Source organism: Micromonospora sp. BL4 (assembly GCF_003667505.1).
GTDB lineage: Bacteria > Actinomycetota > Actinomycetes > Mycobacteriales > Micromonosporaceae > Micromonospora.
In genome coordinates this window covers 1-112,841 of sequence record NZ_RCVJ01000105.1, presented here as the reverse complement: position 1 = coordinate 112,841, position 112,841 = coordinate 1, and the positions used below count along the sequence as shown (strand labels likewise).

Below are 112,841 nucleotides of genomic sequence, written 5' to 3'. Positions count from 1 at the left end.
GGCATCGGGGTGGCCATCGGCGATTTCCTGATCTACCTGCTCGGCACCGGCGCGTGGCAGCTCGGCCTGGTGGTCACGGTGGCGATCCTGCTCACCATCTTCGCCGGGGCCAGCGTGGCCATCGTCATCCAGGCGGCGGCCACGGCGGTGCTGATCGTGACGCTGAGCCCGTCGACCCAGAACCTGGAGATTCCCCGCTTCGTCGACGCGTTCCTCGGCGGTGGGGTCGCGCTGCTGGTGACGGCGGTGCTGCTGCCGCTGAACCCGCTCCGGGTGATCAATCGCGCCGCCCGGCCGGCGCTGGACCTGCTCGCCGCCCAGCTCGACGCCACCGCCGACGGGCTGCGCAACCGGGACCGCGCCACGGTCCAGCAGGCGCTGGAACGGCTGCGGAACAACAAGGAGGAGCTGGCCACCCTGGCCGAGGCGATCGAGGGTGCGAAGGAGACCGCCACCCTCTCCCCGGCCCGCTGGCACCGGCGCGACGAGCTGACCCACTACGCGGAGGCGGCGGACCCGATCGACCGGGCGATGCGCAACACCGGCACGTTGATCCGCCGGTCCGTCACGCTGATCGAGGACGAGGAACCGGTGCCGGATCCCATGCCGGACGCGATGAACCACCTCGCCGAGTCGGTCCGGTTGCTCAAGCACGAGTTCGCCGTGGGGGAGGAGCCGGAGAAGGCCCGCGAGAGGGCGCTGCGGGCGGTCAGCGAGGCCGGTCGGGCGTACGGCGCCGGGGTCGGCTTCTCGGGCAGTGTGGTGGTCGCCCAGATCCGCACCACGGCGAGTGACCTGCTGGTGGCCTCCGGGATCGAGCAGGAGGAGGCGAACCGGTGCATCCGCACCTCCTTCGGGGAGCAGGAGCGGCCAATCGGTGAGCCGGCCGAGCCGGGCGACTCGCCGAAACCCCCCACCGCCCCACCGGTCGGCTGACCACGCCGCCCGCCGTCCCGGCTCAGCCGCTGCGCCGGCCGTCCCGGCTCAACCCAGCGTGGCGAGGGCGGCGAGCAGCCGGTCCACCTGAGCGGAGGTGCTGCCCAGGCCGATGCTGGCGCGCAGCGCGGTGGGCGGCAGGTCCCGCCGGCCGGTGCGCCCCGCCGCCTCGGTCAGCAGCCGCCGAGCCAGCGGGTGGGCACAGAACAAACCGTCCCGTACGCCGATCCGGTGATCGACGGCCAGCCGGGCGGCCACCTCGGCCGAGTCCCACCCGGCGACCACGAACGAGACGATGCCGACGCGCGGCGCGTCCGGGCCGAAGGTGCGCAGCTCCACCACGTGCGGCAGGGCCGCGATACCGGCCCGCAGCCGGCCCAGCAGCTCCTGCTCGGTGGCGGCCAGCGCCGCCCGGTCCGCCCCGGCCAGCGCCTCGCACACCGCGGCCAGCGCCACCGCGCCGAGCAGGTTCGGCGTGCCGCCCTCGTGCCGGGCCGGGCCGGTCACCCAGGTCACGTCGTGCGTGGCCGGCCCGACGTGGCTGGTGGCGCCACCACCGGCCAGGTACGGCGCAGCGGCGTCCAGCCAGTCGGCCCGGCCGACCAGCACGCCCGCGCCGAACGGCGCGTACAGCTTGTGGCCGGAGACGGCCAGGTAGTCCACGTCGAGCGCGAGCACGTCGACCGGGACGTGCGGGGCGAGCTGGGCGGCGTCGAGGACGATCCGCGCCCCGTGCCGGTGGGCCACCCGGGCCAGCTCGGCGACCGGCCAGCGCTCACCGGTCACGTTGCTCGCCCCGGTCACCGCGACCAGCACCGGCAGTGCCGCGTTGCTGTCCCGGCGCAGCTCGGTGAGGGCGGCGGCGAGGGCGCGTACCGCCTCGGCGGGATCGCTGGGCACCGGCAGCCGTACCGAGCCGCGTGGCCAGGGCAGCAGGTTGGCGTGGTGCTCGCCCGCGAAGGTGACCACCGTCGTGCCGGCGGGCACCGCCCGCGCCAGCAGGTTGAGCGCGTCCGTCGTGTTGCGGGTGAAGATCACGTGGTCGTCGGCGCGCGCGCCGAAGAAGTCGCCCACCGTCTGCCGGGCCCGCTCGTAGGCCAGCGTGCAGCGCCGGGACAGCGCTCCCGCGCCGCGGTGCACGCTCGCGTACCAGGGCAGCAGCTCGGCCACCGCGTCGGCGGCGGCCCGCGCGCACGGCGCGCTGGCCGCGTAGTCCAGGTTGATCTCGCCCGGTACGCCGAGCACGTCGAGCGGCCGCGACGGGGCCGGCGCGGGCGCGCTGACGGGCCGGGTGGGCAGCGAGGGTACGAGGGTGACGGACACGCCGGAACCTCCGGGGTCAGGGACCCCGGGTGCGATGTCCGGACGGGGTCCGCGCTTGCCCAGCACGCCGATCGGGCTGGGCCCGGTCATCACCCGGGGCACCCCACCGCGAACTCGACGAGGGTTGCCGGCCAGCAAGCCGGGGCTTGACGCTGGCGCTCGTGACCTGTCGGCAGCATAGCGGCTGCCAATGGGCCCGGACCAGCCGGCGGCGGATGGCTACGCTGACCGCATGGCCGACACCCCGCCCGGTGCACCCCTGCCGTCGCCGCCCGCGCCCGCAGCCCCGTCCACCGGCGAGGCGCCCCGGATGCCGCTACGCCGCCTGGGCTGGCGGCGGTTCCTGGTGCTCGCCGGGGTGGTGCTGTTCATCGCCGGGTGCGCGGTGTTCATGGTCTTCACGCTCGGCCAGTCGCTCGGCGTACGGGCACTGCTGATCGGGGTGGTCGCCGCCATCCTGCCGGTGCCGGTGCTGGTCGCCTGCTTCCTCTGGCTGGACCGGTACGAGCCGGAGCCGCTGAAGTATCTGATCTTCTGTTTCGCCTGGGGGGCGTTCGTCTCCACCGCCGCCTCGCTCACCGTGAACGAGTTCGCCGCCGGCCGGTTCGCCGACTGGGGGCTGCCGGCCGCGCTGACCGGGGTGCTGGTGGCGCCGTTCATCGAGGAGCTGACCAAGGCCCTCGGCCCGATCCTGCTGCTGGTGTTCCGTCGCCGGGAGTGGTCCGGGATCACCGACGGCCTGGTCTACTGCGGGCTCTCCGCGGTCGGGTTCGCCATGGTGGAGAACATCCTCTACCTGGGCGGGTACGGCTACGCGACCGGCGCCGACCGGTACGGCCCGGCGACGGGCACCCAGCAGGTCATCGCCATCTTCATCGTCCGGATCCTGCTGTTCGGGTTCGCCCATCCGCTGTTCACCTCGATGACCGGTGTGGGGCTCGGTGTCGCGGCCCGTACCGCCGACCGGCGCGTACGGGTGCTCGCCCCGGTCGCCGGTCTGCTGCTGGCGATGATGCTGCACGGCACCTGGAACCTCCTGCCGACGCTCACCCAGGCCACCGGCGAGGCGCTGATCATGCTGTACGGCTTCCTGGGCCTGATGGTGCCGATCTTCTTCGGCATGGTGGGGCTGGCTGTCTGGCTGCGCGCGTGGGAGGGCCGGCTCACCGAGCGGACGTTGCCGGACTACGTGCGCGCCGGCTGGCTGAGCCCGCCCGAGGTGGCCGCGTTGAGCAGCCTCGGTCGCCGGCACGCGGCCCGCAGTTGGGCACGCCGGGTGGCCGGGGACGCCGGGGTGCGGGCGATGCGCGGGTACCAGTTCGCAGCGACCCGGCTGGCCCTGCTGCGCGACGGGTCGCTGCGCGGTCTGGACCGCAAGCCCGCCGACCGGGAACGGACGGCCACCGAGGAGCGGCAGCTGCTGGAGGCGATCACCGCGTACCGGTCGTTCTTCGTGGGGCGGGACCCGCAGGCCCCGGCCGGGGTCTGGGACGGCAGCCGCTACCACCTGCGCTTCCCGGACGGCTCGCAGCGTCCGGTGGCCGCGCCGGAGGAGCCGGTGGTGCCGATCCCGGTGGTGCTGGCCGCGCCGCCGCCTCAGGTGGGATACGCCCCGCAGGGCTGGTACGGCCCTCCGCCGGGGGCGCCCTGGCCGCCCCGTCACCAGTGACGGCCGGCGGCGGCTCAGGTCATCAGGGTGGTGAGGAAGTCACCGAGGCCCTGGGCCATCGCCATCAGCGCGGCCCCGATCGCCTTGAACATCTGCGCGGCGCCGTCCGGCCGGAACGCCATGAAGTAGATCAGGAACGCGACGCTGCCCCAGGCCAACAGCTTCTTCACGAATACCGGCATCGTCCCTCCCCAGGGCCACGGTCGCCGGATGGCTTCCCTTCGTGCGGCCTGGCAAACGGCGCGCGGTGGGGCGCGGTGGCCGGGGGAGGCGCGTCAGAGGTAGAGGCCGGTGGAGTCGTTCTCGATCCGTTCGGCGGCCACGGCGTGCACGTCCCGCTCCCGCAGCAGCACGTACCCGCGGCCGTGCAGCTCGACCTCGGAGCGGTCGTCCGGGTCGAAGAGCACCCGGTCGCCGGAGACGATGGCGCGGACGTTCGGACCGACTCCGACGGCGGTGGCCCAGGCGAGGCGCTTGCCGACCGCGGCGGTCGCCGGGATGACGATGCCGGCGGTGGAGCGGCGCTCGCCCTCGCTGCCCTCCATCCGCACCAGCACGCGGTCGTGCAGCAGGCGGATCGGCAAACCGGTGTCGAGATCCTGGTCGGCGGTCACGTCGCAGACGCTACCGTGTGGCCGACGGCCGGCCCGACGGTGGTTACGCACGAGGCGGTCGGGGCAATGTGTGGCGGAACTGCCCTATGGTGTCGGGAGCGGACGTAAGCTGTCCGCCCTGTCGCTGTGGGCGGACCGGTTCTCTGCCAGGAGGTGCGCTTGAGCCGCTTCGAGCGGGTACGCGGGCGGCTCCGCCGCGCCTATCAGTCGGGACGGGAGTCGGTGCGCGCCAATCGGAGCGTGTCGAGCGACGACTCGGAGCCGGCCCGGGTGGCCTCGCCCGCCGTGCCGGGGCCGGTCGCGCCGCCGTCGGCCACGGTCGTCGGTGCGCAACCCCCGGCGGACCTGCACAGCTCGACCTCCAGCCGGGACGACGCCGACGTTCCGCACGGGCTGCGGATCGCCGCCGCGTGGTGCTGGCGGCTGATCGTGATCGGCGTGGTGGCCTGGGCGCTGCTCCGGATCGTCGGCACCATCAAGATCGTGATCATTCCGCTGGCCATCGCCCTGCTGCTCTCGGCGTTGCTCGCACCGGCGGTGGGCTGGCTGCTGCGGGCCCGGCTGCCCCGGTCGCTGGCGACGGCCGTGGTGCTGGTCGGGGGCTTGGCCGGGGTGATCGGCACGCTGACCCTGGTGGTCAACGAGTTCATCCGGGGGGCGCCGGAGCTGAGCGAGAAGTCCTCGCAGGGCGTCCGGCAGATCCAGAACTGGCTGAAGACGGGCCCGCTGCATCTCTCCGACACCCAGCTCGACCGCTACATCGACGAGGCGCAGGATTGGATCAACTCCAACACCTCGGACCTCACCAGCGGGGCGCTGAGCACCGCGGCGACGCTGGCGGAGGTGCTGACCGGCACGCTGCTGGTGCTCTTCGCGACGTTCTTCTTCCTGCGCGACGGCAACCGGATCTGGCGCTTCCTGGTCCGGCTGCTGCCGGTGGCCGCCCGGTGGAAGGTCGATGACGCCGGCCGCGCGTCCTGGCACACGCTCGGCGCCTACGTCCGGGCGACCGTGCTGGTGGCCTTCATCGACGCGGTGGGCATCGGCATCTTCCTGGTCGTCTTCGACGTCCCGTTCGCCTTCCCGCTGGCCGCGCTGGTCTTCCTCGGCGCGTTCATCCCGATCGTCGGTGCGGCGCTCTCCGGTGGCGTGGCGGTGCTGGTGGCGCTCGTCGACAGCGGCCCGGTCACCGCGTTGATCATCCTGGGCGCGGTGATCGGCGTGCAGCAGGTGGAGGGGCACGTGCTCCAGCCGCTGATCATGGGCCGGGCGGTGGCCATCCACCCGCTCGCGGTGATCATCGGTATCGCCGCCGGGGTGGTGCTCGCCGGGATCACCGGCGCGCTGGTGTCCGTGCCGCTGATCGCGGTGCTGAACACCGCGGTCCGCCGGCTGGCCGCCCGGACGGTCCCGGACACCCCTCCCGACGCCGTGGTGGTCGCCGCGCAGGCTCCCTGACCCGCGGCCGGCGGTCAGGTGCCGGCGAGGCGTTGCAGCGCGCCGCGGGCCACCTCGGGACGGGTGGTGTACCAGAACGGCGGCAGCGAGCGACGCAGGAAGGGCCCGTAGCCGCGGGCGGTCTCCAGCCGGGAGTCGAGCACCGCGACCACCCCCCGGTCACCGGTCGCCCGGATCAACCGGCCCACGCCCTGCGCCAGCCGGACCGCCGCGATCGGCACGCTGACCGCCGCGAAGCCCGAGCCGCCGCCCGCGTCCACGGCTGCCGCGCGCGCCGCCGCCAGCGGCTCGTCCGGCCGCGGAAAGGGCAGCCGGTCGATGACCACGAGCTGACAGGCGTCGCCCGGCACGTCCACCCCCTGCCAGAGCGACATCACCCCGAACAGGCAGCTGGAGCGCTCCTCGCGGAAGCGGCGGACCAGCAGCGGCAGCGCCTCCTCGCCCTGCAACAGCACCGGCAGGTCGGTCCGCGCGCGCAGCAGCTCCGCCGCCTGCTGCGCGGCCCGCCGGGACGAGAAGAGCCCGAGAGTACGACCACCGAGCGCCTCGACCAGCGCGAGCAGCTCCTCCCCGGCCGCCTCGGGGAGCCCGGAGACGCTGGGCCGGGGCAGGTGCGCCGCGACGTACAGGATGCCCTGCCGGGCGTAGTCGAACGGCGACCCCACATCCAGGGAGCGCCACCCCGGGCCCTCGGTCGCCGGGACGGTGGCGGCGTCGGCCAGCCGGCGGCCCGGCGTCTCGGCCGCCGGGCGGCCCGGGCCGGTGCGGGCGGCCAGCGAGGCGGCGGCCGGGGACGCCGGGACCGGCGGCGCGTCCAACCCGAGAGCGCGGGCCACCGTGTCGAACCGGCCACCCAGCGCCAGGGTGGCGGACGTGGCGACCACGGTGCGTTCGTCGTACAGGTGGGTGGCGAGGGTGCCGGCCACCGACAGCGGCGCGACCACCAGCGCCCGCCGGCTGCCGCTGTCGTTCTTCTCCACCCAGGCCACGTCGTGGTCGGCCTCCTCCAGCAGCCGCTGCGCGGTCGTGGAGAGCTCGTCCAGCACCGCCTTGGCCTGCTGCTTGCGGACCGGATCGGGATCGTCGGACTTGACCTCGCCGATCGCGTCCAGCGCGGCGCGGGTGGCCGCGTCGAGCAGCGTGCACGCCTCCCGCAACGGCGTCGGCAGCCCGGCGGTGAGACGCCCCGCGGGCGCTTCGGCCAGCCCGACCGCGAGGGCGTCGCCGGCGGCGGTGAGCGCCTCGGCGGTCTCCGGCCGCAGCAGCGGGCGGGCCCGCCGGGTGGACCGGTCGATCAACTCCGGCACCAGTTCCGCCTGTGCCGCCGACGAGACCCGGTCGGCCAGCTCGTGTGCCTCGTCCACGATCAGCAGCTTGTGCGGCGGCACGATGTGCCGGTCGGCCAGCATGTCGACGGCGAGCAGGCTGTGGTTGGTCACCACGATGTCCGCCTCGCGGGCCCGGGCCCGGGACGCCTCGGCGAAGCACTCCGCCCCGAACGGGCAGCGAGTCGCCCCGACGCACTCCCGGGCCGGCATCGACACCAACCGCCAGGCCTGGTCGTCGACCCCCGGGTCCAGTTCGTCGCGGTCGCCGGTGGCGGTCCGTTCGGCCCAGTCGCGCAGCCGCTCGATCTGCTTGCCCATCCGGCCCGCCTCGCCGAGCCACTTCGTCCCGCCGCCCGGGCGGGCGGCCGGGGCGTCGAAGAGCGTGTCCTCCGGCTCCTCGGCGGTGGAGTTGTCCAGCCGGGCCAGGCAGAGGTAGTGGTGGCGGCCCTTGAGCACCGCGAAGGTGGGCCGGCGGCCGAGGAGCGGCTCGACCGCGTCGGCCATCCGGGGCAGGTCGTGGTCGACCAGCTGGGACTGCAACGCCAGGGTGGCGGTGGAGACCACCACCGGGCCGTCCACGGTCAGCGCCGGCGCGAGATACGCCAGCGACTTGCCGGTGCCGGTGCCCGCCTGGACGAGCAGGTGCTCGCCGGTGGTCACGCACTCCTCGATCGCGGTGGTCATCTCCTGCTGGCCGGGGCGCGCCGCGCCGCCGGGCACCGCGCCGACCGCCGCCGCGAGCAGCTCGGCCCCGCTGGGCCGGGCACCCCGTCGCCGGCTACCGGCACGGGCCGACGGGGTGGCGGAACCGGTGGCGGTGCGGGGCGGAGTCACCGTGCGACGGTACCCGCCGCAGCCGACACGGGCTGAGCCCATCCGCCCGCGTGGCGCGGCGCCGGGCGGGTCCGGCAGCGTCCGGTTACGACCGCGCTACGACGCGTGGGCAGTATCGGTTAGGGTGCGAATCATGCCGAGCGACGTGGCCCGAGTGATCTACCGCAAGTACGACGGCAGCGCCCACCGTGACTACCCGGCCCGCCGGCTCGCCGAGGACGACCTCGGCATCTGGCTCGGCGTGCCGGCCGGCACCGAGTCGGTCTACCACGGCCGCCCGTCGGTGGAGAAGATCCCGTTCGTCCTGCTGGTGCCGCACCACGCGTGGTGGACGGGAATGTTCAACCCGCCGCCGCGGACCAGCGAGGTCTACTGCGACATCGCCACCCCGGCCCACTGGGAGTCCGACGACATCGTCCACCTGATCGACCTGGATCTGGACGTGGTCCGACGCCGGGCCACCGGGCTGGTGGAGCTGCTCGACGAGGACGAGTTCGCCGAGCACCGCGCCCGGTACGGCTACCCGGAGGACGTGGTCGTCGAGGCCGAGGCGGCGGCCCGCTGGCTGTTCGGCGCGCTCGGCGACGGCACCGAGCCGTTCGCCACCTCGTACCGCAAGTGGCTGGCCCTGGTGGTCTGAGCCCGCGGCGCCCGACCGGCCGGCTCACCAGCGCGGCGGCCACCGGTCGTCGTCGCCCAACGGCGGCACCTCGGTCAGCTTCTCCGGGTTGAGCTGGTTGAACATGCCGGTGATCCGGCCCTCGTGCACGGCGAACGCGGTGACCATGCGGATCGGCCGGCCGTCGGTGTGCAGCGTCTCCAACTGGAGGCCGAGCACACCGTCGACCAGCACCGGCCGCGCCAGCACCCGGTGGGCGTACCGGCCGGCCCGGCCGAACAGGCCGAGCGTGAAGCGACCCACCGCTTCCGCGCCGACCACCGGCCGACGGGCCGCCGGGAAGTGCCCGCCCGAGTCGCCGATGAAAACCACGTCCGGCGCGAGCAACCGCAGCAGTGGATCCAGTTCGCCGGACTCGGTGGCGGCGACGAACGCTTCGAGCACGCGCCGCTGCTCGGCCGGGTCGGCCGTCTGCCGGGGCACGTCCGGTGCGGTGACCGCCCGCCGTGCTCTCGAGGCGAGCTGCCGGGCGGCCACCTCGGTGGTGCCGAGCACGTCGGCGACCCGGGCGAACGGCACCGCGAACACGTCGTGCAGCACGAGAGCGACCCGCTGCTCCGGCGCGAGCCGCTCCAGCACCACCATCAGCGCCGTGCCGACCTGGTCGGTGCGTACCGCCCGTTCCGCGGGGTCGGGGGCGTACCCGTCGGTGGGCGCCGCGGCGCCCACCGGGCGCACCGCCGGCTCCGGCAGCCACTGCCCGGGGTACGCCTCCCGCCGGACCCGGGCCGAGCGGAGCACATCCAGGCAGATCCGGGCGCAGGTGGTGGTCAGCCAGGCGGACAGCTCGCGGATCTCGGCGCGTGCCGCCGGGTCGGCGAGCGCACCGGCGTAACGCAGCCACGTCTCCTGGACCGCGTCCTCGGCCTCGCTGCGGCTGCCCAGCATCCGGTGGGCCACCGCGAGCAGCCGGCCCCGCTCGGCCTCGAACTCCGTCGCCAGGTCCCGCATGAGCCACCTCTCCCCGGCCGGCGCCTGCCGCGCACATCCTCCCGGCAACCGGACGCGCCGGCAGCCCCGAACGTACCGCCCGCCGTGACGGGGCGGCGCTCGGCGGGCGGTTCGTCGGCGGGTGGGCGATGATCCGAGGATGAGCGCACCCCAGGAAGCGCAGATCGTGGCGCCCGACGGCGGCCCGGTGCGGACGTTGCTGCGGGTCACCGCGCCGGTGGATCTCGGGCGGATCGACCCCCGGTCCACGCCCGGCCTGCCGGGGACCGAGGTGACCGGCGAGCACCGCAAGGCCTGGGCCCGCGCGCAGGTGGAGCTGGTCGGCGGTGAGCTGGGCCAACAGCAGGAGATGCTCTTCGCGATGGCCAAGGCCGGCTCGGACCGGCCGGCGCACCGGGTGCTGCTGGTGCTCCAGGCGATGGACTGCGGCGGCAAGGACGGCACGATCAAGCGGGTGGCCGGCGCCATGAACCCGCTGGGCCTGCACATCCGCTCGTTCGGGCCGCCCACCCCGCAGGAGCTGCGACACGACTTCCTGTGGCGGATCCGCAGGGCACTGCCGCCGCCGGGGTACGTGGGGATGTTCAACCGGTCGCACTACGAGGACGTGCTGATCGCCCGGGTCGGCTCGCTGGTGCCGGAGTCGACCTGGCGGGCCCGCTATGACGAAATCAACTCCTTCGAGCAGGAGCTGGTCGAGGACGGGGTGACCCTGGTCAAGGTGATGCTGCACATCTCGTACGCCGAGCAGGGCGAACGGCTGCTGGAGCGGCTCACGGACCCCCGCAAGCACTGGAAGTACAACCCCTCGGACGTCGACTCCCGGGCTCGTTGGGACGACTACCAGGCCGCGTACGCCGAGGCGCTGAGCCGGTGCGGCACGGACGCCGCGCCGTGGTTCGTGGTGCCGGCGGACCGGAAGTGGTACCGGGACTGGGCGGTGGCCCACCTGCTGCGAGAGACGTTCGACACCCTCGATCTGGGGTATCCGCCTGCCGATTTCGACGTGGCCCGCGAGCGCGAACGGTTGCGTGCTGGGGGAGCGGTGGCGCATGGGACGGCCGAGATGAACAGCAGGTGAACGACCGGTGAATGAGGCTTGACCAGGGGTGGGCCGACGAATTCGCGGTTCTGGCGTTTCCTAGCATTCACCGAGCGACCACCCGACGGGTACCGCAACCCTTCCACCGACGCGACGAGGTCTGTGCTGTGAAGTTTTCCTTCCGCCCCACCGAGGGCGCCTTCTACGAGCTCTTCACCAGGGCCGCGCAGAACCTGGTCCGGGGCACCGAGCTGCTGAACGAGCTGGCCCTGCCCGGCGTCGACGTGCAGTCGGTCAGCGAGCGGCTGACCGAGGTCGAGCACGACAGCGACCAGATCACCCACGAGCTGTACAAGAAGATCAACTCCACCTTCATCACGCCGTTCGACCGGGAGGACATCTACCGGCTCGGCTCGCTGCTCGACGACGTGATGGACCACCTGGAGGCGGTCGGCGACCTGCTCTACCTCTACGGGCTGACCGAGCTTCCGGCGCTGCCGCGCGAGCTGCACGAGATGGTGAACGTGCTCGACCAGCAGGCCAAGTTGACCGCCGACGCGATGCCCCGGCTGAAGTCGATGAAGGACCTCGAGGACTACTGGATCGAGTGCAACCGGCTGGAGAACGAGGGCGACCGGATCAACCGGCAGCTGCTCGTCCGCCTCTTCTCCGGTGAGTACGACGCGTTGACGGTGCTGAAGATGAAGGAGGTGGCCGACGAGCTGGAGGCCGCCTGTGACGCCTTCGAGCACGTCGCCAACACGGTCGAGACCATCGCGGTCAAGGAGTCCTGATCCTGTGACACTGACTCCCGAACTCATCGCCGTGCTGGCGGTGATCGGGGTGGCCTTGGCGTTCGACTACACCAACGGCTTCCACGACGCCGCCAACGCGATCGCGACAAGTGTCTCGACCCGGGCGCTGACACCCCGGATCGCCCTGCTGCTCGCCGCGGTGGGCAACTTCATCGGCGCGCACTTCGGCGCGGGGGTGGCCAAGACCGTCGGCGACGGCCTGGTCACGCTCCCCACCGGCGTGAGCAGCCTGGGGGTGGTCTTCGCCGGGGTGCTCGGCGCCATCGCCTGGAACCTGATCACCTGGTATTTCGGCCTGCCCTCGTCGTCCTCGCACGCGCTCTTCGGTGGTCTGGTCGGCGCGACCCTGCTGTCCACCGGCGGCATCGTGCAGTGGGGCAACATCGGGGTGAAGGTGTTGCTGCCGATGGTGCTCTCGCCGATCGTCGGCCTCACCCTGGGCTACCTGCTGATGCTGGCCATCCTCTGGCTGTTCCGGAAGGGGCAGCCGGGCAAGCTCAACCGCGGCTTCCGCTGGGCGCAGACCGCCTCGGCGGCGGCCATGTCGGTCGGTCACGGCATGCAGGACGCGGCCAAGACCATGGGCATCGTGGTGCTGGCGCTCTACACCGGTGGCTTCCAGGAGAGCAAGACGCACATCCCGGGCTGGGTGTTCTGGACCTCGGCGACCATGCTGGCCCTCGGCACGTACGCCGGCGGCTGGCGGATCATCCGCACTCTCGGCCGCAAGATCATCGACCTCGGGCCGCCGGAGGGCTTCGCCGCCGAGACGGTGGCCAGTGCGGTGCTCTACTTCAACGCCCTGGTGCTCAAGGCGCCGATCTCCACCACCCACACGATCACCTCGGCGATCATGGGTGTGGGCGCGACCAAGCGGCTCTCCGCGGTCCGCTGGAATGTCGCCGGCAACATCGTGATCGCCTGGATCATCACGTTCCCGGCCGCCGCGCTGATCGCCTGCGTCACCTACCTGCTGGTCCGCCCGCTCTTCGGCTGACCCACCCGGCTACGACGAAAGGGCCCCTTGTCGACGCGATCGTCGACAAGGGGCCCTTTCCTTCGGGACATCAGATGTACCGCACGCCGATCTGCTCGCGTACGGCGTCGAGCAGGGCCATCACCTCGAGGGTGACGGTGTGCGGCACCAGCGGGCTCTCGGTCAGCCCGGCCGCCAGGCAGCGCTGCACCTCGATCGCCTCGTACTGGTAGCCGTTGCCGGTCGTGTCCGCGGTGATCGTCTCCGGCTCGGCGCCGTCCCGGTGCAGGGTCAGCGAGTCGGGCCGGAAGAACGGCTCGGGCAGCTCGATCCGGCCGCTGCTGCCGGTGATCGCTGCGGACTGCCCGCTCAACCCGACCATGCCGCAGCTGAGCGTGGCCAACGCGCCGGTGTCGTAGCCGAACAGGATGCCGGTGTTCTCGTCCGTCCCCTCCGGGCCGAGCTGCGCCCAGGACCGGATGTGCTGCGGCACGCCCAGCAGCAGGTGAGCCAGGCTGATCGGGTAGATCCCCAGGTCCAGCAGGGCGCCCCCGCCCAGTGCCGCGTTGCGCATCCGGTGCTCCGGCGGGAAGGGCCCGGACACCCCGAAGTCGGCCCGGACGCTGCTCACCGTGCCGATCGCCCCCTGGGCGATCAGCTCGACCGCCCGAAGGATCAGCGGGTTGGTCCGCATCCACATGGCCTCCATCAGGAAGACCCCGGCGGCGCGGGCGGTGTCCACCAGTTCGGTGCTGGTGGCCAGGTCGAGGGTGAACGGCTTCTCCAGCAGCACCGCCCGTCCGGCCGTCAGGCAGGTCATCGCCGCCTCGTGGTGCGCGGCGTGCGGGGTGGCCACGTAGATCACGTCGACGTCCGGGTCGGCGGCCAACTCCACCCAGGAGCCGTAGGCGCGCTTCGCGCCGTGCTTGTCGGCGAAGCGCTGCGCGCTGTCCGCGGCGCGGGAGCCGACCGCGACAAGTTCGGCGTCCGGCACCAGCCGGAGGTCTTCGGCGAAACGGCTGGCGATGTGGCCGGTGGCCAGGATGCCCCAACGAGTCATGCCGGCACGCTAGCCGAGCCGGGTGAACGCCCCCTCGCCCGGCCGCCGCCGGCTCATCCGTCGGGACCCGGTGCGGTCCTGGTCGCCCTGCCGCTCCGGCCGGCCGGCCACCCCTGCGCGTCCCCCTTTGCTCTGCTTACCTGGACGCACCAGTTGGCAGCCGTTTCTGTTGCGTGGGACGGAGCGGCGCAAAGGGCGGTGCGAGCGGAGCCGACCGGCACACCGGCCGGGCGGGGGCCGAACGGTCGGGGAACTAGGCTCGCGACATGACGATCGACAGTGACGGCTTCGCCGCCCCGGCCGCCCTGGTCGAGCACGCGCGCCGGTTCCGGGCCGAGGGCGGCACCCCGGCGGTGCCCCGGGTCGCGGCCACCGTGCTGCTGCTGCGTCCGACCGACGTCGACTTCGAGGTGTACGTCATCCGCCGGGTCGCCGCGATGACCTTCGGCGGGATGTACGCCTTCCCCGGCGGTGGCGTGGACCGCTCCGACTCCGCCGCACACCTGGACTGGGCCGGCCCGGCGCCGACTGAGTGGTCGGAGCGGCTCGGGGTGGCCCCGGACGCCGCGCAGGCGGTGGTCTGCGCCGCCGCCCGGGAGGTCTTCGAGGAGGCCGGGGTGCTGCTCGCCGGCCCCGATCAGGGGACCGTGGTGGGCGACGTGAGCGGCGACGACTGGGAGGCGGCCCGGCAGGATCTGGAGGGGCGCCGGCTGGGCTTCGCGGCCCTGCTCGCCGGACGGGGGCTGACGCTACGGTCGGACCTGCTGCTGCCGTGGAGCCGGTGGATCACCCCGGAGTTCGAGCCGCGCCGCTTCGACACGTACTTCTTCGTCGCCCTGCTGCCGGCGGGGCAGCGGACCCGGGACGTCTCCGGCGAGGCCGACCACACCCTCTGGATCCGCCCCGCGGACGCGCTGGCCCGGGCCGAGGCGGGCGAGCTGACCATGCTGCCGCCGACCCTCGTCACGCTGGCCCAGGTGGCGGCGGCGGGCGACCTGGCCGGGGTGGCGCGGGCGTCGGCCGACCGGGACGCGGCCACCCCCGTCACCCCGCGCCTGGACCTGCCGCCCGACGGTGAGCCGCGCTTCGTGCTCGGCTGACCGCGCTGGCGGCCGTGCTCGGCTGACCGCGCTGCCTGCCGTGCTCGGCTGACCGCGCTGGCGGCGGGCGAGGCGCGCGGCGCGCGAGACGCCGAACAGGGGACCGGCGTCCACGCCGTGTTGGCGGGACGCCGGTGACGGACCGGGAACCAGTGGCTCAGCCGAAGCGGCCGGTGATGTAGTCCTCGGTCTTCTTCACGCTCGGGTTGCTGAAGATCTTCTGCGTGTTGTCGTACTCGATCAGCCGGCCCGGGTCGCCGGTCTTCTCGATCGAGAAGAAGGCGGTCCGGTCCGACACCCGAGCGGCCTGCTGCATGTTGTGCGTCACGATGATGATCGTGAACTTGTCCTTCAGCTGGAACATCAGGTCCTCGATGGCCAGCGTCGAGATCGGGTCCAGGGCCGAGCAGGGCTCGTCCATCAGCACGACCTGCGGCTCGACGGCGATGGTCCGGGCGATGCAGAGCCGCTGCTGCTGCCCGCCGGAGAGGCCCGCGCCGGGCTTGCCCAGCCGGTCCTTGACCTCGTCCCACAGGTTCGCCGAGCGCAGCGCCTTCTCGGCCGCCTCCTCCAGGATCGACTTGCGCCGCACGCCGTTGAGCTTCAGCCCGGCGACCACGTTCTCGAAGATGCTCATGGTGGGGAACGGGTTCGGCCGCTGGAAGACCATGCCGATCATGCGTCGGACCGCGGTGACGTCCACGTCCCGGTCGTAGATGTCCTGGTCGTCGATGGTCAGGTTGCCCTCGACCCGGGCACCCGGCAGCACCTCGTGCATCCGGTTGATCGACCGCAGGAAGGTGGACTTGCCGCAGCCGGACGGGCCGATCAGGGCGGTGACCGTCTTCGGCTCGACGGTCAGGTTGATGTTCTCGATCGCCTTGAAGCCGCCGTAGTAGGCGGTGACGTTCGAGGCTTCGACACGCTTGGCCATGGTGGTGGTACCTCCGGGGTTCATCGGCTGAGCCGGTTACGACGGGCCAGCAGCTTCGCCGCGATCGTCAGGATGAGCACGAGGGCGACCAGGGTGAGTGCCGCCGTCCACGCCCGTGCCGGCGCGTACTTCGACGCGTCACCGGCCTGCTGGTAGACGAAGAGGGACAGCGACGACTGGTTGTTCTCGAAGGGGTTGACGTTGATGGCGGCACCGCCGCCGGCCACCAGCAGCACCGGCGCGGTCTCGCCGGCCGCGCGGGCGATGGCGAGCATCACGCCGGTGACGATGCCGGGGAGCGCGGTCGGCAGCACCACCCGCAGGATGGTCTTCCACTTGGGTACGCCGAGTGCGTAGGCGCCCTCGCGCAGTGGCGGCGGTACGAGGCGGAGCATCTCCTCGGTGGACCGGACGATGGTCGGCAGCATCAGCACGCTCAGCGCGAGCGCGGCGGCGAAGCCGGAGAAGCTCGGCCGACCGTCGTTGAACCACGGCGACACGACCAGCACCCAGAACGCCAGCACGAAGAGGCCGGAGACGATCGACGGGATACCGGTCATCACGTCCACGAAGAACCTGATCGCGAAGGCGAACTTGCCCCGGCCGTACTCGACGATGTAGATCGCGCAGAGGATGCCGAGCGGCACGGTGATCAGGGTGGCGATGCCGACCTGCTCCAGCGTGCCGAGGATCGCGTGGTACGCGCCGCCGTTGGCGTCCCGGGCCCCGATGTTGTTCATCGAGGTCTGGAAGAAGTTGACGTCCAGCCGCTCGGCGCCCTTGCTGACCAGTGTCCACACCACCGACACGAGAGGCAGGACCGCCAGCACGAACGCGGAGTGGATCAGCGCGCTCCAGGTGCGGTTGCGCGCCGAGCGGCGCCCCTCGACCGCGTTGGCCGCGGCGAAGAGCCCGGTCAGGTAGAGCACCGCGCCGAGGGCGACCACGAGGACCGGGCCGCCGATGTCGGTGCCGTAGACGATCACGGCGGAGAGCGCCAGGGCCGCCACGGCGAGGGCCGGTGCGGCGTACCAGGGCAGCCGCCTGGCCCGCAGCGTGGCGGGCTCGGCCGGCGGACGGGTGCGGTGGGAGGTGACGGTTGTGGTCATGCGGCCGACTCCGTGAACTCCCGGCGGCGGTAGATGATCGCCCGCGCCGTGATGTTGACGATCAGCGTGATGGTGAACAGCACCAGGCCGGAGGCGATCAGCGCGCCCCGGCCGGTCTCGTTCGCCTCGCCGAACGCGTTGGCGATGTTGGCGGCGATGGTGTTGCCGCCGTTCTGGATCAGGTTGAACGAGATGCCGAAGGTGATGCCGAGGGTCATGGCCAGGGCGATGGTCTCGCCGAGCGCACGGCCGAGGCCGAGCATCACCGCGGCGATGATGCCGGGACGGCCGTAGGGCAGCACCGCGGTGCGGAGCATCTCCCAGCGGGTGGCGCCCAGGGCGAGAGCGGCTTCCTCGTTCGCGGTCGGCGTCTGGAGGAACACCTCGCGGGAGAGCGACGTGATGATCGGCAACACCATGATCGCGAGCACCAGGGCGCCGAGCATGATCGACTTACCGAACGGCCCGTCGCCGCCGAAGATCGGGATCCAGCCGAAGTACTCGTTCAGCCAGACCGAGAAGTCCCGGACCGGGTTGACGAAGATGTCCCGGCCCCAGAGACCGAAGACCACGCTCGGTACGGCGGCGAGCAGGTCGACCAGGAAGCCGAGCGCGGTGCCCAGCCGGCGGGGCGCGTAGTGCGAGAGGTAGAGCGCGATGCCCAGCGCCACCGGCACTGCCATGAGCAGCGCCAGCGCCGCACTGAGCACGGTGCCGAAGGCGAGCGTGCCGATGCCGAACTTCGGCTCCGTCTCGTTGGGGGACCAGCCCTCGTAGGACCAGAAGTTCTCGGTGTTGGCCCGCAGGGCCGGCACCGCCTTGGCGATCAGGAAGATCGCGATGGCGGCGATGATGACCAGAACGGCGGTGCCGGCGGCCAGGGTGAGGCCGTGGAAGGCCCGCTCGGCGCCGAATTTCCGGCTGCGCGGCAGCGCGCCGCCGCCGCCCAGCCCGACGCCGCCCGGGGAACGGGTGCTGACTGGTGCCTCGGCCACACGCGCCGAGGCACCGGCGGGCCACTCGTGACTCTGGGTCACGCGCGTCCCGCCGGTGCCGGCGTCGGCCGAGCGGTGAGGGGTTTCACCCATCTGCTCGCTCGATTCGGTTGCGGAGGTGGTGGGTTCGGGTCAGGAGAGGTTCTTGACCGCGGTCTCGACCTTGGTGCGGACCGTCTCCGGCAGCGGGGCGTAGCCCAGGTCGGTCAGCGAGGTCTGGCCCTCGGCGCTGGCGGCGTAGCCCAGCAGACCCTTGACCAGCTTGAGCTTGTCGGCCGCGAGGCCCTTGCTGCAGACGATCTCGTACGTCGCCAGGACGATCGGGTAGGCCCCGGCCTCCTTGGTGTTGTAGTCGATCGACAGCTTCAGGTCGTCGCCCTGGCCCTCGACCTTGGCGCCTGCGATGGTCTTGCCAGCCGCCTCGGCGGTCAGCGCGGCGAACTCGCCGTTGCCGTTGCCGATCTTGGCCATCTTCAGGCCGGCGTTCTCGGCGAACGACCACTCCATGTAGCCGATGGAGCCGTCCGCGCCCTTGACCGAGCTGGCCACGCCGTCCGAGCCCTTGGCACCGGTGCCGCCCGGGGCCTTCCACGCCTTGGCCTTGCCGAGGGTCCAGTCGGTCTCGGCGGTCTTGGACAGGAAGTTGGTGAAGTTGTCGGTGGTGCCCGACTCGTCCGAACGGTGGACGGTCTGGATGGTGGTCGCCGGGAGGGTGGCGCCCGGGTTGTCGGCCTTGATCGCCGCGTCATCCCACTTGGTGACCTTGCCGGCGAAGACCTTCGCCAGGGTGGCCGGCTTGAGCTGGAGGTTGTCCACGCCGCTGACGTTGTAGGCGATGGCTACCGGGCCGATCACCATCGGCAGGTGGATGGCCTTGCCGCCGACGCACTTGGCGTCGGCCTGCGGCTGCTCCTCCGGCTTGAGCGCGGAGTCGGAGCCGGCGAAGTCGGCGGTCCCGGCGATGAACGCCTGGATGCCGGCGCCCGAGCCGGTCGGCTCGTAGTTGATCGTGGTGCCGGTGCACTTCTGCTGGTACGCCTTGATCCACTCGGCCATGGCGTTCTTCTGCGCCGACGAGCCCTGGGCGTTCAGCGTTCCGGTTGCGCAGTCGACCGCGGCGGTCGAGCCCGAAGCGCTGGCGCCGGAGGCGGGCTCGTTGTTGTCCGAGCCGCATGCACTGAGGCCGAGCGTCGCGGCGAGAGCGAGGCAGGCAATAGTGCCGTACCGCTGGAGCTTCACCTGAGGGGTTTCCCTTCGCGTCTGACTTGGCGCCCCGATGCCGGGGCCCGAGAACCGGCACTGACCGGCTGACACGAAAGTTAGAAGTGCCAGGTAGCCGGTTCGCCGGTCGCAAGTGAACGCGAAGTGAACACGTACGGCCCTCCAGATGACCGCTCGCTGAGGGTGAGTTGTCCGTTAAGTGAACCGGGGTACACCTGTCGGAAGTATGGTCATATTTCCGGTACGGTGTTATCTCGCCGACGCGCGGCCGTTACCCGCCGGTGACCCGCCCTCGGCGGCGGAACGCCGGTCAGCCGAGGTGATAGTTGATGTGCGCGGACCAGCGCGCGAAACCGAGCCGCTCGTAGAGCGCCACCGCCCCGGTGTTCGACTCGTCCACATAGAGCATCACCCGGTCCAGCCCGCGCCGGTCCCGAAGGTACGCCAGCCCGGCGCTGGTCAGCGCCCGGCCGAGCCCACCGCCGTGCGCGGTCGGCTCCACGCCGAGCACGTAAACCTCGCCGATCCGGGCCGACCCCGGGCGCTCGTGCACCTTGGTCCAGTGGAAGCCGAGCAGCCGGCCGGTGGCGGTCTCCTCGGCGAGCAGGAAGCCGGCCGGGTCGAACCACGGCTCCGCGAGGCGGACCCGCAGGTCCTCCGAGGTCCACCGACCCTGCTCGGGGTGCTCGGCGAAGGCCCGGGCGTTGAGGGCCAGCCAGGCGGCGTCGTCGGCCCCCGGCCGGAACTCGCGCAGCACCACTCCCTCGGGCAGTCGCGGGTCCGTCAGCGGGGCGGCCAGTGGTCGGCGCAGTTGCCACAGCACCCGGGCACGGGTGAACCCGAGGTCGACCGCGAGTGCGGCGGCCGACGGGTGGTCACCGTGCGCCCAGGCCCGCAGCGGCCCGGTGGCGGAGGCGAGCACGCCCCGGACCAGCGCCCGCCCGGTGCCCCGCCGCCGGTACGCGGGGTGCACCACCAACTCCACCCCGATCCCGCCCACCGGGTCGGTGGTGTCGAGGTGTGCGTACCCGGTGAGAACGCCGTCGTCGCCGCGGGCGATCAGGTGCACGGCCGGGGCGTCCGGGTCGCGCAGTCGGAGCAGGACGTGTTCGTCGAGCGGGTCCGCGCCGTCGGTGTCGCCCGCGGAACGGGCCAGAGCCAGCACATCGGCGATCTCCGCCGGAGTCGGTCGGTCGGTTCGGGTCACCTGATCGCTGGTCGGCTCGGCGCTGCTCATCCCGTCACCGTAGCCGCCGGAAACGGCGGTTCGCCGAGATCCCCGGCCGCGGCGCGGGCCGGCTCACGTCGGATCGTCGGGGAGCGCCTCCAGCTGGAACCGCTGGGTCAGGTCGGGCAGGATCCGGCGCAGTGCGTCCACCGTGCCCTGCCGGTCTCCACCAGCGTCGTGCAGCAGCACCACCGAGCCGGGTTCGGCCTGGGTGACGACCGTGGCGGCGATCTTGCCGGCGCCGGGTGCCTCCCAGTCCGACGGGTCCACCGACCAGTGCAGCGGAGTCATGCCGAGCTGCCGCGCCACCGACACCACGGGGTAGGTCCAGGCGCCGCCGGGCTGGCGGTACCAGACGATCGGCGCGTCGGGCACCGCTGCCCGGATCGCCTCGTTGGTCCGCAGCATGTCGGCACGGATCATGTCGGCCGACCGGTTGCCCAGCGTGACGTCGTGGTGCCAGGAGTGGTTGCACAGCGTGTGCCCGTCGGCCACGATCTCCTGGATCAGATCGGGGTGGTACTGGGCGTTCTCGCCCACCACGCAGAACGTGGCCTTGACGTCGAACTCGCGCAGCGTGGCGAGGACCTGCGGGGTGTAGCGCGGGTCCGGCCCGTCGTCGAAGGTCAGCGCGAGCCGTTCGGTGCCGGTGGTGGAGTGCGCTCCGAACAGCTGGTCACCCTGGGCGTCCCGCCCCGACCCGTCCTGGCCGGACTCGGTGGGGCCGCCGCTGTGATCCGCGGTCGGGGCCCCGCTCGGCTCGTCGCCGGTGGGTTGGTCGGCGTAGTGCGGCTCGTCCGCGGTGACCCCGGTGGCCTGCCGCTGGGGCTGGTCGGGGACGAGGCTGCGGCCCAGCAGGTACGCCGTGCCGAGCAGGGCTGCCACCACCAACGTCACGATGCCCGCTGCCCGGACGGTCGAGTTGACCCGCGTCACGGCTTCCGCCCGGCTGGCCGGTCACGCCGGCCCGTCGCCCCCGTGGTCACTGCGCGCACCGTCGCCCCTTTCTCCGACAAACCCGGCAGTCAGAATAGAGCTGACGAGCTGCGCAAAAAGGGCATACGGGAAATCGCCCCCGAGTGACCTGGGGTCAGACGGGCAGTGGCGCGTGCTCCGCCTCGGGCAGCGACCGCGACGGCGGAACGACGAACTTGTAACCCACCTGGCGGACGGTGCCGATCATCGACTCGTACTCGGAGCCGAGCTTGGCGCGCAGCCGCCGGACGTGCACGTCCACCGTCCGGGTGCCGCCGAAGTAGTCGTACCCCCAGACCTCGCGCAGCAGCTGGTCGCGGGTGAACACCCGGCCCGGGTGCTGCGCCAGGAACTTCAGCAGCTCGAACTCCTTGTAGGTGAGATCGAGCGGCCGTCCCTTCAGCTTCGCGGCGTAGGTGTCCGGGTCGATGGTCAGCTCTCCCGCCCGGATCGAGCCGCCGGCGCCGGCGGTCGCGTTGCTCAGCCGGCCCACCGCGAGCCGCAGCCGCGCCTCCACCTCGGCGGGGCCGGCCGACGCGAGGATGACGTCGTCGACGCCCCAGTCGGCGTTCAACGCGATCAGGCCGGCCTCGGTCACCACCGCGACCAGCGGCACGCCGAGCCCGGTGGCGTGCAGCATTCGACAGGTCGCGCGGGCCTCGCTCAACTCGGACCGGGCGTCCACCATCACCGCGTCCGGGCTGGGGCCGGCGACCAGGGTGCGGACGTCGCGCGGCGCGGTGCGGACCGAGTGCGGCAGCAAGTCGAGCGCCGGCAGCACAGCGGACGGTTCCCCTGCGCGTGCGGTCACCAGCAGCAGGATCTCCACGATCACCTCCGTCCCGGCGGCGCGGGGCCGCACGCGACCAGACACACTTGCGGAAAGTGCGCTGAGAAATTTGCGTGGTCCCGGCGTCGCTGACGGGCGGGTAGCGGGTTGAGCGTAACTGATCGCCTCGGTCGGGCCCTCGGATCGTTTCCCGTTTGTCCACCTTGCCCCTGATCGTGGCGCAGGTTTTAACGCTGCTGAAACCCGTGACCACCGCGTCGGGCGGTCGGTCTGGCACGATCGGGGCGTGTTTCCCTCCACCTCGCCCGACGCCGGCCGCGAATCGTGGCCCGACGGGCCCCGCCCGGGCCCGGCCGCGCCGACCCGTGGCCACCCGCCCGCGCCGCGCACGGGCCCACCCGTCACCGACGGCGAACGCCGTGAACGGGGTGGGCCTCGCCGTGCCCGCCGAGCCGGGGAGCCGGCCCGCCGCTCCGAGGACGACGTCGACGAGCCGGAGGAGGAGGTCGTACCCCCGGTCGAGGTGCGCCGCCCGCTCGCGCTGACGATCGCCGGCTTCGCGGCGCTGCTCGGTGTCGGCCTGGTGCTCGGCGCCCAGACCTCGGGCCCGGGTCACCGGCTGCCGTTCGCCTTCATCATCTTCGGCGTCCAGCTGCTGTTCGTGCTCGCCTGGACGATGGCCATGCGCCCACCCGCGCTGCTGCTGGTCGCCGGCATCAGCGCCGCGGTCGCCGCGGTCGTCGACATCGCCGCGGTGCAGACCGACATCGCCGGCCTGGCGCCGCTGGGCTACCTGGCCGTCGGCGGGTTCCTCGCCGCGGTGCTCGGCCAGCTGGTCCGCCGGGTCGACCGGGTCCGGGTCACCGACTCGCTCGGCGCCACTCTGCTCATCGTGGTCGGGGTGGTGGCCTTCGGCACCCTGATCGTGCTCAGCCGGATCCCGGCCGGCACCCAGGCGATCACGGTCTGCCTCACCGCGAGCGGAGTCGCGCTGACCGTCGCCCGGCTCACCGACGCTGTGCTGCCGTGGCCCCGGCTGGCACCGCAGGTTCCCCGGGGCGCCGCCGGCGTGGTCGTCGGCGCGATGATCGGCACGCTGGTCAGCGCGGTTCTCGGCAGCTACCTGGTGGCGCCCTTCACGCCCACGCGGGCCGCGGTGATCGGCCTGGTCGCGGCGGTCACCGCCGTGCTCTCCGACCTCGCCGTCGGGTACGCCGAGGCGGGCCGACTGATGGCCGGCGAACCACCCACCATGTGGGTCGCCCGGCACATGCAGGGTCCGCTCGGCGGCTTCGCCCTGGCCGCTCCGGCCGCGTACGCCATGTGCATGCTCTTCCTCTGAGTCACGGTTGAGCCCGGAGCAGGTCGGGTACCTACGGGTGCGCCGCCCGGCGGCACCGGTAAGGACGGCCCGTCGCACCGCGGCGGGCGGGGACAGGAGGCGGCGTGGCCCAGGAGTATCCGGCGGACGAGGCCCGTCCCCGACGGCGCGGCCGCAAGCTGCTCGTCGGCCTGGTCGTCCTGCTCGTGGTGGTGGCGGTGCTGCTGGTGATCGCCGATCGGGTGGCGGTCGGGGTGGCCGAGCGGGCCATCGCCGACCGGGTGAGCCAGGAGGTCACCAAGCAGGGCGCGCAGTCCGCCGAGCCCGACGTTCAGGTCGGCGGGACTCCGTTCCTCACGCAGGTGCTCGACGGCCGCTACCAGCGGATCTCCATCAAGCTGCGGGACGTGCAGGCCTCGGTGGAGGGCGACGCCGTGCGGCTGCCGGTGCTGGACGTGGACGCCCGTAACGTGCGGGCGTCGCTGGACACTCTGCGCACCGGGCGGGGCGACGTCGTGGCGGACACCGTCAACGGCACCGGCACGATCAGCTACGACAGTCTCGCCGCGTTGCTGGACCGACCCGGGCTCACCCTCGGCGAGCAGGGCGGCAAGCTCGCCGTCACCGCTCCGGTCGACATCCTCGGCCAGAAGCTCACCGTCAGCGGCACCGCCGACGTCACCGTCGCCGAGAGCGGCGCCGTCGCCCTGCGGTTCAACGATCTGGACGCGGCGGGCCTGCCCAACCTGCCGCTGGCCCGCACTCTGCTGAACAACTACGCCAAGGGCATCTCCGTCGACGTGCCCCTGCCCGACCTGCCGTTCCAGCTGGCCGTCCGGGAGGTCCGGCCGCTGCCCGAGGGGCTGGCGGTCACCGCCGACGCGAAGAACGTGCCCATCAACTCCGCCGGTTGAGCGGCCCGCCGGCGCTGTGCTGCCGGCCCTCAGGTGATTCCCGGATGCTGGTCGGCCTGGTGGCAGCCCGGTCACTGGCTGGTAGGCTCCCTGGCCATGGGGACCCACCTCACCAAACGGCGCGCGGTCGACCTGTGCCGCGTGGCCACCTGCCTGTGTCGCCCCGTCATCTGACGGCGGGGCTGTTTCCGGCCGCCTGACGGCGGCCACCGGCACGCAGGGTTCTCGTACCCTCCGGTGATCCCACCGAAAGCCCGGCAGCGGCGCCGTCGCACGAACCCGTGATCCCGTCCTTCCGCTGGGTCCCGCGCGTGGTGCGACAGTTGAATCCATCGATCTCGCGCGTTGGCTCACCATCCATCCTCACCAGGGAGTGATTCGATGAGTCGCGACACCGCACTCGTTTCGGCCGAGTGGGCCGAGAAGAACCTCGACGCCCCGGGCGTCGTCTTCGTCGAGGTCGACGAGGACACCTCGGCCTACGACACCGGCCACATCGCCGGTGCGATCAAGATCGACTGGAAGACCGACCTCCAGGACCAGGTCCGCCGGGACTTCGTCAACAAGACCCAGTTCGAGGCGCTGCTCTCCGAGCGGGGCATCAGCAACGACGACACCGTCATCCTGTACGGCGGCAACAACAACTGGTTCGCCGCGTACGCCTACTGGTACTTCAAGCTCTACGGCCACCGCGACGTGAAGCTGCTCGACGGCGGTCGCAAGAAGTGGGAGCTGGACGCCCGTCCGCTGGTCACCGAGACGGTGACCCGCCCGGCGACGCAGTACGTCGCGCAGGAGCCGGACACCTCCATCCGGGCCTTCCGCGACGAGGTCGTCGACGCGATCGGCACCAAGAACCTGGTCGACGTGCGCAGCCCCGACGAGTTCGCCGGTCGCCTGCTCGCCCCCGCCCACCTGCCACAGGAGCAGGCGCAGCGGGCCGGTCACATCCCCACCGCGATCAGCGTCCCCTGGTCCAAGGCGGCCAACGAGGACGGCACCTTCCGGTCCGACGACGAGCTCCGCAAGATCTACGGCGACGCCGGCCTCGACGACGGCAAGGAGACCATCGCCTACTGCCGGATCGGTGAGCGCTCCTCGCACACCTGGTTCGTGCTTCAGGAGCTGCTCGGCCACCGCAACGTCAAGAACTACGACGGTTCCTGGACCGAGTACGGCTCGCTGGTCGGCGTGCCGGTCGCGCTCGGCGACGAGCCCGGGGAGGCCTGATTCCCATGACCGCTCCCACCGCTGCGGGTTGCGCTGCACCGGACCAGGCCGCGCCGCTGCCGGCCAGCCTGGACCTGGAGAAGGAAACCGTGATCACGGGCGTCGTCCGCTCGGCGGCCGACGAGGCCGTGCCGGGCGCGTACGTCCGGCTGCTCGACTCGACCGGTGAGTTCACGGCCGAGGTGGTCACCTCGGCGGCCGGCCAGTTCCGGTTCTTCGCCGCGCCGGGTGCCTGGACGCTGCGGGCGCTCTCCCGGCACGGCAACGGCGACACCGCCGTCACCGCCGGCCGGGGCATCAACGAGGTCAGCGTCACCGTCGCCTGACAACTCACCCTCTGATCGGCCCGGGGCCGGTCACCCTCGCGGGTGACCGGCCCCGGCCGTTTCCGGATCAGATGCCGGTGGCTCTCGTGCAGGACGAGACCGGGTCGAGTTCGAAGTCGAGCGTGTCGACGATGCCCGCCCTGATCCGGGTGCGCCGCGCCTCCGGCACCCAGCCGTCCCTGGCCACGATCACCTCGTAGCGGCCCTTCGGCAGCCACCAGGCGTACCTGCCCTGGGTGTTGGCGGTCAGGGTGTGGCCGGTGGTGCTGCCGACCAGGTTGACCCGGACCGTCGCCGGGATCCCGACGGTCAGGCCGCCGCAGGTCACCCCGGTCACGGTGCCCTGGACCCTGCCCCAGCTGGGCGGCGGTGACACGTTCATCGTCACCGACAGCGCCGGCACGGGGTACGGCGTGTCCGACGCGACGCCCAACTCGCCGGCGTAGGCGCCCGGTTGGGCCACGTCGACCGCCGCGGTGGCGCGCAGCTTGACGGTGACCGTCCGGGACGCGCCCGGGGCCAGGGTGAAGCTGCTCGGGGCGGTGGACAGCCAGGGCAGGTCGGCCTCCCCGGCACAGAGTTCCAGGCCGGGCAGTCGCTCGCTGTCCGCCGACCCGACGAACGAGGACGGCGAGCCGCCGATCCGGTACGCGCCGCAGGCGCCGGCGCCCCGGTACCGACCGAACCCGGCGTTGGGCAGGTCCCGCCAGTTGCCGGCCGCCGGGTCGTACGCGATGGTCCGGTTGGTCACCGCGGTCGACGCCGCGGTCACGCCGCCGGCCAGCACCAGCAGGCCACCGGCCGCCGCGTACTGGGAACCCCACAGGTCCACGGGCAGGTTCGGCAGCGGGCTCCACGCGTCCGCCGCCGGGTCGTACCGGTAGGCGTCGGTGTACTCGGTGCTGCCCGTGCCGCCGGCGCAGTACACCGCGCTGCCGATGCCGCCGCAGGAGAGCCAGGAGACCCGGTGCGGGTAGGACGCGCCGGTGCGGAACGCGCCGGTCGCCGGGTCGAAGACGACCAGCCGGTCCGAGTCGGTGCAGGCGCCGTCGAGGCAACCGCCGACCAGGTACACCTTCCCGCCGGCCACCGCCTGACCGGCCGCCGCCGCCGGGAACGGGTTGGTCGCCCCCGGCACGGTGCGCCAACTGCCGGCAGTCGGGTCGAACACGTCCACCGAGGCGACCGTGTCCTCATCGGGGTCCCAGCCGCCGAGCACGTACAGCTTGCCGCCCACCGCGGCCGCCATCGGCTTGGACCGGGCGGTCGGCAGGTCGGGCAGCGCGGACCAGGCGTCCACGGCGGGGTCGTACCGCCAGGCCTTGCGCTCCAGGCCGGTGCCGCCACCACCGCCGACGGAGTAGACCATGCCGTCCAGGTTGGCCGCCGCGTTGTCGTAGATCGCCGCCGGCAGGTCGGCGATTCCGGCCCAGGCGTCCTCCGCCCGTGGCGCGGCCTCGGGGTCCGCCCCGCCGTACGCGCCGCCGGTCCGGGCCTTGCTGATTCCCTTCATTTTCTGCTCCCGCAGCGGAGCGCCGGCCCTGGACAGCGGCTGGAACCGCCCGTCGCGTTCCACCAGGTCGACGGTGGCGGCCGCCGTGCCGGTGTTGCGCACCGTCACCTTCGTGGTCCGGGTGCTGCCGTACGGCTGGTACGACTCGACGCCGGCCGGAGTGACGGCGAGCCGCCCGGCGGTCAACGAGAGGTCCACCCGGCGGGCGTCGTCGGCCACCACGGTCACGGTCTTCGTCACCGCCCGGTACGGGGGTCGGCTGGCGGTGAACGGGCGCGCCCCGGTCAGCCCCGAGTAGAGCCAGAAGAAGCCGTCCGGCAGGTCCGGGTCCTCCGGCGTCGCCGCCGACATCCCACGGTCCTCCGACCGGTCGGCGCTCTCCACCGTGACCCCGTTGAGAGGCGTGCCGGTGTTGCGGTCGGTGGTCGTACCGAGGACCAACCCGCCGGGCGAGGCTGCGCAGTCGCGGTTGACCACCTGCACGTCGTCCACCTCCCACCACCAGGCGAAGGTGCCGTGGAAGCGGAACCGGACCTGGACGCCGGACGCGCCGGCCGCCGGGCCCAGCGGCACCTCCTCGACCCGCGGCCCCCGTCGGCTGCTGGTCTGGTGCCAGACGGTGGTCCAGGTGCTGCCGCGGTCGGTGGAGACGTCCACGTCGGCGGTGTCACTGATGCCGACCGCGCGCCAGTCGCTGCGGAAGCGCAGCACCGGCGCCGGGGCGGCGCTCAGGTCGAGCGTCGGAGTCACCAGGTCGGTGTCCTGGGTCCTGCCGGAGCCGAGCCGATCGCTGTCGACGACCGCGAATGCGCCGGTGCCCCCGGTGAGGTTGCCCCGTTCGCCGAGGTCGTTGAAGGTCCAGCCACCGTCCCCGGTGCGGTTGCGCACCGTCCAGCCGGACGGGGCGTCGGTGCCGTCGAAGCTCTCGCTCAGCAGCGGCGTACCGAAGCTGCCGGTGTACCCGGGCGCGGTGCAGGCCGGCTCGACCGGCACCGCGAAGTCGGCCGTCACCGGCCCGTCTCCCACCACCACGTCCCGGGTGACCTCCCGGTAGCCGGGGTAGCGGACGGCCACGGTGAGCCGGTGCCCGGTGTTGCCCGGGACGGTGACCGAGTACCGCCCGGTGGCCGGATCGGTGAAGACCGGGCCGCCGGGCCGGCCGGCGACCTCGATCCGGGCGTAGAGCGGCCAACCGTGTCCCGAGCCGTCGGTGACCCGGCCGCTGACCGTGACCGTCGGGTTCGCCACGAGGGCGAAGTCCCGGGTGACCGCGCCGCCCTCGGCGACGGTGACGGTGGTCGATTGCCCGGCGTAGCCGTACGCGCTGACGGTGACCGTGGCCTCGCCGGCCGGCACGGTGAGCGCGTACCGACCGTCCGGGCCGGTGGTGACGCTGCGGGTGCCGTCGCCGACGGTCGCGCCGGCGATCGGGTCGCCGTCGGCCGCTGCGCTCACGACGCCCACCAGCCGACCGACCGGGCCGCGCGGGGCGGTCCGCACCGCCGCGTACGCGTCCAGCCGCCCCGCGCCGAAGACGTTGTTGTCGGCGGCGGTGCCCCCGCAGGTGATGGCGTCGACGTCGCGGGCGGTCCGGTCCAGCAGCTCTTCGGTGGCGGCGATGTCGCCCTTCAGGCTCGGTGCCGCGGACCAGACGAGCGCGACCGTGCCGGAGACGTGCGGCGCGGCCATCGAGGTGCCGTCGAAGGCGGCGTACCCGTTGCCCGGGACGCTCGATCGCACGTTGCTGCCCGGGGCGGCGACGTTCGGCTTGTAGGCGTTCGGGTCGGTGGCGTCGCCGCGACCGGAGAAGTCGGAAATGGCGTTGTCGACGTCGTACGAGCCGACCGCGTACGCGCCGGGGTTGTCGCCGGGGGAACCGGCGCTGCCGCAGGCGGGCCCGTCGTTGCCCGCGGAGAAGACCGGGAACATGCCGGCCGCCCGCCAGGCCGCGACGGTCTGCTGGTACCACGGGTCACCGCCGGCGCCGCCCCAGGAGTTGTTCACCACGTCGGGGCGCAGGTCGGGGCGGGGGTTCTGCCCGGCCAGGTCGGTCGGGGCCAGGACCCACTGGCCGGCGGCGAGCAGGGACGCGTCGGAGCAGGAGGTGCTCTCGCAGCCCTTCGCGGCGATCCATCGGGCGCCCGGGGCGACGCCGATCTGGTTGCCGGCGCCGTCGTCGCCGACCATCGTCCCCGTGGTGTGGGTGCCGTGGTCGTTGTTGTCGCAGGGTGCCGCGCTCGGGCAGACCTCGGCCGGGTCGTACCAGTTGTAGTCGTGGTCGAACGTGCCGCCGCCGAGGTTGCCCCGGTACGCCCCGACCAGCGCCGGGTGGTCGTACTGGACTCCGCTGTCGATGCTGGCGACCACCACGCCCTCGCCGCGGTCGCCGAACTCGCTCCACACCTGCGGCGCGTTGATGTTGGCAAGGCCCCACTCGGCGCCGTTGGTGCCGGCGCGACTGCCGGCGGCCGGGGTCGGGCGCACCAGCGGGTAGCTGCGGACGGGTTCGATCCGGGCCACCTCGGGGCGCTTGGCGATCTCCTCGACCAGCTTGCGCTTGCCGGTCACCCGCACCGCGTTGGCGATCCAGTAGGCGGTGTGCGGCGCCTTGCGGGTCGTCAGCAGCGAGCGCAGGTCGCGCTGGGTGCGCTCGGCGGTCGTGGTGAGCAGCCGGTGCACCTCCCGGGCCCGGTCGTCCGGGTCGGGCAGCTTGGCGGTCTGTGCCACCGGTGCGGTGTCCCGCAGGTAGACCAGGAAGCTCGCGCTGCCCGTCGCGTCGAGCTGGCGGAGCAGCCGCTGATCCACACTGGCCCGGGCCGGGGCGGGCGGGGCCGGGGCGGCGACCGCGGGCTGGGCGGTCAGGCCCAGCAGGACCGCTGTGCAGGCCACGGCGGTCCGCCGGAGAGCGGACCTGATGGATGATGGTCGGAACACTTTTCCTCCCCACGTCACGGGTCCCGATCTGTCCGGGACGACGCACCACGCTGACGGTGCTCAATGCATAACGTCGGTCGGTGCCTGGTCAGTGACGTGGCGTATTCCTGACTGTGGGTCCGCCCCCCACAACCCATCGGTATACGTCACTATCTTCGGTGGAAGTCACGCTCAATACGGTTGGTGCGGGTGGAGGCTGCGTGTCCGGTGAAGAGGTCCCGATCGTCGTCTGCGTGAGTGCCGATGTCGCGATGCGGCAGCGGGTGGTGCGCCAGCTCGACGGGGTCGGCCCGGTGGTGAGCTGCGCCGACCTGGACGAGCTGCGCGCGATGTTGTTCCCGTCGCCACCGGAGGACACGGCTCTGGCCGTCGCGCCGGTCGACCCACCCCCGGCCCGGCACGGGCTGATCAGCTGGGGTGAGCTGGTCGTCGACCGTGCCGGGCACCTCGTCACCTGGCGCGGCGATCCGCTCCCGCTCACCCGCACCGAGCGGGAGTTGCTCGCCCGGCTGATCGGGCCGCCGCTGGTGGTGTGGAGCTACGAACAGCTCTTCGCCGCCGTCTGGAACGGCGCGTACCTGGGCGACACCGCGATCCTGCACTCCGCCGTCAAGCGTCTCCGGCACAAGTTGCGCAGCCTGCCGGGTGGGCCGCGGGTACACACCGTACGGGGGGTCGGCTACCGCATCGATCCGCCGCCGCGGACCGCCTGACCGTGGGTGCGCCCGACGCCGCCGATCGCCGCCGGGCCGCCCGTGACACCATGGCCGCGTGAGCGGAGCTGTCCGGACGGGGTGGACCCCGTCGACCGGTCCCGCCGCCCCGGCACCTGCCCGGCGGCGGCGCTGGCTGCTGGTCGCGACCGCGGTCTGGGCCGTACTGCTGACCGTGCTCGTCTGGACGTCGGTCCGCGACGACCCACCGACCGTGCGCGAGCAGCGCTCCCTCGACCAGGCCGGTCCGGTGGTCGACCGGGCGGTCGGGGAACTGGCCCGGGCGTCCGGCGCGGCCGGGCTGCTGGAGCTGGGGCCGGCGCGGGTCGAGTCGGGCTGCCGCGTCACCCCGTTCGCCGACGGCGCCCGGCTGCGGCGTGAGGTCGGTGTGCTCGCGGCCGTCGGCACCGAGCGGGACGTGCTGTCCGGGATCGCCGATCGACTCCCCACGAGCTGGCAGGCCGGGGTCGGGCCCGGGCTGGACGGCCCGGAGCTGCGCGCCGACGCCGGGGAGTTCGTCGCCGTCGAGGGCCGGCCGACCGGGGACGGTCGGATCCGCCTGACCGTCGACACCGGCTGCCGGCCGGTCGGCTCCGGCTACGCCCCGTCGCCGGTCACCGACGCCGGGCCGGAGGCCGCCGCCCTGACGGCCGCGCTTCGAGCGCTCGGTCGGCCCGCCGATGCCGCGCCGGAGGTGGTCACCGCGCCCTGCCCGGGCGGCGTGCTGGCCCGTACCGCGCGGTCCACCCCCGGCCCCGGCGCGGCCGGCTCCGCGGGCGGGCTCACCTCGTTGGCCGGCGATGCCCCGCTGCTGGACGACCCCCCGGTGTACGCGTACCGCGCCGGCCCGGTCACGGTGCTGGCCGACCTCACCCCGGACGCCGCCCGGCTGGCCGCCACCGTGGGTTGCCCCGACTGAGCCCGGCGTTCGCCAGGGTCACCGGCCCAGCGGCTCCTCCGGGTCGCGACTGCGGCCCAGCGCGTCGACCCGGCCCCACCGGCCGGGAATGTCCAGCAACTCGATCCGGCCCATTCCCGCTGGTACGGCCGGATCGATGATCAGATGTTCGCCCTGCGGCTCCAGCCCCAGCATCACGCGCAGCAGCAGCAACGGGGTGCCGGTCGACCAGGCCTGCGGGCTGCACGCGGTCGGATACTCCACCGGATAGTCGGTGAGATTACGGGCGTAGCCGGCGAACGCCTCCGGCAGCCGTCCGCCGAAGTAGCGGGAGGCGGCCAGCATCGCGTCGCAGATCTGCCCGGCCTCTTCGCGGAAGCCGTACCGCCACAGGCCCCAGGCGATGATCGAGTTGTCGAACGGCCAGACGGTGCCCACGTGGTAGCCGATCGGGTTGTACCGGCTCTGGTCCTCGGCGAGGGTCCGCACCCCCCAGCCGGAGAACAGTCGCGGCCCGAGCAGGTGCTCGACCACCTTGCCGGCCCGGGACTCGTCGACGATGCCGCTCCAGAGCAGGTGCCCGATGTTCGACGACAGCGCGTCGACCTGCCGGCCGTCGGCGTCCAGGGCGAGCGCGTAGTACTCGCGGTCGGCGATCCAGAAGTCGTGGTTGAACCGCTGCTTGAGGGCGGCCGCCTCCCGCTCCAGCCGGTCGGCGTAGGCCGGGTCTCCCCAGAACGTCCGGGCCAACCGGGCGGCCCGGATCTTCGCGTCGTACGCGTAGCCCTGCATCTCGCAGGTGGCTCGGGGGAAGCCGGGCATCCGACCGTCGGCGTACGAGATGCCGTCCCAGGAATCCTTCCAGCACTGGTTCTGCAGGCCGGTCTCCGGGTTGCGGGTCTGATACCAGAGGTAGCCGGTGCCGAGCAGATCGCCGTAGGTGTCGATCCACCGCAGCGCCGCTCGCACGTGCGGTTCCAACCGCCGGACCAGTTGGGTGTCGCCGGTCCAGCGCTCGTACTCGTCGAGCAGGATGATGAACAGCGGCGTCGAGTCGGCCGACCCGTAGTACGGCGAGTGTGGCTGCTCCTCGAAACCGGCGGTCTCCCCGTACCGCAGCTCGTGCAGGATCTTGCCCGGCTCCTCGTCGCGGAAGTCGTCCACCCGGTGCCCCTGCAAACCGGCCAGCATCACGATGGTCGGCGGGATCAGCTCCGGCAGGAACGGCAGCACCTGCAACGAGGTGATGATGCTGTCCCGGCCGAACAGGGTCATGAACCAGGGCAGCCCGGCGGCGAGCAGCCGCACGCCCAGGGCGATCGACTCGTAGCGCAGCGCGGCCAGGTCGTTGAGGCTGCGCCGGTACGCCCCGGCCAACGGCTCGCAGTCGCAGCCGAGCTTCGGCGCGCGGTCGATCAGCTCCTGCTGCTCGGCGCGGATGGCGTCCGCGCTACGGCTGCCGCCGTACGGCAGGGTGGCCCGGATGTCCTCCCCCCGGGCCCCGTAGACGATGGTGGACACGTGCAGGGTGGTGGTCCATTCGCTGTTCGGCGGCACCCGGATCTGGAAGGTCATCCCGGAGGCGTCGACCGATGCCGGTGCACTCGAATTGATCACCGTCTCGCGGTGGAACGCCTCCCGTCGGTAGGTCAGCCGCAGCTCGTTGTCGGCAGTCGAGACGGTCGTCCGCCCCCGCTTCTGCCGGGCGTTCTTGATCTCGAACAGGTCGGCGAAGTCGGCCGCCATCTCGATCCGGACGGTGAACTCGACCTCCTCGCCAGCATGGTTGAGGACAGTCAGCTGCTCCTGGAAGCTGCCCACGATCGCCCGGTTGCGAATCACCGACGCCTTGGCGTCCAGGTAGTGCGTCGGTTCACCGGGGGCCAGGAAGAACCGGGTCCGGTACGACTCGGCGTCGTCCATCGAGAGGGCGTGCAGCCGCTCGCCGTCCAGGGTCAGCACCCAGTTGGACAGGAAACGCGTGTCGAAGGAGAACAGCCCGGTCGGGAAGTCGTAGGACGGCTCGATGTCTCCCGTCCGGTCGCTGACCAGGAAGGTGTTGCCGTCCAGGATGCTGACCAGATCCTTCACGCCCGCCGCCCGGCCTGCTCCCGGGCCACCTCGCGCGGGTCGCGGGTGCCCGGCGGGTCCGGGAAGAACCGGCGAAAGGCCAGGAAGAGCACCACGTTTCCGCTGAACGTGCTCTCGTTGCGCAGTACCGCCGCGACCCCCTGGGCCTCGCCCGTCACCAGCCGGTCGAACAGGACGGCGCTGCTGTACCAGATGGCGTCGGCCGGCCCCCGGTGCCGGCCGACCTGGACAAATCCCGGCCGCATCCGGACCAGCCAGTGCTCGGTCAGGTCGCCGGTGGTGAGCTCGATCTGAAGGGTCCCGTCTGCCAGACCACCGAGGACCTCGGGGGCGCGCGCCGGCAGTGATGCGAAGAACCTCTCCGTCACCTCGGTCACACCCGAATCGTAGGCAGCTGTCCGAGTTGTCGGGTCGGTATCCGTACTCCGCCCCGAGTCGCGCCGCCGGTCAGTAGACCAGCGCCTGCGCTCCCTCGGCCAGGGCCTCCTCCACGAAGACCGCGGCGCCGGCGATCCGGACGCCGGGCAGCACGTCGTCCGGTCCGATCTCCCGACGGGCCGCGCACTGGGTACAGGCGGTCACCCTGCCACTGGTCAGGATGACGTGCAGCAGCTCGGCCAGCGGCGCCGAGTGTGGCAGCTCGAACTCCTGGGCGCGGCCGGGCAGCGCGAACCAGGTCGACTCGCCGGTCAGCCAGAGCGACACGTCCACCCCGGCAGCGACCGCGGTCGCGGCGACCGTGAACGCCTGTGCGCACCGCTCCGGGGCGTCCGCCCCCGCGGTGGCCTTGACGACGAGAGTGCGGGCCATGAGGCCCAGCATAGGATGGCCGGGATGGTTACCGAGATCGGGTTCGTCAGCCTGCTGGTCGCCGGCCTGGGCGGCCTCGCCGGTGGCCTGGTCTACCTCGCCGTACGCATTTCGAGAGGACGCTGGTGAGCGACGAGAACCCGCTGCAGCCCCCGTGGCTGAACGCGCCGCCGGTCGAGGAGTACCCGTTCGAGGAGAGCCACGACCTGCGGGTCGGGCCGAAGCTGCACCCGGCACTGGACGGCCTGCTGCCCTACATCGGGCTGTGGCGCGGCCGGGGCAAGGGTGGTTTCCCCACCATCGAGGACTTCGACTACGCGCAGGAGATCCGGATCAGCCACGACGGCCGGCCGTTCCTGCACTACGAGTCGCGGGCCTGGATCCTCGACGAGCGGAGCCAGCCGGTCCGTCCGGCCGGGCGCGAGGTCGGCTGGTGGCGGCCGGTGCTGGTGGACGGCCGCGCCACCGACGAGCTGGAGGCCCTCCTGACCACTCCGTCCGGGGTGATGGAGCTGCACCTCGGCAAGCGCACCGGCACCCAGGTCGAGTTCGCCACCGACGCGGTGGTCCGGACGGCGACCGCCAAGGAGGTCACCGGCGGGCACCGGCTCTTCGGCATCGTCGAGGGCGCGCTGCTCTACGCCCAGGAGATGGCGGCGATGGGGCACCCGCTCAGCGCCCACCTCTCCGCCCGGCTCGTCCGGGTCGGCGGCTGACCCTCAGGCAACGGGGAAACCCAGCAGGGCGTGCAGGGCGGGGGTGCGCGGGGACCGGTCGCGGCGCACCCCGTCCAGGGTGTGGACCTCGGCGAGCCCGCGCACGGACGAGCTGAACCAGATGGCGTCCGCCGCGTGCAGCTCGGCCGGGGTGATCATCCGTTCGGCGGCGGTCAGGCCCAGCTCGCCGGCGTGGCCGAGCAGCCAGGCGGCGGTCGTACCGGGCAGGATGCCGGTGGTGGCGGCCGGCACGGTGCAGAGCGTCCCGCCGGTGAGCCACACCACGTTCGCGGTCGGGCCCTCCAGCGCGTACCCGTCCGACGAGATCCAGAGCACGTCGTCGACCCCGGCCCGGTGGGCCCAGCGGCGGGCGGCGCTGTTGACCGCGTACGAGGTGGACTTGATCCCGGCCGGCAGCCAGTCCAGCCCGGTGCGCGCGTCGGCGGGCACCCCCAGCGGCAGGGTCGCCACACTGATCCCGTCCCGGCGGGCCGCGCGGGACGACGCCGGCACCTCGGCCAGGGTGGCGTAGACGGTCGGCGGGCCGCCGGCCTCGGGGCCCCGGGTGCAGACCAGCCGCAGAGCCCCCTCCACCTGCGCCGGCCACCCCGCTCGCACCGTGTCGAGCAGCTCGATCAGCGCGGCGGCGGGTGGCAGGGGCAGCTCGAAGGCGGCCGCCGCCGCGGCCAGCCGGGCCAGGTGCTCGTCGCGCAGCCACGGCCGACCCTGGCGCAGATGCATTGTCTCGAAGAGGCCGTCGCCCCGGAGCACGCCGAGGTCGTCGCCCCGGAGCACGGGCCCACCGGCCGGCACCCGGCCGCGACCGAGTACGGCGATCCGCGCGGTCGTATCGACCCCGACCTTCCCGACGGACGACAGCACCATGACCGTCGAGCCTAGCGGCGGTCCGTCGGCGTGCGAAGGTCGGCATGGTTGCCGAACTATGATCGGACGGTGTCCGAATCCTCCCTCGCGGAAATGCTCCGGGCCCGTGGGCTGCGGCTGACGGCCCAGCGGCAGCTCGTCCTCCAGGCGGTGCTCGATCTGGGCCACGCCAGCCCGGAGCAGGTGCACACCGCCGTCCGGGAGGTCGCCGCCGGCGTCAACATCACCACCATCTATCGCACGCTGGAGCTGCTGGAACGGCTCGGCCTGGTGACCCACACCCATCTCTCGCACGGCTCGCCGACCTACCACGCGGCTGGTGAGCACCAACACGTCCACCTGGTCTGCCGGGAGTGCGGCGCGATCGACGAGATCGATCCGGAGCTGCTCCGCCCGCTCGCCGACCAGTTGGCCGCGCAACGGGGGTTCCGGGTGGACATCGGGCACGTGTCGCTCTTCGGCGTCTGCGAACGCTGCGAGAACGGGGACCAGAAATGATCGACATCGCGGGAGCGGTGGCCGTCGAGAGCATCGACGAGGCCAGCCGCGACCAGCCGGAGCCGGCGCACGCCGCGGCCGGCGTGCGGGGGGTGGCCGCGCACTACGGCGACCCGCTGCGCGAACAGCGCATCCTGGACACCGAGGTCGGGCTGGTCGACCGGTCGCACCGCGGGATCATCGCGGTGCCCGGTGAGGAGCGGGCCGGTTGGCTGCACACGATCACCTCGCAGCACCTCGCGTCGCTCGCCGCCGGCGAGGGCACCGAGTTGCTGGTGCTCTCCCCGCACGGGCACGTCGAGCAGCACGCCCTGGTCGCCGAGGACGGCGAGACCACCTGGCTGGACACCGAGCCGGGCGCGACCGCCGGCCTGCTCGCGTACCTGGAGAAGATGCGGTTCTTCAGCAAGGTCGAGCCCCGGGACGCCACCGCTGAGCGTGCCCTGCTGTCGCTGGTCGGGCCGGCGGCAACGGACGCGCTGGGCACGCTCGGCGTGACCGGGCTGGCCGCACCGGACCTGGTCGCGGTGCCCGGTCCGAAGTTCGCCGCCGGCGCCGTGCCGCCCCGGGCGAGCGTGCGCTACGACGTACGACCGCTGCCGGTCGGTGGCTGGGCCCGGCGCGGCCCGCTCGGGGTGGATCTGCTGGTTCCCCGGTCGGCGATGGACCAGGTGGTGGCGGAACTGCGCGGCGCGGGCGTGCCGGTCGCGGGGCTCTGGGCGTACGAGGCGATCCGGGTGGCCGCCCGTCGGCCCCGGGTCGGGGTGGACACCGACCACCGGACCATTCCGGCGGAGGTTGACCTGATCGGCCCGGCGGTGCACCTGGACAAGGGCTGCTACCGGGGGCAGGAGACGGTGGCCCGGGTGCACAACATGGGTCGACCGCCGCGCCGCCTGGTGCTGCTGCACCTGGACGGGGTGACCACCGACCAGCCGCCGACCGCCGGCACGCCGGTGACCCTCGACGGCCGGGCCGTGGGCTTCGTCGGCACCGCCCTGCTGCACCACGAGCTGGGCCAGATCGCGCTCGCGGTGCTGAAGCGGAACGTCCCGGAGGACGCGACGCTGCTGATCGGCGAGACCGCGGCGGCGATCGACCCGGCCTGACCGGGCCGTCTAGGATCGCCGCCATGACGACAGGGACGTTGATCACGGTGGCCCCGACCGGCGCTGAGTCGGCCAAGGCGGAGGTGCCGGCGCTGCCGGTGACCCTCGACGAGCTGGTGCGTACCGCCAAGGAGTGCGAGGCGCTCGGCGCCGCCGTGATCCACGTCCACATCCGCGACGACGCCGCCCGGCCGACCCTCGACCCGGTGCGCCTGCGGGAGACGGTGGCCGCGCTGCGGGAGAGCACCGACCTGATCGTGCAGCTCTCCTCCGGGGGCGCGGTGACCGATCCGGAGGCCTCCCGGCTCGCCGTGCTCGACGCCGGGCCGGACATGGCCTCGTGCACCATGGGCACGGTCAACTTCGGCGACGACGTCTTCCTCAACCGGTGGGAGTTCATCGTCGATCTGCACACCCGGATGCAGGAACGCGGGATCGTGCCGGAGTACGAGATCTTCGACCTCGGCCACCTGTCCGCGTTGCAGCGGTTGCTCGGCAAGTACGGACCGCCGGCCGGTGGGCACGTGCACGTCGACTTCGTGATGGGTGTGCCGGGCGGCATGCCGGGCACCACCGAGACGCTGGTCGCGGCGCACCGGATGCTGCGGGACCTGCCCGAGGGCACCACCTTCTCGGCCACCGGCATCGGCCGCAGCACCATCCCGGTGCTGCTGGCCTCGCTGTCGACCGGTGGACACCTGCGGGTCGGGATGGAGGACACCGTGACGTACGCCAAGGGCCGCCCGGTGGAGTCCAACATGCAGCTGGTCGCCCGCGCGGTCGGCTTCGCCCAGCTCGCGCAGCGCCCTCCGCTGACCACCGCCGAGGCCCGCGAGCTGCTGGGGCTGTAAGGCCGGGCCTGTCCAGCGCCCCTGTCACCCGGGCGGTGGACGACCAGGTCACCCCGCCGACGGGCACCCTCGGACCGTCGGTACCGTCCAGCACGTGGGAAAGACGTACGAGGGCGGCGCGCCGCTCGCCGAGGTGGTCCGTTCCGGGTTCGTCGAGGGCATGCACCGAGGCTCGGTGGTGGTGCTGGACGCCGCCGGCGTGCCGTTGGCCGCCGCCGGGGACGTGACCGCACCGATCTTCCCCCGCTCGGCCAGCAAGCCGATGCAGGCGATCGGGATGCTCCGCGCCGGCCTGCCGCTGACCGACCCGGCCGACCTGGCGCTGGTGTCGGCCAGCCACGCCGGTGAGGAGTTCCACCTGGCTCGGGTCGGCGCGTTGCTGCACCGGGCCGGGCTGGACGCCTCGGCCCTGCACTGCCCGCCCGACCTGCCGGTGGGCGCGGCGGCCCGCGAGGCCGTGCTGCGCGCCGGAGGCGGCCCGACCCGGGTGCAGATGAACTGCTCCGGCAAGCACAGCGGCATGCTGCTGACCTGCCAGGCGGCCGGGTGGCCGCTGGACGGCTACTGGCGGCCGGAGCACCCGTTGCAGCAGCGACTGCGGGCGGCCATCGAGGAGTTCACCGGCGAGGAGGCGGCGGCGGTGGGCGTGGACGGCTGCGGGGCTCCGGTGCTCGCCGTGTCCCTGACCGGCCTGGCCGGGGCGTACCTCCGGCTCGTCGACGCCGAGCCCGGCTCGGCGCCGCGCGCGGTGGCCGATGCCATGCGCGCCCACCCGGAGATCGTCGGCGGCACCCGGGCCGACGACACCCGGCTGATGCGCGGCGTACCGGGCCTGCTGGCCAAGGTCGGCGCCGAGGGCGTGATCGCGGTGGGGTTGCCGGGCGTCGGCGCCGTCGCGTTGAAGATCGACGATGGGGCCGACCGGGCCAGGATGCCGGTGCTGGTCTCCGCGCTGCGTCGGCTCGGCGTGGACGCCCCGGTGCTGGCGGAGTATGCCGAGGGGCCGCTCTTCGGCGGTGGCGTTCCGGTCGGCGCGATCCGCCCGCTCTGGTGACCGCCGCCGGCCCGCCCACCCGCTGGCCCGCCCACCGGCCGGCCGCGCGCCGGCCAACTCCGGATCGAGCGCTATACCTCAGAGGTACAAATATGACTCTGAGGTATAGCGCTCGTCGCGGCGTCAGGCCCGTCGGTTCGTGGCGGGTCTGTTGGCGGGCGCGATGATGCCGGGCTCTCGGCCCCTTGACGCCGCCGTCCGAGGCGCGGTCGGGGCCGCTCCGCGCGGCTAGCTCAGGAAGTCGAGCAGGGCGGCGTTGACCGCCTCGGGGCGCTCCAGCGGCAGCAGGTGCCCGGCGTCCGGCACGTCGGGCAGGCGTACCGCGCCGGGCACCTCGGCGGCGATCCGGTCGGCGAGGCGGCTGATGTCCGGCACGTCGGCGGCGCCCGCGGTGACCAGGACGGGCACTCGCAGCTCGCCGAGACGGCCGATCGCCGGCGGCGTCAGCTCGCCCACCTCCACCGCGCCGAGCGCCGACTCGGCGGCAAGCGCGCGCTGATCCATCTCCTGCGCGAACGCGATCAGCCCGGGGTCGACGTCGGCCGGCTGGCGACCCGGGCCGACCACCCAGAAGCGCACCTCGCCGGCCGCCCCGGCGGCGAAGTCGTCGGGGTCGACCTCGCCGACCAGGTCGTCCCAGAGGTCGTTGGCCTCCTCGGACCACTCGTTGCCGGAGACCGCCGAGTCGAACAGCGCGAGCGCGCTCACCCGATCCGGGTGGGCCAGCGCGGTGTCGATGGCGACCGACCCGCCGAAGGAGCAGCCCACCAGGGCGGCTCGGGGCAGGTCGAGCGCGTCCAGCAGGCCCGCCACGTCATCGTGATGAGCGAACGGCGTCGGTGGCAGCTCGGAATCGCCGTAGCCGCGCAGGTCCGGGACGATCACCCGGTGCCGGGTGGCGAGCGCGGACAGCTGACCCCGCCACATCCGCCGGTCGGCGATGCCGGCGTGCAGCAGCACGACGGGCGACCCGGTGCCGGCCTCGTCGTAGGCGATGACTGCTCCGTTGACTGTGATCTTGTGCACGGGACGGACGGTACGGAACCCCGCGAGCCGCGTGCAAGCGGGTTGCTGAGACCTTGCTAACTCTGGCTAGCGTTTTGCTTGCAAGAGTTAGCAACGGCGGTTAGCGTCGCCCTCATGGCCACACCGAAGGACCTCCCCGACGTCGGCGGGTTCATCCGCGATCTGCGGCGCAACGCCAAGATCTCGCTGCGGCAGCTCGCCGAGCAGGCGGGGGTCAGCAACCCGTACCTCAGCCAGATCGAGCGCGGCCTGCGCAAGCCCAGCGCCGAGGTGCTCCAGCAGCTGGCCAGCGCGCTGCGGGTCTCCACTCCCGCGATGTACCTGCGCGCCGGGCTGCTGGACGACAAGGAGGGCCACGGTGTGCTCGCCGCCATCGCGGTGGACCCCGACCTGACGATGGCCCAGAAACAGTCGCTCAGCCAGATCTACGAGACGTTCCGTCGGGAGAACACCCGGTTGGCCGAGGCCAGGGCCGCCGCCGAGGGCGCCGGGTCGGACACCTCCGGCGGCGCGGCCGAGGCGACCACCCCGACTGACGTCGCCGATCAACCGGCCGATGTGGCCAACCTGGCCGCCACCGGCCCCACCACCGCGGGCGGCACCCCGACCGAGGCCGTGCTCGAGTCGGTCGCCGTCACCGAGGCGGGCACCACGCCCGCCCCGACCAGCACCAGCACCCCCGAGAAGAAGGCCGCCGGTCCGGCGGTCCGGAAGGCCGCCGAGGCGGCCGAAGAGGAGACGTCATGACCGAGCCGAAGACCAACCGCATCCCCGCCCCGATCTACGCCGCTGCCGGCGCCGGGGAGCTGGCCCTCGAGCAGCTGCGCAAGCTGCCGGCCGTGGTCGGCGTCCTGGGCACCCGGGTCGTCGCCGACCTGGGCGGCCGGGCCGTGCTGACCGGCTTCGAGCTGCGCCAGAAGGCCTCCGAGACGCTGCGTACCGCCAACGAGACCGCCGATAGCCTGCGTAGCCGGGCCCAGGCCGAGCTGGACCTGGACAAGCTGCGCGAGTCGACCGATCTCGCCAAGCTGCGCGAGGTCGCCGACCTGGACCGGCTGCGCGCCGCCGCGACCCGCAACGCCGCCGTGGTCGTCGCCGGTGCCCAGGCCGCCCAGGAGCGGGCGTTCGCCGCGTACGGCGCACTGGTCGCCCGCGGCGAGCGGGTCGTCGGCGCCGGCGTGCTGGAGGCCGCCGAGACGGTCAACGCCGACATCGAGGCGACCCAGGCCGTGACGCCGGTCGCGACCCCGGTCGAGGCCACCGCCCCGGTCGAGGCCACCGCCCCGGCCGAGGTGCCGACCCCGGCCGACGTGGCCGAGATCGCCGAGGCCAAGCCGGCCGCCGTGAAGAAGGCCGCCCGGGCCCCGAAGGCCGCCAAGCCCGCCAAGCCCGCCGCGACCCCGTCGGCGAAGCTGCCCCGGGCCACCAAGCGGACCCGTCCGGCGGCCGAGTAGTTCGTGGTGTTGACGACCCCGACGGCGTCCTTGTCGGACGTAGTCGGGGTCGTCGACATAAGCTTGCCGGCATGGCCAACGCCGCGCCGATCTTCGCCTTCGCCGTCCGTGACGTGATCGAGCTGATTCTGCTCGTCTTCGCGCTGATCGTTCAGGGCGTCGCCCTGGTGCACGCCGTCACGCAGCGCTCCGACGCCTTCCCCGCCATCGGGACCCTGCCCAAGGGTGGCTGGATCGCCATCCTGGCGGTCTGCCTCGTGCTGACCCTGCTCGGCTTCGGCCCGATCAGCCTCTTCGGACTCGTGGGCATCGCGGCCGGTCTCATCTATCTCCTCGACGTCCGGGTCGGCCTGCGCGACCTGAGCGACGGTAAAGGGTTCTGGTGAGAGGCTTCCGCTGGCCACCGCCGCCGGACGGCGGTCCCCGCACCTGGGGGCCCGGCCCGGGTGGGCCGCGTACCGGTCGGCCGGCGCTGCCGGAGCCGGAGACCGAGCTGGTCACCACCCCGCACGGCGTACGGCTGGAACGGCTGGTCACCGGCACCGGTGATCCGGTCACCGTGTTCGCGCACGGGTTCGGCAACGGCATCGCCACCACCCGCCCGTTCGGCAGTGGGGTGACCGGCCGCAAGGTGTTCTTCCAGTTCCGTGGGCACGGTCGCTCCGACGCGCCGGCCGGCCCGTGGAACTACCTGGACCTGGCCCGGGACCTGCGCGCCGTCGCGGATCTCGGCGGAGCCAGCCGGGCGTTCGGGGCGAGCCTCGGCGCGGGGGCGCTCTGCCGGCTGCTGGCCGAGAGCCCGGAGCGCTTCGAGAAACTGGTCTTCTTCCTGCCGGCCGTGCTCGACCAGCCGCGCGGCCCGGTCGCCCGGGAACGGGTGACGGACCTGCTGGAGGCGGTCGAGAGCGGCGACGCCTCGGCGGTCGCCGACGTGGTCTCGCTGGAGCTGCCGACGGCGGTCCGCAACACTCCGGCCGGCTGGTCGTACCTGCGGCAGCGGCTCGACCAGCTGCTCCGCGACGGTCTGGCCGATGGTCTGGCCACCCTGCCGGAGCAGACGCCACTGCGCGACGCCACCGTCCTGTCCGCAGTCACCGCGCCGGCGCTGGTGATCGGCTGTGCGGGCGACGACCTGCATCCGGTCGAGGTCGCCGAGCAGCTCGCCGCCGCGCTTCCCCAGGCCACCCTGCACGTGTACGACCGGCCGGGCGTGCTCTGGACGGAACGCGCCGATCTGCGCGAGCGCATCTCCGGCTTCTTGAACGAGTAACGTGCCCTGCCATGGGCGTCACACAGCATGGCCGGACCCACCGACTGGACCTCGCCGACCCGACCCTGCGCGAGTGGACCTGCACGGTCCTGCACGCCGACCCGGAGCAGGGCATCGTGCTCGACCGTTCGGCGTTCTACCCGGGCGGCGGCGGGCAGCCACCGGACCACGGCGTGCTGCTCTGGCAGGGCGTACAGACCCGGATCGTCGGCACCCGCAAGGGCGACGACCCGTACCTGATCCCCGCCGAGGGTGACCCGCTGCCGCCGGCCGGCACCGAGGTCGTCGGCGCGGTGGAGGACGAGCGCCGCACCCGTCTGATGCGCACCCACTCCGGGCTGCACGTGCTCTGCGGGGTGGTGTTCCGCGACTTCGGCGCGCTGGTCACCGGCAACTCGATGGAGCCGGGGGAGGCCCGGATGGACTTCAACCTCCCCGAGGTGCCACCCGACTTCAAGAGCCGGATCGAGGAGCTGGTCAACGCCGAGGTGGCCGCCGACCGTTCGGTCGCCGTCCGGGTGCTGCCGCGCACCGAGGCCCTCGCCCTGCCGGACATCATCCGTACCCAGTCCAACCTCATCCCGCCGGACGAGCAGGAGGTGCGGATCGTCGACATCGTCGGGCTGGACGTGCAGGCCGACGGCGGCACCCACGTCGCGTCCACCGCCCAGATCGGCAAGGTGCAGGTGGTCAAGGTGGAGAGCAAGGGCCGGGCCAACCGTCGGGTCCGCGTCCGGCTCGTGGACTGACCGCCCCACCGTCCACCAGTTCTTTCAAGAATTCGGACGGCGGCTGTCAGGTATTCCTGACAGCGTCGCAGGCATGACACAACCGCTCACAGGAAAGATCGCGCTCGTCGCCGGTGCCACCCGTGGCGCCGGGCGGCAGATCGCCGTTCAGCTCGGCGCGGCCGGTGCCACGGTCTACGCCACCGGTCGCAGCACCCGGGCCGGCCGCTCCGAGATGGACCGACCGGAGACCATCGAGGAGACCGCCGAGCTGGTCAGCGCGGCCGGCGGCACCGGCATCGGCGTTCAGGTCGATCACCTGGTGCCGGAGCAGGTCCGCGACCTGGTCGCCCGGATCGACGCCGAGCAGGGCCGCCTCGACGTGCTGGTGAACGACATCTGGGGTGGCGACCCGCTGGTCACCTGGGAGAAGCCGGTCTGGGAGCAACCACTGGAGGCCGGGTTCCGCACCCTGCGGCTGGCCGTCGACACGCACATCATCACCAGCCATTTCGCGCTGCCGTTGCTGATCCGCAAGCCCGGTGGCCTGGTGGTGGAGATCAGCGACGGCACCAAGGAGTACAACGACGAGAACTACCGGCTGTCGGTCTTCTACGACCTCGCCAAGACCTCGGTCAACCGGCTCGGCTTCAGCCAGGCACACGAGTTGAAGCCGCACGGCTGCACCGCCGTCGCGCTCACCCCCGGTTGGATCCGCTCGGAGGCCATGCTGGAGCACTTCGGCGTGACCGAGGAGAACTGGCGCGACGGGGCGGCCACCGACCCGCACTTCCTCATCTCCGAGACGCCGGCCTTCGTCGGGCGCGCGGTGGCCGCGCTCGCCGCGGACGAGGAGAAGGCCCGCTGGAACGGCATGTCCGTCGACGCCGGCACGCTCTCGAAGGTGTACGGGTTCACCGACGTCGACGGCAGCCAGCCGGAAGCGTTCCGGTACATCACCGAGGTGGTCGACGCCGGTAAGCCGGCCGACGTCACCGGCTACCGGTAGAGCGCGCGCAACCGGTCGGCGGCCTCGGCGAACAGCTCCCGCAGCTCGGGCGGATCGAGGGCCTCGACCTCGGGGCCGAGCCCGAGCAGTTGGTGGTACGCCACCCCGACGGATTCGACCGGCAGCCGCGCCCTCACCCAGCCCTGCCGGTCGGGCCCGTCGGCGCCGGCGACCACCTCGTCGTACACGAAAGGGGCATCGACCAGGTGCCGGAGCTGGCGCAGGCCGGCCGGGCTGAGCCGGACGGTGACCTCGGCCCGCAGCATCGTCCGCAGGAACGACCCGGCCTGCTCGCGCCAGTACCCCGCCAGGTCGAAGCCCTCGTCCCGCTCGAAGCTCTCCTCGCCCACCTCGACCCCGGTCACCCGGTCCACCCGGTAGGTGCGCGTGTCGTCGCCAACCCCTCCGACCAGGTACCAGACACCGCTCTTGAGCACCAGACCGTACGGCCGCACCCGGCGCGTCACCTCCCGGTCACCACGCCGGTAGCGCAGTTGGACCACCCGGTCCCGCCAGACCGCCCGGGCCAGTTCGGTGAGCAGCGGCGGCGGTTCGGTCTCCCGGAACCAGCCCGGCACGTCCAGGTGGAATCGCTGCCCGGCGCGGGCCGGGGCATCCCGCAGGGCGGGCGGCAGCGCGGCGAGGACCTTGAGCTCGGCGGCCGCGACCGCGTCGGCAAGGCCCATGTCGCCGGCCGGCCCGGACAGACCGGCGAGGAAGAGCGCCTCCGCCTCGTCCCGGGTCAGCCCGGTCAGCCGGGTCCGGTAGCCGCCGAGCAGCCGGTACCCGCCGGCCCGACCCCGGTCCGCGTAGACCGGCACCCCGGCGGCGGAGAGCGCCAGCACGTCCCGGTAGACGGTCCGCTCGGAGACCTCCAGCTCCCGTGCCAGCTCGCCCGCGGTCATCGACCCGCGGGCCTGCAACAGCAACAGCAACGAGATCAGTCGAGAGGCGCGCACCCGCCCATCCTGCCCGGCCGATCACCGTCCGCCGGGCGTCAGCAGCCCCCGGTCGTACGCGGTGGCGACCGCCGCCGCCCGGTCGTTGACCCCGAGCTTGGCGTAGACGTGCAGCAGGTGCGTCTTGACGGTGGCTTCGCTGATGAACAGCCGCGCCGCCGCCTCCCGGTTGGAAGCGCCGCGGGCCACCAGGACGAGCACCTCCAGCTCGCGCTGGCTGAGCGGCTCCTCGGCCGGGGCGCGCAGCCGACCCATCAGCCGGCCCGCCACGCTGGGCGAGAGAACGGACTCGCCCCGGGCGGCGGACCGTACCGCTCGGACGAGGTCCTCGCGGGGCGCGTCCTTCAGCAGGTATCCGGTCGCGCCCGCCTCGATCGCCGGCAGCACGTCCGCGTCCGTGTCGTACGTGGTGAGCACCAGCACCCGGGCGGCGCTGCCGGAGCGGGCCAATCGTCCGATGGCGGTCACCCCGTCCATGCCGGGCATCCGCAGGTCCATCAGCACCACGTCCGGACGCAGCGTCGCGACCAGGGCCAGCGCCTCGGCCCCGTCCGCGGCCTCGCCCACCACGTCGAACCCCGGGTCGCCGGTGAACATGCCGCGCAGCCCGTCCCGCACCACCGGATGGTCGTCGACGATCAGCAGCCGGACCGGTCCGGTCATCCGGCACTCCCGGCGAGGGCGGGCACGGAGGCCGAGATCGCGGTGCCGACGCCCGGCTCGGACTCGACGGCCAACTCGCCGCCGACCCGGACCACCCGCTGCCGCATGGCGGTCAACCCGTACCCGCCGCCCGGCTCCCGGGGTGTCGGCTGGTTGGTGACGTCGAATCCGGTCCCGTCGTCACGGACGTCCAGGGTGACCATGTCCTCCATGTACGACAGGGTCAGCCCGACCCGCGACGCGGCGGCATGCCGGGCCACGTTGGCCAACGCCTCCTGGGCGGCCCGCAGCAGGGTCACCTCGACCTCCGGATGCAGCGGGCGAGGCGTGCCGGTGGTGGCGACCTCCGCTCGCACCCCGTTGAGGGCCGACCAGCGCCCGCCCAACTCGGCGAGGGCGTCCGGCAGCCGGGCCGTCTCCAGCGGCTCCGGGCGGACCGCCCGCACCGAGCGGCGGGCCTCGGTGAGGCTCTCCCGGGCCAGGGCGAGGGCGTTGTCCACGTGGCGACGCCAGTCGGCGGAGCGGTCGCGGGTCTGCTCGGCCGCCTCAAGTTGGGTGATGATGCCGGTCAATCCCTGGGCCAGGGTGTCGTGGATCTCCCGGGCCATCCGCTGGCGCTCGTCCAGCATGCCGGCCTCCCTGGCCTGGGTGAGCAGTTGGGCGTGCAGCCCCGCGTTCTCCCGGGCCGTGTCGGCGAGCCTCCGGTTCGCCCCGGCCAGCTCCTCCACCAGGAGTTTGCGGTTGGCGTTCTGCCGCTCGGTGACGGTGCCGAACCAGCTCACCGCACCGGCCGCCCCGGCGTTGAACAGCACCAGCACCGACCAGAGCAGCCAGTGCGCCGCCGAGTCGGGTGGACCTGCGCTCTGCGCGGTGGCGACCAGCACGCCGGTCACCGCCACCCCGGCGAACCGCCACCTACCGGAAAGCGCGACGAACGCGTGCACGAAGCCGACCCAGGCGAAGAAGCCGTACCACGGGCTGGCCACTACCAGGACGGCGCTGAAGGCGAGCAGCCCGACGTAATAGGCCGCCATCAGCGCCCGCCGGGTGATCCACTGCGGGTGCAGGGTGATGAACCAGGCGACCCAGCAGCCGGCCGCCAGGGCGACGCCCAGGGTCGGCGGGAACGGCAGGCTGCCCGGGGCCGGCGCGAAGCGCGCCAGCACGGTCCCGACGAGCAGCCCGAGGAAGGGCGCGACCCGGTAGACGCTCGCCTCGCGCGCCTCCCAGACGGCAAGCCGGTCGACCTGTTCCGCGGTGCTGGTCATCGGTTGTTGCTCACTCCCAGCGGAAGAGTTTCGCGGCGGTCGCGCCGGCGGCCACCGCGACCACCGCCATTATCCCCAGGTGCAGCGGGTGTGGCGACGTCCCCGTCCAGGCGTCGAGCAGCGCCTGCACCCCGGGTGGCGTGTAGTCGCCGATCCGGACCAGGAAGTCCGGCAGGAGGAACCGGGGCAGGTAGACGCCGCCGAAGAACATGACCGCCATGAACAACGGCACCGCAAGTGCCTGCGCCGATTTGGTCGTCCGCGCCACCGCCGCCACGAGCAGGCCCAGCGCCAGCAGGGCCGCCGTACCGAGGACGAGGGCCAGCGCGAAGCCCAGCGGACGCCGGGGCAGCGGTACGTCGAAGGCCAACCGGCCGACCCCGATGAGCAGTGCGGCGCTGACCAGGATGGTGGCGAGCGAGATGACCAGTTGGGCGGCCAGCAGCGCGGCCGGGCTGGCCGGGGTGGTGGCCAGCCGGCGCAGCACTCCACGTTCCCGGTAGGTCGCCAGGACCGTGGGCAGGATGTTCACCGCCGACATGGCGAGCGTGATCACCAGCAGCGAGGGTGCGAAGTACTGGATGAAGGAAAGGTCGCCGAACTGCGGATCCGACTCGCGCAGCGCCGGGATCAGCCCGAACACCAGCAGAAGCGCCAGTGGCAGAGCGACGGTCGTCACCGGCGAGCCGAAGTCCCGCAGGAAGAGTCGTGTCTCGATCTTGAGAATCTGCCCGAAGGCGTGCATGTCGTTCTCCCTCAGACGGCGGGCCGGCGCCCGGTCAGCTCGACGAACGCGTCGTCGAGGGTGGACTGCTCCAGCCGCAGGTCCGCGGCGATGATCTGGTTGCGGGCGAGCACCGAGGTGACCGAGTGCAGCACGTCACCGGTGCCGGTCACCACGAGCTGACCTCCGGTGCGGTGTACGGCGATGACCTCGGGCAGGTCCGTGAGAAGCCGGTCGTCCACCGGGGCGGACGGCCGGAACCGGACCCGCTGCTCCGGGAGCACCGCCGACACCAGGCCGGCCGGGCTGTCCAGTGCGACGACCCGTCCACGGTCGATCACGGCCACCCGGTCGCAGAGTCGCTCGGCCTCCTCCATGAAGTGGGTGACCAGAACGATCGTCACGCCGCTGTCCCGGATCTGCTCGATGAGAGCCCAGGTGTCCCGCCGGGACTGCGGGTCCAGCCCGGTGGTCAACTCGTCCAGGATCGCGACGCTCGGGTTGCCGACCAGCGCCAGCGCGATCGACAGCCGCTGCTTCTGACCGCCGGAGAGCTTCTTGTACGGGGTGTTCCGCTTGTCACCCAGACCCAGCCTGTCCAGCAGGCCAGCCGGATCGGCCGGGTCGCGGTAGAACGAGGCGTACAGCTCCAGCGCCTCGGCGACGCGCAGCTGGTCCGGCAGTTGGCTCTCCTGGAGCTGTACGCCAACCCGCTGGCGGAGTTGGGCCGCGTCCCTGCGGGGGTCGAGCCCGAGGACCGACACCCCGCCCCTGTCGGGGACACGGAGCCCGGCGACACACTCCACCGTGGTGGTCTTGCCGGCGCCGTTCGGGCCGAGGACCCCGAAGATCTCCCCGGCCGCCACCGTGAATGACACGTCGTCCACGGCCACCAGGTCGCCGTACCGCTTGTGCAGACTGGTCACCTCAATGACCGGCATCGCGCCGCCCTCCGCCGTTGTACCTGTCCCTGTGCCTGTCCAGCCTGGCGGCGGCAGCCCGGCGGCGGATCGACCAGCCGTTGGTGATCTGCCGGGACGGCGGTTGACCCCGAAGATCCACCAACCGGTTGATGTGCGGGGAAGGGCCTCTTGTCAACGCGCCGCCCGGCGGCGGTCCGTACTGATCGCTAGGCTGCTCGGTCGTGGACGCCAGCAGAATCGCCAGTCCGGTGACGGGCAACGTCGGAAGCTTCTTCACCGGTGTCGGATTGCTCCTACGCGGGCTCGGCCTGTACGTGCGCAGCCCGAAACTGATGCTGCTCGGCATGGTGCCGGCGCTGATCTCCGGTGTGCTGTTCGTGGCCGCGTTCGCCACCCTCGTGTACTTCGTGGACGACATCGCCGCCCTGGTCACCCCGTTCGCCGACGACTGGTCGAGCACCGCCCGCAGCCTGGTCCGGGTGATCGCCGGGCTGGCGTTCCTGGGCCTCGGCGGGCTGCTCGCCGTGGTCAGCTTCACCGCCGTCACCCTGGTCATCGGCGACCCGTTCTACGAGAAGATCTCCGAGCGGGTGGAGGAACGGTACGGCGGCACGCCGGGGTCGGTGGACGTGCCCTTCTGGTCGTCGCTGCGTCGTAGCCTCGCCGACTCCGTACGACTGGTGGCCCTCACGGCGTTGGTCGGCATCCCGCTCTTCTTCGCCGGCTTCATCCCGGTGATCGGCCAGACGGTCGTTCCGGTGATCGGGGCGGCGGTGGGTGGCTGGTTCCTCGCCGTGGAGTTGGTCGGCGCGCCGTTCTACCGGCGCGGCATGCGGCTGCCGCAGCGCCGGTCGATCCTCAAGGCCGACCGATCCACCGCGCTCGGCTTCGGAGTGGCGGTCTTCCTCTGCTTCCTGATCCCGCTCGGTGCCGTGCTGATCATGCCGGCCGCGGTCGCCGGCGCCACCCTGCTGGCCCGTCGCTCGCTCGGCCAGCCCATCGAGGAGCGCTGACATGCAGATCACCCTCGTCGAGGGGGACATCACCACCCAGCGGGTGGACGCCATCGTGAACGCCGCGAACTCGTCCCTGCTCGGCGGCGGCGGCGTCGACGGCGCCATCCACCGCCGCGGCGGTCCCGCCATCCTGGCCGAGTGCCGGGCGCTGCGGGCGTCCCGGTACGGCCGGGGCCTGCCCACCGGACAGGCGGTGTCGACCACGGCCGGGGAGCTGCCGGCCCGCTGGGTCATCCACACCGTCGGACCGGTCTGGTCGGCCACCGAGGACCGCTCCGCGCTGCTGCGTGACTGCTACGCCAACAGCCTGCGGGTGGCCGACGAGCTGGGCGCGACCAGCGTGGCGTTCCCGCTGATCTCCGCCGGCATCTACGGCTGGCCCGTCGACGACGCCGTCGGCCAGGCGCTGTCGGTGCTGCGCTCGGCAGAGCCGGTCACCGTTACCGAGGCCCGCCTGGTGCTGTTCGGCGCCGACACCCTCGCGGTAGCCCGCCAGGTCTTCGACGCCACCTGACCGTTCCCGTCGCCGGCCGCTCCGCCGGTCGGCCGCTCGGCCGCTCCGCCGCTCGGCCGCTCCGCCTCGATCGGGTGATGAGAAGTAGGTCGCGGCTGGACCTGTCCTGAAGAGCTCGATACCTGTGAGTCATATTTATGACTCACAGGTATCGAGCTCATTGGGGCGTGTGGTCCGGTGAGGTCGCCTGGCCCGGCCACGGACGTGTGACCTGGTCGGGCCGCTCGCCGTGGGGTTGTCGGTGGGCCGTCGGGCCGCAGCGAGAGGGACCGGCGATCAGGTCAGCTCGGCCAGGCAGGACCACTGGGCCGCGACCGCCCGGTAGCCCAGCCGTGCGTTGATCGCCAGCATCGGCGCGTTGGCCTCGTCGTTCGACGTGTAGGCGACGCGGACGCCACCGGCGGCGGCCCGGTGCAGCGCGGCCGTCTTGGCCAGCCGGGCCAGCCCCCGACCCCGGTACGCCGGGATGGTTCCGGTGTAGTCCGACCACATCCGGTCCCCGTCCCGCTTCACGAGGCTGAACGCGGCCACCTCCCCGTCGACCTCGACGGCGGTGCTGGCTGCTTTGTCCAGGCCGAGGTTCTCCCAGACGTCGTACTGCCAGCTCGCATAGCTGACCGCGTCGATCGGCACGTCGCTGGGCTCGGCGACCGACGCGGCGGCGTTGGCCTGGTACAGCAGGTACGGGTCCAGTTCGGCGATGGGGCGCAGTCGTACGCCCGGCGGCGGATCGGGTAGCGCGGGCGCCGGATCCAGGCTGAGCGCGGAGTAGCGAAGCTCGCGGCTGGGTTGGAAACCGTGCCGCCGCGCGAAGGGCAACGCGTCCGGCTGCGCCCAGCCGCGGACCTGGCGGACCCCCAGCGGGGTGAGATGCTCGGTCGCGGCCGTCAGCAGCGCCGTGCCGATCCCGCGTCGCCGGTGCTCCGGGTGGACGTGCAGCAGCGCGATGTCACCGAAGCCGGGCGTCGACGTCCAACCGGGGCGCTGGGCGGACACCCAGCCGACCACCTGGGTGTCCACCTCGGCCACGAAGGCGGCCCAGCCGTCCTCCGGTGGTGGTTCGGTGATCATCTTTCGGGTCGACTCCACCCCGCGCACCAGGTACGGGTAGACCATTGCCCGCAGCGCCACCACGGTCGGGGCGTCGTCGGGCCGCGCGACACGAATACGCATCTCAGGCCCCCATCCGTACGGCGGCGACGGCCTCGACCTCGACGAGCTGGTCGGTGTAGCCGAGCACGGCCACGCCGAGCAGGGTGCTGGGCGGGTCGTGGTCGCCGAAGGAGTCCCGGACGACCTCCCAGGCCTTCACGAGATCCGCCTGCTCGGACGACGCGACGTACACCGTGGTCTTGACCACGTCGGTCAGCCGGGCGCTGGCGGCGGCGAGTGCGGTCTCCAGGTTCGCCATCACCTGCCGGGCCTGCGCGGCGTGGTCGCCGGGGGCCACGGTCCGACCCTCCGCGTCGAGCGGGCACGCGCCGGCGGTGAACACCAGCCGGGCGGGCGGCTCGACGGTGGCCGCGTACGCGTACTCGGCGACATCGGAGAGGGCGGGCACGTGCAGCAACGCGACGGGATCCGGCATGCCGGCGAGGCTAACGACGATGGGGTGCCGAGGCGACGCATTAACCGCGGCGAGCGGTCAGGCCGACGCGCGCCGGATCAGTTCGGTGGGGAGCATGACCGCCGGCTCGATGGTCTCGCCGGCGGCCAGCCGGAGCAGCTGTCGGGTCATCCGCCGGCCGATCTCCACGATCGGCTGCCGGACGGTGGTCAGCGGAGGCTCGGTGTACGCGGCGGTCTCGATGTCGTCGAAGCCGACCACCGCCACGTCCTCCGGCACCCGCCGGCCGGCTTCGCGCAGCGTCCGCAGAGCGGCGTGCGCCATCAGGTCGGAGGCGGCGAAGAGCGCGTCCAGGTCGGGGTACTCGGTGAGCAGGCGATGCATCGCCGCCGCACCGGACTCCCGGGTGAAGTCGCCGACGGCGATCAGCTCGGGCAGCCCGGCGGCGGCGACCGTGGTGCGGTAGCCGGTGAGCCGTTCGATCCCGGCCACCATGTCCTGCGGCCCGGCGATGGTGGCGATCCGGCGGCGACCGCCGTCGATCAGGTGTCGGACCGCCGCGGTCACCCCGCCGACGTGGTCGACGTCGACGTACGGCACGGGCACGTCGCCGAGCGGCCGGCCGCTGCACACCACCGGGATGCCCAGCCGGGCGAGCGTGCCGGGCAGCGGGTCGGCGCCGTGCAGAGAGGCGAAGAGCACGCCGTCGACGTGCCGTCCGGTGGTGAACCGCTCGACCCGCTGGTGCCCCGCCGGCGAGCCGGCCAGCATCAGCACCAGCTGCTTGTCGGCCGCCTCCAGCTCCTGACTGACCCCGCGGATGATGCCGGGGAAGACCTGGTCGTCGGAGAACACCCGCGTGGCCGCCTCCGGCATGACCAGGGCGATCGAGTCGGTGCGCTGGGTGACCAGGCTGCGGGCGGCCAGGTTGGGCACGTACCCCAGCTCGGCGACCGCCCGGTTGACCGCCTCCCGGATGGGCTGAGCGACGGTGGTGGAGCCGTTGACCACGCGGGAGACGGTGGCCCGGGAAACCCCGGCCCGCGCCGCCACCGCCTCGAGCGTCGGCCGTTGCGCCGTCGTCATCGCGACTTCCCCCCGCTCGTCACAGCCCGTTCCGGGAGATCACCTCCTGGTACCACCGGGCGCTGGCCTTCGGTGTGCGCCGCTGGGTCAGGTAGTCGACGTGCACGATCCCGAACCGCTTGCGGTAGCCCTCCGCCCACTCGAAGTTGTCCAGGAACGACCATACGAGATAGCCGCGCAGGTCCACGCCCCGGGAGATCGCCTCGTGCGCGGCCCGCAGGTGTCCGTCGAGGTAGGCGATCCGGTCGGTGTCGATCACCTGCCCCGGTCCGTCGGGCGAGTCGCCGCCGGGCTTGTCGGGGAACGCCGCGCCGTTCTCGGTGATCAGCAGCGGCACACCGGGGTAGTCGGTGGCGATCCGCTCCAAAAGTCGGGTCAGCCCTGCGGGCTCGATCATCCAACCCATGTCGGTGAGTGGTCCGGCCGCCGGCAGGAAGTGCACCGCGCCCTCGGTGCCCGGGTACGCGCCGTTGCCCGCGCCGTCGGGCCGACCGGCGACGTAACTCGGCGAGTAGTAGTTGATTCCGAGCAGGTCGATCGGGGCGGCGATCAGCTTCTCGTCGCCGTCCCGGATGAACGTCGGCTCGACGATGCGCGCCACGTGCTCCCGCACGTCGTCCGGGTAGCCGCCGGCCAACAGCGGATCGAGGAAGATCCGGTTGTGCAGGCCGTCGACCAGGCGGACCGCGGCGGCGTCGGCCGCGCTCTGCGGGTCGGCCGGCCGTACGTCGGCGGGGTTGAGGGTGATGCCCACGCTGCGCGCGCCGGCCGCGCGCAGCGCCCACGCTGCCAGGCCGTGCCCGAGCAGCAGATGGTGTACGGCGGTGAAGGCCGCCGCCGGGTCCTGCTCGCCCGGGGCGTGCACCCCGTTGCCGTAGCCGAGGTACGCCGAGCACCAGGGCTCGTTGAGCGTGGTCCAGACGTCCACCCGGTCGCCGAGGCGGGCGTACACCGCCGTGGCGTACGTGGCGAAGTGCTCGGCGGTGTCCCGGTTGGTCCAGCCGCCCCGGTCGTCCAGCGTCTGCGGCAGGTCCCAGTGGTAGAGGGTGACGATCGGGTCGATCCCCTGTGCGAGCAGCTTGTCGGTGAGCCGGTCGTAGAAGTCCAGCCCGCGCGGATTGGCCGGGCCCGTGCCGTCCGGCTGGATCCGGGGCCAGGCGACCGAGAACCGGTACGCCCGCAACCCCAGCTCGGCCATCAGCGCCACGTCGTCGGCGTACCGGTGGTAGTGGTCGCAGGCGACGTCGCCGGTGTGGCCCTGGTACACCTTGCCCGGCGTGCGGCTGAAGGTGTCCCAGATGGACGGGCCGCGTCCGTCGTCCCGGGCCGCGCCCTCGATCTGGTACGCGGCGGTGGCCGCGCCCCAGAGGAAGTGCTCGGGAAACCGGATTTCAGCCGCCTCGCTGCTGCGCCTGCTGGTTCGCTCGCTCACGCCTTGACCGCACCTTCCATGATCCCGCCGATGATCTGCCGGCCGAACAGCACGAAGACCAGCAGCAGGGGCAGCGTCGCGATGGCCGTCCCGGTGAAGACCTGCGACATGTCCTGGTAGTACCCGTCCGACAGCGCCCGCAGGGAGAGCTGCACGGTCGGGTTCGCCGGGTCGTTCAGCACAGCGTACGGCCACAGGAAGTCGTTCCAGGTGGTCATGAACGTGAGCAGGCCGAGCACGGCGGCGGCCGGACGCAGCGCGGGCAGCACCACGTGCAGGAACGTCCGGGCGGTGCCGCAGCCGTCCATTCGGGCGGCCTCGATCAGCTCGTCGCTGACCGCCTGGCCGGCGTACTGCCGCATCATGAACACGCCGAACCCGGTGACCAGCGCCGGCACGATCACCGCCGGCAGACGGTCGTTCCAGTTGAGCCGGGTCATCAGCATGTACAGCGGGATCACACCGAGCTGCGTCGGCACCATCATGGTCGCGATGACCACGAGCAGCAGCGCGTTGCGGCCGCGGAACCGCAGTTTCGCGAAGGCGAAGCCGGCCAGGCTGGCGAAGAACACCACCGAGACGGTCACCGTGCCGGCCACGATCGTCGAGTTGATCAGGCCGGTCAGGAAGTATGCGTCGGTGTTGTCGAACAGGCGGGAGATGTTGGCGCCAAGGTTGCCACCCGGGGTGATCGGCGGCGGAAGTTGCCCCATCGCGTCGCTGGACCGGCTGGCCACCACGAACATCCACCAGATCGGGAAGATCGACATCCCGGCGGCGGCCACCAGGGCCAGGTAGGTGAGCGGGCTGGCCCGCCAGAGCCGGCTCATCGGGCCGCTCCCTTCTTGGTGCCCGGTCCGCCGCCCAGCCGGCGCAGGACCAGGACGTTGACCGCGGCGACGATGGCGATGAGCGCGAAGAGCAGCCAGGCCACCGCCGAGCCGTACCCGAAGTTGTAGTGCGGCGCGAAGGCGTTCTCGAACATGTACATGGTCACGGTCTGTGACTCGCGCAGCGGTCCGCCCCGGATCGGGTTGGTGCCGGAATGGAACAGCCGTGGTTCGGTGAAGAGCTGCAACCCGCCGATGGTGGCGACGATGACGCAGAAGATGATCGTCGGCTTGAGCAGTGGCACGGTGATCGACCAGAACTGCCGTACCCGGTTGGCGCCGTCGATCGCCGCCGCCTCGTACAGGTCGCGGGGGATGGCCTGCATCGCGGCCAGGAGGATCAGCGCGTTGTAGCCGGTCCAGCGCCAGTCGACCATGGCGGAGATGGCCACCCAGGAGGCCACCCGGTCGGATTTCCAGGCGATCGGGTCGAGCCCGACCAGGTCCAGCAGCCAGTTGATCATTCCGAACTCGCGGCCGAAGAGCACCCCGAACACGATCGCCACGGCGGCCGTGGACGTCACGTTCGGGACGAGTACCGCCATCCGCCAGCCGGTGCGCGCCCGCAGCCCCCGGTTGAGCAGGTTGGCCAGCCAGAGCGCGGCGAGCAGTTGCGGGACGGTGGAGATGACGAAGATGCCCAGCGTGTTGACCACCGCGTGCCAGAAGTCGACGTCGGCCAGCAGCTGGGTGTAGTTCTCCGCGCCCACGAACGGATGGTCGGTGCCCAGCAGATCCCAGTCGTGCAGTGAGACCCAGAACGTGTACACCAGCGGGTACGCCCCGAAGACCGCGAAGAGCAGGAAGAACGGGGCGATGTAGAGGTACGGCGAGAGTCGGGTGTCGAGGCGGCTGAGCCGGCCCGACGATTGGCGGTGGCTGCCCGGTGCCGGTGCGACCGGCGGGCGGGCGTCGAGCTGGACGGTCATGCCCGGGAACTCCTTTCCGCAGTGCGGGCGGGACTCCGGTCGCCGGAGCCCGCCCGCACGCTGGTTCGGGCTACTTGGCGGCGGCCTTCTTCGCGTTGGTCACCGCGTCGGTCCAGCCCTGTTCGGGGTTCCGCTGGCCGAGCTCCACGGTCCGTACGGCGTTCTCCACCTCGGTGCGGACGGCCTGGTTCTTGGGACCCATGTAGACCGGCTTCAGGCTCTTCGCGCCGGTGCCGAAGATCGTGCCGACCGGGGCTCCGGAGAAGTACGCGTTGGTCGCTCCGGTGATCGCCACATCGTCGAGGGCCTGCGGCGAGGAGGGCAGCGGGCCCTTGGCCTTGAACGCCCCGATCTGGCCCTTGGAGCTGGTCAGGAACTTGGCCAGCTCGATCGCCTCGGCCTGGTGCTTGCTCTGCTTGGGCACCGCGAGGTGCGATCCACCCCAGTTGCCGCCGTTGCCGGGAACCTTGGCGATGTCCCACTTGCCCTTGGCGGCCGGGCCGGCGTTGCCCTCGATGACCCCGGTCATCCAGGCGGGGCAGGCGATGGTGGCGAACTTCGACTGCTTGAACGCGGAAACCCACTCCTCGGACCAGGAGCCGTACTTTCCGGAGAGGCCCGAGTCGATCATGTCCATGGTGGTGTCCCAGGCCTGCCGTACGGCCGGGTTGCTGTCGACGACCAGGTTGCCGCTCGTGTCGTAGTAGCTGTAGCCGTTCGTGTTGCCGGCGGTCTGCAGCAGGATGGTGTTGAAGGTGTTGGTCGCCGCGTCGAGGAAGGAAGCCCCGGTCTTCGCCGCGACGAACCGTTCACCGGTGGCGATGTAGTCCTGCCAGGTGGGCCAGAGCTGGGACACCGCGTCCCGCTCGGTGGGCAGGCCGGCCTTGGCGAAGAGGTCCTTGCGGTAGCAGATGGCGATGCCGCCGACGTCGGTGCCGAGGCCGATCAGCTGCTTGCCGTCGGCGGTCAGCCCGGCGTTCCACTTCCATTCGAGGAAGTTGCCCTTGAGGTCGGCGGCGCCGTGGTCCAGCAGGTTGACGAAGTTGCCGGGGTTCGCCTTGTACTCGACCATCAGACCTTCCTCGATGGCCACCACGTCGCCGGCGCCTCGACCGGCGGCGAGCCACTGGGTCAGCTTCGGCGAGTACTCGTCGAGGTTGGTGCCGGTGCCGCGCTCGACGATCTTCACGTCGGGGTGCGCGGCCATGTACTGCTGGTAGAGCTGCTCGTAGCCGAACTGGCCGAAGACGTCGACGGTCAGCGTGACCGGCCCGTCCCCGTCCGCCTCGTCACCGCCACCGCAGCCGGCGGTGACGAGCAGGGCGGTGGCGGCGGCGAGGGCCACCGCGGCGAGGCGGCGGCGCGGGAAGACAGCCATGGGATTCGGACCTCTCTCAAGGTGGTCGGATGGTGGCGAATGGCCAAGAGAGCGCTCTCACGACAGGTTGGTGGGTCACCCGCGCGCTGTCAAGAGAGCGCTCTCTCATCGATGCGGATTGTGACCCTGGGACGCCGACACGACCGAGGGCGCCACCCCGGAGGAGTGACGCCCTCGTCGTGTCGTCCCGGGCCGGCCCCGGGCGGCGGTCAGCGGGTGCGCAGGCCGTCGAGCAGGTTGCGGTCGCCGGCGACGTCCAGCGTGTCGAAGCTGATCCGGCCCCAGAGCGCCAGCAGCAGGTCGCTCGCGGTGCCGCTGACCTGCGCCCGCGCGTGGTGGTCGTCGTGGTCGAAGATGGTCGCGGTGTCCAGCAGCGCCACCCCCTCCCCGCGCAGCCGCAGATACCACTCCTGGGCGGCGTCGGTCGCGGAGAGCTGCACCACGCCGTGCCACTCGCCCTGCTCGCGCCGCCGGCCCGCGGGCAGCCAGGTGTCCAGCACCTCGCTCACCCCGTCGGCCGCGAGCTTCGCCTCCACCGGCTCACCGGCGGCGATGGCGAGCTGGGCGTCCCAGCGGTGCACCGCCGTCTCGTGTGCCATCCGGCGCGGCCAGAAACCGGCCTTCTTCGGCTGCGGGGCCCAGTTCCACGCCGGGGCCTCCGCGTCCAGCCCGTCGAAGAGGGTCATCAGCTGGTCGTACCCCTGCTGCCAGAGCTGGAGGGGACTCCGGCCCGGGTCCGCTTCGAACCGCTCCCGGCGGGCCGGCGCGGTGGTCAGACCGGAGCCGACAAACGAAGAAACCCAGTGGTAGATGCCGGCGAGGTGCAGCGTGAGATCATTGACCGTCCAGCCCGGACAGGACAGGACCGGTGTCTCCGGCGGCGCTTCCGCCACCGCCGAGGCGAAGGCCGGACCCTCCGTCCGGAGCGCGCCGATCCAGAAATCCTTGCTGCCCTGCAGTCTGCTCATCGCCATCCTCCCGGGGGTGCCGGGCCACCAGTGGGTGCCACGGCTGCCCCTCAGCCTAAGGTGAAAGACGTGTCAGACGCCTACGCCCAGCCGACAACCGAAGCCGATCGTGCCATCCCTGGTCCACTGGCCAGCTACACCACGCTGCGGATGGGTGGGCCGGCCCGGCGGATCATGGCTGCCGGCAGTGCCGACGAGATCGTTCGGGCCATTCGCGCCACGGAAGACCCACTTCTGATCCTGGCGGGCGGCAGCAACGTGGTGATCGGCGACGTCGGCTTCCCCGGAACGGTCGTCCTGGTGCGCTCCCGCGGCCTGCGGATCGTCGCCGAGGACGCCGATTCGGTCACGGTACGGGTCGAGGCCGGTGAGCCGTGGGACGACCTCGTCGCCACGACGGTGGCCAACGGCTGGGCCGGGCTGGAGTGCCTCTCCGGCATCCCCGGCTCGACCGGTGCCACCCCGATCCAGAACGTCGGCGCGTACGGCCAGGAGGTCGCCGAGACCATCACCGGCGTCGAGGTGTACGACCGGGTCGAGGACATCCGCCAGTTCGTTCCCGCCGCCGACTGCGGGTTCGCCTACCGGGGCAGCATCTTCAAGTACCGGGACCGGATGGTGGTGCTGTCCGTGGACTTCCGGCTCGCCCGGTCCCCGCTCTCCGGCCCGGTGCGCTACGCCGAACTGGCTCGGGCGCTCGGTGTCGAGGTGGGCGAGCGGGTGTCGCTGGCCGCTGCCCGAGCGGCGGTGCTGCGGCTGCGCGCCGGCAAGGGCATGGTGCTCGACCCCACCGACCCGGACACTCGCTCGGTCGGCTCCTTCTTCACCAACCCGGTGCTCGACCGGGCGGCGTACGAGCAGCTCCGGGAGCGCGCCGCCGAGCTGGGCGAGCCGCCATCCTGGCCCGGGCACGACGACACGGTCAAGGTGAGCGCGGCCTGGCTGATCGACAAGGCCGGCTTCACCAAGGGCCACCCCGGCCCGGACGGCGTGGCGATCTCCGGCAAGCACACCCTGGCGCTCACCAACCGCAGCGGTACGGCGAGCACGGCCGACCTGCTCACCCTCGCCGGCGACATCCGCGACACCGTGCACGCCCGCTTCGGCGTGACCCTGCACCCCGAACCCGTCCTAATCAACTGCGCCCTCTAGGCCCCCTCCGCGTTGATCATGGAGTCGTGGTGGGGGACGAACAGCCCTTCTGGCCATAGAACGCCCACCACAACTCCATGATCGACGGGGTCCCGGCCGGCGCGGCGCGGGTCAGGTGCGGGGGGCCACGGTGGGCCAGGGGAGGGTCAGCTCGCCCTGGCGCCAGCGGTGCGGGCGGTTCAGGACCGGCCAGCCCGTGTCGCTGAGGTGGGTCACGGCTCGCAGCCAGCGTTGGCGGGGGCCGAACGTGGCGTACGGGGCGGCGGCCAGCCAGGCGTCGTCCAGCGCGCGGATCAGGTCGTGCACCGGCTCGCCGGGGACGTTGTGGTGGATCAGCGCCTTGGGAAGCCGTTCGGCCAGCTCGGCAGGGCTGTCCAGCGTGGTGAGCTTCGCGGCCAGGGTCAGCGTCCGGGGGCCGTCGGCGTCGATCAGCAGCCAGCCGGCGAGACGGCCCAGCTCGTCACAGGTGCCCTCGACGAGCAACCCGCCGGGAGCCAGCGCGGCGGTCATGGTCCGCCAGGCGTCCGGCACGTCGCGCTCGTCGTACTGACGCAGCACGTTGAACGCGCGGACCAGCACCGGCCGGAGCCCGGCCAACTCGAAGCCGCCCCGGGCGAAGGTCAGCCCGGGTGGGTCGGCGGCCGGCTCCGCAGCTGCCACCCGGGCCGGATCGATCTCCAGCCCGACCAGCCGTACGTCCCGACGGACCCCGGCGGCCAGCCGGGCCCGCAGCTCCACCGCCGTCACCGGGGTGGCGCCGTAGCCGAGGTCGACCACCAGCGGATCGGCCGCCGCGCGTAGCCGGTCGCCGCAGGTGGCGACGATCCAGTTGTCCACGCGGCGGAGCCGGTTCGGGTTGGTCGTGCCCCGCGTGACCACCCCGAACGGCCGACGCCGCGCCGCGCCGCTCACTCCTCGCGCTTCACTGGCCGACTCGGTGCACCTTGTGCTGGGCGGCCTGCGCCCGCGGCCGGACCACCAGCCGGTCCACGTTGACGTGCTCGGGGCGGGTGGCGCACCAGGCGATGCAGTCCGCCACGTCCTCGGCGACCAGTGGCCCGGGGACGCCGGCGTACACGGCGGCGGCCCGATCCGCGTCGCCGTCGAAGCGGACCAGCCCGAACTCGTCGGTCTTCACCATGCCCGGGTCGATCTCGATCACCCGCAGCGGTCGCCCGCACAACTCCAGCCGGAGCGTGCCGGCGATGGCGGTCTGCGCGTGCTTCGCCGCGGTGTAGCCGCCCCCGCCCTCGTACACGGTCAGGCCGGCGGTGGAGGAGACCACCACGATCGTGCCCGCGCCGGACGCCTCCAGCGCCGGCAGCAGGGCCTGGGTCACCCGCAGCGTGCCGAGCACGTTGACGTCGTACATCCACTGCCAGTCGTCGATCGAACCGGACTCCACCGGGTCCAGCCCGCGCGCGCCGCCGGCGTTGTTGACCAGCAGGGTGACCGGCCCGGGCGCCCGCGCGGCGGCCTCGGCGAGCCCGGCCACCGACTCGTCCGAGGTGACGTCGCAGGTCACCGCGGTGGCCTGCCCGCCGGAGGCGGCGATCTCGGCGACCAGGTGGGTGAGCCGGTCGGCGCGGCGGGCGGCGGCGAGCACGTGGAAACCCTCGGCGGCGAGCCGGCGGGCGGTGGCCGCGCCGATCCCGCTGGAGGCTCCGGTCACGATGGCGACAGAGGTCATCCCGTCATTGTCGCCCCGGCCCTCCGGCCCGGTCCGGGCGGGCGTGGGGCCCGCCGTCAGCGGGCAGGAGGGTGGGCGGTCATGAGGTCCGTCACGCCGGGGGGCCGCGCGGGCGAATTTCCGTAGGCCGATGGGGAAGATGACATCCGGCGTACAGGTTGTCCGAGAAGCGCCGGTCGTGCGAGACGGCATCAACCGTGACAAGAGGAGCGGACGTGGCGGAGCTGCACACCGGTGTCGGTCGTCAACGAGGTGCCCAGCCGTGGCCCCGGCCCCGCCGCATCGCCACCCTGTCGGTGCACACCTCTCCGCTGCACCAGCCCGGCACGGGCGACGCCGGCGGGATGAACGTCTACATCCTGGAGGTCGCCCGGCGGCTCGCCGAGGCCAACGTCGAGGTGGAGATCTTCACCCGCGCCACCTCCGGCGACCTGCCCCCGGTGGTCGAGATGGCCCCCGGCGTGCAGGTCCGGCACATCACCTCCGGCCCGCTCGAGGGGCTGACCAAGGAGGAGTTGCCCGGCCAGCTCTGCGCCTTCACCGCCGGCGTGCTGCGCGCCGAGGCGTCCCGCCCGCCCGGGCACTACGACCTGATCCACTCCCACTACTGGCTCTCCGGCCAGGTCGGCTGGCTGGCCAAGGAACGCTGGGGGGTGCCGCTGGTGCACACCGCGCACACCCTGGCGAAGGTCAAGAACGCCCAACTCGCGGCCGGTGACCGGCCCGAGCCGAAGGCCCGGGTGATCGGCGAGGAGCAGGTGGTCGCCGAGGCGGACCGGCTGGTCGCCAACACGCGGGTCGAGGCCCGCGATCTCGTCGACCGGTACGACGCCGACCCCGACCACGTCGCCGTCGTGCAGCCGGGCGTCGACCTGGACCGGTTCCGGCCCGCGCCGGGCGACCGGTACGCGGCGGCCCGCGCCGCCCGCGAGCGGCTGGGGCTGCCGGTCGACGGGTACCTGGTGGCCTTCGTCGGTCGGATCCAGCCGCTCAAGGCGCCCGACGTGCTGATCCGCGCGGTCGCCGCGCTCCGGGAGCGCGACCCGGCGCTGGCCGACCAGGTCACCGTGGCGATCTGCGGCGGGCCCAGCGGCAGCGGGCTCGACCGGCCGACCGCGCTCATCGAGCTGGCCGCCACACTCGGGGTCGCCGACCGGGTGCGCTTCCTGCCGCCGCGCACCGGTGACGACCTGCCGGCGCTGTACCGGGCCGCCGACCTGGTCGCGGTGCCGTCGCACAACGAATCCTTCGGGCTGGTCGCCCTGGAAGCCCAGGCCTGCGGTACGCCGGTGCTGGCCGCCGCCGTCGGCGGTCTGGTCACCGCCGTGCGGGACCAGGTGAGCGGGGTGCTGATCGACGGGCACGACCCGGCGGACTGGGCTCTCGCGCTGGCCCGCCTGCTGCCGGACCAGGCCCGGCGGGCGGCGCTGGCCCGAGGCGCCGAGCAGCACGCCCGGCACTTCTCCTGGGACCGCACGGTCGCCGGCCTGCTCGCCGTCTACGGCGAGGCGACCGCTGCGCACCGTGCCCGCCTCGTCGCCGACCTCGCCTGCAACCCGGCGCTCTCCTGCTCCTGGTGATCTCAAGGCGCGGGGTCGTCACCCGGTGGTCCGGCCCGGCCGGTCGTAAAGTGGGTCCGGTGAGCCCACAGAGCGATCTTGCGACCCTGATCGAGTCCGTCTGTGCCGAGCGGGAGCTGGCCTGCGAGTCGACCGGGCCGGGCTCGTACGCGGTGACCCTGCCGGGCACCCACAAGCTCAAGACGGTCTGCAACCTCATCGTCGGCGAGCACGCGCTGCGGATCGAGGCGTTCGTGATGCGCCAGCCGGACGAGCGGCGTGAGGAGCTGTGGGCCTGGCTGTTGCAGCGCAACGCCCGGATGTACGGGGTCTCCTTCTCCACGGACGCGGTCGGCGACGTGTACCTGACCGGACGGGTCAACCCGTCCGGGGTCGACGCCGACGAGTTGGACCGGCTCCTCGGCGCGGTGCTCACGTACGCCGACGAGTCCTTCGACACCATGCTGGAGATCGGCTTCGGCAGCTCCATCCGGCGCGAGTACGAGTGGCGGGTCAAGCGCGGCGAGTCGACCGCCAACCTGGCCGCCTTCGCGCACCTCTTCGAGCCCTCCGGCTCCGGCCCCGGCCCGGCCTGACCGTCCGTCGCACCCCGGCCCGACCGCCCCTGCCCCGAGCCGGTTTGTCGGCTGGTGGTTCGGAGCGGTCCTGACGGGTATGCCGCACCGCGCGGTGCGGCAAAGGGACCCCCGCGCGCCGAGGACGGAGTGTCGAGGAGCGTGAGCGTCCCATGGCTCAGCGGAACAGCTCAGGTCGCGGCGGGACTGCGACCAGGACGAAACGACAGACCGGCAACCAGACGCCGAACACCCCCGGAATCTCCGAGTCGGAGATCTCCGGGATGCGGGTGGACGACATCCGCGGTCAACTGCGCAAACGCGGGGTCTCCGGGATCTCCGCGCTGCGTAAACCGGACCTGGTGAAACAGCTGGTGCGCTCGCTGCGCGCCGAGAGTGGTGGCGCGGGCCGGCGCAGCACCGGTCCGGCCGGCCGGGCAACCGGCACCCGGGCGTCGGCGGGTCGTGCCGCCGCCACGAAGAAGTCGGCGACCCGCGCGGCGCCGAGCCGTGCGAAGGCCGCACCGGCGAACAAGAGCGCCCCCGCGAAGCGGGCCGCGGCCAAGAAGACGACGGCCGCGAAGAGGACGACGGCGGCGGCCAGGAAGACGACGGCCGCGAAGAGGACGACGGCGCCGGCGGCGAAGAAGACGACAGCGGCAAAGAAGACTGCCGCGAAGAAGACGACACCGGCGAAGAGGACCACGGCCGCGAAGAAGACGACGGCGCCGGCGAAGAAGACGACAGCGGCGAAGTCGACGACCGCCCGCAAGGCAGCGGCCGCGCGTAAGACGACGGCCGCGCGTAAGACGACAGCAGCCGCCCGCAAGACGACGGCTGCGCGCAAGACGACCACGGCCCGCAAGACGACGACGGCCCGGACCGCGCCCGCGCGGAAGGCGCCGGCCAAGAAGGCGCCGGCGCGGCCGTCGGCGGCGAAGCGGGCGGCGCCCGCAAAGCCCGCGGGGGCGACCCAACCGGCGGCCGGCGGGATCCGGACCGGTCGGGGCACCGGACGATCGGTTCGCAGTTCGCAGGTGATCGCGTCGATCGCGGACCGACCGGAGCGCCCGGGACGAAGCCTGATCACCGCGAATCACGAGGTCATCCAACGCTGGGCACGGGAGCGCGGTGCGAAGCCGGCGACCATCGCCGGCACCGAACGGGAGGGCCGGGCGGGGGTTTTGACCTTCAACATCCCCGGTTACCGAGAGAGCAGCCGGATCCGTGAGATCACCTGGGATGAGTGGTTTCACACCTTCGACCTCCGTCGGCTGAACCTGATCTATCAGGAGCAGATGCGCGACGGCCGGCAGAGCAACTTCTTCCGGACCGAGTCACCCGATCGAGAGGACGGTTGACGTGTTTGCGGGAATGCGCGAGGGGTATGCGGCTGTTGCCACAGACCGAGGCCCGAACTGCGGATACTCGCGAGTTGTGACCGGCGAGACAGCGGTCTGGGTTGAATCCAGAATCCGGGCGAACTAACTTTATTGCACCGCGTCCCGCTTGGAAACGTTCGGGGGAGCGGCGGATCGATCAGATCCGCGCACCAAGCGAGTCGCGAGGGGACGGGTGGATCAACCGTTGGGGGACGGTGCCCACCTGTTTGGACCGGCGGCGCGAGCGGGCGACGCTTACGGGGGTGAGTGTTGCCCGCCGCCGCCGGCCCCGCCGGCGAGCGCCCACCACGACCTTTGGCCGTGGTGGGCGCTTTGCGTATGTCGTACCCCGTGGTGCCGGAGCGATCAGGCGGCCGGCACGCGGTCCCCGGGCGGTGTCGGCTCCCGGTCGGCGGCCCGGCGAAGGGCGGCGACGTGCCGCTCCCGAGGCGGCCCGGCCAGCAGGTGCCCGAGGGCGGCCAGCAGGCCCAGCCCGCCCACGATGAGCCAGTGGCGGTCTCCGAGGTACTGGAGGCTCACCCCGCCGAGCGTGGGCGCGACGAACGCCGCGGCCGGGAACGTCAGGTAGAAGACCGACTGGTACCGCGCGCGCAGCTGCGGCGGTGCCAGGTCCGCGTTGATCTGCGCGTTGGGCGGTGCGGCGAGCATCGAGCCGACCGTCCAGACCACCGCGGCGCCCAGGTAGACGGCCAGCTCGTCGGCGACCGCCAGCGCGCCGAAGCCGACCGCCAGCAGGGCGGTCGAGGCCGCCAGCACGACGTCCTTGCGGTGCCGGTCGATCAGCCGGGGCACGAACAGTTGCCCGAGCACGATCAGCGCCCCGCCGAGCGCCACGACCAGCCCGTACGCCGACGGGCCCAGGCCGTCCGCGCGCATGGCCAACGGCATGATCGTCTGGGTCTGCAGGGTGAGCACGGCCAGCACGAACGTGAGCCCGACGAAGACCAGGAAGGTCCGGTCGGTGAGCGCGGTGTGCAGCCCCGGGCCCCGGCTGCGGATCGGGCCCTTCGTCGGCGGCGCTGGCGGCGGGACGCTCCGCCGCAGGGTCTCCGGCACCTTCCAGCCGATCACGGCGGCGGCGGCGAGGGTGGCCGCCGCGTCGACCAGGAACAGCGCGGTGAAGCTCGCCTCGGCCAGCACCCCGGCGAGCACCGAGGCGACCGCCATGCCCAGGTTGAACGCCCAGAACTGGAGGTTGAACGCGCGTGAGCGGCGCTGTGCGGGCACCACGTCCACGATCGCCGCGACGAAGGCCGGGCTCGGCATGGAGTGCACCACGCCGACCAGCGCCGAGAGCACCGCGATCAGCAGCAGGGGCCGGCTGAAGGCCAGTGCCACCATCAGGGCGGCGGTGATCAGGTGCGCGGCGAGCAGGGTGGCCCGGCGGCCCCACCGGTCGGCCAGCACCCCGCCCAGCAGCACGCCGGCCGCCCCGCCGGCCCCGTACGCGCCGACGACGGTGCCGGCCAGCGCCTCGCTGGCCCCTCGCGCGTCGGTGAGGTACAGCGACAGGAAGAGCATGGCGAACGCGCCCGCTCGGTTGATGAGCAGGCCGGCCCAGAGGTACCAGAAGGTGGCGGGAAGCCCACCCGCGGTCTCGTGCCACCAGCGCCGCAAGGACTGCACCCGACCTCCCGACACTTCAGGTTCCTAACTGTTTCCAGAGAACCGTAGGAAACCGGCCGGGGTCCCGCCACTCGAATACCTAATCATGAACCCTTGCGATCCGGCGATGAGGCGCGGTCAGGCAGTCGCCGGCTCGGGCTGTGCCGCCGTCGGCGGGGTGGCGCCGACCGGTGCCAGCGCCTCACCTGAGCGCCGCAGGGCGGTGGCGCGCCGCTCCCGGGCCGGGCCGGACACCAGGTGTGCCACCGCGGTCACGACGCCGATCGCGGCACAGGCGAGCCAGAGCGTGGCGTTGCCGGCGTGCTCACGCACCAGGCCGCCGAGGATCGGCGCACAGGCGCCGGCGATCTGCCACGAGAGGGAGAACACGCCCTGGTAGCGCCCCCGCAGCTCGGCCGGGGACAGCTCGGCGATCAGGGTGGAGTTGGACGGCGAGTTCAGCATCTCGCCGACCGTCCAGATCAGCACGGTCAGCCCGTAGAGCCAGACGGTGCCGGCGAACGCGGTCAGGCCGAATCCGGCGCCCATCACCACGGCGGCCAGCGCGAGCACGTGTGAGCGGCTCCGGCCCCGGATCAGCCGGGGCACGAAGAGCTGACCGATCACGATCAGGACGCCGTTGAGCGCGATCACCGAGCCGTAGGTGGCGGGGCTGAGGCCGTCGTCGCTCATGGCGATCGGCAGCATCGAGATGTGCTGGAGGAACACCAGGGCGGCCAGCAGGTTCAGCGCCACGAAGCCGAGGTAGACCCGGTCGGTGAGGATCGTCCGCAGGGCGCCGCGCGGGGCCTTCGCCGCAGCGGCCGCGGCGGCCGCACGGCCGCTCTGCCGGGTCTCCGGCACGCGGGTGAAGATGATCAGCGCGGTGATCAGCATGGTGGCCGCGTCGACCACGAACAGCAGCAGGTAGTCGGCCTGCGCCGCGAGGCCGGCGAGGACGGCGGCGCAGGCGAAACCCAGGTTGATCGCCCAGTAGTTGAGCGAGAAGGCGCGCAACCGGTCCTTCGCCGGCACCACGTCGATCATCATGGCCCCGAACGCGGGCCGGGCCGCCTCGGCGAACAGGCCGAGCAGCAGCGCGCCCAGCGCCACGGCCCAGAGGTCCTTGGCCAGCCCGAGGCCGAGCATCATCACGGCCGCGCCCACGTGCGCGGTGAGCAACGTCGGTCGCCGGCCCCACCGGTCGGCCAGGGTGCCGCCGGCGGTGGTGCCGACCGCGCCGCCGACGCCCCACAGCCCGAGCACCAGGCCGGCCTGGGAGGCGGAGAAGCCGCGTTCCTGGGTCAGGTAGATGGCGAGGAAGACGAGGACGAACGAGCCGAGCCGATTGATCAGCGTGCCGGTCCACAGGTACCAGAAAGTGGTTGGCAGGCCGCCGGTGGTTTCCCGGAACCAGCTCCGCATCGTCCGCACGTGGCGCCCCCGCTTGCAAGTAATGACCGGTGTGACTTGAGCGCCTTACAACCTAGTCGGGGACGGAGTCGCTGGTCACCAGCATTTTCACGTGGTGGTCGTCACGACGGGTGCCCGCGTGTCCCGGCGGCGGTTGAGGCAGGATGATCCGCATGACTGCGAGCGAGGGGCCCACCGTCGGGACGCTGGTCCTGCTGCGGCACGGCGAGAGCGACTGGAACGCCAAGAACCTCTTCACCGGCTGGGTGGACGTCGACCTGACCGAGAAGGGCGAGGGTGAGGCGCGGCGCGGCGGCGAGCTGATGCGCGAGCACAGCCTGCTGCCGGACGTCGTGCACACCAGCGTGATGCGCCGGGCGATCCGCACCGCCGAGCTGGCGCTGAACGCCGCCGACCGGCACTGGATCGCGGTGCGCCGGTCGTGGCGGCTCAACGAGCGGCACTACGGCGCCCTGCAGGGCAAGAACAAGAAGCAGACCCTTGACGAGTACGGCGAAGAGCAGTTCATGCTCTGGCGCCGGTCGTACGACACCCCGCCGCCGCCGATCGCCGACGACGACGAGTGGTCGCAGGTGGGCGATCCGCGGTACGCGCTGCTGCCGACCGAGCTGATGCCGCGTACCGAGTGCCTCAAGGACGTCGTCGAGCGGATGCTGCCCTACTGGTACGACTCGATCGTGCCGGACATCCTGGCCGGCCGGACGGTGCTGGTGGCCGCGCACGGCAACTCGCTGCGGGCCCTGGTCAAGCACCTCGACCAGATCTCCGACGAGGCGATCGCCAAGCTGAACATCCCGACCGGCATCCCGCTGCGCTACGACCTCGACCCGCAGCTGCGCCCCCTCACCCTGGGCGGCACCTACCTCGACCCGACCGCCGCCAAGGCGGCCGCCGCCGCGGTGGCCAACCAGGGCCGCTAGGCATCAGAAAAGGGCCCCTCGTTGTCGCTCGGCGACGACCAGGGGCCCTTTTCCGCAGGTCAGCTGGCGGTGGGGGAGGTCTCCCCGGTGATCAGGTAGACCACGTGCTCACCGGCGTTGACCGCGTGGTCGGCGAAGCGCTCGTAGAAGCGACCGAGCAGGGTGGCGTCGATCGCGGTCTCCACCCCGTACGGCCAGTCTTCGCCGAGCAGCACCGCGAACAGGTTCTTGTGCAGCTCGTCCATCGCGTCGTCGTCGCGGTCCAGCTCGCCGGCGAGGTCGGCGTCGGGCTTCGCGAGCACCGAACCGATCTTCACCGCCATCCGGTCGGCGATGTCCGCCATCTCGGTGAAGATCGCCCGCAGCTCCGCCGGGACGGCGGGTGAGGGGTGCCGGCGCAGCGCGGTCTTCGCCACGTGGTCGGCCAGGTCACCCATCCGCTCCAGGTCGGCGGCCACGTGCAGCGCGGTGATCATGGCCCGCAGGTCGGAGGCGACCGGCGCCTGCCGGGCGAGCAGGTCACAGACCCGCTCCTCGACGTGCCGGTAGAGGTCGTCGATCTCGGCGTCCCGCTCGATGACCGTCTCGGCGGCTTGCCGGTCGGCGGTGAGCAGGGCCCGGGTGGCCTGGCGCATGGCGGCGCGGACGCCCTCCGCCATGTCCACCAGCAGTTGGCTGACGATCTGGAGGTCGGCCCGGAACTCGTCGCGCATCATCACGTCCTGTGGTCGGTCGCCGCCGACGGGTGCCGGCGCAGGGATGGAGCAGGTGCGCCGCCAACGGTAGGTGGCGCGGACGGACCCTTGATGAACCCCGGTGAACGACGCCGGACGTGGGGGTGAACAGTTACGAAAGTGAGGGTGGTTCGTCCTGTTCTGTGTGGTAGCCAGGTTAACAATGACCCTACGATCGCCGGGTGGAGTGGGCGGTGGCGGTCGTGGTGGCCGTGGCGTTGGTGGCCGGGCTGGCCGCCGGTTTCGTGCTGCCCCGGTTCCTTCCGGCGCGCAGGCGCCCCTCCACGTCGACGGGGAGCGCAGACTCCCGCTGGAGCAGGGGGAGGCCCGCGATAGCCGACGAGCAGCAGACCGGGCTCGGTCGCCGGACGATCGACTCGCTCCGGGCCGGTGTCGTGGTGCTGGACGACGACGACACGCCCGTGCTGATCAACCCGGCCGCCCGTGCGATGGGTCTGCTGCGCACCGGCAGCACCCCGGGCTCGATCGCCGCGCACCCACTGATCCGTACCCTCGCCGGCCAGGTGCGGCGCACCGGGGTGCGGCGCGAGATCGAGCTGGACCTGCCCCGGGGTCGCGACAGCGCGGGGGAGAACCCGCTCGGCGTGCACCTGCGGGCCATGGGCCTCGGCAACGGGTTCATCGCCGTGGAGGCGGTCGACGTGACCGAGTCGCACCGCCTGACCCGCGTGCGACGTGACTTCGTGGCCAACGTGAGCCACGAGCTCAAGACACCGATCGGGGCGCTTCAGCTGCTCGCCGAGGCGTTGCTCGACGCCACCGAGCCGGCCGAGGCCGCGGCGCCCGACCTCTCCGAGGACCTGGTCGCCGCCCGCCGGTTCGCCGAACGGATCCAGCACGAGTCGACCCGGCTGGGTCGGCTGGTGCAGGAGCTGCTGGAGCTGACCCGGTTGCAGGGCGCCGAGCCGCAGCCGCCGGCGGAGCCGGTCGCGCTGGACTGGGTGATCGCCGAGGTCGTCGACCGGACCCGCACCGCGGCCTCCGCCCGGGGCGTCGAGGTGTCGGTGACCGGGCAGCGCGGTCTCACCGCGTACGGCAGCGACACCCAGCTCGCCACCGCGGTGGCGAACCTGGTGGAGAACGCCATCAACTACTCGGGTGCGGACACCACGGTCCGGGTCACCCTTCGCGGTGACGACGAGCACATCGACATCGCCGTCGCCGACCAGGGCATCGGCATCGCCCCGACGGACGTGGACCGGATCTTCGAGCGGTTCTACCGAGCCGACCAGGCCCGCTCGCGTGCCACCGGCGGCACCGGGCTCGGCCTGGCCATCGTCAAACACATCGCGAGCAACCATGGCGGACGGGTGGAGGTGTCGAGCACTCTTGGTGGTGGATCGACGTTCACCCTCCGGCTGCCCGCCCGTCCACCGGACGACCTGCTGGCGACACTGCCGCCGGCTGGGATCGAGGCCGGTCCGGCCGAGCTACGGCAGGTCTGACAGCAATGGAAAGGAAACCCCCGTTGAGCCGCGTTCTGGTGGTCGAGGACGAGGAGTCGTTCTCCGACGCCCTGTCGTACATGCTCCGTAAGGAGGGCTTTGAGGTTTCGGTCGCCGCGACCGGCACCGACGCCCTCACCGAGTTCGACCGAACCGGCGCCGACATCGTGCTGCTCGACCTGATGCTGCCCGAAATGTCGGGGACCGAGGTCTGCCGGCAGCTCCGGCAGCGGTCGGCCGTCCCGATCATCATGGTCACCGCCCGGGACAGCGAGATCGACAAGGTGGTCGGCCTGGAGATCGGCGCCGACGACTACGTCACCAAGCCGTACTCGCCCCGCGAGCTGGTGGCCCGGATCCGGGCGGTGCTGCGCCGGCAGAGCCCGGAGGTGGCCGACTCGGGCGCCCCGACCCTGGCCGCCGGCCCGGTGCGGATGGACATCGAGCGGCACGTGGTGACCGTCGACGGCGGGGCCGTGCAGTTGCCGCTGAAGGAGTTCGAGCTGCTGGAGCTGCTGCTCCGCAACGCCGGGCGGGTGCTGACCCGCGGCCAGCTCATCGACCGGGTCTGGGGCGCCGACTACGTCGGTGACACCAAGACGCTGGACGTACACGTCAAGCGGCTGCGCTCCAAGATCGAGCCGGAGCCGTCCGCGCCGCGCTTCATCGTCACCGTCCGGGGCCTGGGCTACAAGTTCGAGCCGTGATCGGCGTACCGGAGGGGCCCGCGCGCTTGACGTGGGCCCCTTCGGCATGTCGACGCTCGGTCGGCTGACGACGTCGGGCCGGCAGGCCCGGTCAGAACAGCTTGCGCAACGCGGCGCTGATCTCGGCGACCTCCGTCAGCCGGCTCTCCGTCACGCTGATGACCAGGTCGTACGCCACGTCCTGGTCCATCTCGTCAAGCTGGTCCAGGGTGACGGCACGGTTCTGAAGCAGGAAGGCGACCGCCACGATCCAGCCGATCCGCTTGTTGCCGTCCACGAACGGGCGGTTGCTGACCAGTGAGTGCAGCAGCGCCGCTGCCTTGGTCCACAGGTCGGGGTACGCGTCTTCCCCGAATACACTCGTCTGCGGTCGGGCGACGGCCGACTCCACGAGACCGGCGTCCCTGATCCCGACGCTGAGCTTACGGGCGATGCCGGCCACGTCGGCAAGCGTCGGGTAACGGCCCTCCGTCATCACTCCGCCAGGCGAGCGAGCAGCGTGGCGTGCCGTTCAATGATCTCGTCGGCGAGATCACCGAACTCCTTGGCGTTCCGCCGTGCCAGATAATCGTCGATCGCCGTGACGACGACGGCGTGCATCGACCGCGCTTCCTCGTCCGCGACGAGACGGAGTCGCCGTTCGCGTTCGTCATCAAGTCGGAGCGTCATGGCCATCCCGAAATGATAGCAAGAGTGCTACCAAGATCAGCGGAAGTGCTCAGACCTCGTCGGCGGGGTGCGGGGCGACCAAGCCCTGCTTCGTCCGGGCCGCGCACAGCTCGGCCAGCCGCTCGTACGCGGCCGCGCCGATCAACGCGGTCAACTCCGGCCCGTACGAGAGGTACATCGGCTCGGTGCCGACGTGCGCGTCCGTCGAGGAGGTGCACCACCAGTCGAGGTCGTGCCCACCGGCGCCCCAGCCCCGCCGGTCGAACTCCGACAGGGTGGAGACCAGCACCTTGCTGTTGTCCGGACGCTTGACCCAGTCCTGATCCCGTCGGATCGGCAGTTGCCAGCAGACGTCCGGCTTGTACTCCAGGGGGTGCACCCCGTCGCGCAGCGCCTGGGCGTGCAGCGCGCAGCCACCCCCGCCGGCGAAGTCGGCGTCGTTGAGGAAGACGCACGGACCGTCGGCGCCCTGGGTGGCGGTCCGGCGGGCCGGGTTCTTGCCGTCGATGGTGTCGTTGTCGGTCCAGTTCTTGACCCCGCGCCGGAAGTGCTGCCAGGTCGACGGCGTGAGCAGTTTGACGGCGTTGCGGACCCGCTTCTCGTCGTCCGAGTCGGTGAAGAACGCTCCGTGCGAGCAGCAGCCGTCGGCGGAGCGGCCAGCGATGATGCCGTGGCAACCCCGGCCGAAGATGCAGGTCCAGCGGGAGAGCAGCCAGGTCAGGTCGGCCCGGATCAGGTGGGTCTCGTCCGCGGGGTCGGCGAACTCGATCCACTCCCGGGGAAAGTCCAGCGGCACCTCGCGGCTGCGCGGGTCACCCGGATCGTCCACCAGTACGCGGAGCTCCATCGTCACCCGGCCCAGCGTACGCGCGGTCCCCTCCGCAGGCCGGCGAGCCGCGCAAACGACTTGCACCTAGGGTCTTCACCATGCGACTGGGTGTCCTCGACGTCGGATCCAACACGGTGCACCTGCTGGTGGTGGACGCGCACCACGGCGCGCACCCGTGGCCGGCGCACTCGGAGAAGGTGGTGCTCCGCCTGGCCGAGCAGATCGGCCCCGACGGAGCGCTGACCGACGTGGGCGCGGACGGTCTGGTCAAGGCGGTCGGCATGGCGAAGGCGGCGGCCACCGGGCTGGAGGCCGACGACCTGATCGCGTTCGCCACCTCCGCGGTGCGCGACGCCACCAACGCGGCCGAGGTGCTGGCCCGGGTCCGCGACGAGACCGGCGTACGTCTGGCGGTGCTCTCCGGCGCGGACGAGGCGCGGATGACCTTCCTGGCGGTGCGGCGCTGGTTCGGCTGGTCGGCGGGACGGCTGCTGGTGCTGGACATCGGGGGCGGTTCGCTGGAGATCGCCGCCGGCATCGACGAGGACCCGGACGCCGCGATCTCGCTGCCACTGGGCGCCGGCCGGCTGACCCGTGAGCGCCTGCGGATCGATCCGACCAGCGCGGCGCCGCCGTCCGCGGAGGCCGTCGACAAGCTGCGGGAGTACGTGGACGACCGGCTAACCAAGGTGGTCGACCAGATGACCGAGGTCGGCTGGGAGCGGGTGGTGGGCACCTCGAAGACGTTCCGCACCCTGGCCCGGCTGGCCGGGGCGGCGCCGTCCGGGGCCGGGCTCTGGGCGCGGCGCAGCCTGACCCGCGCCGGGTTGCGGCAGGTCATCGGCTTCATCCGGCACATCCCGCCGGCCCAGCTGATGGAGCTGGAAGGCGTCAGCGCGGGCCGGGCGCACCAGTTGCTGGCCGGCGCGGTGGTCGCCGAGGCGGTGATGCGCCGCCTGGATCTGGAGTCGCTGGACATCTGCCCCTGGGCGCTGCGGGAGGGGGTCATCCTCCGGCGGCTCGATCAACTCGAACCGGTGTGACCGGAGCGGGTGGTTACGGGTGGTTTGCCGGCGCTCGTCACGATGGCGTCGGCCGCGCCGGGCTACCCTGGCTGATGTGACTTCCCGCGTTCCGGTGCTCCTGTCCAGCTCGTCGGTCTTCCCCGAGCCGACCGCGGCGGCGTTCCAGCTGGCCGCGGCGCTCGGCTACGACGGCGTCGAGGTGATGGTCTGGACCGACGTGGTCAGCCAGGACGCGGGCGCGCTGCGCGGCCTCTCCACGCACTACGACGTGCCGGTGCTCTCGGTGCACGCGCCCTGCCTGCTGGTCACCCAGCGGGTGTGGAGCCCGGACCCGTGGGAGCGGCTGCGCAAGGCCGCCGAGCTGGCCGAGACGTTGGAGGCGCCGACCGTCGTGGTGCACCCCCCGTTCACCTGGCAGCGCGACTACGCGCGCCGGTTCACCGAGGGGCTCGCCGCGGTGGCGGACCGGTTCACCGGGCTGCGCTTCGCGGTGGAGAACATGTACCCGGTGCGGATGGCGGGCCGCCGGTTCGTTCCGTACGTGCCCGGCTGGGATCCCACCGACACCGGGTACCCGTCGTACACCCTGGATCTGTCGCACTGCGCGGCCTCGCACAGCGACCCGCTGGAGATGGCCGACCGGATGGGCGCCGGGCTGGCCCACGTGCACCTCGGCGACGGCACCGGCGAGGGCCGCGATGAGCACCTGGTGCCCGGGCGTGGCACCCAACCCTGCGGGGAGCTGCTCTCCTCGCTGGCCGGGCGGGGCTTCACCGGTGCGGTGGCGGTGGAGGTGGCGACCCGGGGCGCGAAGAGCCGCGCGGTGCGCGAGGCGGACCTGCGCGCCGCGTTGGAGTTCGCCCGTCAGCACCTGACCGCGCCGTCCCCGGTCGACGCCTGACCCGCCCACCGGGCGGTGGCGTCAGCTGACCGGGGTGAGGGAGTCGGCGCCGCTGGTGGGCTGTGCGGCCACCGTCACCTGCTCGCCGACCGCGGCCCGCTTACGGGCCCGGTGCGCCGCCACGTGCGAGCGGGTCGCGCAGCGCTCGGAGCAGAACCGCCGGCAGCAGTTGGACGACGTGTCCAGGTAGACGTTGCCGCACCGCTCGTCCGCGCAGACGCCGAACCGGGCGCTGCCGTACTCGCAGAGCCAGACCGACAGGCCCCAGACCGCGCCGGCCAGGTATTCGGCGCTGACCGACGCGCCGCGGCTGGTCACGTGCATGTGCCAGTCGCTGGAGTCGTGCCCGGAGATGCGCGGCTGGACCGGGAACGCCTCGAGCAGCGCGTTCAGCTCCATCACCGCCTGGCCGTCCCGCCCCGAAGTGCCGTACTCGAAGACGTCGCGCAACCGCTTCTGTGCCCGCCGAAAAATCGCGACATCCCGTTCCGCGACCTCGTCGCGCATCCAGGCGTTTTCGTCGGGGAAGAGGGCCCGCAGGTCGTCGAGGTCGTCCAGGCGGGCGTTGACCAGGTCAACGCCGGTCCGGGCGTACGCGTCGAAGTTCACGCCCCCAACGGTAGACGACTCACGGCGCGCGCGGCGCGTCGATGTAGTGCGGCAGAAACCGCGCGTAACCGTCGGTGATCAGACTCGCGCTCTCCCGGACCCCCACCCCCGCCGATTCGCCGTCGACGATCCAGCTGCCCAGGACCATCCGGTTGCCGTCGAACTCCGGCAACGCGCGGAACTCCTGGTAGCACCAGCCCTCGTCGCCGTAGATCCCCGGGTTGGTGATCTCCTGTTCGGCGGTGACGATGCGTACCGAGCCGCCCTCCCGGCCCAGTAGTGGCTTGGCCACGTACTCCGGCATGCCACGCGGCGAGTCGAGGTACGCCGGCAGCAGGTACTCGTGGCCGGGGTACAGCTCCCACAGGACCGCGAGCAGCGCCTTGTTGGACAGCAGCAGCTTCCAGGCCGGCTCGATCCAGGTGGTCGGGGTGCCCGGGGCCAGCGCGGGCGGCCCGTACGGCTCGGCCAGCATCCACTCCCACGGGTAGAGCTTGAAGCAGGTGGTCACCGGGCGGTCGTCGGCGTCGACGAAGCGGCGGCCGTCCCAGCCGATGTCCTGGATCGGCAGCAGGTCGACGGTCAGGCCGGCCTGCCGGGCGGTCTCGGCGAGGTAGCCGGCGGTCATGTGGTCCTCGCCCGACTCCTCCTCGTTCGACCAGAGCACGTGCACCCGGGGGTCGTGCAGCCCGGACCCGATCTTGGCCCAGGCGCCGACCAGCCGCTCGTGCAGGCTGTTCCACTGGTCCAGCTCCGGCCGGGTCTGCTCCAGCCAGTACCACTGGATGATGCTCGCCTCGACCAGCGCCGTCGGGGTGTCCGCGTTGTACTCCAACATCTTCGGCGGCCAGGTGCCGTCGTAGGCGAGGTCGAAGCGCCCGTAGAGGGTGGGTGGCGCCTCGCGCAGCGACCGGGCCACCGCCTCGGCCGCCCACTCCGGGATGCCGAACTCGGCGTACCGGTGCTGCGCCACCACGTGCTCGGCGGCGGCCACCGACATCCGGTGCAGCTCCTCGGTGGCCTCCTCCAGCCGCAGCACCTCGTCCAGGTCGAAGGCGTACGCGGCGGTCTCGTCCCAGTACGACATGATCCCGCCGTCGGGCAGCTCGGTGTCGACGTAGACCAGCCCCTGGGCCCGGATGGTGGCGTCCCAGTCGGGGCGCGGCGTGACCCGCTCGCGGCGCACCTCAGCCGCCGCAGGCGGCGAGGTGGGTGCCGAACCCTCCGCGGTCGGGCAGGGCCGCGGCCGTCGGCTCCGCGGCGGCGCGCCCGGCGGCCGGGTCGGGGACCCGCATCGCGAGCGCGACCGTGTCGCCGCCGCCGACCGGCCCGAGCGCGCAGTCGTCGTCGTCATCGTCGTCCGAGGTCATGTTGCAGCCGGAGAGGGCGAGCGCGAGAGCGGTGAGCGCGCCGAGCTGCACGGAGGCCGACCGGAGGCGGCGGGGGCGTTGGTCCACGGCATCGTTGTAGCCGATCGACGCCACCGCCGCCGCCCCGAGGTGCGGAAGGGCCCCTTGTGATCGGATTTTGTTGTACAAGGCGCCCTTCCCGACTCATCAGGCCGGTGGCCGGCTGCCCCTCGGCGGGGGCCCTGGCAGGGGCGTTACGCTCGGCTCATGCTCCGTTCCGTCATCCTCGCCGCCTCCCGGTCATCCCAGGTCGAGCGGCTCGTCGCGACCGCCCCGTTCACCCGGGACGTCGTTCGCCGGTTCGTCGCCGGCGCCGCCACCGACGACGCGTTGCGCGCGACCCGCGGACTCGTCGACGACGGTCTGGCGGTCACCCTCGACCACCTCGGTGAGGACACCGTCACCCCCGCGCAGGCCACCGCCACCCGGGACGAATATCTGAAGCTGCTGAAGATGCTCGGCGCCGCCGGGCTGACCCCGGCCGCCGAGGTGAGCGTGAAGCTCTCCGCCCTCGGCCAGATGTTCGACGAGCAGTTGGCGTACGACAACGCGCGGGCGATCTGCGCGGCCGCCGACGCGGTGGGCACCACGGTCACCCTGGACATGGAGGACCACACCACCACCGACTCGACGCTGGAGGTGCTGGCGAAGCTGCGCAAGGACTTCCCGTCGACGGGCGCGGTGCTCCAGGCGTACCTGCGCCGCACCGAGTCGGACTGCCGCGAGCTGTCCTCGGCCGGGTCGCGGGTGCGGCTGTGCAAGGGCGCCTACAAGGAGCCGGAGTCGGTGGCGTACCAGTCGGCCCGTGAGGTGGACAAGTCCTACGTCCGCTGCATGAACATCCTGATGTCCGGCGACGGCTACCCGATGCTGGCCACCCACGACCCCCGGATGATCGCCATCGGCGAGGACCGGGCCCGCTGGTTCGACCGTGGGCCGGAGCGCTTCGAGTTCCAGATGCTCTACGGCATCCGCCCCGAGGAGCAGGCCCGCCTGGCCGGCGAGGGTTACACCGTGCGCACCTACGTCCCGTACGGCGACGAGTGGTACGGCTACCTGATGCGCCGGCTCGCCGAGCGCCCGGCCAACCTGGTCTTCTTCGGCCGTGCCCTGATCTCCAAGAAGTAACCCGGACCGGACCGGCCGACGGGTTGGTTTTCTGGCCATGACAACCAGCCAGGTGCGGCGGGACGGCGGACGCATCGCGTACGAGGTGCACGGGGAGGGACCCCTCGTCGTCCTCTCGCACGGCATGGGCGAGAACCGGGGGAGCTTCCGACATCTGGTGCCGCTGCTGGTCGCGGCCGGCCACCGGGTCGCCTCGGTCGACGTTCGGGGGCACGGGGAATCCAGCGTCGGCTGGCCCACGTACGCCCCGGCGGAGGTCGGCGCCGACCTGCTGGCCGTGGTCCGCGACATCGACGCCGGCCCGGCCGTGCTGGTCGGCAGCTCATCGAGCGCGGCGGCGGTGGTCTTCGCCGCGACCGACGCGCCCGACCTGGTCACCGGCATCGTGCAGATCGGCGCGTTCGTCGGCCGGCCGAAGCTCAACCCGTTGCTGCGGTTGACGTCGGTGGCCGTTCTGCGCAGCCCCCGACTGTTCGGGATGTTCCACAAGACGCTGTTCCCGGTGCACCGGCCCGCCGACGACGCGTCGTACCGCCGGGCGATGGTGGCCACCCTGCGCGAGCCCGGCCGGATGGCCGCGGTGCGCGGCGTGGTCGCGCCGGTCGAGCCGCACTGGACCGCCCGCGCCCCGCAAGTCCGGCAACCGGTGCTGGTGCTGATGGGTGCCAAGGACCCGGACTTCCCCAACCCGGGTGCCGAGGCGCGGGCGGCCCGGCGGCTGTTCCGCACCGCCGAGGCTCGGATGATCGAGGAGTCCGGGCACTACCCGCACGCCGACCGCCCGCGGCGCACCGCCGACGAGCTGCTCGGGTTCCTGGCGGTGTGCGGCGGCTAGAGCTTTCCGCTCCTGGGGCGGCCTCGCCCGATCCAGGGAATGGTCGTACCCTTCGGCGGGTGATTGACGGGGAGCAGCGGCTGGCGCCGCGGCGGCTCTGGCCGCTGTGGACGGTGCTCGTGGTGTTCGTCCTGCTGCTGGGCTGCGGCCTGCCGGCGCTGCTGGTGGTGGGAGTGGTGCGGGAGGCCGGCGGCCAGGCCACCGTCGGACGCATCGGAGCGTCGGCGACGGATGACCCGGCCACCGCGGTCGCCCGAGGGCTGGGCGACCGGATGACCGCCCAACTCCAGCGGCAGTCCACGGCGCTGCTCGGCGGCGACCGGGCCGGCTTCCTCGCCGTCGCCGCGCCCGCGGCGCAGGCCGACCTGCGCCGCCGCTTCGCCGCGCTGCGCGCGCTCAAGGTCACCGTCTGGCGCGCCGAGCCGAGCGGCCTGCCGGCGCCGGTCGTCGGCAAACCGGGCGAGTGGCGGCTGCTGGTGCGCTTCCAGTACTGCTTCGTGGCACCGGCCTGCCGCCCCAGCCCGGTGCTGATCGGCACCCGCTGGCGGGAGAACGCCGCCCAGCCCCTGCTGGTCGCCATGGAGGAATCCAAGTCGGCGGAGACCGGCACCCGGCCCTGGGAGATCAGCGACCTGGCCGTGGCGATCGGCCCACGGACGATCGTGGCCACCACCCCGGCACTGCGTGGCAAGTTGCCCAGCCTGCTCGCGCAGGCCGAGGCGGCGGCCGCGGTCGCCGACGGGTACGTGGTGGCCGGCTCACCACCGGACCGGTACCGGATCTTCTACGCCGGGCGCGGCGAGTGGCAGCGCTGGTACGGCGGTGGCCGGCCACAGTGGACCGGTGGCTACGCGGTGACGGTGGGCGGCGGCCACCACGAGGTGGTGCTCAACGCCGACGGGCTGCCCAGCAGCGGCGCGGACGATCTGCTCCGGCACGAGCTGACCCACGCCGCCTCGCTGCCGGAACGCGGCTACCCGGGCAAGACGACCTGGTGGCTGGTGGAGGGGCTGGCCGAGTACGCGGGCGCCGGTGGCCAGCCGGTCGACCGGTACGAGGGGCTCGCCCAGGTGCGGAAGCTGGTCCGGAGCGCCTGGGACGGCCGGCTCGAGGGCATCACCCCCGCCGACGACGCTCCCGCGGATCGGGTCGGCGGCAGCTACGGCGTCGGCTACCTCGCCGTCCGGCATCTCGTCGACCGGTACGGGCCACAGCGGCTGCTCGCCTTCTTCAAGGCCGTGGTGCACGAACGCAAGGCGTTCGCGGTCGCCGCCGAGGACGCGTTCGGCGAGCAGTGGTCGACGTTGCACGACGAGTGCGTGGCGTACGTCCGCGCCGCCGCCGCCTGACCCGACCGAGGGGCGGCCGCCACGCCGTGGTGAGCTGGGCGGTGAGCCGTACCATCGATGGGTGCGCCGCCCCCAGTCGCCGCGGCCTGTCCACGCCACGCGGCCCCGCCTGCTCACCGCCCTGACCGCCGTCGTCGTCCTCACCGCCACCACCGCCGCCTCGTGCGGCGACGACGACCCCGACCTCGCGCTCGCCTCGGCCGTGCGCAACCCGGTCACCGAGGTGATCGACGCGCCGGCGACGGTGACCGCCCGGGCCGCCGCCACCCTGACCGCTCCCGCCGACGGCACCCTGGCCAGCCTGCGCGTCCAGCCCGGACAGCGGGTGAAGCGCGGTCAGGTCCTCGCCGTCGTCGATTCACCCTCCGCTCAGCAGCGGCTCCGCCAGGCGAAGGAGGCGCTCACCGCCGCGAAGCGTGCCGGCCGGGGTGTCTCCACCGGGAGCCTGACCGGCAGCCGGCGTGACACCGACCGGGCCGCCGACGAGGCGTTCGACGCCGCCCGCAAGGCCGCCGAGAAGATCGCCGACCCGCAACTGCGGGACGCGCTGCGCACCCAGGTGACGTCCGCCCAGCGGCAGTACGCCGCCGCCGCGCGCACCGCCGACCAGGCCGTCCGCGCGGTGCAGCGGGGGATCAGCGGGCTGAACTCGGCGGTCGGCGCGCTCTCCACGGCTCAGCGGCTCCAGTCCCAGCAGGCGTACGACCTGGCGAAGACGACCGTCGACGCGCTGACCCTGCGCGCCCCGGTCAGCGGGGTGGTACAGCCGGGCGGCACCCGGGCCGGCGGTGGCCCGGGCGGTGGTCTGGCCGGGCTGCTGGAGCAGGCCGGCGGCGCCCAGGCGGCCGGGATCGACCCGTCGGTGCTGGCTCCCAGCCAGGGCGGGCCACCCGCGGGGGTGGACGACGCGGTGGCGGTGGGTGGCCAGGTCACCGCCGGCACGCCGGTGCTCACCGTGGTCGACACCGGGCAGTTGGGGCTGCTGGCTGAGGTGGACGAGACCGACGTGCTGCTGGTCAAGGCCGGCGTGACCGCCACCGTCGAGCTGGACGCGGTCACCGGCGCCAGCTACGACGCCATGGTCCGCTCGGTGGACGTGCTGCCGACCAGCTCCGCGCAGGGCGGGGTCACCTACCGGGTACGCCTGGCGCTGGGCGCCGGAAAGCTGGCCGAGGACGAGCCGGCGCCGACGCCGCGTCCCGGCATGAACGCGATCGTCCACCTGCGGGTGCGTGAGGCCGCCGACGCGGTGACCGTCCCCGCCTCGGCGGTGTTCTCCACCGACGGCCGGGACGCCGTCTGGGTCGTGCGCGACGGCAGGGCGGACCGGGCGCCGGTGACCGTCGGCGTCCAGGGCTCGGACCTGGTGCAGATCCTCGACGGTGTGCAGGCCGGCGACCGGGTCGTGGTCCGCGGCGCCGACCAGGTCCGCGACGGCCAGGAGGTGCGGTGACCGCCTCGCCGCCGGCGATCGAGGCGGTGGACGTGTCCCGGACGTACCAGCTGGACGGGGTGTCGGTCGAGGCGCTGCGTGGCGTGTCGCTGACCGTGCAGCCGGGTGATTACGTGGCGCTGGTCGGGCCGTCCGGGTCGGGCAAGTCCACCCTCATGCATCTCCTCGGCGGGCTCGACCGGCCCACCGGCGGTCGGCTGGTGATCGGCGGTCGGGACGTCAACGCACTGTCCCCACCGGAGATGGCCACCCTGCGCAACGAGACGATCGGCTTCGTCTTCCAGGCGTTTCACCTGCTGCCGCGTACCTCGGCGGTGGAGAACGTGGCGTTGCCGCTGGTTTACCGGGGCGTGTCGGCCCGCCAGCGCCGGGAGCGGGCGGCGGCGATGCTCGGCCGGGTCGGCCTCGGGCACCGGTTGGGCCACCGGCCCAACCAGATGTCCGGCGGAGAGCAGCAGCGGGTCGCCATCGCCCGCGCGCTGGTCACCGAGCCGACGGTGCTGCTGGCCGACGAGCCCACCGGCAACCTGGACAGCGTCACCGGCGCGGCGGTGCTGGAGCTGCTGGAGCGGCTGAACGCCGAGTCCGGGGTGGCGCTGGTGATGGTCACCCACGACCAGGAGGTGGCGGCTCGCGCCCGCCGCCGGATCACCATGCGCGACGGCGTGGTGGTAGCGGACAGCGCGACCGACGACGGCACCGCCCACCTGCATGATCGACCGCTGTCCGTTGATCATGGTCGACCTGCGACACTGGTCCCCGCTCCCAGCGCGGAGCCCCGGTCCGTGTCCGGAAGCGGCCCGGGGCACCCGTCCGGTGGCTCTGGTGGCGCCGCCGGAGCCACCGGGCGCCTTCCGCACCCGCCGGACCGCGGCCCGGGGTCCGAGGACGCCGACGCGGCGACCGGCGACGGGAGCGACTCGTGAGGGTCGCCGAGGCGTGGCGGGTGGCGCTGGACGCGTTGCGGGCCAATCGCCTGCGCAGCGCGCTGACCATGCTCGGGGTGATCATCGGCGTGGCCTCGGTGGTGCTGCTGGTGGCCATCGGCACCGGCACCAAACAGAAGGTGGAGCAGCAGGTCGAGGGGCTCGGCTCCAACCTGCTGCTGGTCGTGCCCGGCAGGATCGAGGTGGGCACCGCGCCGGTGGTCTCGCCGCTGACCCTCAAGGACGTGGACGCCGTCACCCGGGTGGTAGGGGACCCCGACCGGGTGGCGGTCACCATCGCCTCCGGTGCGACCGCGCGAGCCGGCGCCCGCACCGACTTCACCACCGTGCAGGGCGTACTGGAGACCACCCCGGCGGTGTTCACCCGGTCGCTGGCCCGGGGCCGCTACCTCACCGGCACGGACGTGGACACCAGCCGGCGGGTGGCGGTGCTCGGCGACTCGGTGGCCCGCGCTCTCTTCCCCGACCGGGACCCGCTCGGGCAGCAGGTGACGCTGGCCGGCGTGCGGTTCCGCGTGATCGGCGTCTTCGCGCCGCTCGGGCAGAGCCTCGGCGTGGACCGGGACGACGAGGTGCACGTGCCGGTGACCGCCGCGCAGCGGCTCTGGGGCACGCAGCGGGTGGACGGCATCGCGGTGAAGGCGCCGGACCGGGAGCGCATCGACGAGCTGGGCGAGCGGATCGTCGCCGAACTCAACCGCCGGCACCCGGACACCGAGTTCAGCGCGGTCACCCAGCAGCAGATCCTCGGCGTGCTCGGCGACATCCTCGGTGTTCTCACCGGCGTACTGGCCGCCATCGCCGGCATCTCACTGCTGGTCGGCGGGGTGGGCGTCTCCAACATCATGCTGGTCAGCGTCCGGGAGCGGACGCGGGAGATCGGGCTGCGCAAGGCCGTCGGCGCCCGCCCCCGGGACATCGGTGTGCAGTTCCTGCTGGAGGCGGTGCTGCTCACCACGATCGGCGGGCTGACCGGGATGGCGCTCGGCGTGGGCACCGCGCTGCTGGTGGACGCGCTGTCCCCGATCCCGGCGGCGATCACCTGGTGGTCGTTGGCGCTCGCGTTCGGCGTGTCGGCGGCGGTGGGCATCGTCTTCGGGGTGGTTCCCGCGCAGCGCGCCGGCCGGCTCGACCCGGTGGTGGCGCTGCGCGCCGAGTGAGCCACCGCCGTTCCGAGCCGCCCCAACCGGACGCCGGACGCAGGCAGGGAGATACCGGGAGCGCGGATCGGGTGAACCGGCGGCCCGAACATGATCAGTTGTACGAAGGGATCGCGCCGGTCACAGCCGCCCCGCTACCGTACTGGTAACACGCGCGTCGCCGGCCCGGCCCGGAGCATCCGTCGGGTTGGCACGCGCCGGGCATGGGATGGGTCGGTGAAGCCATGGCCGGGTCGCAGTCCGACGGACGGCTGTCGGAGGTCAAGTTCCTCACCGTTGCCGAGGTGGCGACGGTGATGCGGGTCTCGAAGATGACGGTCTATCGCCTGGTGCACAGCGGTGAGCTCACCGCGGTCCGGGTCGGCCGGTCGTTCCGGGTGCCTGAGCACGCGGTGCACGAATATCTGCGGGGTGCGTTTCAGGAGACCGCCTGAGCCACCGCCGCGCCCGCCGAACACGACGTAGCGGGAGCTGGCGGGCCGCGCGGTCACGCCCGGAAAGCGGCATCGACGGGGGCGCGTTGGTCCTGCTGACGCTCTCCGGCTACCCTGGAGCCCGACCGAGACCCCACCGGTGCGCCCCGCCGCCCAGACTGGTCCGGTCCGTTGTCCGCAAGCGGTCGCCGTCGCCACCTGCGTGGTGTCATCCGGTCCGCCCCGCACGTTGTATCGAAAGGCTGTCGTATGGGCTCGGTGGTCAAGAAGCGCCGCAAGCGCATGGCTAAGAAGAAGCACCGCAAGCTGCTGCGCAAGACCCGCGTCCAGCGTCGCCGTCTCGGCAAGTGATCGCCGCCGGGCACTCTGCCCGGCATCCGGCGTCACTTGCCACCTGTCGACCTCCGGAGGCTCAGGTGATCAGGCCGTGGTCGTCCCGGCTCGATCACTCCTGCCGGGGTAGGTGCGTCAGATGACCCCCGGTAGCACCTCAGGTGCTCCGGGGGTCGTCGTCGTCACCGGGGTCGGTCGTTACCTGGGCGCCCACGTGGCGGCCCGCCTGGCCGCCGACCCGCGTATCGAGCGGGTCATCGGGGTGGACGCGCCGGACCCCGGCGCCGAGTTCACCGACGTACTGGACCGCGTCGAACGGATCCGCGTCGACGCCGGCTCGCTCGGCGGGCTCCTCGCCGACCTCGACGTCGACGCGGTGGTGCACCTCGCGCTGGTCAGCTCTGCCGACCCGCAGCACGGCGGCCGGTCGGCCATGAAGGACCAGAACGTCATCGGCACCATGCAACTGCTCGCCGCCTGCCAACGGGCGCCCCGGCTGCGCAAGCTGGTGGTCCGCTCGTCGACCGCCGCCTACGGCGTGTCGTTCCGGGACCCGGCGGTGTTCACCGAGGAGACCGAGCCGCGCGAGGTGCCGCGCGGCGGTTTCGGCCGGGACATCCTCGACGTCGAGGGGTACGTCCGCGGCTTCCGGCGTCGTCGATCCGACGTCACCGCCACCGTGCTGCGCTTCGCGCCGTTCATCGGCTCGACCGCCGACACGACGTTGACCCGCTACTTCGCGCAGCCGCTGGTGCCCACCGTCTTCGGCCGCGATCCCCGCCTGCAGTTCCTGCACATCGACGACGCGCTGGAGGTGCTGCACCGGTCGATCGTGGAGGATCATCCCGGCACCTACAACGTCGCCGGGCCGGGCGTGCTCTCGCTGTCCCAGGCGATCCGGCGCGCCGGTCGTGTGGCCGTCCCGGTGCTGGAGCCGGGCCTCTCCGGCGCCGCCGCGCTGGCCCGCAGCATGGGCTTCGGCCGCTACGGCCTGGACCAGGTCGACCTCTTCGTGCACGGCCGGGTCGTCGACACGACCCGGCTGGAGCGGGAGTACGGCTTCACCCCGCGTTCCACCGCCGCGGCCTTCGACGACTTCATCCGAGCCCACCACGGAGGGGTCGTGGTCACCCGGGACCACCTGGCCGCCGCTGAGCAGCTCGTCCTGGACGGCATCCGGCAGGTCCGCTCCGCGATCCGGGAGCGGTCGTGACGGGGGCGGGGGAGGGTCGTGACCCGGCCAGCATCGGGCGGTTCGACGTACCGCAGGGGCCGACCGCGCCGGGCACGGACCCGGCGCGGCGCAACGGACACCGACCGGCGGCCCGGGTGGCGCCGACCCCGGCGCCGGCCGACGAGGTCGACACCGCGGCCACCGACGAGCCGGTCGACGGCCCGGTTCCCGGCGAACCGGCGGGCGGGCGCGCTCCGGCCACCGGCGGCGAGACGGGTGGCACCGAGCCGGCCGTCGCGGACCGGCCGGGTGACCACTGGGACCGGAAGGTCGCGAACGGCCTGGCGTTCCTGCGCCGGCGGCTCTCCGGCGACTACGAGGTCGACGAGTTCGGCTTCGACCCGGAGCTGACCGACGCGGTCTTCCATCCGCTGCTGCGGCTGCTCTACCGGGACTGGTTCCGCACCGAGGTCAGCGGGGTGGAGCACGTCCCCGTCGACGGGCCCGCCCTGGTGGTCGGCAACCACTCGGGCACGGTGGCGCTGGACGCGTTGATCCTCTCGGCGGCGCTGCACGACAAGCACCCCGCGCATCGCTACCTGCGCCTGCTCGGTGCGGATCTCGTCTTCCGGATGCCGGTGGTGTCGGAGATCGCCCGCAAGACCGGTGGCACGGTGGCCTGCAACCCGGACGCCGAGCGGCTGCTCGGCGGCGGCGACCTGGTCGGTGTCTTCCCCGAGGGCTTCAAGGGCATCGGCAAGCTCTACGCCGACCGGTACAAGCTGCAACGGTTCGGCCGGGGTGGCTTCGTCTCGGCGGCGCTGCGCACCGGCACTCCGATCGTGCCGGTCGCCATCGTCGGTGGCGAGGAGATCTATCCGATGCTCGCCGACATCAAGCCCCTCGCGCGGCTTCTCAAACTGCCGTATTTCCCGGTCACGCCGACCTTCCCGTGGCTCGGGCCGCTGGGGATGGTGCCGCTGCCCAGCAAGTGGCTGATCCAGTTCTGCCCACCGATCCCGACCGCGCACCTGACCGACTCGGCGGACGACCCGCTGGTGGTCTTCAACCTCGCCGACCAGGTGCGGGAGACCATCCAGCAGACCCTGCACACGCTGCTGGAGCGACGGCCGGACCCGTTCGGCCCCTGAGCCCGCCGCTCAGCCGCTGCGGCGGCGACGCTGCAACGCCAGGCCACCGGCGACCGCGCCGGCGACCAGCCCGGCCGCAGCGGTCGACGGCACGGCGATCTTGACCGCGCGACGGCCGGTACGGAAGTCCCGTACCTCCCAGCCGCGCTGCCGGGCCTGCCGCAGCAGGGTCCCGTCCGGATTGACCGCCACCGCCCGCCCCACGGCGGAGAGCAGCGGCAGGTCGTTGGCCGAGTCGCTGTAGGCCGCGCAGCGGGTCAGGTCCAGCCGCTCCACGGCGGCGAGCTGGGTGACCGCCTCGGCCTTCGCCGGCCCGTGCATCAGGTCGCCCACCAGCCGCCCGGTGTACGCCCCGTCCACCACCTCGGCCACCGTGCCGATCGCGCCGGTCAGGCCGAGCCGGGTGGCGATCACCCGACCGATCTCCACCGGGGCGGCGCTCACCAGCCAGACCCGCTGGCCGGCGTCCAGGTGGCGCTGCGCGAGCTGGTGCGTACCGGCCCAGATCCGGGGAGCCATCAGCTCGTCGAAGATCTCCTCCGTGAGGCGTTCCACGTCGTCCACCCGCCAGCCCTCGACGAAGGCCAGCGCGGCCTCCTTGGCCTGGGACATGTCACCGGCGTGCTCCCGCGCGAGCAACCGGAACCGGAGCTGCTGCCAGGCGAACCGGCCCAGGTCGGCGGTGGTGAAGTAGTTCCGCGCGGCGAGGCCGCGGGCGAACCAGTAGATCGAGGCGCCCTGCATCATCGTGTTGTCCACGTCGAAGAAGGCCGCTGCGGTCGGGTCTGGCGCGGTCGTCGGAGCCAGTTCGGTGTCCGCCCAGCCGGCGGTGTGACCATGGGCGTCGGTGCTGACCGTCACCTTGCGGCTGCGCGCCACGCGTCTCCCTTCCTCGCCAGGTACGACGGATGCCTCCAGCGAGGGTAGCCGGCAAGCACGGTCGACCGGCCGGGCAGCGAGCGAACTGTGGCAGAACCGGCCGGACCTGCGGTATGGGAGTGGCCGGGGCGGCTGGGCGCCCCGGGTGGGTCAGCGGGTGCCGGGGCAGGCGGACGGGGCGGGGCCGAGCGTGTCGCTGGCCGTCGGCGCCGGCAGGCCGCAGGCGATCGCCGCGCGCAGCGCGTCCGAGCGGTCCCGGATGCCGTCCAGCAGCGCCAGCGAACGCCGGGTCCGCTCCCGGTCGGCCCGGGTGGCCCCGTCGAGCAGGTTGCCCACCGCTCGCCGCTGACCCGCGACGAAGGTGTTGACGGTGTCCAGGCTGGCCGGCTCGGCCCGCTGCACGGCGGCGGCGTTGAGCAGGCGGACACCCTGCCGGGTGTCGGCGTCCATGTCGTCGAGGACCGCGCTGTAGCCGATCGGGTCGCCGCGCAGCTCGGCGGCCTCCCCGAGTCGGGTCCGGGCGAAGTCCAGGAAGAGCTGACCGCGGCTGATGTCCGAGCTGGCCAGGGCGAGCTGGGCCCGCTCGGTCGAGCGCTTCATGCCGTAGAGCGCGTCGCCGGGGACCGCGTTCTCGCTGGCGGCGGAGATGCCGGAGACGGCGATGGCGCCGGCCGCGATGCCGATCAGGATCGCGCCCCGGGCGCGGGCCCGGCGGGCGGTGACCGCCGGAAGCAGGGAACCCCGGTTGGTGCCGGCGGGACGCGCGGTGGCCGGTTCGCCGGCCGGCGGTGTGGTGCCCAGCCCTTCCCGCACCGCGGTGGCGAGCAGCATCGCCCGCAGGCCGGTCCGGAAGTCGGGGTCGACCTCGACCGCCGGTGGATCGACGCTGAGCCGCTGGCCCACCGCGACGAGCGGCGCGAGCTGGCCATCCGCACGGGACCGGACGTGGTGCCGTCGGCCGCCGTTGGCCTCGTCGAGAAGCTGCGCGAAGCGCTCCGCGCGCCGGCGGGAGAAGAGGATGTTGTCCACCGCAGGCACCTCCTCTCGCTGGTCACGGCCGGGCGGCCGCGGTCCTTGCCAGCGACCGGGCGGCAGTGTGACGCCACGGAGGTGAGGCCGGTCCGGCATGCCGGACGAACCTCGCTGACCCGGTCCTGCCGGGGCAACCACCGGTCGCACCCGGAGAAACGCCGTGGACCGGGCACGGGTTACGGGCCTGGCGGGCCGGAAATCACAGAAAGTGATCGTCGTCACCAGGCGCGACCGACTGAGCTGCCGGGACGCCGATCGACGCCCATCGGTCCCGCCGGAAGAAACTACGGCTGGAAGCCGTCGGGCAGGAGCCGGGCCAGGGCGCGGACCGCCCGGTACTGGAGGGCCTTGATGGCGCCCTCGTTCTTGCCCATCGCCCGTGCCGTCTCGGCGACCGAGAAGCCCTGGAGGAACCGGAGCACGATGCACTCCTGCTGCTCCGGGTTGAGTTGCTTCACGGCGGTGAGCAGGGCGACGTTGGTGATGTGCTCGACCACCGCCGCCTCCGGGCTGCCCTCCGGGCCCCGGTCCTCCCGGTCGGCGTCGAGCACGTCGCCGGTGGTGACCTCCAGCCGGTACCGGCCGGACTTGAAGTGGTCCGCGACCAGGTTGCGGGCGATGGTCACCAGCCAGGCGCCGAGGTCGCGGCCCTGCCAGGTGAAGCTGCTGATCCGCTTGAGCGCGCGGAGGAAGGTGTCCGAGGTGAGGTCCTCGGCGAGCTGCCGGTTGCCGACCCGGAAGTAGACGAACCGGAACACGGTGTCCACGTACCGGTCGTAGATCAGGCCGAACGCCTCGGACTCGCCGGCCTGGGCCCGCTCGATCAGCGTCCAGACCTCGGTGGCCGGGTCGGACGGGTCCGGTCGGCTCGGGAAGCCGGTCGGGGTGGTGGCGGCCGGTACCGCCGGGATCACCGCCGTCTCGCCCGCGGACGCGTCGGCGGGCGCCGTCGGTGTGTCGCTGACCCGTCGGCCCTGGGCCGGCATGGTCGGTCGGGCCGGTACGGCGACCCGGCCGCCGGCCGGCTTCGCGTTTCCGCCGGGCACCGCCGGTCGTGGTGGCGGCTCGTTGTGGTGTGGCCGGTTGCGAATCCGCTTCGCCGTGCCGTCGCCCCGCACGGCGGCGCCGTGCGGTTCGTCCATCGGGGCGCGGGCCGCTGGCCGCTCGTTGACCTGGGCGCGAGCCGTCTGACCGGTCAGGCCGACCGGGCGCTCCGCATAACCGAAGGTGGTCACCGCGTCGCCCCCGTCCCGTCGGTCGCCGGGCGGGCGGGTCTGCGGGTCGGCGGTGCGGACCGACCGGGCTTCCGGTCGGGCAGGACGGTTCCGGGGTGTGCCGACGGGCGGCAGTTCCCCTTGAGGTGCTGGTCCAATGCGCTCACAGGCACGGGGGCCTCCTCGGGCTGAGGGGTGTCGACTCACGGCAAATGGGGTGAGCCGACCCGAGTGATGATAGGGCCAACGTCACCCGCGCGTGGCAAGTCCGTTACACAGGGCGGAAGTATTTCCCCCTCCGTCGCACCGTCGGCGGACCGGTTGTCCGTCGTGTGCGATTGACTTTGGAGCGGCGCGGTGATCCAGGGTGGAACCCCTGGTCGAGGGCGCATTGCCCATTCGGCTGACCCGTCCCGTCCGGTGGTCGGCGCGACCCGGCCGAACCGGCGGGGCGTGGCGTCGCCCGTCCCATCGACGGGACGTGATCGGATCGCCGGTGGCACAGTGGTCAGTCCCGTGGGCGGGACCTTTCCTGGCGCCGCCGACCGTCCGCCGCCCCGACCGTCGGGCGTGGCCTGGCGCCGCCCGCTGTGCCAGACTCGATCACCGTGCAGGACGCATCGGCAAACACCGAGCCGAACCTCGCCGACCGGGTCCACCGGGCGGCTCTCGACCACGGCGATCGGGCCGCGCTGCACTGGCGCGACCGGACCCTGAGCTGGTCCGAACTGGACGCCGCAGTGGCCTCCACCGCGTACGCGCTGACCGCCGCCGCGCCGCCCGACGATCCGGGCGGTACGCCGCCACGCGTCGCGATCGCACCGCCCAACACCATCGACTTCGTGGTCAGCTGGCTCGGCGCCCTGCGCGCCGGACTCGTCGCGGTTCCGGTCAACCCCGGCTTCACCGCCCCGGAACTGCGGCACGTGCTCGCCGACTCCGGCGCCTCGGTGCTGATCGGCACCGAGCGGGTCCGGGGCCTGGTCGCCGAGGTGGCCGCCGAGCTGCCCGCGCTCACCGCCGTGCACGGCACGCCCCCACGGTCCGCCGTCGACGCGCCCGAGCCGCCGACGCGCCCGCGCCGGGGTGGCGCAGACCTGGCCGTACTGCTCTACACCTCAGGCACCGAGGGCCGTCCCAAGGGCGCGATGCTCTCGCACCGCGCCCTGCTGGCGAACCACGAGCAGGTCGACCGGATCGAGCCGCCGGTGGTCGGCCCGGGGGACACGGTGCTCCTGGCCCTGCCGCTGTTCCACGCGTACGGGCTCAACTCGGGGCTCGGCGCGGTCGTCCACCATGGCGCGACCGGCGTGCTGCTCGACGAGCCGGGGCCCACGGCGGGGCTCGACGAGATCGCCCGGCACCGGGTCACCGTGCTGGTCGGCGTACCGTCGATGTTCCTGGCCTGGGCCGGCGCGGCGGAGCTCCGGGCGGCGACCGCCTCCGTCAGGGTGGCGGTCTGCGGCGCGGCGCCGCTGGAGCCGGCGGTCGCGGCGCGCTTCACCGAGGCGACCGGTCATCCGGTGCACGTCGGGTACGGCCTCACCGAGACCGCGCCGGTGCTCACCTCCACCCTGGTCGGCGGCGTGGCCAAGGCCGGCTCGATCGGCCGGCCGCTGCCCGGCGTGCGGCTGCGCCTGGTCGGCGCCGACGGCACGGACCTCTGGCGCGACGGCCTGGCCGTCCCCGACGAGGACCCGGATGAGCTGGACATCTCCGACGTGGCGCCGGGCACCGACCCGGGGCAGATCGTCGTAGCCGGGCCCAACCTCTTCACCGGCTACTGGCCCGACGGCCGGGACGGCCCGGACGCCGACGGCTGGTGGGGGACCGGCGACGTGGCGTACGCCGACGAGGACGGCGACCTCTTCCTGGTCGACCGGCTCGGCGAGCTGATCCTGGTCAACGGGTTCAACGTCTATCCGCGCGAGGTCGAGCTGGTGCTCTCCGGACACCCCGGGGTGGCCGAGTCGGCCGTACTGGGTGTGCCGCATCCCCGGACCGGCGAGACTGTCCGGGCGTACGTGGTGCCGGCGCCGGGGCGGCAGGTGACCGGCGAGGAGCTGCTCGCCCATTGCGCGCGGAACCTGGCCCGGTTCAAGTGCCCGACCGTGGTCGACTTCGTCGACGCCCTGCCGCACTCGGCGATCGGCAAGGTACGCAAGACCCAGCTCCGGTCGGCGACGCCGGCCGACCCGCCGGCGAACGCCGACACGCGCACGGAGGTAACCGATGTCCACTGACGCCCGGCTCGCCCTGATCACCCGCCCCGGCTGCCACCTGTGCGACGACGCCAAGGCGGCGCTCGACCGGGTGGTGGCGGTCACCGGGGACAAGTGGGTCGAGTGGGACGTCACCGCCGACGAGGGGCTGGAGCGGGAGTACGGGGACCGGCTGCCGGTGGTGCTGCTCGACGGCAAGGAGCACGGCTACTGGCGCGTCGAGGAGGAACGGCTGCTGCGGGACCTGACCACGCCGCAGCTCTGAGCGGTGCCTATGGTGCTCTGATGACCCCTGCGCGCCCCCACCTCGTGTGGGACTGGAACGGCACCCTGCTCAACGACCTCAGCCTGGTGGTCGCGGCCACCAACGCGGCGTTCGCCAGCGTGGGCGGGCCGGCGGTCACCCTGGACGAGCACCGGGTGCGGTTCCGCCGGCCGATCGCCGAGTACTACGCCGAGGTGCTCGGTCAGGCCGTGGACGACGATGAGTTCGGCCGGCTGGACCGGATCTTCCACGACGCGTACCGCAGCGGGTTGACCACCTGCGAGCTGGCCGCCGATGCGCGGACCGCGATGGCGGCGTGGCCCGGCAGCCAGAGCCTGCTCTCCATGTGGTTCCACGAGGAGCTGGTGCCCACCGTGCACACCTACGGGCTGACCGGCCATTTCACGCGGGTGGACGGGTTGCGTGCCGCGGTGGGCGGCGACCGCAAGGCCGAGTCGCTCCAGCGGCACCTGGCCGAGCTGGGCGTGGACGGCAACTCGGTGGTGCTGATCGGCGACTCCATCGACGACGCGGACGCGGCGCTCGCGGTGGGTGGTCGGGCGGTGCTCTACACCGGCGGCTTCACCGACCCGACCCGGCTGCGCGCCTCCGGCCACCCGGTCGCCGACACCCTCACCGACGCCGTGACCCTGGCGCGGGAGGTCAGTTCCGCAGATAGGTGAGCACGGCCAGCACCCGCCGGTGCTGTTCGGTGTCCGGTGGCAGGGTGAGCTTGGTGAAGATGTTGCGCACGTGCTTCTCCACCGCGCCGTCGCTGACCACCAGGGCGCGGGCGATGGCGGTGTTCGAGCGCCCCTCGGCCATCAGGGCGAGCACCTCGCGTTCGCGCGGGGTCAGCTCGCGCAGCGGGTCGTCCCGGCGGCGTCGGGCGAAGAGCTGGCCGACCACCTCCGGGTCGAGCACCGTGCCCCCGGCCGCCACCCGGCGCAGCGCGTCCAGGAACTCGTCGATCGCGGCCACCCGGTCCTTGAGCAGGTAGCCGATCCCGCCGCCGGCGCCACCGGTGGTGGCCAGCAGATCGTCGGCGTACGACACCTCGACGTACTGGGACAACACCAGGATCGGGGTACGCGGCACCAGCCGGCGGGCCTCCACCGCCGCCCGCAGCCCCTCGTCGGTGTGCGACGGGGGCATCCGGACGTCGACGATCGACACGTCCGGCCGGTGGTTCACCACCGCCTCGACCAGCGCGTCGCCGTCCCCCACGGCGGCCACCACCTGGTGCCCGCTCTCGGTCAGCAGCCGTACCAGCCCCTCCCGGAGCAGGACGGCGTCGTCGGCGATCACGATGCGCATGGCTGTGTTGTCTACCACGTCCGGCCCGCCGGTAGGCCTCGGCGCCGCGTCCGGCGGCTCACAGCGGAAGCTCCGCGCGGATCTCGGTGGGCCCGCCGACCGGGCTGACGACGGCCAGTTCACCGCCGGCGGCCCGCACCCGGTCGGCGATGCCGACGAGCCCGTGCCCCTTGGCGAGGTGCGCGCCGCCCTGCCCGTCGTCGCCCACCCGCACCAGGAGATGGTTGCCCTGCCGGGTGAGGGCGACGGTGGCCTCGGTGGCCCGGCTGTGCTTGGCGACGTTGGTCAACGCCTCGGCCACCATGAAGTACGCGGTGTTCTCCACGGCGGGGTCGAGCCGCCCGCCCGGCGTGCCGAGCTGCGGGTCCACCTGGAGCTCGATCGGGATCAGCCCCCGGCCGGCGAGCGCGGCCAGGGCGCTGGGCAGCCCCCGGTCGACCAGGACCGGTGGGGCGATCCCCCGGGACAACGCCCGCAGCTCGGCCAACGTGTCCCGGGTCTGGGCGACCGCCTCGTCGATGGTCCGCCCGGCCGCCTCCGGGTCGGTGGCCAACTGCTGCCGGGCCCGGCTGAGGTCCATCGCCAGCCGGACCAGGCGCTGCTGGGGGCCGTCGTGAATGTCGCGTTCCAGCCGGCGCAGCGCGGACGCCTCGGCGGAGACGGCGGCGCGTTTCTGCTCCTCCAGCACGGTGATCCGGTCCCGCATCTCGGCCACCCCGGTCAGCATGGCCCGGGCGAAGCTGGCCTGGAGCAGCGCGCAGCCCCGGACCACGATCGGCAGGGTGATCAGGAAGAACACCCCGATCGCGGTGGTCAGCCCGATCCGCGCGGTGGTCGAGTCGCCCAGGCCGAGCAGCTGGGCGAGGTCGCTGTCGCCCTCGCCGCGCGGCAGCGTCCAGTCGTACGCCCAGTAGAGCGAGCCGGTCACGGCGGCGGCCCACCAGACCAGTGCCACCACGAACGTGATCACCGACACGATCAGACGCAGCACGCCGTGTGCCACGTCGAGCCAGGACTGGGCGTCCCGCATCGGCACGAAGATCCGCCGCCAGGCGTTCGCCCCCGCCTCCGGCAGCCGGTAGTGCGGCCGGATCCGGGGCTGACGGAGCACCGCTGGTAGCCGCAGGCGCTCGATGTCGGCCAACCCGCGGGCGGCGTACAGGGTGCCGCTGATGATCGGCAGGCCGATCACCGTGACGACCAGCCCGACGCCGACCGCGAGGCCCACGACGAGGACGACGAAGCTGGTCAGGGCCAGGGGGAGGCCGAGCAGCACGTACCCGGAGTCGACGAAGAGCTGGCGGGGGATGCTCGGTGCCAGCGTCGGCTGGTCGCTGGGGGCGGCAACGGCGGTCATGCCCAAAGGCTAGGCAGCGCGGGTCCGCCACCCCATCCCGAAGCCCTGCCTCTCCCCCGTAGTGCTGTCCCTACCCGTCCCGACCCGCCCGCCCGACCTGGGCGCGGGATTGGTCAGAGAAGTCGGGATTGAGCAATAATTGTCCGGGCGGTGCGGGCGGATGCCGGTGGATCGATCTTGCGGAACGGAGGCGCTGGTGGGGTCGCGCCGCGCAGCGACAAGATCGCGATTTGTGCACGTCTTCACAAGCGCCTACTCTCTAGTTCCGACGCGCCCTGCTAGCACAGCCGGCAATCTCGGTCGCCAGCGGGAGTCCATAAGCGGCCGACCAGCAGAGTTGGCCGAGGATCGCACCGCACGGAGTCTCATGAGTCAGCATCGTCACCCAGGCGCGTCCGGCCGCGCCGGTGCCGTACCGGCGCTCCCGGACCTGCCCGAGGCGACCGTCGCTCGGCTCCCGGAGTATCTGCGCGCGCTGCACAACCTCGCCGACGCCGGCCACGAGACGGTGTCCAGCGAGGGCCTCTCCGCCGCCGCCGGGGTCAACTCCGCCAAGCTCCGCAAGGACCTCTCCCACCTCGGCTCGTACGGCACCCGGGGCGTCGGCTACGACGTCGCGCTGCTGATCGAGCAGATCGAGTACGTGCTCGGGCTCACCCAGCGCAGGGCGGTCGCCCTGGTCGGCGTGGGTAATCTCGGTCACGCCCTGGCCGGTTACGACGGCTTCGCCAGCCGGGGCTTCCGCATCGCCGCACTGCTCGACGCCGATCCCTCCCGCGTCGGCGAAGAGATCAACGGCCTGGTGGTCCGGCATGTCGACGAGCTGCCGGCGATCGCCGTGGAGGAGTCCATCGCGATCGGCGTGATCGCCACCCCGGCCGCCGCCGCCCAGCGGGTCGCCGACCAGCTGGTCGCGGTCGGCGTGACGAGCATCCTCAACTTCGCACCGTGCGTACTCTCGGTTCCGGAGGGGGTTGACGTGCGCAAGGTCGACCTCGCCATCGAGCTGCAGATTCTGTCCTTCCACGAGCACCGCAAGGCGTCACTGACCGCGCTTCCCGCCACCGGCGGGTCCGCTCTCACCGCCCTGCCCGGCGGGCTCGCGGCCACCGATACCCAGGAGGCGATCGGCACGTGAAACTGCTCGTCGTCGGCGCGTCCTACCGGACCGCCCCGGTCGCCACGCTGGAGCAACTGGCCGTGCCCCCGGCCGACCTCACCCGCACCCTGGACCGCCTGGTCGCCCAGCCGTACGTGGCCGAGGCGGTGCTCGTCTCCACCTGCAACCGGGTGGAGGTCTACGCCGCCGTGTCCGGTTTCCACGGTGGGCTCGGCGACGTCTGCGCCGTCCTGGCCGAGCAGGCCGGCAGCTCGACGGCGGCGCTCGCCAGCCACCTGTACGTGCACTACGACGCCGCCGCCGTGGACCACGTCTTCCGGGTCGCCACCGGACTGGACTCGATGGTCGTCGGCGAGGCGCAGATCCTCGGGCAGCTGCGCGACGCGTACCACTGGGCCACCGGCGCCGACTCGGCCGGCCGCCTGCTGCACGAGCTGATGCAGCAGGCGCTGCGGGTCGGCAAGCGGGCCCACGCCGAGACCGGCATCGACCGGGCCGGCCAGAGCGTGGTCACCGCCGCGTTGGAGCTGGCCGCCGGGCACCTCGACGGTGATCTCGCCGGCCGCCCCGCCCTGGTTGTCGGGGCCGGCGCGATGGGCTCGCTCGGGGTGGCCACGCTGTCCCGGCTGGGTGCCGGGCCGCTCACCGTGACCAACCGGGGCGCCGACCGGGCCGTGCGGCTCGCCGAGTCGTACGGGGCGGGCGCCGTGCCGATGGCCGAGCTGGCCGACACGCTCTCCACAGTGGACATCGTAGTGGCCGCCACCGCCTCCACCGAACCGGTCCTCACCCGAGCGGTGGTCGGCGCGGCGCTGGCCGAGCGGGACGCCGCCCGGGGCCCGCTGGTCCTGCTCGACCTGGCCGTCCCGCGCGACGTCGAGGAGGGTGTCGTCGACCTCCCCGGGGTCGAGGTGATCGACATCGACCGGATGGCGGCGCTGCTCGCCGACGGTCCGGCCGCCGCGGACGCCGCCGCCGTCGAGCGGATCGTGCTCGGCGAGGTGGAGAGCTTCCTCTCCTGGCTGCGCGGCGCCGATGTGGCACCCACCGTGGCCGCGCTGCGCGGCCGGGCCGACGACGTGGTCACCGCCGAGCTGCGCCGGCTGGCCCAGCGCCGCCCCGACCTCGGTGACGACCTGCGGGCCGAGGTGGCCCGCACGGTGCACCGCGTGGTGCAGCGGCTGCTCCACCAGCCCACCGTCAAGGTCCGCCAACTGGCCGCGGAGCCCGGCGGCGATCAGTACGCGGCCCTGCTGCGCGAGCTGTTCGACCTCCAGGTGCCACAGACCTCGCCGGTGGACACCGTCCCCGACGTGGTGGCACCCGACCTCGGCGCGGTGTTCACCGGCACCGACCCGCTGCTCGGCGCGGACGCCACCGACCCGATCCCGCCCACCGGAGGTGCGCGATGACCGCCCCCCTACGCCTCGGCACCCGGGGCAGCGCCCTGGCGATGGCCCAGTCCGGCCAGGTCGCCGAGGCGTTGACCGCCGCCACCGGCCGCCCGGTCGAGCTGGTCGAGGTGATCACCGCCGGCGACCGCTCCAACGCGCCGGTGCACCGGCTCGGTGTCGGGGTGTTCGTCTCCGCGCTGCGCGACGCGCTGACCGCCGGGACCATCGACTTCGCGGTGCACTCCTACAAGGATCTCCCCACGGCCACCGCCGGCGGGCTGCACATCGCGGCGGTGCCGGCCCGGCAGGACCCACGCGACGCGCTGATCGCCCGCGACGGTCGGACGCTCGCGGAGCTGCCGCCCGGTGCCACCGTGGGCACCGGTGCGCTGCGCCGGATCGCCCAGCTGCACGCGCTCGGGCTGCAACTGGAGGTCACCCCGATCCGGGGCAACGTGGACACCCGCCTGGCGCGGGTGCTCGGCCCCGACGCCGACCTCGACGCCGTCGTGCTGGCCCGGGCCGGGCTGGCCCGACTGGGCCGGGCCGACGTGATCACCGAGACGTTGGACCCGATGCTGATGCTGCCCGCGCCCGCCCAGGGCGCGCTGGCCGTGGAGTGCCGGGTCGACGACCAGGACCTGGTCGAGCTGCTCGCGGTGCTCGACCACGCACCGTCGCACGCCGCCGTCACCGCGGAGCGCGCGTTGCTCGCCACCCTGGAGGCCGGGTGCAGCGCACCCGTCGCCGCCTATGCGGAACTCGCCGAAGGTGACGCCGGCGATGAGATCTACCTGCGCGGGGCGGTGATCAGCCCGGACGGCACTCGTGACCTCCGGCTGTCCCGCACCGGAACGCCCGCCGACGCGGCGGAGATCGGTAAGGCACTCGCCGCCGAACTCCTCGAACTCGGCGCCGACTCGATCCTCGGCCACGAAGGACACACCGGCTCGGGGACCCAGCAATTTGGGAGCACAGAATGACCCGCACCCGTAAGCCCGTCGGCCGTATCGCGTTCGTCGGGGCTGGCCCCGGCGACCCGGGCCTGCTGACCCGTCGGGCGCACGACGCCCTGGTCGACGCCGACCAGGTGATCTACGACCGGGGAGTCCCGGAGTCGTTGCTCGCCGTCGTCCGCGCCGAGGCCAGGGACGACGCCGAGTTCACCCCGGCCGAGGGCGCGCCGGGGGACGTGGCGAAGGTGCTGATCTCCGCGGCCCGGTCCGGGTTGAACGCGGTGCACCTGGTCGCCGGCGACCCGTTCGGCCACGACTCGGTGGTCAAGGAGGTGCAGGCGGTGGCCCGCACCGCCGCGCACTTCGAGGTGGTGCCCGGGGTCGGTCAGGCCGAGGGCGTGGCCACCTACGCGGGGGTCCCGTTGCCGGGCGTGCGTACCGCCGCCGACGTCGAGGACGTCAGCGCGCTGGACTTCGACGCGCTGGCCGCGGCCGTCGGCCGGGGCTCGCTCGCCGTCGCCGTGGACGCCGGCGACCTCGCCGCCGTCCGGGACGGGCTTTTGGCCGCCGGGGTGGACGGCACCACCGGCGTCGGGGTGACCGGCGACGGCACCGGTGAGACCCAGTACACGACCACGTCGACCGTCGACAGCTTCGTGGCCGCCGCGCTCGGCTTCACCGGCCGGGTGGTGCTCACCGTCGGCGTCGGTGTGGGCCAGCGGGACAAGCTGAGCTGGTGGGAGAACCGCCCGCTGTACGGCTGGAAGGTGCTGGTACCGCGGACCAAGGAGCAGGCCGGCGTGATGAGCGCCCGGCTGCGCGCGTACGGGGCGATCCCGTGCGAGGTGCCGACCATCGCGGTCGAGCCGCCGCGTACCCCGGCGCAGATGGAGCGGGCGGTCAAGGGCCTGGTCGACGGCCGCTACGCCTGGGTCATCTTCACCTCGGTGAACGCGGTCCGCGCGGTCTGGGAGAAGTTCGCCGAGCACGGCCTGGACGCCCGGCACTTCGGTGGCGTCAAGATCGCCTGCATCGGTGAGGCGACGGCGGACGCGGTTCGCGCGTTCGGCATCCAGCCGGAGCTGATCCCCGCCGGGGAACAGTCCTCCGAGGGGCTGCTGGCCGAGTTCTCGCCGCACGACGAGATCCTCGACCCGGTGGGCCGGGTGCTGCTGCCGCGCGCCGACATCGCCACCGAGACGCTCGCCGCCGGGCTCACCGAGCGCGGCTGGGAGGTCGACGACGTGACCGCGTACCGGACGGTCCGGGCCGCGCCGCCGCCCGCCGAGATCCGGGACGCGATCAAGTCGGGCGGGTTCGACGCGGTGCTCTTCACCTCGTCCTCCACGGTGCGGAACCTGGTCGGCATCGCGGGGAAGCCGCACGCCCGGACGGTTGTTGCCGTCATTGGGCCCAAGACGGCGGAGACCGCGACGGAGTTCGGTCTGCGGGTCGACGTCCAGCCGCCGCACGCCTCGGTGCCCGATCTGGTGGAGGCGCTCGCCGCCTACGCCGTCGAGCTGCGCGAGAAGCTTGCCGCCATGCCGGCGAAGCAGCGTCGCGGGTCGAAGGTGCAGGGGCCGACCGCCCTGCGCTTCCGGTAGTCGTTCGAGGAGGGCCTGCCATGTCGTACCCCGAGAGCCGTCCCCGCCGGCTGCGCCGCACCCCGGCGATCCGCCGGCTGGTCTCCGAGACCCGGGTCGACCCGGCCGAGCTGGTCGTGCCGATGTTCGTCAAGGAGGGGCTGACCGAGCCCCGGGCCATCAGGTCGCTCCCGGGGGTGCTCCAGCACTCCCGGGACTCGCTGCGCAAGGCGGCGGCCGAGGCGGTCCAGGCCGGTGTCGGCGGGATCATGCTCTTCGGTGTGCCGGAGCATCGGGACCCGACCGGCTCCGGTGGCATCGACCCGAACGGCATCCTGAACGTCGCCATCCGGGACGTGGTGGCCGAGGTGGGCGACGACACGGTCGTGATGAGCGACCTGTGCCTGGACGAGTTCACCTCGCACGGGCACTGCGGCCTGCTCACCCCGAGCGGCGACGTGGACAACGACGCCACTCTGGAGGCGTACGCCGAGATGGCGGTGGCCCAGGCCGACGCCGGGGTCCACATGGTCGGGCCGTCCGGGATGATGGACGGCCAGGTCGGCGTGGTGCGACGGGCGCTCGACGCCGCCGGGCACCAGGACGTGACCGTGCTGGCGTACGCCGTGAAGTACGCCTCCGCCTTCTTCGGCCCGTTCCGGGAGGCGGTGGAGTCGGCGCTGGAGGGCGACCGGCGCAGCTACCAGCAGGACCCGGCCAACGTGCGGGAGTCGCTGCGCGAGGTCGCGCTCGACGTCGCCGAGGGCGCCGACCTGGTGATGGTCAAGCCGGCGCTGCCCTATCTCGACGTGGTGTCGGCGGTGCGGGCCGCGGTGGACGTCCCGGTCGCCGCCTACCAGGTCTCCGGTGAGTACGCGATGGTCGAGGCGGCCGCCGCGAACGGCTGGATCGACCGGGAACGCGTGATGCTGGAGACGCTCACCTCGATCAAGCGGGCCGGCGCGCAGGTCATCCTCACCTACTGGGCCGTCGAGGCCGCCCAGCTCCTGCGCGAGCGTTACTGAGCCCAGGCTCGACTCCGGCCGCGCCGTCCCGCCGCATGCCGGGGCGGGCGGCATCGGTTCACGCGCGTCCAGGCGCGGTCCTGACCCCGTTGCCCCCCCGCAGGTGAACGGGCGACGCGGTAGCGGGTGCCCGCACGTCCGGACGTGTGGATCCAGCGGTAATGCCGGCTCGCGGAGCGTAACCATTCGATGACCCCTCACCACCCCGCTCCCCGCCTTTGCTCTGCACCCACGACGGCGACGGTTACCCTCCGCTATCGGTGCATATCGAACTGCAGAGCAAAGGGTGTGTGAAGGTGGGGTTCGGGTCCGCCGGCCGGGACCGTGGTTCCCCTGGTTGAGCCGGGGTTGTGCCTGGTGTGATGTTCCGGCTTGAGGTGGCAGCGGGACGACCTGCTACGCGGTGTGGCGGCGGCACCGTCGGATGCCGCGAGCACGGAAGGTGATCTGCCGGCCATGGACGTTGTCCACAGGCCAGCTCGTTGTCCACAGGCGCGGTATCCGGGATTGCGGTCAGCTCCACCGGGCGGGACGGTGGCGGCATGAGCGATTCGTCAGCCTCATCCGAGCCGGTGCTGATCACCGAGCCTTCCGACGCGCCCTGGCCGGCCGCCGGCATCGTCCGTGCGGTCCGCCGTCGGGCCGATCTGAGCCAGCGCGAGCTGGCGCGGTGGGCGGGTGTGCACCACGCCACCATCGGCCGGATCGAGGCCGACCGCATGGTGCCGAGCATTGTCCTGCTCCGGCGCATCATCAGTGTGGTCGGCTACCGGCTGGCCGTGGTGGACGAGTTCGGCCGGGTGCTGAAACCGATGCTGGACTGGCAGGACACGCTCAACGGCGCGGAGCGTCGCTACCCGTCGCACCTGGACACCATCCTCGACCCCGAGCCGGGCGAGTGGTGGGCGGACATCTACGGGCTGGCCCGCCCGCCGGAGACGTTCTACCGCGACAGGGCAGTTCGAGACGCGATGCGGAGGCGCAGCCAGTGGGAGGTGCGGGTGGCCCGACACCGGCACCTGCCCCGACCGCCCTGGCCCCCGCGCGGGGTCCTCTGACCTTGGCGTGAGCGAGGCCCGCCGATCCGGAACGGATCGACGGGCCTCGCCGGGAGCGCGTGACGTCAGTCGTCGTTGGTGATCGTCCCGACTTCGAGCGGGTCGGCCAGCCGCAGGCCAGGCACGCCGGCCACCACCAGAGTCAGCTTCTCGTCCGACTCGCGCCTGCGGTCACCGCGCACCGTCACCGGGAACGCCACCGACGTCTGCCCGGCCGCCAGCACCTTGCATCCGGCGTACGCGTCGAAGTCCGAGCCCGCCTGCGCTGTGAGGCCGACGGTGGCGGCGCAGATCAGCACCGGCTGGGACAGCGGCCGGGACACGGTGGCGGTGAAGGTCAGCTGCCGGTTGCCCTTGTCGCCCTCGGCCACGGTCGCGTCGGTGACGGTCAGCGACGCGCGGGACCGGAACCGGGCCACCTGCGGGTCGTGGTCGCTGGAACCCCGCGACCCGTCCCCGCTGAACTCCGCCGGCCAGTCCGCGTTGATGTGCGCCGCCCGCACCTGCACCAGGTCGCCGTAGAGCGCGTCGTTGACGAACAGGTGGTCGAGCGTCTGCGCCTGCCCCTCGAAGCTGTACGAGTAGGCGGAGGAGGGAACGTCCGCGACCAGGTTGTCCCACAGGTTGTGCAGGCCCGCCTCGTAGAGCGGGGCGAGCTGGTCCGACGGGGTGGGCTGGCTGCCCGTCGCGATCGGATCGTCCGGGCGGGGGAAGACGTTCAGGTCCCCGCCGTAGACCACCCGGGCGTTCTGGTCGGCCGCCTCGATCGCGGTGACGATCGCCGCGCCGTACGCCGCCTGCTCCCGACGCTGCCCGATCCGGCTTTCCGGGCCGGAGGAGTAGTGGTTGCTGAGCGCGTACAGGGTGAACCGCTCGGTCGAGCCGGGCGTCGCCGCCACGTTGAACTTGCCCAGCTGCGGTGCACGGGTGAAGACGTTGTTCCCGTCCCGGCCTGTCGAGGTGTCCACGTCGGACGGCAGCACCGCGTTGAGCGCCTTCGGGTTCTGCACGTCCGCGTTGGCCGGCAGCCCCGGGGCGCGGTACTGGACGGTCGGCGCCGAACCCAGCAGCGGGTCGGTCGCCGTCGCGGCAGCCAGCGACAACCGGTCGGTGCGGTACAGGAAGGCGGCGGTGATGCCGCGGGCGTCCGCGCCGGTCCGGTCATAGGCAGCGGCGTACGCCGGGCCGCCGGCCGCCGCCACCGCGAGCGCCAACTCCTGGATGCTGTCCGGGGCGCCGTCGGCGTTGTCCGTGTCGCCGCAGGCCAGCGCCGCCCCGGACACCGTGCAGATGTCCTGGTCCTCGGCCTCCTGCACCAGGATCAGGTCCGGCGCGTGCAGGTCCTTGACGATCTGGTCGGCGAGCGCGCCGAGGTGCTCGCGGTAGTCGGCCTCGCCGCTCGGCACGTAGTCGAACGGGGGGCTGACGCCCGGGCAGCCGGCGTTACCGGCGAAGTCGCAGCCGTCGAAGGGGTCGTCCCGGTAGTCGTACAGGTTCTCCACGTTGTAGGTGGCGACCGCCACCTCCTGCGACCGGTCGGCCGGCTTCGGCGGGTTGTTCTTCGACGGGTCGGCCCCGGCGTCGAACTCGGCCCGCTCGACCTGGACGCCGTACTTCTCGAACGAGTAGTAGACGCCGCCCACCGCGTCGGCGCGCAACGTGTCGAAGGTGTGCGCCGGCGGGAGCAGCGCGGTGCTGTCCCCGGCGGTCGCCTTCACGCCCATGCTGCCGAGCAGCACCCGCTGGCCGTTGCCGTCGTCGAAGCGACGGGTCGGGTCGTTGTCCAACGGGTGGGAATCCCGGAACACCCGCCGGGCGTACGGGTCGGTGCGGTCCAGCAGCGGGTCGTCCCGGTCGATCACCCACAGCTCGGCGTCGGCGGTCGAGGAGAAGACGTCCCGGCCGCTCACCGCGCCGCTGCCCGCGCGCACCCGCAGCCGGGCGCCCTCGTGCCGCTCCCAGAAGCGCTGCGCGTCGGTCAGCTCGGCCGGCGGGGCCGCGTCGGTCACCGCGACGGCGGTGGCCACGTCCAGGCCGGTGGCGATCCGGCGGACCAGCGAGGCACCGGAGAGCTGGGTGAAGTTGAAGTACTCCGAGACCCGGGCGCGGAGCACCACCTCGTCGCCGACCGTCGGCACGTAACCACCGATCAGCGAGGTGAACGTGCCCATGAACACGAAGATGCCGTCGGAGCTGGTGGGGTCGCCGTCGGTGTCGCCGGTGCGGCTCTGCAGGAAGAACCCGTGCTGCTCCGCCCCGGCCGAGGTGCGGGCCAGGGTCAACTGGGTGATCACGCCGCGTACGTCGTACAGCGTGCTGCTGGTGCCGTTGCCGCTCGCCGGTGCGAGTGGCGAGCGGTCGGCCGGGCCGGACTCGGCGTCGGTGGTCGGGCCCTGTACCTCGCCGACGGTCAGCTCCCGGGTCACCTGCACGGCCAGCGCGCAGCTGGCGGTGCCGCCGCCCGCGTCGGTCGCGGTGACCGTGACGGTGTACGCCCCGGCGGCGAGGTCGGCGCTCGCGCCGACCGTGGCGCGAGCGGTGCCACCCACCCCTTCGGCCGGGGTGACCGCGGTGCGGGTGATCGAGCCGGTGGCCGGCGTCGGGCTGACCGCGGTCACCGCCAGGTCGACGATCGTGTCGTCCGGGTCGGTGGCGGTGACCTCGCGGGTCGCCGCCGTGCCCGCGGCGGTGACCAGCGGCCCGCCGCAGGTCAGCGTGGCCGGCGCGTCGACCGGACCACCGCCGTCCACGGTGTGCGCGCCGAGCCCGTCGACGGTGTCGACCGGGAAACCGGCCCACTGCGCGGCGGGGTCGAACGCGTCCGACGGGTCGGTGTCACCGGAGGTCACGGCGGGCAGCCGGCGCAGGGTGTTGTCGGCCGTGCTGGTGGCGCCGGCGCCCCACTCGGTGCCCGGGTCGACGCCCACCTGGCCGATCGAGTCGAGCACGGTCGCGCCTCGGCGCAGCACGATCGCGTCGTCGCCGTTGAACAGGCTCGCCCCGGTCGTCTGGTCGGCCTGGGCGAGGATGGCGGACCCGGCCGAGGCGCTGGCGAACACGAACGCGTCGCCGGCGGCCACCGTCCCGGTCAGCGCGATGGTGGTGGCCGTGCCGGAGCCGTTGAAGTAGAGCTGGAGCTGGTAGCCGCCGGCGGTGAGGTCGACGGCGCCACCGGTGCCGTTGAACAGCTCGATCGCCTTGTTGTTCGACGAGCCTTCGACGTACTCCGAGATGAACAGGTCGGTGGGCGCGGCGCTGGCCGCGGTGGGTGCGACGCCGAGGGCCGTGACGGTCACGGCGACGGTGGCGGTCGCGAGCGCGGCGATTGTGCGGCGCGGGCGCATAGGGCCTCCACGATGGGTGGATGGGAGTCAACGCACGTTAAGGTGCGCGACTGTCCACCGTCCATCCCCCATTGGACAGTTTCGTGAATTCCCTCAGCGTGGTTGGTCGATCCGGTGCACCAGCTCGGCGATGTCGACGCTGTATTCGCACCAGTCCCGGTCGGGCCGATAGCCCAGCTCCGCGTTGACCTTGAGCATCGCCTCGTTGGCCTGCGCGTTCCAGGTCTGCACCTCAGCCAGCTCCGGCTCGGCGGAACGCAGCTCCAGCAGCATCCGGGCCTTGATCGCCCGATCGATGCCGTAGCCCCGGTGGTCCTGCGCGACGATCGTGTCGTACTGGTCGGCGCGTGTCGGGTGCTGTGCCGGCACCACCACCTCGGTCAGGCCGGCGACCTCGCCGCTCTGCTCGTGCCGAGCCAGCACGATGTACGGCTTCATGCCCCGCCGGTGCAGGGTGTCCAGGCTGTCCCGCAGTCGCTGCGGGTCGTAGGAGCTGGGGCGCAGCTCGCCGTCGTCGACGTCGCGCACCTCCGCCTTGGCCCGGGCGTACGCCTCGATCAGGTCGTCCGGCGGACCGCCGGGGAAGAACTCCAGGTGGTAGCCCGCACCGATGCCGGTGGCCATCCCGGCCAGCTCGGTCCAGTCGACCGTGGCGAGGTCGAGCACGCTGCGCGTCTCCACGTACTCCCGGGTGAAGCCGAGCGACTCGTAGAAGCCCACCGCCGGCGTGTCGCCGACCACCTCGACCCCGATCGACCGGAAGCCCTCCTGGTAGACCCGGCGGGCGGCGCGCAGCACCAGGTCGCGGCCCAGCCCGCCGCGCCGCACGGACGGGTGCACCAGCACCTCGAGCACACCGATGTCGCCCAGCAGCAGCACGTGGACCTGGCCGAGCACCGTGCCCGGGTCGCCGGGGGCGGTCGGCTCGGCCTGGGCGATCCAGGAGAGTCGCCGCTCACCGGGCATCACCTCGGCGAGGTATTCGCGCAGGGAGTCCTCCCGCCAGGGCGGGTCCTGCGGCAGATCGACCGCCAGAACCGCGTTCAGCGTGTCCAGCAGCGACGCGATCTCGGCGGACGACGCGGTCCTGGGGTCCCACTCGCGCACCATCACCCGTCTAGCTTGCCGCTAACAGCTGCCCGGGGGAAGTGTCCAGTTCTCCAATGTATGCGGACGATCACTTCACGTGCGGCTGGCCCGTCCGTACCGGTTCGCGGTGTCGTAGACGTCCTGGGCGTACCGGCGCACGTCGTTGTACGACAGGATGGCGTTCCACCAGTCGCCCGGAATGCTCAGGTTGCGGTTGTTCTTGCACAGGTAGTTTCCCGCCGCCAGGGCGGCGTCGTCCAGGTCGTGCGGGTCCTTGACGCCGTCGTTGTCCGCGTCGGCGCCGATCTCCTGCCAGGTGGTCGGGATGAACTGCATCGGCCCGATCGCGCGGTCGAACGAGGTGTCCTGGTCGAGCAGCCCGCGGTCGGTGTCGATGATCCGCATCCGGCCGTCCCGACCGTCCAGCGGCAGGCCGATGATCTGCGGCAGCGCCTTGCCGTCCTGCCCCAGCCGAGCGCCGTTGGCCGCGCCGTGCCCGGACTCGACCTGGCCGATCGCGGCCAGCGTGGTCCAGCTCAGCGCGCAGCTGCGGTTGGTCTGGGCGAGCACCAGCTCGGCGTAGCCGTACGCCTGCATGGCCGTCGGTGGGACCCCGACCTTGGCGCCGACCTGCTGCGCCCAGCCGGCCAGGGCGTCCGAGGGTCGCCCGCCGACCGCCGGCCCGGTCGGCAGGCCGCCGCCGGGGAGTGGCCCGGTCGGCAGTCCGCCGGTGGGAAGTGGCCCGGTCGGCTGCCCGCCGGTGGGCACCCCGGACGGCGGCACCGGGGGCGGAACGGCAACGGTCGGCGGAACGGTGGCGTCGACCGCCACCGTCCGGGGCGCGCGGATGGCAGCCGGGACGAGCAGCGCGCCGGCCGCGGCGGTCGCGGCCACCAGTGCGAGCAGGAAGACCCCGGGCAGGGTGAGCCGACCGCTGGGGCGGCGCGCCCAGGCGCGGGTCGCCCGGGCCGCGGTCACCGCCGCCTGACGTGGCGGCAGGCGAAGTGCGTGTGCGAACGGGATCCGCCGCCGGCGGCCCGGGTCGGACTTCGGGGCGTCAGCAGCACCGTCCACCGTGGTCGCCGCCTGGCCTGCCTTGGCGGCATCGACCGGTGGCGCCGATTCCGCATCGCCGGCCGGGGTCTCGGAACCCGGCCCGGCCGACGTGGTCGCGGCGTCCGATCCGGTGGCCGCGTTCGGCGCGGTCGGGGTCGTAGGTGCCGTCGGTGGGTTGGGCGCACCAGTGGGTCCGCCGGTCAGCCAGGGCCGGCGTGGGCGGGGCACGACCCGTGGGGGCGGATCCGGCGCGGCCCCCGATCCGTCCAGCGGCCCGTCCAGCGGCGCGGCCGGTCGCAACGGTTGCACACGCGTTTTGTCCTCGCCGTCCACCACTCGTCGAGTATCACCCATGTCCCGTTGGACGTCAGGTCCACGTACCCTGGTTGCCATGCCCAGGTACGAGTTCCGCTGCCGCGCCTGCGGCGACACGTTCGAGGTCAACCGTCCAATGGCGGCGGCCGGCGCGCCGGCCACCTGCCCCCAGGGACACGCCGACACGGTCAAACTTCTCTCCGCGGTCGCGGTCACCGGTCGGGGCGCGGGTGGCGGGGCCGCGGCCCCGACCGGGGGCGGCTGCTGCGGCGGTGCCTGCGGCTGCTGATCCGGCCAGTTCGCAGCCGCTTGGTGGGCCGCCCTTGCCGGGAACGGGTCCGAGTGGCACCTTGAGGCGGCACGTGCCCGGCCGTTCTCACGATGTGTGACCGCTCGGACTCAGGCAGCATGAACCCGACGTCACGGGCGGAGGTTCCACGCATGTCGCCACGGATCCAGCTCCCGAGCGGTTGGGTGACCTTCGTGTTCACCGACATCGAGGGCTCGACCCGGCTGGCCCAGCTGCTCGGCCCGGACTACCGCCCGGTGCTCGCCGAGCACCGACGGCTGCTACGCCGGACGCTGGCCAGCACCGGCGGCGCGGAGCTGCTGACCGAGGGCGACTCGTTCTTCCTGGCCTTCGACGACGCCGCGGCGGCGTTGACCGCCTGCCTGACCGCCCAGCGCGCGCTGGCGAACCATGACTGGCCGACCGTTGAAGCGACGCCTCGGGTGCGGATGGGCCTGCACACCGGCTACGCCGAGCCGCGCGACGGGGAGTACGCCAGCCCCGAGGTGCACCGGGCGGCCCGGGTGGCCGCCGCCGCGCACGGCGGGCAGGTGCTCTGTTCGGCGTCCACCGCCCGCCGGGCGGAGCCGCTGCCACCGGGTGCCACCCTGCTCGACCTGGGCCTGCACCGGCTGCGCGGCTTCGACGACCGGGAACGACTGTTCCAGCTGGTCGCGCCCGGGCTGGAGCGGCAGTTCCCCCGCCCCCGCACCGCCGACGCGGTGGCGCACAACCTGCCGACCCAGGTGACCTCGTTCGTCGGCCGGCAGGCCGAGCGGGCCGAGCTGGGCCGGCTGGTGGAGGAGCACCGGCTGGTCACCGTGCTGGGCGCGGGTGGGGCGGGCAAGACCCGGCTCGCCGTGGAGCTGGCGAGCGGGGTGGTCGAGGCGTACCCGGACGGGGTCTGGTTCGTCGACATCGCCGCGGTGACCGACCCGGGGTTGGTGGCGTTCGCCATCGCCGCGGTGCTCGGGCTGCGACCCGAGCCGGGCCGGCCGATGGTGGACACGCTGGTCGAGTACGCCGCCGGCCGCCGGATGCTGGTCGTGTTGGACACCTGCGACACCCAGCCGGCCGCCTGCGCGGAAGTCATCTCGCGCCTGCTCTCCGGCGGTGGCGGTGCGCGGGTGCTGGCCACCAGCCGCGAGTCGTTCAGCCTGCCCGGTGAGGTGGTGTGGCGGATCCCGCCGCTCTCGGTCGACCCGAGCGTGGACGGCGTGGAGAGCGACGCGGTGGCGCTGTTGCTGGACCGTACGGCGGCCGCGCGCGGCGGGCGGCAACCGGACCCGGCCGAGTCGGCCGACCTGCGTCGCGTGGTGCAGCGGCTGGACGGTCTGCCGCTCGCCATCGAGCTGGCCGCCGCCCGGTTGCGGGTGCTCTCGGTCGGTCAGCTCGCCGAGCGGCTGGACGACGTGCTCGGCACGCTGGACGCCGGCCGGGAGGACCCGGAGCCGCCGCCGGTGGAGCGGGGCTGGTCGGGGAACCAGCAGGACACCGTGGACCTGGTGGCCGCGGCGGCCGGCGCGTCGCCGCCCACTCCGGCGAGCAGGGCGGTGCAGCGTTCGGCGACCGAGCGGCACCTGACGATGCAGGCGACCGTCACCTGGTCGTACCGCACGCTGGGGCCGCGGGCCGCCCGGCTGCTGCGCTGGCTGGCGGTCTTCGCGGGGCCGGTGGACCTGGCGACGGTGGAGTGGCTGCTGGGCGACGATCCGTTGGATCCGCTCTCGGTGCTGGTGGACAAGTCGATGGTGCTGGCCGAGCCGCGGGCCGCCGGCAGCACGTACCGGATGCTCGACCCGATCCGGGCGTACGCCGCGCGGCGGCTGGCCGAGGCGGGCGAGGAGCAGGCTGCCCGGGACCGGCACGTGGCCTGGTCGGCGCACGCGCTGGAGCGGGCTCACCTGGGCCCGGACGGCCGACCGGTGACGCTGTCGCTCTACGCCCTCGACCCGCTGGCCGGGGAGCTTCGGTCCGCGCTGCGCTGGTGCGCCACCGGTGGCAGCGCCCGCGCCGGCCTCCGCCTGGCCGGCGGCCTGGACCAGTGGTGGCGTGAGCGTGGGCTGGCCCGGGAGGGGCGGCTCTGGCTGTTCCGGCTGTACGGGCGGATCGCCGAGACGGGGGAGCAGATCCCGGAGGCCGAGCTGGCGGCGGCGTACCACATGCACTCGCTGCACGCGGGTGCGGACGGCGAGTTCGCCGAGGAGCTGCGCTTCTCCCAGCGGGCGGAGGCGGCCGCCCGGCAGGCCGGTGACGCCGGTCTGCTGGCCCGGGTGCTCGCCGGGCGGGCCGCGCCGCTGGTCGACATGGGCCAGTTCGTCGAGGCCGAACGGGTGTGCCGGGAGGTCATCGACTGGGCGCACGGGCAGGACGTGGTCGGCGAGGCGCTGTTCGCGGTGTTCAGCCTGGCTGAGCTGCTGTGGCGCAGGGGCGCGCTGGAGGAGGCGGCGGACCTGCTGGGTGCGGTCCGTCCGGTGGAGGCGGCCCGGCCGGTGGAGCGGGGCCGGCGTTCGGTGGACATGCTGCTCGGCATGGTCGCGCTGGCCCGGGGCGATGTGATCGCGGCGCATGAGCACCTGCTGGTGGCGTTGCGCTCCCGGATGGGCCACGGCTACCACGGCCGGGCGTGCGACACGCTGAACGCGATCGCGGTGCGCTGCGCGATCGGTGGGGACCGGTTGACCGCGGCTCGGCTGTTCGGGGCGGCGCAGGCCACCCGGGCCAGCATGCGGTCCACGCCGGGGATCTACGGCGGCTACTGGGACGACCAGCAGGCGGAGCTGCGCGGGGTGGTGGGTGACGCGGCCTTCGACGACGCGTACGGCGAGGGCGCAGAGTTGGGGTTGGACGAGGCGGCGGCGCTGGCGCTCGACGTGGAGCACCCCGACCTGGCAGCGGATTCAACCCGCTTCAGCACAGGCCTGTCCCAGCCCACCCCCCGCCGCCCGGAACAGGCCCAGGTCGGCCACCA

110 protein-coding genes, 1 pseudogene and 1 riboswitch (1 of these 112 running past the window's edge) are annotated in these 112,841 nt (G+C 72.9%); of the genes and pseudogenes, 59 read left to right on the top strand and 52 right to left on the bottom strand.

The window, feature by feature from the left end:
* A protein-coding gene (locus tag EAD89_RS10640) for an aromatic acid exporter family protein (protein WP_233578485.1) crosses the window boundary here: on the top strand, positions 1-936 show its 3' portion. The gene continues 267 nt to the left of window position 1, outside the view; the window shows 936 of its 1,203 coding nt (coding positions 268-1,203); the start codon falls outside the window, past its left edge; it ends in the stop codon at positions 934-936.
* A 48-nt stretch (positions 937-984) separates the two neighbouring features.
* Here the strand turns inward: EAD89_RS10640 and EAD89_RS10635 are convergent, their stop codons facing one another.
* The gene (locus tag EAD89_RS10635) at positions 985-2,259 is read right to left on the bottom strand and encodes an aminotransferase class V-fold PLP-dependent enzyme (protein WP_121675572.1); all 1,275 of its coding nucleotides are present in this window, start codon (positions 2,257-2,259) and stop codon (positions 985-987) included.
* Between the two features lie 46 nt (positions 2,260-2,305).
* Positions 2,306-2,426, bottom strand: a riboswitch (SAM riboswitch).
* Between the two features lie 23 nt (positions 2,427-2,449).
* Here EAD89_RS10635 and EAD89_RS10630 point away from each other — a divergent pair.
* On the top strand, positions 2,450-3,928 hold the full coding sequence (locus EAD89_RS10630; protein ID WP_121675571.1) for a PrsW family intramembrane metalloprotease: 1,479 nt from the start codon (positions 2,450-2,452) through the stop codon (positions 3,926-3,928).
* Positions 3,929-3,942: 14 nt separating this feature from the next.
* On the opposite strand, the gene EAD89_RS30715 is transcribed toward EAD89_RS10630, so the two are convergent.
* Together EAD89_RS30715 and EAD89_RS10625 are read right to left on the bottom strand one after the other, a co-directional pair.
* Positions 3,943-4,110: a hypothetical protein gene (locus EAD89_RS30715; RefSeq protein ID WP_199723342.1), complete on the bottom strand. Its 168-nt coding sequence runs from the start codon at positions 4,108-4,110 to the stop codon at positions 3,943-3,945.
* 93 nt (positions 4,111-4,203) lie between these two features.
* Positions 4,204-4,542, bottom strand: coding sequence for a co-chaperone GroES (locus tag EAD89_RS10625; protein ID WP_121653525.1), 339 nt, complete (start codon positions 4,540-4,542; stop codon positions 4,204-4,206).
* Positions 4,543-4,701: 159 nt separating this feature from the next.
* On the opposite strand from EAD89_RS10625, the gene EAD89_RS10620 reads away from it, so the two are divergent.
* On the top strand, positions 4,702-6,000 hold the full coding sequence (locus EAD89_RS10620; protein ID WP_121675603.1) for an AI-2E family transporter: 1,299 nt from the start codon (positions 4,702-4,704) through the stop codon (positions 5,998-6,000).
* 14 nt (positions 6,001-6,014) lie between these two features.
* On the opposite strand, the gene EAD89_RS10615 is transcribed toward EAD89_RS10620, so the two are convergent.
* On the bottom strand, positions 6,015-8,204 hold the full coding sequence (locus EAD89_RS10615; RefSeq protein ID WP_199733466.1) for an ATP-dependent DNA helicase: 2,190 nt from the start codon (positions 8,202-8,204) through the stop codon (positions 6,015-6,017).
* 91 nt (positions 8,205-8,295) lie between these two features.
* Here EAD89_RS10615 and EAD89_RS10610 point away from each other — a divergent pair, with 91 nt between their 5' ends.
* Positions 8,296-8,802: a DUF402 domain-containing protein gene (locus EAD89_RS10610; RefSeq protein ID WP_121675569.1), complete on the top strand. Its 507-nt coding sequence runs from the start codon at positions 8,296-8,298 to the stop codon at positions 8,800-8,802.
* A gap of 24 nt (positions 8,803-8,826) precedes the next feature.
* Here the strand turns inward: EAD89_RS10610 and sigJ are convergent, their stop codons facing one another.
* Positions 8,827-9,792, bottom strand: coding sequence for an RNA polymerase sigma factor SigJ (gene sigJ, locus EAD89_RS10605; RefSeq protein WP_121675568.1), 966 nt, complete (start codon positions 9,790-9,792; stop codon positions 8,827-8,829).
* A gap of 139 nt (positions 9,793-9,931) precedes the next feature.
* Here sigJ and EAD89_RS10600 point away from each other — a divergent pair, with 139 nt between their 5' ends.
* The 3 genes from EAD89_RS10600 (at position 9,932) to EAD89_RS10590 (ending at position 12,646) form a co-directional block, all read left to right on the top strand.
* Entirely contained in the window at positions 9,932-10,873 is a 942-nt protein-coding gene (locus EAD89_RS10600) for a PPK2 family polyphosphate kinase (RefSeq protein ID WP_121675567.1), read from the top strand.
* 128 nt (positions 10,874-11,001) lie between these two features.
* A complete protein-coding gene (locus EAD89_RS10595) occupies positions 11,002-11,628 on the top strand; it encodes a DUF47 domain-containing protein (RefSeq protein ID WP_121653529.1) in 627 nt (208 codons plus the stop codon).
* A 10-nt stretch (positions 11,629-11,638) separates the two neighbouring features.
* Positions 11,639-12,646, top strand: a complete 1,008-nt coding sequence (locus EAD89_RS10590) for an inorganic phosphate transporter (RefSeq protein ID WP_121653604.1) — start codon at positions 11,639-11,641, stop codon at positions 12,644-12,646.
* Positions 12,647-12,716: 70 nt separating this feature from the next.
* On the opposite strand, the gene EAD89_RS10585 is transcribed toward EAD89_RS10590, so the two are convergent.
* Positions 12,717-13,685, bottom strand: a complete 969-nt coding sequence (locus tag EAD89_RS10585) for a Gfo/Idh/MocA family protein (RefSeq protein WP_121653530.1) — start codon at positions 13,683-13,685, stop codon at positions 12,717-12,719.
* Between the two features lie 266 nt (positions 13,686-13,951).
* Here EAD89_RS10585 and EAD89_RS10580 point away from each other — a divergent pair, with 266 nt between their 5' ends.
* Positions 13,952-14,785: an NUDIX domain-containing protein gene (locus EAD89_RS10580; protein ID WP_121675566.1), complete on the top strand. Its 834-nt coding sequence runs from the start codon at positions 13,952-13,954 to the stop codon at positions 14,783-14,785.
* Between the two features lie 157 nt (positions 14,786-14,942).
* Here the strand turns inward: EAD89_RS10580 and pstB are convergent, their stop codons facing one another.
* From pstB to EAD89_RS10545, 7 genes are all read right to left on the bottom strand, one after another.
* Positions 14,943-15,719 (bottom strand): phosphate ABC transporter ATP-binding protein PstB, encoded by a 777-nt coding sequence (gene pstB / locus EAD89_RS10575; RefSeq protein WP_121653532.1) that lies wholly within the window; start codon positions 15,717-15,719, stop codon positions 14,943-14,945.
* Positions 15,720-15,739: 20 nt separating this feature from the next.
* Positions 15,740-16,828 (bottom strand): phosphate ABC transporter permease PstA, encoded by a 1,089-nt coding sequence (gene pstA, locus EAD89_RS10570; RefSeq protein ID WP_121653533.1) that lies wholly within the window; start codon positions 16,826-16,828, stop codon positions 15,740-15,742.
* Positions 16,825-17,916 (bottom strand): phosphate ABC transporter permease subunit PstC, encoded by a 1,092-nt coding sequence (pstC, locus tag EAD89_RS10565; protein ID WP_121653534.1) that lies wholly within the window; start codon positions 17,914-17,916, stop codon positions 16,825-16,827. Before pstC ends, pstA begins: the two co-directional genes overlap by 4 nt.
* Positions 17,917-17,955: 39 nt before the next feature.
* Complete coding sequence (gene pstS / locus EAD89_RS10560; RefSeq protein ID WP_121653535.1) at positions 17,956-19,062, bottom strand: phosphate ABC transporter substrate-binding protein PstS; 1,107 nt, start codon at positions 19,060-19,062, stop codon at positions 17,956-17,958.
* Positions 19,063-19,354: 292 nt separating this feature from the next.
* Entirely contained in the window at positions 19,355-20,281 is a 927-nt protein-coding gene (gene mshD, locus EAD89_RS10555) for a mycothiol synthase (RefSeq protein WP_121675565.1), read from the bottom strand.
* A 63-nt stretch (positions 20,282-20,344) separates the two neighbouring features.
* The gene (locus EAD89_RS10550; RefSeq protein ID WP_121653537.1) at positions 20,345-21,208 is read right to left on the bottom strand and encodes a polysaccharide deacetylase family protein; all 864 of its coding nucleotides are present in this window, start codon (positions 21,206-21,208) and stop codon (positions 20,345-20,347) included.
* Positions 21,209-21,362: 154 nt separating this feature from the next.
* A complete protein-coding gene (locus EAD89_RS10545; RefSeq protein ID WP_181518701.1) occupies positions 21,363-22,082 on the bottom strand; it encodes a response regulator transcription factor in 720 nt (239 codons plus the stop codon).
* A gap of 241 nt (positions 22,083-22,323) precedes the next feature.
* On the opposite strand from EAD89_RS10545, the gene EAD89_RS10540 reads away from it, so the two are divergent.
* The 5 genes from EAD89_RS10540 to EAD89_RS10525 all read left to right on the top strand — a co-directional run bounded on the left by EAD89_RS10540 (position 22,324) and on the right by EAD89_RS10525 (position 25,828).
* Complete coding sequence (locus tag EAD89_RS10540) at positions 22,324-23,379, top strand: hypothetical protein (RefSeq protein WP_121675564.1); 1,056 nt, start codon at positions 22,324-22,326, stop codon at positions 23,377-23,379.
* A gap of 104 nt (positions 23,380-23,483) precedes the next feature.
* Positions 23,484-24,272 (top strand): DUF2993 domain-containing protein, encoded by a 789-nt coding sequence (locus tag EAD89_RS10535; protein ID WP_121653539.1) that lies wholly within the window; start codon positions 23,484-23,486, stop codon positions 24,270-24,272.
* 96 nt (positions 24,273-24,368) lie between these two features.
* Positions 24,369-24,446, top strand: a complete 78-nt coding sequence (locus tag EAD89_RS31345) for an Ms5788A family Cys-rich leader peptide (RefSeq protein WP_310503780.1) — start codon at positions 24,369-24,371, stop codon at positions 24,444-24,446.
* A gap of 207 nt (positions 24,447-24,653) precedes the next feature.
* Positions 24,654-25,502 carry a sulfurtransferase gene (locus EAD89_RS10530; protein WP_121653540.1) on the top strand — a complete coding sequence of 283 codons (849 nt, stop codon included), beginning with the start codon at positions 24,654-24,656 and terminating at the stop codon, positions 25,500-25,502.
* A gap of 5 nt (positions 25,503-25,507) precedes the next feature.
* Positions 25,508-25,828: a DUF1416 domain-containing protein gene (locus tag EAD89_RS10525; protein ID WP_074314897.1), complete on the top strand. Its 321-nt coding sequence runs from the start codon at positions 25,508-25,510 to the stop codon at positions 25,826-25,828.
* 67 nt (positions 25,829-25,895) lie between these two features.
* Here EAD89_RS10525 and EAD89_RS10520 read toward each other — a convergent pair whose 3' ends face one another.
* Positions 25,896-30,275: a S8 family serine peptidase gene (locus EAD89_RS10520; protein WP_121675563.1), complete on the bottom strand. Its 4,380-nt coding sequence runs from the start codon at positions 30,273-30,275 to the stop codon at positions 25,896-25,898.
* A gap of 200 nt (positions 30,276-30,475) precedes the next feature.
* Between EAD89_RS10520 and EAD89_RS10515 the strand changes: the two genes are divergently transcribed.
* Both EAD89_RS10515 and EAD89_RS10510 read left to right on the top strand, forming a co-directional pair.
* Positions 30,476-30,988, top strand: coding sequence for a winged helix-turn-helix domain-containing protein (locus EAD89_RS10515; protein WP_121653543.1), 513 nt, complete (start codon positions 30,476-30,478; stop codon positions 30,986-30,988).
* Between the two features lie 58 nt (positions 30,989-31,046).
* Positions 31,047-31,907, top strand: coding sequence for a hypothetical protein (locus EAD89_RS10510; protein WP_121675562.1), 861 nt, complete (start codon positions 31,047-31,049; stop codon positions 31,905-31,907).
* Between the two features lie 18 nt (positions 31,908-31,925).
* On the opposite strand, the gene EAD89_RS10505 is transcribed toward EAD89_RS10510, so the two are convergent.
* The 3 genes from EAD89_RS10505 to EAD89_RS10495 form a co-directional block, all read right to left on the bottom strand.
* Positions 31,926-33,977: a glycogen debranching N-terminal domain-containing protein gene (locus tag EAD89_RS10505; protein ID WP_121653545.1), complete on the bottom strand. Its 2,052-nt coding sequence runs from the start codon at positions 33,975-33,977 to the stop codon at positions 31,926-31,928.
* Positions 33,974-34,354, bottom strand: coding sequence for an SCP2 sterol-binding domain-containing protein (locus EAD89_RS10500; RefSeq protein WP_121653546.1), 381 nt, complete (start codon positions 34,352-34,354; stop codon positions 33,974-33,976). The genes EAD89_RS10505 and EAD89_RS10500 overlap by 4 nt, the downstream gene beginning before the upstream one ends.
* Positions 34,355-34,424: 70 nt before the next feature.
* Complete coding sequence (locus tag EAD89_RS10495; protein ID WP_121653547.1) at positions 34,425-34,799, bottom strand: DsrE family protein; 375 nt, start codon at positions 34,797-34,799, stop codon at positions 34,425-34,427.
* Positions 34,800-34,811: 12 nt separating this feature from the next.
* Between EAD89_RS10495 and mtfM the strand changes: the two genes are divergently transcribed.
* Together mtfM and EAD89_RS10490 are read left to right on the top strand one after the other, a co-directional pair.
* Positions 34,812-34,916 (top strand): small membrane protein MtfM, encoded by a 105-nt coding sequence (gene mtfM / locus EAD89_RS31280; RefSeq protein WP_030327764.1) that lies wholly within the window; start codon positions 34,812-34,814, stop codon positions 34,914-34,916.
* Positions 34,913-35,503 carry an FABP family protein gene (locus tag EAD89_RS10490; protein WP_121653548.1) on the top strand — a complete coding sequence of 197 codons (591 nt, stop codon included), beginning with the start codon at positions 34,913-34,915 and terminating at the stop codon, positions 35,501-35,503. Before mtfM ends, EAD89_RS10490 begins: the two co-directional genes overlap by 4 nt.
* Before the next feature lie 3 nt (positions 35,504-35,506).
* On the opposite strand, the gene EAD89_RS10485 is transcribed toward EAD89_RS10490, so the two are convergent.
* Positions 35,507-36,388, bottom strand: a complete 882-nt coding sequence (locus EAD89_RS10485; RefSeq protein ID WP_121653549.1) for an aminotransferase class IV — start codon at positions 36,386-36,388, stop codon at positions 35,507-35,509.
* 69 nt (positions 36,389-36,457) lie between these two features.
* Here EAD89_RS10485 and EAD89_RS10480 point away from each other — a divergent pair, with 69 nt between their 5' ends.
* The 4 genes from EAD89_RS10480 to EAD89_RS10465 all read left to right on the top strand — a co-directional run bounded on the left by EAD89_RS10480 (position 36,458) and on the right by EAD89_RS10465 (position 39,900).
* Positions 36,458-36,886, top strand: coding sequence for a Fur family transcriptional regulator (locus EAD89_RS10480; RefSeq protein ID WP_121653550.1), 429 nt, complete (start codon positions 36,458-36,460; stop codon positions 36,884-36,886).
* On the top strand, positions 36,883-37,995 hold the full coding sequence (locus tag EAD89_RS10475; protein ID WP_121675561.1) for a folate-binding protein YgfZ: 1,113 nt from the start codon (positions 36,883-36,885) through the stop codon (positions 37,993-37,995). Before EAD89_RS10480 ends, EAD89_RS10475 begins: the two co-directional genes overlap by 4 nt.
* A 23-nt stretch (positions 37,996-38,018) precedes the next feature.
* The gene (locus tag EAD89_RS10470) at positions 38,019-38,846 is read left to right on the top strand and encodes a 3-keto-5-aminohexanoate cleavage protein (protein ID WP_121675560.1); all 828 of its coding nucleotides are present in this window, start codon (positions 38,019-38,021) and stop codon (positions 38,844-38,846) included.
* 94 nt (positions 38,847-38,940) lie between these two features.
* Positions 38,941-39,900, top strand: a complete 960-nt coding sequence (locus EAD89_RS10465) for an asparaginase (RefSeq protein WP_121675559.1) — start codon at positions 38,941-38,943, stop codon at positions 39,898-39,900.
* Between the two features lie 228 nt (positions 39,901-40,128).
* Here the strand turns inward: EAD89_RS10465 and EAD89_RS10460 are convergent, their stop codons facing one another.
* Positions 40,129-40,926 carry an alpha/beta fold hydrolase gene (locus tag EAD89_RS10460; protein ID WP_121675558.1) on the bottom strand — a complete coding sequence of 266 codons (798 nt, stop codon included), beginning with the start codon at positions 40,924-40,926 and terminating at the stop codon, positions 40,129-40,131.
* Between the two features lie 114 nt (positions 40,927-41,040).
* Here EAD89_RS10460 and EAD89_RS10455 point away from each other — a divergent pair.
* The 6 genes and pseudogenes from EAD89_RS10455 to EAD89_RS10430 all read left to right on the top strand — a co-directional run.
* Positions 41,041-41,535 (top strand): annotated as a pseudogene (locus tag EAD89_RS10455) (helix-turn-helix domain-containing protein); the annotation flags it as partial.
* A gap of 134 nt (positions 41,536-41,669) precedes the next feature.
* A complete protein-coding gene (locus tag EAD89_RS10450) occupies positions 41,670-42,380 on the top strand; it encodes a hypothetical protein (protein ID WP_121675556.1) in 711 nt (236 codons plus the stop codon).
* Positions 42,381-42,451: 71 nt separating this feature from the next.
* Positions 42,452-42,766, top strand: coding sequence for a DUF2516 family protein (locus EAD89_RS10445; RefSeq protein WP_121653557.1), 315 nt, complete (start codon positions 42,452-42,454; stop codon positions 42,764-42,766).
* Entirely contained in the window at positions 42,763-43,650 is an 888-nt protein-coding gene (locus EAD89_RS10440; RefSeq protein ID WP_121653558.1) for an alpha/beta fold hydrolase, read from the top strand. The genes EAD89_RS10445 and EAD89_RS10440 overlap by 4 nt, the downstream gene beginning before the upstream one ends.
* A gap of 11 nt (positions 43,651-43,661) precedes the next feature.
* A complete protein-coding gene (locus tag EAD89_RS10435; RefSeq protein ID WP_121653559.1) occupies positions 43,662-44,399 on the top strand; it encodes an alanyl-tRNA editing protein in 738 nt (245 codons plus the stop codon).
* 73 nt (positions 44,400-44,472) lie between these two features.
* Positions 44,473-45,387 carry an SDR family oxidoreductase gene (locus EAD89_RS10430; protein WP_121675555.1) on the top strand — a complete coding sequence of 305 codons (915 nt, stop codon included), beginning with the start codon at positions 44,473-44,475 and terminating at the stop codon, positions 45,385-45,387.
* On the opposite strand, the gene EAD89_RS10425 is transcribed toward EAD89_RS10430, so the two are convergent.
* Genes EAD89_RS10425 through EAD89_RS10405 form a run of 5 tightly spaced genes read right to left on the bottom strand, consistent with a single transcriptional unit; the run spans position 45,378 to position 49,942 of the window.
* Positions 45,378-46,346, bottom strand: coding sequence for a YafY family protein (locus tag EAD89_RS10425; protein WP_121675554.1), 969 nt, complete (start codon positions 46,344-46,346; stop codon positions 45,378-45,380). The genes EAD89_RS10430 and EAD89_RS10425 overlap by 10 nt on opposite strands.
* Before the next feature lie 21 nt (positions 46,347-46,367).
* A complete protein-coding gene (locus EAD89_RS10420; RefSeq protein WP_121653561.1) occupies positions 46,368-47,009 on the bottom strand; it encodes a response regulator transcription factor in 642 nt (213 codons plus the stop codon).
* Positions 47,006-48,277 carry a sensor histidine kinase gene (locus EAD89_RS10415; protein WP_121675553.1) on the bottom strand — a complete coding sequence of 424 codons (1,272 nt, stop codon included), beginning with the start codon at positions 48,275-48,277 and terminating at the stop codon, positions 47,006-47,008. Before EAD89_RS10415 ends, EAD89_RS10420 begins: the two co-directional genes overlap by 4 nt.
* Positions 48,278-48,287: 10 nt before the next feature.
* Positions 48,288-49,022, bottom strand: a complete 735-nt coding sequence (locus EAD89_RS10410) for an ABC transporter permease (protein WP_121675552.1) — start codon at positions 49,020-49,022, stop codon at positions 48,288-48,290.
* Between the two features lie 11 nt (positions 49,023-49,033).
* On the bottom strand, positions 49,034-49,942 hold the full coding sequence (locus tag EAD89_RS10405) for an ABC transporter ATP-binding protein (RefSeq protein WP_121675551.1): 909 nt from the start codon (positions 49,940-49,942) through the stop codon (positions 49,034-49,036).
* Between the two features lie 203 nt (positions 49,943-50,145).
* Between EAD89_RS10405 and EAD89_RS10400 the strand changes: the two genes are divergently transcribed.
* Both EAD89_RS10400 and EAD89_RS10395 read left to right on the top strand, forming a co-directional pair.
* Entirely contained in the window at positions 50,146-50,937 is a 792-nt protein-coding gene (locus tag EAD89_RS10400; protein WP_121675550.1) for an EI24 domain-containing protein, read from the top strand.
* 1 nt (position 50,938) lies between these two features.
* Entirely contained in the window at positions 50,939-51,454 is a 516-nt protein-coding gene (locus tag EAD89_RS10395; RefSeq protein WP_121675549.1) for an O-acetyl-ADP-ribose deacetylase, read from the top strand.
* 276 nt (positions 51,455-51,730) lie between these two features.
* Here EAD89_RS10395 and EAD89_RS10390 read toward each other — a convergent pair whose 3' ends face one another.
* From EAD89_RS10390 to EAD89_RS10355, 8 genes are all read right to left on the bottom strand, one after another.
* Complete coding sequence (locus EAD89_RS10390; RefSeq protein ID WP_121675548.1) at positions 51,731-52,627, bottom strand: GNAT family N-acetyltransferase; 897 nt, start codon at positions 52,625-52,627, stop codon at positions 51,731-51,733.
* Between the two features lies 1 nt (position 52,628).
* Positions 52,629-53,042, bottom strand: a complete 414-nt coding sequence (locus EAD89_RS10385) for a RidA family protein (RefSeq protein ID WP_121653568.1) — start codon at positions 53,040-53,042, stop codon at positions 52,629-52,631.
* A 57-nt stretch (positions 53,043-53,099) separates the two neighbouring features.
* A complete protein-coding gene (locus EAD89_RS10380; protein ID WP_121675547.1) occupies positions 53,100-54,107 on the bottom strand; it encodes a LacI family DNA-binding transcriptional regulator in 1,008 nt (335 codons plus the stop codon).
* A gap of 19 nt (positions 54,108-54,126) precedes the next feature.
* Positions 54,127-55,539, bottom strand: a complete 1,413-nt coding sequence (locus tag EAD89_RS10375; protein ID WP_121675546.1) for a GH1 family beta-glucosidase — start codon at positions 55,537-55,539, stop codon at positions 54,127-54,129.
* A complete protein-coding gene (locus EAD89_RS10370) occupies positions 55,536-56,369 on the bottom strand; it encodes a carbohydrate ABC transporter permease (protein WP_121653571.1) in 834 nt (277 codons plus the stop codon). The genes EAD89_RS10375 and EAD89_RS10370 overlap by 4 nt, the downstream gene beginning before the upstream one ends.
* Positions 56,366-57,358 carry a carbohydrate ABC transporter permease gene (locus EAD89_RS10365; RefSeq protein WP_121675545.1) on the bottom strand — a complete coding sequence of 331 codons (993 nt, stop codon included), beginning with the start codon at positions 57,356-57,358 and terminating at the stop codon, positions 56,366-56,368. The genes EAD89_RS10370 and EAD89_RS10365 overlap by 4 nt, the downstream gene beginning before the upstream one ends.
* Before the next feature lie 70 nt (positions 57,359-57,428).
* Positions 57,429-58,736: an ABC transporter substrate-binding protein gene (locus EAD89_RS10360; protein ID WP_121675544.1), complete on the bottom strand. Its 1,308-nt coding sequence runs from the start codon at positions 58,734-58,736 to the stop codon at positions 57,429-57,431.
* 209 nt (positions 58,737-58,945) lie between these two features.
* Positions 58,946-59,704, bottom strand: a complete 759-nt coding sequence (locus EAD89_RS10355; RefSeq protein ID WP_121653574.1) for a maleylpyruvate isomerase family mycothiol-dependent enzyme — start codon at positions 59,702-59,704, stop codon at positions 58,946-58,948.
* Between the two features lie 69 nt (positions 59,705-59,773).
* On the opposite strand from EAD89_RS10355, the gene EAD89_RS10350 reads away from it, so the two are divergent.
* Positions 59,774-60,856 carry a UDP-N-acetylmuramate dehydrogenase gene (locus EAD89_RS10350; protein ID WP_121653575.1) on the top strand — a complete coding sequence of 361 codons (1,083 nt, stop codon included), beginning with the start codon at positions 59,774-59,776 and terminating at the stop codon, positions 60,854-60,856.
* Positions 60,857-60,967: 111 nt separating this feature from the next.
* Here EAD89_RS10350 and EAD89_RS10345 read toward each other — a convergent pair whose 3' ends face one another.
* Together EAD89_RS10345 and EAD89_RS10340 are read right to left on the bottom strand one after the other, a co-directional pair.
* Positions 60,968-61,768: a class I SAM-dependent methyltransferase gene (locus tag EAD89_RS10345; RefSeq protein ID WP_121675543.1), complete on the bottom strand. Its 801-nt coding sequence runs from the start codon at positions 61,766-61,768 to the stop codon at positions 60,968-60,970.
* Between the two features lie 10 nt (positions 61,769-61,778).
* The gene (locus EAD89_RS10340; RefSeq protein ID WP_121653577.1) at positions 61,779-62,546 is read right to left on the bottom strand and encodes an SDR family oxidoreductase; all 768 of its coding nucleotides are present in this window, start codon (positions 62,544-62,546) and stop codon (positions 61,779-61,781) included.
* Positions 62,547-62,761: 215 nt separating this feature from the next.
* On the opposite strand from EAD89_RS10340, the gene mshA reads away from it, so the two are divergent.
* Positions 62,762-64,126: a D-inositol-3-phosphate glycosyltransferase gene (mshA, locus tag EAD89_RS10335; protein ID WP_121653578.1), complete on the top strand. Its 1,365-nt coding sequence runs from the start codon at positions 62,762-62,764 to the stop codon at positions 64,124-64,126.
* 59 nt (positions 64,127-64,185) lie between these two features.
* Complete coding sequence (locus EAD89_RS10330) at positions 64,186-64,701, top strand: YbjN domain-containing protein (RefSeq protein WP_121653605.1); 516 nt, start codon at positions 64,186-64,188, stop codon at positions 64,699-64,701.
* Between the two features lie 157 nt (positions 64,702-64,858).
* On the opposite strand, the gene EAD89_RS31230 is transcribed toward EAD89_RS10330, so the two are convergent.
* A complete protein-coding gene (locus tag EAD89_RS31230; RefSeq protein ID WP_255421263.1) occupies positions 64,859-64,981 on the bottom strand; it encodes a hypothetical protein in 123 nt (40 codons plus the stop codon).
* A gap of 58 nt (positions 64,982-65,039) precedes the next feature.
* Between EAD89_RS31230 and EAD89_RS31340 the strand changes: the two genes are divergently transcribed.
* On the top strand, positions 65,040-66,041 hold the full coding sequence (locus EAD89_RS31340; protein WP_368666351.1) for a hypothetical protein: 1,002 nt from the start codon (positions 65,040-65,042) through the stop codon (positions 66,039-66,041).
* 387 nt (positions 66,042-66,428) lie between these two features.
* On the opposite strand, the gene EAD89_RS10320 is transcribed toward EAD89_RS31340, so the two are convergent.
* Positions 66,429-67,709, bottom strand: a complete 1,281-nt coding sequence (locus EAD89_RS10320; protein ID WP_121653580.1) for an MFS transporter — start codon at positions 67,707-67,709, stop codon at positions 66,429-66,431.
* Between the two features lie 117 nt (positions 67,710-67,826).
* Entirely contained in the window at positions 67,827-69,113 is a 1,287-nt protein-coding gene (locus EAD89_RS10315) for an MFS transporter (RefSeq protein WP_199733465.1), read from the bottom strand.
* Between the two features lie 161 nt (positions 69,114-69,274).
* Between EAD89_RS10315 and EAD89_RS10310 the strand changes: the two genes are divergently transcribed.
* On the top strand, positions 69,275-70,042 hold the full coding sequence (locus tag EAD89_RS10310) for a phosphoglyceromutase (RefSeq protein ID WP_074314836.1): 768 nt from the start codon (positions 69,275-69,277) through the stop codon (positions 70,040-70,042).
* A 59-nt stretch (positions 70,043-70,101) separates the two neighbouring features.
* On the opposite strand, the gene phoU is transcribed toward EAD89_RS10310, so the two are convergent.
* On the bottom strand, positions 70,102-70,755 hold the full coding sequence (gene phoU / locus EAD89_RS10305) for a phosphate signaling complex protein PhoU (protein ID WP_121653606.1): 654 nt from the start codon (positions 70,753-70,755) through the stop codon (positions 70,102-70,104).
* A 203-nt stretch (positions 70,756-70,958) separates the two neighbouring features.
* Between phoU and EAD89_RS10300 the strand changes: the two genes are divergently transcribed.
* Entirely contained in the window at positions 70,959-72,242 is a 1,284-nt protein-coding gene (locus EAD89_RS10300; RefSeq protein ID WP_121653582.1) for a cell wall metabolism sensor histidine kinase WalK, read from the top strand.
* 23 nt (positions 72,243-72,265) lie between these two features.
* On the top strand, positions 72,266-72,949 hold the full coding sequence (locus EAD89_RS10295; protein WP_074314832.1) for a response regulator transcription factor: 684 nt from the start codon (positions 72,266-72,268) through the stop codon (positions 72,947-72,949).
* 91 nt (positions 72,950-73,040) lie between these two features.
* Here the strand turns inward: EAD89_RS10295 and EAD89_RS10290 are convergent, their stop codons facing one another.
* The 3 genes from EAD89_RS10290 to EAD89_RS10285 are packed head-to-tail and all read right to left on the bottom strand — an operon-like array spanning position 73,041 to position 74,465.
* Positions 73,041-73,424: a type II toxin-antitoxin system death-on-curing family toxin gene (locus EAD89_RS10290; RefSeq protein ID WP_121675540.1), complete on the bottom strand. Its 384-nt coding sequence runs from the start codon at positions 73,422-73,424 to the stop codon at positions 73,041-73,043.
* The gene (locus EAD89_RS30240; protein ID WP_074314830.1) at positions 73,424-73,624 is read right to left on the bottom strand and encodes a hypothetical protein; all 201 of its coding nucleotides are present in this window, start codon (positions 73,622-73,624) and stop codon (positions 73,424-73,426) included. The genes EAD89_RS10290 and EAD89_RS30240 overlap by 1 nt, the downstream gene beginning before the upstream one ends.
* Positions 73,625-73,667: 43 nt before the next feature.
* Positions 73,668-74,465 carry a hypothetical protein gene (locus EAD89_RS10285; protein ID WP_121653583.1) on the bottom strand — a complete coding sequence of 266 codons (798 nt, stop codon included), beginning with the start codon at positions 74,463-74,465 and terminating at the stop codon, positions 73,668-73,670.
* 80 nt (positions 74,466-74,545) lie between these two features.
* Here EAD89_RS10285 and EAD89_RS10280 point away from each other — a divergent pair, with 80 nt between their 5' ends.
* Together EAD89_RS10280 and EAD89_RS10275 are read left to right on the top strand one after the other, a co-directional pair.
* Positions 74,546-75,490: a Ppx/GppA phosphatase family protein gene (locus EAD89_RS10280; RefSeq protein WP_121675539.1), complete on the top strand. Its 945-nt coding sequence runs from the start codon at positions 74,546-74,548 to the stop codon at positions 75,488-75,490.
* 76 nt (positions 75,491-75,566) lie between these two features.
* On the top strand, positions 75,567-76,373 hold the full coding sequence (locus EAD89_RS10275; RefSeq protein WP_121653585.1) for a sugar phosphate isomerase/epimerase: 807 nt from the start codon (positions 75,567-75,569) through the stop codon (positions 76,371-76,373).
* Positions 76,374-76,394: 21 nt separating this feature from the next.
* Here the strand turns inward: EAD89_RS10275 and EAD89_RS10270 are convergent, their stop codons facing one another.
* The 3 genes from EAD89_RS10270 to EAD89_RS10260 are packed head-to-tail and all read right to left on the bottom strand — an operon-like array spanning position 76,395 to position 78,439.
* Positions 76,395-76,982, bottom strand: coding sequence for a CGNR zinc finger domain-containing protein (locus EAD89_RS10270; protein WP_121675538.1), 588 nt, complete (start codon positions 76,980-76,982; stop codon positions 76,395-76,397).
* A 19-nt stretch (positions 76,983-77,001) separates the two neighbouring features.
* Positions 77,002-78,168 (bottom strand): glutathionylspermidine synthase family protein, encoded by a 1,167-nt coding sequence (locus tag EAD89_RS10265; RefSeq protein ID WP_121675537.1) that lies wholly within the window; start codon positions 78,166-78,168, stop codon positions 77,002-77,004.
* A 1-nt stretch (position 78,169) separates the two neighbouring features.
* A complete protein-coding gene (locus EAD89_RS10260; RefSeq protein ID WP_233578464.1) occupies positions 78,170-78,439 on the bottom strand; it encodes a hypothetical protein in 270 nt (89 codons plus the stop codon).
* Between the two features lie 159 nt (positions 78,440-78,598).
* Here EAD89_RS10260 and EAD89_RS10255 point away from each other — a divergent pair, with 159 nt between their 5' ends.
* The 10 genes from EAD89_RS10255 to EAD89_RS10210 all read left to right on the top strand — a co-directional run bounded on the left by EAD89_RS10255 (position 78,599) and on the right by EAD89_RS10210 (position 88,355).
* Positions 78,599-79,519, top strand: a complete 921-nt coding sequence (locus tag EAD89_RS10255) for a proline dehydrogenase family protein (protein ID WP_121653588.1) — start codon at positions 78,599-78,601, stop codon at positions 79,517-79,519.
* A 37-nt stretch (positions 79,520-79,556) separates the two neighbouring features.
* Positions 79,557-80,354: an alpha/beta fold hydrolase gene (locus tag EAD89_RS10250; RefSeq protein WP_121675536.1), complete on the top strand. Its 798-nt coding sequence runs from the start codon at positions 79,557-79,559 to the stop codon at positions 80,352-80,354.
* 59 nt (positions 80,355-80,413) lie between these two features.
* Positions 80,414-81,703 carry a hypothetical protein gene (locus EAD89_RS10245; protein WP_121675535.1) on the top strand — a complete coding sequence of 430 codons (1,290 nt, stop codon included), beginning with the start codon at positions 80,414-80,416 and terminating at the stop codon, positions 81,701-81,703.
* Between the two features lie 61 nt (positions 81,704-81,764).
* Positions 81,765-83,156, top strand: coding sequence for an efflux RND transporter periplasmic adaptor subunit (locus EAD89_RS10240; RefSeq protein WP_121675534.1), 1,392 nt, complete (start codon positions 81,765-81,767; stop codon positions 83,154-83,156).
* Positions 83,153-84,082, top strand: a complete 930-nt coding sequence (locus EAD89_RS10235) for an ABC transporter ATP-binding protein (RefSeq protein ID WP_233578461.1) — start codon at positions 83,153-83,155, stop codon at positions 84,080-84,082. The genes EAD89_RS10240 and EAD89_RS10235 overlap by 4 nt, the downstream gene beginning before the upstream one ends.
* On the top strand, positions 84,079-85,263 hold the full coding sequence (locus EAD89_RS10230) for an ABC transporter permease (protein WP_121675533.1): 1,185 nt from the start codon (positions 84,079-84,081) through the stop codon (positions 85,261-85,263). The genes EAD89_RS10235 and EAD89_RS10230 overlap by 4 nt, the downstream gene beginning before the upstream one ends.
* Before the next feature lie 224 nt (positions 85,264-85,487).
* Positions 85,488-85,697: a helix-turn-helix domain-containing protein gene (locus tag EAD89_RS10225; RefSeq protein WP_007465625.1), complete on the top strand. Its 210-nt coding sequence runs from the start codon at positions 85,488-85,490 to the stop codon at positions 85,695-85,697.
* A 249-nt stretch (positions 85,698-85,946) separates the two neighbouring features.
* Complete coding sequence (locus EAD89_RS10220) at positions 85,947-86,048, top strand: AURKAIP1/COX24 domain-containing protein (protein ID WP_007465623.1); 102 nt, start codon at positions 85,947-85,949, stop codon at positions 86,046-86,048.
* A gap of 121 nt (positions 86,049-86,169) precedes the next feature.
* A complete protein-coding gene (locus EAD89_RS10215; RefSeq protein WP_121675601.1) occupies positions 86,170-87,243 on the top strand; it encodes an NAD-dependent epimerase/dehydratase family protein in 1,074 nt (357 codons plus the stop codon).
* Between the two features lie 302 nt (positions 87,244-87,545).
* Complete coding sequence (locus EAD89_RS10210; RefSeq protein WP_233578480.1) at positions 87,546-88,355, top strand: lysophospholipid acyltransferase family protein; 810 nt, start codon at positions 87,546-87,548, stop codon at positions 88,353-88,355.
* Between the two features lie 9 nt (positions 88,356-88,364).
* Here EAD89_RS10210 and EAD89_RS10205 read toward each other — a convergent pair whose 3' ends face one another.
* The 3 genes from EAD89_RS10205 to EAD89_RS10195 form a co-directional block, all read right to left on the bottom strand.
* Complete coding sequence (locus EAD89_RS10205; RefSeq protein ID WP_121653594.1) at positions 88,365-89,234, bottom strand: HAD family phosphatase; 870 nt, start codon at positions 89,232-89,234, stop codon at positions 88,365-88,367.
* 150 nt (positions 89,235-89,384) lie between these two features.
* Positions 89,385-90,263 (bottom strand): DUF5667 domain-containing protein, encoded by an 879-nt coding sequence (locus EAD89_RS10200; RefSeq protein ID WP_121675532.1) that lies wholly within the window; start codon positions 90,261-90,263, stop codon positions 89,385-89,387.
* 287 nt (positions 90,264-90,550) lie between these two features.
* On the bottom strand, positions 90,551-91,501 hold the full coding sequence (locus EAD89_RS10195) for an ECF subfamily RNA polymerase sigma factor, BldN family (RefSeq protein WP_121653596.1): 951 nt from the start codon (positions 91,499-91,501) through the stop codon (positions 90,551-90,553).
* A 587-nt stretch (positions 91,502-92,088) separates the two neighbouring features.
* Between EAD89_RS10195 and EAD89_RS10190 the strand changes: the two genes are divergently transcribed.
* From EAD89_RS10190 to EAD89_RS10180, 3 genes are read left to right on the top strand one after another with little or no spacing between them, the layout of a single operon-like run.
* Positions 92,089-93,723, top strand: a complete 1,635-nt coding sequence (locus EAD89_RS10190) for an AMP-binding protein (protein ID WP_121675599.1) — start codon at positions 92,089-92,091, stop codon at positions 93,721-93,723.
* The gene (locus EAD89_RS10185; RefSeq protein ID WP_121653597.1) at positions 93,713-93,967 is read left to right on the top strand and encodes a glutaredoxin family protein; all 255 of its coding nucleotides are present in this window, start codon (positions 93,713-93,715) and stop codon (positions 93,965-93,967) included. The genes EAD89_RS10190 and EAD89_RS10185 overlap by 11 nt, the downstream gene beginning before the upstream one ends.
* Positions 93,968-93,987: 20 nt before the next feature.
* On the top strand, positions 93,988-94,650 hold the full coding sequence (locus EAD89_RS10180) for an HAD family hydrolase (RefSeq protein WP_121675531.1): 663 nt from the start codon (positions 93,988-93,990) through the stop codon (positions 94,648-94,650).
* Here the strand turns inward: EAD89_RS10180 and EAD89_RS10175 are convergent.
* Together EAD89_RS10175 and EAD89_RS10170 are read right to left on the bottom strand one after the other, a co-directional pair.
* Positions 94,631-95,284, bottom strand: a complete 654-nt coding sequence (locus EAD89_RS10175; RefSeq protein WP_121653599.1) for a response regulator transcription factor — start codon at positions 95,282-95,284, stop codon at positions 94,631-94,633. The two genes, EAD89_RS10180 and EAD89_RS10175, sit on opposite strands and share 20 nt — an antisense overlap.
* Before the next feature lie 58 nt (positions 95,285-95,342).
* Entirely contained in the window at positions 95,343-96,641 is a 1,299-nt protein-coding gene (locus tag EAD89_RS10170; RefSeq protein WP_121653600.1) for a sensor histidine kinase, read from the bottom strand.
* Positions 96,642-97,008: 367 nt separating this feature from the next.
* On the opposite strand from EAD89_RS10170, the gene EAD89_RS10165 reads away from it, so the two are divergent.
* The 6 genes from EAD89_RS10165 (at position 97,009) to EAD89_RS10140 (ending at position 103,777) form a co-directional block, all read left to right on the top strand.
* Positions 97,009-97,779, top strand: coding sequence for a redox-sensing transcriptional repressor Rex (locus EAD89_RS10165; RefSeq protein ID WP_121656839.1), 771 nt, complete (start codon positions 97,009-97,011; stop codon positions 97,777-97,779).
* The gene (locus EAD89_RS10160) at positions 97,776-99,173 is read left to right on the top strand and encodes a glutamyl-tRNA reductase (RefSeq protein ID WP_121656838.1); all 1,398 of its coding nucleotides are present in this window, start codon (positions 97,776-97,778) and stop codon (positions 99,171-99,173) included. The genes EAD89_RS10165 and EAD89_RS10160 overlap by 4 nt, the downstream gene beginning before the upstream one ends.
* The gene (gene hemC / locus EAD89_RS10155; RefSeq protein ID WP_121656837.1) at positions 99,170-100,138 is read left to right on the top strand and encodes a hydroxymethylbilane synthase; all 969 of its coding nucleotides are present in this window, start codon (positions 99,170-99,172) and stop codon (positions 100,136-100,138) included. The genes EAD89_RS10160 and hemC overlap by 4 nt, the downstream gene beginning before the upstream one ends.
* A complete protein-coding gene (locus tag EAD89_RS10150; RefSeq protein WP_121656836.1) occupies positions 100,135-101,715 on the top strand; it encodes a uroporphyrinogen-III synthase in 1,581 nt (526 codons plus the stop codon). The genes hemC and EAD89_RS10150 overlap by 4 nt, the downstream gene beginning before the upstream one ends.
* 20 nt (positions 101,716-101,735) lie before the next feature.
* Positions 101,736-102,719, top strand: coding sequence for a porphobilinogen synthase (hemB, locus tag EAD89_RS10145; RefSeq protein WP_121675530.1), 984 nt, complete (start codon positions 101,736-101,738; stop codon positions 102,717-102,719).
* Positions 102,720-103,261: 542 nt separating this feature from the next.
* A complete protein-coding gene (locus tag EAD89_RS10140; RefSeq protein ID WP_089018844.1) occupies positions 103,262-103,777 on the top strand; it encodes a helix-turn-helix transcriptional regulator in 516 nt (171 codons plus the stop codon).
* Positions 103,778-103,842: 65 nt separating this feature from the next.
* On the opposite strand, the gene EAD89_RS10135 is transcribed toward EAD89_RS10140, so the two are convergent.
* From EAD89_RS10135 to EAD89_RS10125, 3 genes are all read right to left on the bottom strand, one after another.
* A complete protein-coding gene (locus EAD89_RS10135; protein ID WP_121675529.1) occupies positions 103,843-107,121 on the bottom strand; it encodes a lamin tail domain-containing protein in 3,279 nt (1,092 codons plus the stop codon).
* A gap of 93 nt (positions 107,122-107,214) precedes the next feature.
* The gene (locus EAD89_RS10130) at positions 107,215-108,231 is read right to left on the bottom strand and encodes a GNAT family N-acetyltransferase (protein ID WP_121656833.1); all 1,017 of its coding nucleotides are present in this window, start codon (positions 108,229-108,231) and stop codon (positions 107,215-107,217) included.
* A 72-nt stretch (positions 108,232-108,303) separates the two neighbouring features.
* Entirely contained in the window at positions 108,304-109,602 is a 1,299-nt protein-coding gene (locus EAD89_RS10125; RefSeq protein ID WP_121675528.1) for a lytic transglycosylase domain-containing protein, read from the bottom strand.
* Positions 109,603-109,657: 55 nt separating this feature from the next.
* Between EAD89_RS10125 and EAD89_RS10120 the strand changes: the two genes are divergently transcribed.
* Together EAD89_RS10120 and EAD89_RS30990 are read left to right on the top strand one after the other, a co-directional pair.
* Complete coding sequence (locus EAD89_RS10120; protein WP_121675527.1) at positions 109,658-109,870, top strand: zinc ribbon domain-containing protein; 213 nt, start codon at positions 109,658-109,660, stop codon at positions 109,868-109,870.
* 152 nt (positions 109,871-110,022) lie between these two features.
* On the top strand, positions 110,023-112,841 hold a 2,819-nt coding region (locus EAD89_RS30990; RefSeq protein ID WP_121675526.1), incomplete at its 3' end, for an adenylate/guanylate cyclase domain-containing protein.

Coding starts and splice junctions, on each gene's coding strand:
- EAD89_RS30240 (WP_074314830.1), bottom strand. CDS start 73,624: ATGGCCATGACGCTCCGACTTGATGACGAACGCGAACGGCGACTCCGT.
- EAD89_RS10215 (WP_121675601.1), top strand. CDS start 86,170: ATGACCCCCGGTAGCACCTCAGGTGCTCCGGGGGTCGTCGTCGTCACC.
- pstA (WP_121653533.1), bottom strand. CDS start 16,828: ATGACCACAACCGTCACCTCCCACCGCACCCGTCCGCCGGCCGAGCCC.
- EAD89_RS10380 (WP_121675547.1), bottom strand. CDS start 54,107: ATGACGACGGCGCAACGGCCGACGCTCGAGGCGGTGGCGGCGCGGGCC.
- EAD89_RS10470 (WP_121675560.1), top strand. CDS start 38,019: ATGACGACAGGGACGTTGATCACGGTGGCCCCGACCGGCGCTGAGTCG.
- EAD89_RS10525 (WP_074314897.1), top strand. CDS start 25,508: ATGACCGCTCCCACCGCTGCGGGTTGCGCTGCACCGGACCAGGCCGCG.
- EAD89_RS10405 (WP_121675551.1), bottom strand. CDS start 49,942: ATGCCGGTCATTGAGGTGACCAGTCTGCACAAGCGGTACGGCGACCTG.
- EAD89_RS10370 (WP_121653571.1), bottom strand. CDS start 56,369: ATGAGCCGGCTCTGGCGGGCCAGCCCGCTCACCTACCTGGCCCTGGTG.
- EAD89_RS10285 (WP_121653583.1), bottom strand. CDS start 74,465: ATGGAGCTCCGCGTACTGGTGGACGATCCGGGTGACCCGCGCAGCCGC.
- EAD89_RS10600 (WP_121675567.1), top strand. CDS start 9,932: ATGAGCGCACCCCAGGAAGCGCAGATCGTGGCGCCCGACGGCGGCCCG.
- EAD89_RS10175 (WP_121653599.1), bottom strand. CDS start 95,284: ATGCGCATCGTGATCGCCGACGACGCCGTCCTGCTCCGGGAGGGGCTG.
- EAD89_RS10290 (WP_121675540.1), bottom strand. CDS start 73,424: ATGACGGAGGGCCGTTACCCGACGCTTGCCGACGTGGCCGGCATCGCC.
- hemB (WP_121675530.1), top strand. CDS start 101,736: ATGTCGTACCCCGAGAGCCGTCCCCGCCGGCTGCGCCGCACCCCGGCG.
- EAD89_RS10220 (WP_007465623.1), top strand. CDS start 85,947: ATGGGCTCGGTGGTCAAGAAGCGCCGCAAGCGCATGGCTAAGAAGAAG.
- mtfM (WP_030327764.1), top strand. CDS start 34,812: ATGGTTACCGAGATCGGGTTCGTCAGCCTGCTGGTCGCCGGCCTGGGC.
- EAD89_RS10485 (WP_121653549.1), bottom strand. CDS start 36,388: ATGGTGCTGTCGTCCGTCGGGAAGGTCGGGGTCGATACGACCGCGCGG.
- EAD89_RS10255 (WP_121653588.1), top strand. CDS start 78,599: ATGCTCCGTTCCGTCATCCTCGCCGCCTCCCGGTCATCCCAGGTCGAG.
- EAD89_RS10630 (WP_121675571.1), top strand. CDS start 2,450: ATGGGCCCGGACCAGCCGGCGGCGGATGGCTACGCTGACCGCATGGCC.
- EAD89_RS10450 (WP_121675556.1), top strand. CDS start 41,670: ATGACCGAGCCGAAGACCAACCGCATCCCCGCCCCGATCTACGCCGCT.
- EAD89_RS10185 (WP_121653597.1), top strand. CDS start 93,713: ATGTCCACTGACGCCCGGCTCGCCCTGATCACCCGCCCCGGCTGCCAC.
- EAD89_RS10410 (WP_121675552.1), bottom strand. CDS start 49,022: ATGCACGCCTTCGGGCAGATTCTCAAGATCGAGACACGACTCTTCCTG.
- EAD89_RS10530 (WP_121653540.1), top strand. CDS start 24,654: ATGAGTCGCGACACCGCACTCGTTTCGGCCGAGTGGGCCGAGAAGAAC.
- EAD89_RS10580 (WP_121675566.1), top strand. CDS start 13,952: ATGACGATCGACAGTGACGGCTTCGCCGCCCCGGCCGCCCTGGTCGAG.
- EAD89_RS10310 (WP_074314836.1), top strand. CDS start 69,275: ATGACTGCGAGCGAGGGGCCCACCGTCGGGACGCTGGTCCTGCTGCGG.
- EAD89_RS10355 (WP_121653574.1), bottom strand. CDS start 59,704: ATGAGCAGACTGCAGGGCAGCAAGGATTTCTGGATCGGCGCGCTCCGG.
- EAD89_RS10610 (WP_121675569.1), top strand. CDS start 8,296: ATGCCGAGCGACGTGGCCCGAGTGATCTACCGCAAGTACGACGGCAGC.
- EAD89_RS10180 (WP_121675531.1), top strand. CDS start 93,988: ATGACCCCTGCGCGCCCCCACCTCGTGTGGGACTGGAACGGCACCCTG.
- EAD89_RS10495 (WP_121653547.1), bottom strand. CDS start 34,799: ATGCTGGGCCTCATGGCCCGCACTCTCGTCGTCAAGGCCACCGCGGGG.
- EAD89_RS10445 (WP_121653557.1), top strand. CDS start 42,452: ATGGCCAACGCCGCGCCGATCTTCGCCTTCGCCGTCCGTGACGTGATC.
- EAD89_RS10360 (WP_121675544.1), bottom strand. CDS start 58,736: ATGGCTGTCTTCCCGCGCCGCCGCCTCGCCGCGGTGGCCCTCGCCGCC.
- EAD89_RS10615 (WP_199733466.1), bottom strand. CDS start 8,204: ATGGGCTCAGCCCGTGTCGGCTGCGGCGGGTACCGTCGCACGGTGACT.
- EAD89_RS10390 (WP_121675548.1), bottom strand. CDS start 52,627: ATGCGTATTCGTGTCGCGCGGCCCGACGACGCCCCGACCGTGGTGGCG.
- EAD89_RS10225 (WP_007465625.1), top strand. CDS start 85,488: ATGGCCGGGTCGCAGTCCGACGGACGGCTGTCGGAGGTCAAGTTCCTC.
- hemC (WP_121656837.1), top strand. CDS start 99,170: ATGACCGCCCCCCTACGCCTCGGCACCCGGGGCAGCGCCCTGGCGATG.
- EAD89_RS10340 (WP_121653577.1), bottom strand. CDS start 62,546: ATGACCTCTGTCGCCATCGTGACCGGAGCCTCCAGCGGGATCGGCGCG.
- phoU (WP_121653606.1), bottom strand. CDS start 70,755: ATGCGCGACGAGTTCCGGGCCGACCTCCAGATCGTCAGCCAACTGCTG.
- EAD89_RS10385 (WP_121653568.1), bottom strand. CDS start 53,042: ATGCCGGATCCCGTCGCGTTGCTGCACGTGCCCGCCCTCTCCGATGTC.
- EAD89_RS10415 (WP_121675553.1), bottom strand. CDS start 48,277: ATGACCAGCACCGCGGAACAGGTCGACCGGCTTGCCGTCTGGGAGGCG.
- EAD89_RS31345 (WP_310503780.1), top strand. CDS start 24,369: ATGGGGACCCACCTCACCAAACGGCGCGCGGTCGACCTGTGCCGCGTG.
- EAD89_RS10120 (WP_121675527.1), top strand. CDS start 109,658: ATGCCCAGGTACGAGTTCCGCTGCCGCGCCTGCGGCGACACGTTCGAG.
- EAD89_RS10170 (WP_121653600.1), bottom strand. CDS start 96,641: ATGACCGCCGTTGCCGCCCCCAGCGACCAGCCGACGCTGGCACCGAGC.
- pstB (WP_121653532.1), bottom strand. CDS start 15,719: ATGGCCAAGCGTGTCGAAGCCTCGAACGTCACCGCCTACTACGGCGGC.
- EAD89_RS31230 (WP_255421263.1), bottom strand. CDS start 64,981: ATGTCGTCCACCCGCATCCCGGAGATCTCCGACTCGGAGATTCCGGGG.
- EAD89_RS10430 (WP_121675555.1), top strand. CDS start 44,473: ATGACACAACCGCTCACAGGAAAGATCGCGCTCGTCGCCGGTGCCACC.
- sigJ (WP_121675568.1), bottom strand. CDS start 9,792: ATGCGGGACCTGGCGACGGAGTTCGAGGCCGAGCGGGGCCGGCTGCTC.
- EAD89_RS10395 (WP_121675549.1), top strand. CDS start 50,939: ATGCAGATCACCCTCGTCGAGGGGGACATCACCACCCAGCGGGTGGAC.
- EAD89_RS10365 (WP_121675545.1), bottom strand. CDS start 57,358: ATGACCGTCCAGCTCGACGCCCGCCCGCCGGTCGCACCGGCACCGGGC.
- EAD89_RS10475 (WP_121675561.1), top strand. CDS start 36,883: ATGATCGACATCGCGGGAGCGGTGGCCGTCGAGAGCATCGACGAGGCC.
- EAD89_RS10585 (WP_121653530.1), bottom strand. CDS start 13,685: ATGACTCGTTGGGGCATCCTGGCCACCGGCCACATCGCCAGCCGTTTC.
- EAD89_RS10250 (WP_121675536.1), top strand. CDS start 79,557: ATGACAACCAGCCAGGTGCGGCGGGACGGCGGACGCATCGCGTACGAG.
- EAD89_RS10130 (WP_121656833.1), bottom strand. CDS start 108,231: ATGGTGCGCGAGTGGGACCCCAGGACCGCGTCGTCCGCCGAGATCGCG.
- EAD89_RS10435 (WP_121653559.1), top strand. CDS start 43,662: ATGGGCGTCACACAGCATGGCCGGACCCACCGACTGGACCTCGCCGAC.
- mshD (WP_121675565.1), bottom strand. CDS start 20,281: ATGAGCAGCGCCGAGCCGACCAGCGATCAGGTGACCCGAACCGACCGA.
- EAD89_RS10140 (WP_089018844.1), top strand. CDS start 103,262: ATGAGCGATTCGTCAGCCTCATCCGAGCCGGTGCTGATCACCGAGCCT.
- pstC (WP_121653534.1), bottom strand. CDS start 17,916: ATGGGTGAAACCCCTCACCGCTCGGCCGACGCCGGCACCGGCGGGACG.
- EAD89_RS10315 (WP_199733465.1), bottom strand. CDS start 69,113: ATGCGGAGCTGGTTCCGGGAAACCACCGGCGGCCTGCCAACCACTTTC.
- EAD89_RS10280 (WP_121675539.1), top strand. CDS start 74,546: ATGCGACTGGGTGTCCTCGACGTCGGATCCAACACGGTGCACCTGCTG.
- EAD89_RS10150 (WP_121656836.1), top strand. CDS start 100,135: ATGACCCGCACCCGTAAGCCCGTCGGCCGTATCGCGTTCGTCGGGGCT.
- EAD89_RS10420 (WP_121653561.1), bottom strand. CDS start 47,009: ATGACCGGACCGGTCCGGCTGCTGATCGTCGACGACCATCCGGTGGTG.
- EAD89_RS30715 (WP_199723342.1), bottom strand. CDS start 4,110: ATGCCGGTATTCGTGAAGAAGCTGTTGGCCTGGGGCAGCGTCGCGTTC.
- EAD89_RS10165 (WP_121656839.1), top strand. CDS start 97,009: ATGAGTCAGCATCGTCACCCAGGCGCGTCCGGCCGCGCCGGTGCCGTA.
- EAD89_RS10135 (WP_121675529.1), bottom strand. CDS start 107,121: ATGCGCCCGCGCCGCACAATCGCCGCGCTCGCGACCGCCACCGTCGCC.